Source organism: Bacteroidota bacterium (genome assembly GCA_016706255.1).
Classification (GTDB): Bacteria; Bacteroidota; Bacteroidia; order Chitinophagales; family BACL12; genus UBA7236.
Window position 1 is genome coordinate 403,701 of sequence record JADJJZ010000006.1, and the last position, 115,343, is coordinate 519,043.

General features: G+C 36.4%; 97 protein-coding genes (2 of these 97 cut by a window edge). 62 read left to right on the plus strand and 35 right to left on the minus strand.

What is annotated here, in order from left to right; all coding sequences use genetic code 11:
• From IPI65_10400 to IPI65_10420, 5 genes are all read left to right on the plus strand, one after another.
• A protein-coding gene (locus IPI65_10400; GenBank protein ID MBK7441923.1) for a hypothetical protein crosses the window boundary here: on the plus strand, positions 1–1,254 show its final stretch. Its footprint begins 2,673 nt before the window's first position; 1,254 of the gene's 3,927 nt are visible here — the last part of the coding sequence; the start codon falls outside the window, past its left edge; the stop codon is at positions 1,252–1,254.
• A gap of 2 nt (positions 1,255–1,256) precedes the next feature.
• Positions 1,257–2,816, plus strand: coding sequence for a T9SS type A sorting domain-containing protein (locus IPI65_10405; GenBank protein MBK7441924.1), 1,560 nt, complete (start codon positions 1,257–1,259; stop codon positions 2,814–2,816).
• A 10-nt stretch (positions 2,817–2,826) separates the two neighbouring features.
• On the plus strand, positions 2,827–4,386 hold the full coding sequence (locus tag IPI65_10410) for a T9SS type A sorting domain-containing protein (protein ID MBK7441925.1): 1,560 nt from the start codon (positions 2,827–2,829) through the stop codon (positions 4,384–4,386).
• 116 nt (positions 4,387–4,502) lie between these two features.
• Positions 4,503–5,777 carry a serine hydroxymethyltransferase gene (locus tag IPI65_10415; GenBank protein MBK7441926.1) on the plus strand — a complete coding sequence of 425 codons (1,275 nt, stop codon included), beginning with the start codon at positions 4,503–4,505 and terminating at the stop codon, positions 5,775–5,777.
• Between the two features lie 12 nt (positions 5,778–5,789).
• Positions 5,790–6,713, plus strand: a complete 924-nt coding sequence (locus IPI65_10420; GenBank protein MBK7441927.1) for a hypothetical protein — start codon at positions 5,790–5,792, stop codon at positions 6,711–6,713.
• 882 nt (positions 6,714–7,595) lie between these two features.
• On the opposite strand, the gene IPI65_10425 is transcribed toward IPI65_10420, so the two are convergent.
• From IPI65_10425 to hflX, 3 genes are all read right to left on the minus strand, one after another.
• Entirely contained in the window at positions 7,596–8,231 is a 636-nt protein-coding gene (locus IPI65_10425; protein MBK7441928.1) for a hypothetical protein, read from the minus strand.
• A 241-nt stretch (positions 8,232–8,472) separates the two neighbouring features.
• Positions 8,473–11,322 carry a tail fiber domain-containing protein gene (locus IPI65_10430; protein MBK7441929.1) on the minus strand — a complete coding sequence of 950 codons (2,850 nt, stop codon included), beginning with the start codon at positions 11,320–11,322 and terminating at the stop codon, positions 8,473–8,475.
• Positions 11,323–12,306: 984 nt separating this feature from the next.
• A complete protein-coding gene (gene hflX, locus IPI65_10435) occupies positions 12,307–13,491 on the minus strand; it encodes a GTPase HflX (GenBank protein MBK7441930.1) in 1,185 nt (394 codons plus the stop codon).
• Positions 13,492–13,653: 162 nt separating this feature from the next.
• Between hflX and IPI65_10440 the strand changes: the two genes are divergently transcribed.
• Entirely contained in the window at positions 13,654–14,538 is an 885-nt protein-coding gene (locus IPI65_10440) for a hypothetical protein (protein MBK7441931.1), read from the plus strand.
• A gap of 8 nt (positions 14,539–14,546) precedes the next feature.
• Here the strand turns inward: IPI65_10440 and IPI65_10445 are convergent, their stop codons facing one another.
• Positions 14,547–15,251: a ComF family protein gene (locus IPI65_10445; GenBank protein MBK7441932.1), complete on the minus strand. Its 705-nt coding sequence runs from the start codon at positions 15,249–15,251 to the stop codon at positions 14,547–14,549.
• A gap of 568 nt (positions 15,252–15,819) precedes the next feature.
• Between IPI65_10445 and IPI65_10450 the strand changes: the two genes are divergently transcribed.
• Positions 15,820–16,218 (plus strand): hypothetical protein, encoded by a 399-nt coding sequence (locus tag IPI65_10450; protein ID MBK7441933.1) that lies wholly within the window; start codon positions 15,820–15,822, stop codon positions 16,216–16,218.
• A 1,516-nt stretch (positions 16,219–17,734) separates the two neighbouring features.
• On the opposite strand, the gene hppD is transcribed toward IPI65_10450, so the two are convergent.
• The gene (gene hppD, locus IPI65_10455) at positions 17,735–18,865 is read right to left on the minus strand and encodes a 4-hydroxyphenylpyruvate dioxygenase (GenBank protein MBK7441934.1); all 1,131 of its coding nucleotides are present in this window, start codon (positions 18,863–18,865) and stop codon (positions 17,735–17,737) included.
• 26 nt (positions 18,866–18,891) lie between these two features.
• The gene (locus IPI65_10460; protein MBK7441935.1) at positions 18,892–20,079 is read right to left on the minus strand and encodes a homogentisate 1,2-dioxygenase; all 1,188 of its coding nucleotides are present in this window, start codon (positions 20,077–20,079) and stop codon (positions 18,892–18,894) included.
• A gap of 342 nt (positions 20,080–20,421) precedes the next feature.
• On the opposite strand from IPI65_10460, the gene IPI65_10465 reads away from it, so the two are divergent.
• A complete protein-coding gene (locus IPI65_10465; GenBank protein MBK7441936.1) occupies positions 20,422–20,574 on the plus strand; it encodes a transposase in 153 nt (50 codons plus the stop codon).
• A 354-nt stretch (positions 20,575–20,928) separates the two neighbouring features.
• On the opposite strand, the gene IPI65_10470 is transcribed toward IPI65_10465, so the two are convergent.
• Entirely contained in the window at positions 20,929–21,462 is a 534-nt protein-coding gene (locus tag IPI65_10470) for a hypothetical protein (protein ID MBK7441937.1), read from the minus strand.
• A gap of 737 nt (positions 21,463–22,199) precedes the next feature.
• Between IPI65_10470 and IPI65_10475 the strand changes: the two genes are divergently transcribed.
• On the plus strand, positions 22,200–23,819 hold the full coding sequence (locus IPI65_10475) for a T9SS type A sorting domain-containing protein (GenBank protein MBK7441938.1): 1,620 nt from the start codon (positions 22,200–22,202) through the stop codon (positions 23,817–23,819).
• A gap of 712 nt (positions 23,820–24,531) precedes the next feature.
• On the opposite strand, the gene IPI65_10480 is transcribed toward IPI65_10475, so the two are convergent.
• From IPI65_10480 to radA, 3 genes are all read right to left on the minus strand, one after another.
• Entirely contained in the window at positions 24,532–25,020 is a 489-nt protein-coding gene (locus IPI65_10480; protein MBK7441939.1) for a transposase, read from the minus strand.
• 531 nt (positions 25,021–25,551) lie between these two features.
• The gene (locus IPI65_10485) at positions 25,552–26,928 is read right to left on the minus strand and encodes a tryptophanase (GenBank protein ID MBK7441940.1); all 1,377 of its coding nucleotides are present in this window, start codon (positions 26,926–26,928) and stop codon (positions 25,552–25,554) included.
• A gap of 321 nt (positions 26,929–27,249) precedes the next feature.
• Positions 27,250–28,629 carry a DNA repair protein RadA gene (gene radA, locus IPI65_10490; protein MBK7441941.1) on the minus strand — a complete coding sequence of 460 codons (1,380 nt, stop codon included), beginning with the start codon at positions 28,627–28,629 and terminating at the stop codon, positions 27,250–27,252.
• A gap of 44 nt (positions 28,630–28,673) precedes the next feature.
• On the opposite strand from radA, the gene IPI65_10495 reads away from it, so the two are divergent.
• From IPI65_10495 to IPI65_10530, 8 genes are all read left to right on the plus strand, one after another.
• Positions 28,674–30,218, plus strand: coding sequence for a DUF853 family protein (locus tag IPI65_10495; GenBank protein MBK7441942.1), 1,545 nt, complete (start codon positions 28,674–28,676; stop codon positions 30,216–30,218).
• Between the two features lie 36 nt (positions 30,219–30,254).
• Positions 30,255–31,253 carry an OmpA family protein gene (locus tag IPI65_10500; GenBank protein ID MBK7441943.1) on the plus strand — a complete coding sequence of 333 codons (999 nt, stop codon included), beginning with the start codon at positions 30,255–30,257 and terminating at the stop codon, positions 31,251–31,253.
• A 25-nt stretch (positions 31,254–31,278) separates the two neighbouring features.
• Positions 31,279–32,100 carry a twin-arginine translocase subunit TatC gene (gene tatC / locus IPI65_10505; protein MBK7441944.1) on the plus strand — a complete coding sequence of 274 codons (822 nt, stop codon included), beginning with the start codon at positions 31,279–31,281 and terminating at the stop codon, positions 32,098–32,100.
• Between the two features lie 1,365 nt (positions 32,101–33,465).
• Positions 33,466–33,906: a ribose 5-phosphate isomerase B gene (rpiB, locus tag IPI65_10510; GenBank protein MBK7441945.1), complete on the plus strand. Its 441-nt coding sequence runs from the start codon at positions 33,466–33,468 to the stop codon at positions 33,904–33,906.
• 13 nt (positions 33,907–33,919) lie between these two features.
• Entirely contained in the window at positions 33,920–35,491 is a 1,572-nt protein-coding gene (locus tag IPI65_10515; GenBank protein ID MBK7441946.1) for a M28 family peptidase, read from the plus strand.
• A gap of 34 nt (positions 35,492–35,525) precedes the next feature.
• Complete coding sequence (locus tag IPI65_10520) at positions 35,526–36,983, plus strand: TPM domain-containing protein (GenBank protein ID MBK7441947.1); 1,458 nt, start codon at positions 35,526–35,528, stop codon at positions 36,981–36,983.
• A 72-nt stretch (positions 36,984–37,055) separates the two neighbouring features.
• Entirely contained in the window at positions 37,056–38,639 is a 1,584-nt protein-coding gene (locus tag IPI65_10525; GenBank protein ID MBK7441948.1) for an FAD-dependent oxidoreductase, read from the plus strand.
• A gap of 83 nt (positions 38,640–38,722) precedes the next feature.
• Positions 38,723–39,256: a hypothetical protein gene (locus tag IPI65_10530; GenBank protein MBK7441949.1), complete on the plus strand. Its 534-nt coding sequence runs from the start codon at positions 38,723–38,725 to the stop codon at positions 39,254–39,256.
• Positions 39,257–39,747: 491 nt separating this feature from the next.
• On the opposite strand, the gene IPI65_10535 is transcribed toward IPI65_10530, so the two are convergent.
• Positions 39,748–40,818 carry a DUF3179 domain-containing protein gene (locus IPI65_10535; protein ID MBK7441950.1) on the minus strand — a complete coding sequence of 357 codons (1,071 nt, stop codon included), beginning with the start codon at positions 40,816–40,818 and terminating at the stop codon, positions 39,748–39,750.
• 56 nt (positions 40,819–40,874) lie between these two features.
• On the opposite strand from IPI65_10535, the gene IPI65_10540 reads away from it, so the two are divergent.
• Positions 40,875–41,465, plus strand: a complete 591-nt coding sequence (locus tag IPI65_10540) for a nitroreductase (GenBank protein MBK7441951.1) — start codon at positions 40,875–40,877, stop codon at positions 41,463–41,465.
• On the opposite strand, the gene IPI65_10545 is transcribed toward IPI65_10540, so the two are convergent.
• Entirely contained in the window at positions 41,460–43,151 is a 1,692-nt protein-coding gene (locus tag IPI65_10545) for a T9SS type A sorting domain-containing protein (GenBank protein ID MBK7441952.1), read from the minus strand. The genes IPI65_10540 and IPI65_10545 overlap by 6 nt on opposite strands.
• 64 nt (positions 43,152–43,215) lie before the next feature.
• Between IPI65_10545 and IPI65_10550 the strand changes: the two genes are divergently transcribed.
• The 4 genes from IPI65_10550 (at position 43,216) to IPI65_10565 (ending at position 46,608) form a co-directional block, all read left to right on the plus strand.
• Positions 43,216–43,956: an outer membrane beta-barrel protein gene (locus IPI65_10550; protein ID MBK7441953.1), complete on the plus strand. Its 741-nt coding sequence runs from the start codon at positions 43,216–43,218 to the stop codon at positions 43,954–43,956.
• Between the two features lie 78 nt (positions 43,957–44,034).
• Entirely contained in the window at positions 44,035–45,018 is a 984-nt protein-coding gene (meaB, locus tag IPI65_10555) for a methylmalonyl Co-A mutase-associated GTPase MeaB (protein MBK7441954.1), read from the plus strand.
• A 110-nt stretch (positions 45,019–45,128) separates the two neighbouring features.
• Complete coding sequence (locus IPI65_10560; protein MBK7441955.1) at positions 45,129–45,320, plus strand: hypothetical protein; 192 nt, start codon at positions 45,129–45,131, stop codon at positions 45,318–45,320.
• Positions 45,321–45,465: 145 nt separating this feature from the next.
• Positions 45,466–46,608, plus strand: a complete 1,143-nt coding sequence (locus tag IPI65_10565; protein MBK7441956.1) for a PLP-dependent transferase — start codon at positions 45,466–45,468, stop codon at positions 46,606–46,608.
• Here IPI65_10565 and IPI65_10570 read toward each other — a convergent pair.
• The 5 genes from IPI65_10570 to IPI65_10590 are packed head-to-tail and all read right to left on the minus strand — an operon-like array spanning position 46,587 to position 49,645.
• Positions 46,587–47,267, minus strand: a complete 681-nt coding sequence (locus IPI65_10570) for a DUF1361 domain-containing protein (protein ID MBK7441957.1) — start codon at positions 47,265–47,267, stop codon at positions 46,587–46,589. The genes IPI65_10565 and IPI65_10570 overlap by 22 nt on opposite strands.
• Before the next feature lies 1 nt (position 47,268).
• Positions 47,269–47,628 (minus strand): diacylglycerol kinase family protein, encoded by a 360-nt coding sequence (locus tag IPI65_10575; GenBank protein MBK7441958.1) that lies wholly within the window; start codon positions 47,626–47,628, stop codon positions 47,269–47,271.
• Entirely contained in the window at positions 47,625–48,632 is a 1,008-nt protein-coding gene (locus IPI65_10580; GenBank protein ID MBK7441959.1) for an endonuclease/exonuclease/phosphatase family protein, read from the minus strand. Before IPI65_10580 ends, IPI65_10575 begins: the two co-directional genes overlap by 4 nt.
• A 60-nt stretch (positions 48,633–48,692) precedes the next feature.
• Positions 48,693–48,992, minus strand: a complete 300-nt coding sequence (locus IPI65_10585) for a transcriptional regulator (GenBank protein ID MBK7441960.1) — start codon at positions 48,990–48,992, stop codon at positions 48,693–48,695.
• Complete coding sequence (locus IPI65_10590) at positions 48,989–49,645, minus strand: hypothetical protein (protein ID MBK7441961.1); 657 nt, start codon at positions 49,643–49,645, stop codon at positions 48,989–48,991. Before IPI65_10590 ends, IPI65_10585 begins: the two co-directional genes overlap by 4 nt.
• A 74-nt stretch (positions 49,646–49,719) precedes the next feature.
• On the opposite strand from IPI65_10590, the gene IPI65_10595 reads away from it, so the two are divergent.
• From IPI65_10595 to IPI65_10605, 3 genes are all read left to right on the plus strand, one after another.
• Positions 49,720–51,036, plus strand: a complete 1,317-nt coding sequence (locus tag IPI65_10595; GenBank protein ID MBK7441962.1) for a T9SS type A sorting domain-containing protein — start codon at positions 49,720–49,722, stop codon at positions 51,034–51,036.
• An 89-nt stretch (positions 51,037–51,125) separates the two neighbouring features.
• Positions 51,126–52,451, plus strand: coding sequence for a T9SS type A sorting domain-containing protein (locus IPI65_10600; protein ID MBK7441963.1), 1,326 nt, complete (start codon positions 51,126–51,128; stop codon positions 52,449–52,451).
• Positions 52,452–52,470: 19 nt separating this feature from the next.
• On the plus strand, positions 52,471–53,805 hold the full coding sequence (locus IPI65_10605) for a T9SS type A sorting domain-containing protein (protein MBK7441964.1): 1,335 nt from the start codon (positions 52,471–52,473) through the stop codon (positions 53,803–53,805).
• 8 nt (positions 53,806–53,813) lie between these two features.
• On the opposite strand, the gene thiL is transcribed toward IPI65_10605, so the two are convergent.
• On the minus strand, positions 53,814–54,857 hold the full coding sequence (thiL, locus tag IPI65_10610; GenBank protein ID MBK7441965.1) for a thiamine-phosphate kinase: 1,044 nt from the start codon (positions 54,855–54,857) through the stop codon (positions 53,814–53,816).
• Between the two features lie 116 nt (positions 54,858–54,973).
• Between thiL and IPI65_10615 the strand changes: the two genes are divergently transcribed.
• The 3 genes from IPI65_10615 (at position 54,974) to IPI65_10625 (ending at position 59,076) form a co-directional block, all read left to right on the plus strand.
• Positions 54,974–56,629 carry an AMP-binding protein gene (locus IPI65_10615; protein ID MBK7441966.1) on the plus strand — a complete coding sequence of 552 codons (1,656 nt, stop codon included), beginning with the start codon at positions 54,974–54,976 and terminating at the stop codon, positions 56,627–56,629.
• 33 nt (positions 56,630–56,662) lie between these two features.
• The gene (locus tag IPI65_10620) at positions 56,663–57,109 is read left to right on the plus strand and encodes a hypothetical protein (protein MBK7441967.1); all 447 of its coding nucleotides are present in this window, start codon (positions 56,663–56,665) and stop codon (positions 57,107–57,109) included.
• Between the two features lie 119 nt (positions 57,110–57,228).
• Complete coding sequence (locus tag IPI65_10625; protein MBK7441968.1) at positions 57,229–59,076, plus strand: peptidase M61; 1,848 nt, start codon at positions 57,229–57,231, stop codon at positions 59,074–59,076.
• A gap of 76 nt (positions 59,077–59,152) precedes the next feature.
• On the opposite strand, the gene mce is transcribed toward IPI65_10625, so the two are convergent.
• Entirely contained in the window at positions 59,153–59,557 is a 405-nt protein-coding gene (gene mce, locus IPI65_10630; GenBank protein ID MBK7441969.1) for a methylmalonyl-CoA epimerase, read from the minus strand.
• Positions 59,558–59,805: 248 nt separating this feature from the next.
• On the opposite strand from mce, the gene IPI65_10635 reads away from it, so the two are divergent.
• The 6 genes from IPI65_10635 (at position 59,806) to IPI65_10660 (ending at position 66,263) form a co-directional block, all read left to right on the plus strand.
• Complete coding sequence (locus IPI65_10635) at positions 59,806–61,023, plus strand: IscS subfamily cysteine desulfurase (protein MBK7441970.1); 1,218 nt, start codon at positions 59,806–59,808, stop codon at positions 61,021–61,023.
• A 99-nt stretch (positions 61,024–61,122) separates the two neighbouring features.
• Positions 61,123–61,542 carry a Fe-S cluster assembly scaffold IscU gene (gene iscU / locus IPI65_10640; protein ID MBK7441971.1) on the plus strand — a complete coding sequence of 140 codons (420 nt, stop codon included), beginning with the start codon at positions 61,123–61,125 and terminating at the stop codon, positions 61,540–61,542.
• A 55-nt stretch (positions 61,543–61,597) separates the two neighbouring features.
• Complete coding sequence (locus IPI65_10645; GenBank protein MBK7441972.1) at positions 61,598–61,924, plus strand: iron-sulfur cluster assembly accessory protein; 327 nt, start codon at positions 61,598–61,600, stop codon at positions 61,922–61,924.
• 306 nt (positions 61,925–62,230) lie between these two features.
• Positions 62,231–63,508, plus strand: coding sequence for a hypothetical protein (locus tag IPI65_10650; GenBank protein ID MBK7441973.1), 1,278 nt, complete (start codon positions 62,231–62,233; stop codon positions 63,506–63,508).
• A 176-nt stretch (positions 63,509–63,684) separates the two neighbouring features.
• Positions 63,685–65,382: a T9SS type A sorting domain-containing protein gene (locus IPI65_10655; protein MBK7441974.1), complete on the plus strand. Its 1,698-nt coding sequence runs from the start codon at positions 63,685–63,687 to the stop codon at positions 65,380–65,382.
• A 113-nt stretch (positions 65,383–65,495) separates the two neighbouring features.
• Positions 65,496–66,263 (plus strand): DUF2490 domain-containing protein, encoded by a 768-nt coding sequence (locus tag IPI65_10660; GenBank protein MBK7441975.1) that lies wholly within the window; start codon positions 65,496–65,498, stop codon positions 66,261–66,263.
• A 44-nt stretch (positions 66,264–66,307) separates the two neighbouring features.
• Here the strand turns inward: IPI65_10660 and IPI65_10665 are convergent, their stop codons facing one another.
• The 9 genes from IPI65_10665 to IPI65_10705 form a co-directional block, all read right to left on the minus strand.
• Positions 66,308–67,204, minus strand: coding sequence for a hypothetical protein (locus tag IPI65_10665; GenBank protein ID MBK7441976.1), 897 nt, complete (start codon positions 67,202–67,204; stop codon positions 66,308–66,310).
• Positions 67,197–68,267, minus strand: a complete 1,071-nt coding sequence (locus tag IPI65_10670) for an isoaspartyl peptidase/L-asparaginase (protein ID MBK7441977.1) — start codon at positions 68,265–68,267, stop codon at positions 67,197–67,199. Before IPI65_10670 ends, IPI65_10665 begins: the two co-directional genes overlap by 8 nt.
• Positions 68,268–68,276: 9 nt before the next feature.
• Positions 68,277–68,942 carry a DUF2490 domain-containing protein gene (locus IPI65_10675; protein ID MBK7441978.1) on the minus strand — a complete coding sequence of 222 codons (666 nt, stop codon included), beginning with the start codon at positions 68,940–68,942 and terminating at the stop codon, positions 68,277–68,279.
• On the minus strand, positions 68,939–69,499 hold the full coding sequence (locus IPI65_10680) for a hypothetical protein (protein ID MBK7441979.1): 561 nt from the start codon (positions 69,497–69,499) through the stop codon (positions 68,939–68,941). Before IPI65_10680 ends, IPI65_10675 begins: the two co-directional genes overlap by 4 nt.
• An 8-nt stretch (positions 69,500–69,507) precedes the next feature.
• The gene (locus IPI65_10685) at positions 69,508–69,942 is read right to left on the minus strand and encodes a hypothetical protein (GenBank protein ID MBK7441980.1); all 435 of its coding nucleotides are present in this window, start codon (positions 69,940–69,942) and stop codon (positions 69,508–69,510) included.
• Positions 69,905–71,575 (minus strand): ABC transporter ATP-binding protein, encoded by a 1,671-nt coding sequence (locus IPI65_10690; protein ID MBK7441981.1) that lies wholly within the window; start codon positions 71,573–71,575, stop codon positions 69,905–69,907. The genes IPI65_10685 and IPI65_10690 overlap by 38 nt, the downstream gene beginning before the upstream one ends.
• A complete protein-coding gene (locus IPI65_10695) occupies positions 71,568–72,614 on the minus strand; it encodes a hypothetical protein (protein ID MBK7441982.1) in 1,047 nt (348 codons plus the stop codon). Before IPI65_10695 ends, IPI65_10690 begins: the two co-directional genes overlap by 8 nt.
• A 27-nt stretch (positions 72,615–72,641) precedes the next feature.
• Positions 72,642–75,551 (minus strand): SBBP repeat-containing protein, encoded by a 2,910-nt coding sequence (locus IPI65_10700; GenBank protein MBK7441983.1) that lies wholly within the window; start codon positions 75,549–75,551, stop codon positions 72,642–72,644.
• 298 nt (positions 75,552–75,849) lie between these two features.
• Positions 75,850–78,495, minus strand: coding sequence for an AAA family ATPase (locus IPI65_10705; protein MBK7441984.1), 2,646 nt, complete (start codon positions 78,493–78,495; stop codon positions 75,850–75,852).
• Positions 78,496–78,617: 122 nt separating this feature from the next.
• On the opposite strand from IPI65_10705, the gene IPI65_10710 reads away from it, so the two are divergent.
• The 20 genes from IPI65_10710 (at position 78,618) to IPI65_10805 (ending at position 97,316) form a co-directional block, all read left to right on the plus strand.
• Positions 78,618–79,367, plus strand: a complete 750-nt coding sequence (locus IPI65_10710) for a polyphosphate kinase (protein MBK7441985.1) — start codon at positions 78,618–78,620, stop codon at positions 79,365–79,367.
• Between the two features lie 188 nt (positions 79,368–79,555).
• Positions 79,556–80,725, plus strand: a complete 1,170-nt coding sequence (locus tag IPI65_10715; protein MBK7441986.1) for a T9SS type A sorting domain-containing protein — start codon at positions 79,556–79,558, stop codon at positions 80,723–80,725.
• Between the two features lie 118 nt (positions 80,726–80,843).
• On the plus strand, positions 80,844–81,392 hold the full coding sequence (locus IPI65_10720; GenBank protein ID MBK7441987.1) for a sigma-70 family RNA polymerase sigma factor: 549 nt from the start codon (positions 80,844–80,846) through the stop codon (positions 81,390–81,392).
• Between the two features lie 14 nt (positions 81,393–81,406).
• The gene (locus IPI65_10725) at positions 81,407–82,204 is read left to right on the plus strand and encodes an anti-sigma factor (GenBank protein MBK7441988.1); all 798 of its coding nucleotides are present in this window, start codon (positions 81,407–81,409) and stop codon (positions 82,202–82,204) included.
• A gap of 136 nt (positions 82,205–82,340) precedes the next feature.
• Positions 82,341–82,721: an NADH-quinone oxidoreductase subunit A gene (locus IPI65_10730; GenBank protein MBK7441989.1), complete on the plus strand. Its 381-nt coding sequence runs from the start codon at positions 82,341–82,343 to the stop codon at positions 82,719–82,721.
• A 75-nt stretch (positions 82,722–82,796) separates the two neighbouring features.
• On the plus strand, positions 82,797–83,342 hold the full coding sequence (locus tag IPI65_10735) for an NADH-quinone oxidoreductase subunit B (GenBank protein ID MBK7441990.1): 546 nt from the start codon (positions 82,797–82,799) through the stop codon (positions 83,340–83,342).
• Positions 83,339–83,848 (plus strand): NADH-quinone oxidoreductase subunit C, encoded by a 510-nt coding sequence (locus IPI65_10740; protein MBK7441991.1) that lies wholly within the window; start codon positions 83,339–83,341, stop codon positions 83,846–83,848. The genes IPI65_10735 and IPI65_10740 overlap by 4 nt, the downstream gene beginning before the upstream one ends.
• A gap of 55 nt (positions 83,849–83,903) precedes the next feature.
• Positions 83,904–85,148, plus strand: a complete 1,245-nt coding sequence (locus IPI65_10745; GenBank protein ID MBK7441992.1) for an NADH-quinone oxidoreductase subunit D — start codon at positions 83,904–83,906, stop codon at positions 85,146–85,148.
• 39 nt (positions 85,149–85,187) lie between these two features.
• Complete coding sequence (gene nuoE, locus IPI65_10750) at positions 85,188–85,709, plus strand: NADH-quinone oxidoreductase subunit NuoE (protein MBK7441993.1); 522 nt, start codon at positions 85,188–85,190, stop codon at positions 85,707–85,709.
• Between the two features lie 26 nt (positions 85,710–85,735).
• Positions 85,736–87,082 carry an NADH-quinone oxidoreductase subunit NuoF gene (nuoF, locus tag IPI65_10755; protein MBK7441994.1) on the plus strand — a complete coding sequence of 449 codons (1,347 nt, stop codon included), beginning with the start codon at positions 85,736–85,738 and terminating at the stop codon, positions 87,080–87,082.
• A 28-nt stretch (positions 87,083–87,110) separates the two neighbouring features.
• Positions 87,111–88,061, plus strand: coding sequence for a (2Fe-2S)-binding protein (locus IPI65_10760; protein MBK7441995.1), 951 nt, complete (start codon positions 87,111–87,113; stop codon positions 88,059–88,061).
• Between the two features lie 340 nt (positions 88,062–88,401).
• Entirely contained in the window at positions 88,402–89,442 is a 1,041-nt protein-coding gene (gene nuoH / locus IPI65_10765; protein MBK7441996.1) for an NADH-quinone oxidoreductase subunit NuoH, read from the plus strand.
• 219 nt (positions 89,443–89,661) lie between these two features.
• Positions 89,662–90,051, plus strand: a complete 390-nt coding sequence (locus IPI65_10770) for a four helix bundle protein (protein MBK7441997.1) — start codon at positions 89,662–89,664, stop codon at positions 90,049–90,051.
• A gap of 136 nt (positions 90,052–90,187) precedes the next feature.
• Positions 90,188–90,736, plus strand: a complete 549-nt coding sequence (gene nuoI, locus IPI65_10775) for an NADH-quinone oxidoreductase subunit NuoI (GenBank protein MBK7441998.1) — start codon at positions 90,188–90,190, stop codon at positions 90,734–90,736.
• A gap of 39 nt (positions 90,737–90,775) precedes the next feature.
• Positions 90,776–91,279 (plus strand): NADH-quinone oxidoreductase subunit J, encoded by a 504-nt coding sequence (locus IPI65_10780; GenBank protein MBK7441999.1) that lies wholly within the window; start codon positions 90,776–90,778, stop codon positions 91,277–91,279.
• Positions 91,272–91,610: an NADH-quinone oxidoreductase subunit NuoK gene (gene nuoK, locus IPI65_10785; protein ID MBK7442000.1), complete on the plus strand. Its 339-nt coding sequence runs from the start codon at positions 91,272–91,274 to the stop codon at positions 91,608–91,610. The genes IPI65_10780 and nuoK overlap by 8 nt, the downstream gene beginning before the upstream one ends.
• Positions 91,611–91,691: 81 nt before the next feature.
• Positions 91,692–93,587: an NADH-quinone oxidoreductase subunit L gene (gene nuoL / locus IPI65_10790; GenBank protein MBK7442001.1), complete on the plus strand. Its 1,896-nt coding sequence runs from the start codon at positions 91,692–91,694 to the stop codon at positions 93,585–93,587.
• 3 nt (positions 93,588–93,590) lie between these two features.
• Complete coding sequence (locus IPI65_10795) at positions 93,591–95,054, plus strand: NADH-quinone oxidoreductase subunit M (protein ID MBK7442002.1); 1,464 nt, start codon at positions 93,591–93,593, stop codon at positions 95,052–95,054.
• Between the two features lie 6 nt (positions 95,055–95,060).
• Positions 95,061–96,509 (plus strand): NADH-quinone oxidoreductase subunit N, encoded by a 1,449-nt coding sequence (locus IPI65_10800; GenBank protein MBK7442003.1) that lies wholly within the window; start codon positions 95,061–95,063, stop codon positions 96,507–96,509.
• A 93-nt stretch (positions 96,510–96,602) separates the two neighbouring features.
• Positions 96,603–97,316: a DUF2807 domain-containing protein gene (locus IPI65_10805; protein MBK7442004.1), complete on the plus strand. Its 714-nt coding sequence runs from the start codon at positions 96,603–96,605 to the stop codon at positions 97,314–97,316.
• Between the two features lie 338 nt (positions 97,317–97,654).
• Here the strand turns inward: IPI65_10805 and IPI65_10810 are convergent, their stop codons facing one another.
• Genes IPI65_10810 through IPI65_10825 form a run of 4 tightly spaced genes read right to left on the minus strand, consistent with a single transcriptional unit; the run spans position 97,655 to position 100,681 of the window.
• Positions 97,655–98,794, minus strand: a complete 1,140-nt coding sequence (locus IPI65_10810) for an acyl-CoA dehydrogenase (GenBank protein ID MBK7442005.1) — start codon at positions 98,792–98,794, stop codon at positions 97,655–97,657.
• A gap of 39 nt (positions 98,795–98,833) precedes the next feature.
• A complete protein-coding gene (locus tag IPI65_10815) occupies positions 98,834–99,322 on the minus strand; it encodes an adenylyltransferase/cytidyltransferase family protein (protein MBK7442006.1) in 489 nt (162 codons plus the stop codon).
• Positions 99,309–100,331: a flippase-like domain-containing protein gene (locus tag IPI65_10820; protein MBK7442007.1), complete on the minus strand. Its 1,023-nt coding sequence runs from the start codon at positions 100,329–100,331 to the stop codon at positions 99,309–99,311. The genes IPI65_10815 and IPI65_10820 overlap by 14 nt, the downstream gene beginning before the upstream one ends.
• Positions 100,331–100,681, minus strand: a complete 351-nt coding sequence (locus IPI65_10825; protein MBK7442008.1) for an aspartate 1-decarboxylase — start codon at positions 100,679–100,681, stop codon at positions 100,331–100,333. Before IPI65_10825 ends, IPI65_10820 begins: the two co-directional genes overlap by 1 nt.
• Before the next feature lie 477 nt (positions 100,682–101,158).
• Here IPI65_10825 and IPI65_10830 point away from each other — a divergent pair, with 477 nt between their 5' ends.
• From IPI65_10830 to IPI65_10850, 5 genes are all read left to right on the plus strand, one after another.
• Positions 101,159–101,863 (plus strand): DUF998 domain-containing protein, encoded by a 705-nt coding sequence (locus tag IPI65_10830; GenBank protein MBK7442009.1) that lies wholly within the window; start codon positions 101,159–101,161, stop codon positions 101,861–101,863.
• Between the two features lie 33 nt (positions 101,864–101,896).
• A complete protein-coding gene (locus IPI65_10835; protein ID MBK7442010.1) occupies positions 101,897–102,334 on the plus strand; it encodes a hypothetical protein in 438 nt (145 codons plus the stop codon).
• A gap of 133 nt (positions 102,335–102,467) precedes the next feature.
• On the plus strand, positions 102,468–103,016 hold the full coding sequence (locus tag IPI65_10840; protein MBK7442011.1) for an RNA 2'-phosphotransferase: 549 nt from the start codon (positions 102,468–102,470) through the stop codon (positions 103,014–103,016).
• Positions 103,017–103,087: 71 nt separating this feature from the next.
• The gene (locus IPI65_10845) at positions 103,088–103,585 is read left to right on the plus strand and encodes a YcxB family protein (GenBank protein ID MBK7442012.1); all 498 of its coding nucleotides are present in this window, start codon (positions 103,088–103,090) and stop codon (positions 103,583–103,585) included.
• A gap of 80 nt (positions 103,586–103,665) precedes the next feature.
• Positions 103,666–104,118: a hypothetical protein gene (locus IPI65_10850; protein MBK7442013.1), complete on the plus strand. Its 453-nt coding sequence runs from the start codon at positions 103,666–103,668 to the stop codon at positions 104,116–104,118.
• 129 nt (positions 104,119–104,247) lie between these two features.
• Here the strand turns inward: IPI65_10850 and IPI65_10855 are convergent, their stop codons facing one another.
• The gene (locus IPI65_10855; GenBank protein MBK7442014.1) at positions 104,248–106,023 is read right to left on the minus strand and encodes a hypothetical protein; all 1,776 of its coding nucleotides are present in this window, start codon (positions 106,021–106,023) and stop codon (positions 104,248–104,250) included.
• 209 nt (positions 106,024–106,232) lie between these two features.
• Between IPI65_10855 and IPI65_10860 the strand changes: the two genes are divergently transcribed.
• Positions 106,233–106,922, plus strand: coding sequence for an aminopeptidase P family protein (locus tag IPI65_10860; GenBank protein MBK7442015.1), 690 nt, complete (start codon positions 106,233–106,235; stop codon positions 106,920–106,922).
• Between the two features lie 263 nt (positions 106,923–107,185).
• Here IPI65_10860 and IPI65_10865 read toward each other — a convergent pair whose 3' ends face one another.
• Positions 107,186–108,556 carry an MFS transporter gene (locus IPI65_10865; GenBank protein ID MBK7442016.1) on the minus strand — a complete coding sequence of 457 codons (1,371 nt, stop codon included), beginning with the start codon at positions 108,554–108,556 and terminating at the stop codon, positions 107,186–107,188.
• Between the two features lie 90 nt (positions 108,557–108,646).
• Entirely contained in the window at positions 108,647–109,390 is a 744-nt protein-coding gene (locus IPI65_10870) for a hypothetical protein (GenBank protein MBK7442017.1), read from the minus strand.
• 249 nt (positions 109,391–109,639) lie between these two features.
• Here IPI65_10870 and IPI65_10875 point away from each other — a divergent pair, with 249 nt between their 5' ends.
• Complete coding sequence (locus IPI65_10875; protein MBK7442018.1) at positions 109,640–113,770, plus strand: helix-turn-helix domain-containing protein; 4,131 nt, start codon at positions 109,640–109,642, stop codon at positions 113,768–113,770.
• A gap of 273 nt (positions 113,771–114,043) precedes the next feature.
• A protein-coding gene (locus tag IPI65_10880) for a sigma-54-dependent Fis family transcriptional regulator (protein MBK7442019.1) crosses the window boundary here: on the plus strand, positions 114,044–115,343 show its 5' portion. The gene runs 47 nt beyond the window's last position; 1,300 of the gene's 1,347 nt are visible here — the first part of the coding sequence; its start codon is at positions 114,044–114,046; its stop codon lies off the right edge, out of view.

Consider the following 115,343-nt stretch of genomic DNA (forward strand, 5'->3'; position numbering starts at 1 on the left):
GCTTCTAATGGCTTAGAGTTGAAATGTAATACTTTTAACACAAATAAATACGATATTGCTTTAATTTCACAAGATGCCATAACTGCAACCTTTAAAAAGAATCAGGGCTATTGTGGAACTGAAAATTCACCTGCTAATAATCTTTTTTCAGACCCAAGCTTCGTTTCCGGGGTAACGGGGAAACAAATTATTATTAGCCCGGATGATGCAACTAATTATTATTATTTGACGTTTCATCGAGATAATGCACCGTTAGCACCTCCTTTTGTTGGACCTGCTTATTTTTCAAATAAGATTAATCCTGCACTACCTGATTTGATTGGATTTTCCGATAATTTTGGCTGCAATGAAATTACCTACTCTGAAGCTAGCAGGGAGTCGTCTTATTGTCCAACCAACTTTTCCGCAGCATTAGGTGGCGGATCTGGTCGCATGGCAAACCCGATACCTATTGCTAATCAGCAAAAAGGTTTTAATATCTTAAATCCATACAATTTACCCAAAACCAATAGCCACGACACGAGAGTTGCAGATGGGGAATTGTTTGCAGAAAATGTAGCATTTAATTTATTGGCAGGATATTATATGCGTGAAGACCTTGGGGATAGTTTGAATTTACTTATTGAAAGTAACGAAAGTTTGATTGCAGAAAGTATTACGGCATCTATAGCAATAGATTCCTCAGAATTTCTTGAAGCAAATGCTATTGTTGAATCTATAGATGCTGCGCCTGCTGCTGAAATTTTAGGAATGAACCCAACTCTGCAGTATGCCGCTATTCAACTTGAAACCGATTCAATAACCTGGTTTCAAATTGATTCATTAACATTGGATGTAGTTAAATCCATTGCAACGAATTCCGATAATGAAGGTATTCTCGCAAATAGCTTACTTGAAGTTATTTCAGACGTAAATTATGAAGAACCGATTTATGACTTAAACGATACAATTGCAGAGGAAGAATTGCGTGTTTTATTTGAAAATACTGCGCCTGCTGCTATTAATACCATTGCGGTTTATCCTAATCCTGTAGGTGAAAACAGTATTGTAGAGGTGAATATTGAATTTTTAACCGGCAACGACCTATTTGTAATTACTGATATCAATGGACGTTTAAAATTAAGTTTTCCAATTACAGAAAACATTAGCTACTTTAAAATTTCAAATCAAATATTACCTCCCGGGGTTTACATTGGAATTGTTAAATGTGTTGATTGTAATAAGTTAACTCAAAAAATAGTTGTGGTAAACTAATTATGAAAATTACATTTTTGAGTTTAATTTTTTGTCTGGCTGTAACAAATATTTGTCACAGTCAGACAACTTTTTCTAAACTTTATACTAATAATGATTCAATGGGATTAGGTTATTCAATTGGAATCGACGATTCAGCCTATTATATTGTTGGTTTGGGTAATGTAGATATCTTGGGAGCTACGTATGTCGATTTATTTTTTTTAAAAACTGATTATTTTGGGAATAGAATAACGGCTAAATATTATTACGGAGATTTTGAACATGTATTTTTGCCTGGATATTTTAATAATTTGATTGTTGCTGAAGATTATATTTTACACGGTGGAGCTTTTGTTGAAATAGATACTTTATTCCCTATAAATGAAGAAATTAAAGCTACCTATTATAAATTTGATAAAAATGGAGATACAACTTTAACCAAAAAATTTATCGGAAGGGGTTACGCTGAATTTAAAGATATCGTTTATTCTACTAAAAATAGCTCAAAATATTTATCTGGATATACTAGAGATACCACTATTTACGATTATTATACCTATATAGTTAAATTGGATGCCAATGATAGTGTATTATGGGAAAAGACCTATCGCGAACCTTTTAATGATGAAATAGGGAATTCCGTTGAGTTGTTAAATGGAGATACAGTTGTAGCATTTAGCAATTATTACTATGATGAATTGGATATCAATATAGATGGTAAAATAAATCAGATAAATGCACTTACAGGAACAGAAACCTTCGAATTCAAAACAGGAACTTTAGGTAGAGACCAAAACTTTAGAGGAACAGTGACAACAGATAAAAATTATGTTGTTGCAACTCAAATCATGGACACTCTAATTAATCCGGGAGATTATTACTATACTTCAAGTATTACAAAAATGGATTTGTCAGGCAACATAGTGTGGAGAAAATATTTTAACAATCCCTATATACAATTCTTTTACACGGTTCGTTGTTTTGAAGATGGAAGTATTGTAGCAGTGGGTATAAAGGTAGAAGATACTACCGAAGTATATCATGGATATATTTGCAAATTGAATGCAGACGGCGAATTATTATGGGAACATACCTATTCAAATAATCCATTGTACTTCCATTTGCTATTTGATTTCCAAAAAACACCTGATGGTGGGTATATTGTTTCCGGTGCCGGCGCCGATGGTGTAGAAGGTGCTTACGAAGGCCCAATGTGGTTATTAAAATTAGATAGTATGGGCTGTTTAAACCCGTATTGTGGTGATGTTGCTATAAATGATGATTTAGATATACATGAAGGGGCTTTTACTATTTATCCAAACCCGATAACATCCATGGGTGTTGCTGAAATAACAGTACCCCAAAATCTGCATCTGAATAACGATGTAACATTTTCCGTTAACTTTTTAGATTTAAACGGGCGTGTGGTAAGCAGTTACAACAACATTGCACCTTTGAACGCAGGTGCTATAATACGTTTTAATGTAAACTTATCCGATTTACCTGCAGGAATTTATATGGCACAATTGAGTTATGGTGCTACCCCTGTTGAAACAACAAAAGTGATCGTGGTTAATTAATACTAAAAATATGAAAGGCTTTTTATTAATTACAATTATAGTTATTCTGAAAATTGGTAATTTATACAGCCAGACCACCTTTTCTAAGTTATACACCAGCAACGACTCGCTTGGTATTGGGTTCTCCATTGCTATTGATGATTCAGCTTATTATATTGTTGGTTTAGGAAACGTTGATTTTATGGGCGTTGCCCATCTTGATTTATTTTTTTTAAAAACAGATTATTATGGTAATAGAATAATTGCGAAGTATTATTATGATGATATTGAGCATTTTTTTTTACCGGGCTATTTTAATAATTTGGTTGTTGTGGACAACATTGTTTTACATGGTGGAGCATATGCAAAAATTGACACCCTATTCCCAATAAATGAATCATTTAACGCCACCTATTATAATTTTGATAAAACTGGTGATACAATTTTAACGAAGCGTTTTAAAGGGAGAGGGTATGCTGAGTTTAAAGATATTACATATTCAACAATTGACAGTGCTAAATACTTGTTGGGATATACAAGAGACACATCCATATATGACTATTATACTTATATTGTTAAGTTAGATGCCAATGATAGTGTCTTATGGGAAAAAACCTATCGCGAACCATTTTATGATGAAATAGGCAATTCCATCGAATTGTTAGATACGGATGAATTAATAAGTACGAGTGAGTTTTATTACGATGAATTAGACTTAAATATTGATGGAAAAGGCACCAGGATAAATTCGCTAACCGGCACAGAAACTAATTCATTTAAAACCGGGACATTAGGAAAAGATGTTGGGTTCAGAGCAACTTTAAGTTCAGATAAAAATTATATTGTTGCAATGCAGATTATGGATACTATGCTGTTTGCAGGTGATTTTGAATACCTTTCCAGCCTGACAAAATTAGATTTAAGTGGGACTGTTGTTTGGCGTAGATATTTTAATGGAATTAATTTGCAGTACTTTTATACAGTTCGTTGCTTTGAAGATGGTAGTATAGTTGCTGTAGGTGCTAAGGAAATAGATTCAACAGGTATTTATAAAGGGTACATTTGTAAATTAAATACAGATGGTGAATTGCAATGGGAACATACCTATTCTAATAATTCATTATACAACCACTTTTTATTTGATTTCCAAAAAACACCAGATGGTGGGTATATTGCTTCAGGTGCCGGCGCCGATGGTGTTGAAGGTGCTTACGAAGGCCCAATGTGGTTGTTAAAATTAGATAGTATGGGGTGTTTAAACCCGTATTGTGGTGATGTAGCCATAAATGATGATTTAGATATAAATGAAGGTGCCTTTACCATTTATCCCAATCCTATAACATCTATTGGTGTTGCAGAAATAACAGTACCTGAAAATTTGCATCTGAATAACGATGTAACATTTTCCGTTAACTTTTTAGATTTAAACGGGCGTGTGGTAAGCAGTTACAACAACATTGCCCCTTTGAACGCAGGTGCTATAATACGTTTTAATGTAAACTTATCCGATTTACCTGCAGGAATTTATATGGCACAATTGAGTTATGGTGATACACCTGTTGAAACAACAAAAGTGGTCGTGGTTCGATAATATGGGCTGAATATTTCGATTTTACATCTCAAAACTCCGTTTTTAATATTGTTTTTATTAGTGGTTACTTAATTGTTAACGCTCATTAATTACTTTTGTAAAATCAAACAAACATTATGCAAAGAGATACCGCAGTATTCGACATTATTGATAAAGAATTACATCGTCAAACCGAAGGCATTGAATTGATTGCCAGCGAAAATTTTGTCAGCGCTCAGGTTATGGAAGCTATGGGCAGTTGTATGACCAATAAATATGCAGAGGGTTATCCCGGCAAACGATATTATGGTGGTTGCGAATTTGTGGATGAAACAGAACAACTGGCTATTGACAGGGTGAAAAAACTATTTGGTGCTGAATATGCCAACGTGCAGCCACATAGCGGCGCCCAGGCCAATGCTGCTGTTATGCTTGCCTGTTTAAATCCTGGTGATACCTTGTTGGGATTTAATCTTTCGCATGGCGGTCACCTTACACATGGTAGTCCCGTGAATTTTTCCGGTAAATTATACCGACCGGTATTTTATTCTGTAGAAGAGGAAACAGGACGTATCGATATGGATAAAGTGGAAGCCATTGCAAAAGCAGAAAAACCAAAATTAATTATTGCCGGTGCAAGCGCTTACGCACGCGATTGGGATTATGCTCGCTTTAGAGCAATTGCTGATAGCGTTGGTGCAATTTTAATGGCTGATATTTCACATCCCGCCGGATTAATTGCCGCTAAATTATTAAACGACCCGATGCCGCATTGTCATATTGTTACCACTACTACACATAAAACATTACGTGGTCCGCGTGGTGGGTTAATTATGATTGGAAAAGATTTTCCAAACCCTTGGGGACAAACTACACCAAAAGGTGAAGTGAAAATGATGAGCACCATAATCGACAGTGCTGTTTTTCCGGGTACGCAAGGTGGTCCGCTTGAACATGTAATTGCAGCTAAAGCAGTTGCGTTTGGTGAAGATTTAAGTGAAGATTATATTGGTTATTGCAAACAAATAATTGCCAACGCTCAGGCTATGGCAAATGCTTTGGTTGCGAAAGGATATAAAATTATTTCCGGCGGAACAGATAATCATTTAATGCTGATTGATTTACGCAATAAAAATATTTCCGGAAAAAAAGCAGAAGCATTATTAGGTGCTGCGCATATTACCGTTAATAAAAATATGGTGCCATTTGATGATAAATCGCCGTTTGTTACCAGTGGAATTCGCATTGGAACTCCTGCAGTTACCACAAGAGGTATGAAAGAAACTGATATGATAAAAATTGTTGAATGGATCGATCGCTTGATTATGGCACCGGAAGATGAATCGGTAATTGCTGCTGTGCGTGCAGAAGTTACAACATTCGCTAAACAATTTCCGTTATTTGCTTATTAAAAAATAGATACTATGAAATTAATTACATTATTATTTTGCTGCATATTATTTAGCGCAAACATTTTTGCTCAAACCGGTTGTATTTCCGGAAATTGCGAAAAAGGTACCGGCACCTACAAATGGGAAAATGGCGACAGCTATACCGGTAAATTTAAAAACAGTCTGAAAAACGGAAAAGGAATATTTACGTTTAGTACAGGCGATAATTATACCGGCTCATTTAAAAATGACCAATATAATGGTAAAGGGGTTTATACATTTGCCGACGGCAGTAAATATGAAGGCAGCTTTTTAAATAACAATTATGAAGGTAAAGGTGTATATAGCTACGCAAATGGCGATATCTATTCCGGGTATTTTGTAAAAAATTTAAAAGAAGGAAAAGGTCATTATCAATTTAAAGATGGCAGCGATTATAATGGTGAATTTTTAAATGATTTATATCATGGTAAAGGACTGCTTAAATATGCAAATGGTGATATTTACGAAGGGGAATTTGCTAATGGTGAATTAAATGGAAATGGAGTGTATACGCTCGCCAATGGTGATGTATATGCAGGCGCATTTTCAAAAGGTAAATACAATGGAACTGGTACGTATTATTATGCCAATGGTGATGTGTACAACGGCAGTTTTGTAGATAATTTATTAGATGGGTATGGGACGCTGCGCCTTAAAGATGGTAGTACTTACGAGGGTGGATTTAAACAAGGCAACTATCACGGTAATGGCACTTATACTTTTGCTGCAGGCAATTATTATATGGGGGAGTTTGCGAATGGTTCCTACAACGGGCGTGGTACACTTACTTATACCAATGGTGATAAATACGAGGGTAATTTTGTAAATAATAAGAAATCAGGTAAGGGGAAGTATACTTTTGCAAATGGCACTGTTCAGGATGGGTTGTGGAAGGATGATCAGTTTGTGAAGTGAGTATTGGTTCCAATTGGGGTGTTCTTTTGCCTTGATGCAAAAGGGCCCAAAAAAATCAAGGCTGTAGTGATGGGGTAAGTGCAGTTGACATCATATCGCTTTAGGTGTTGGAGGTGATTACGAGGTTCCAATTGGGGTTTGGTGTTCTTTTGCCTTGATGCAAAAGAACCAAAAAATCAAGGCTGCAGTCGGGAGGATAAGTGCACCTAACATCACGTCGCTTTAAGCGCGGGCGAGGCGCTGGAGGTGATTATGTGGTTCTTATTTCATGTTGTGTAAATTCTACTTTTTTACTTCGTATTTTAATGCGGGTCAGCGCTGCGCCGGCTTAGTTGTATCGTAAGGAGAAAATTTTCGTCTATCGGAGCTCCTGTGATGTAAGGTGCACTAATCCTACCGACTGAGGCCGGGGGTGGTTAAGCTAAACAATTTGTCTCACCAAGGAGGAATTTTAATTTTGGGTTGCACATTTAGGTTTTGTTGTGTGTAATTTAATTTTTGGGGGTGCTTTTGTTGCACAAGAGAGCTTTTATGAAATGGGAATAATTTTGTGGGTGTTTTTGTTGCACAAAAGAACTTTATGTTGTGTGTAATTTAATTTTTGAGGGTGCTTTTGTTGCACAAATAAACATCTCGGGACGATAGCTAGTATAGTGAATTATTATTTATTAATTGTAGTATGAATTTTAATTTTGAGGGTGCTTTTGTTGCACAAAAGAACTTTTAAACTGTGGAATTACCCTTAGGCTGGTTCTTTTCAGACAGATCAAGACAAGAAATTATAAATCAGGTGAATGATTTGTATATTAACACCGATTACCTAAAGTATAATTATTTTAACTACTAATTATTTTGGAGGATATAATAATTCTAATTCTACAATTATAATCTAAAGTTTATTCCCATTAATAATAAAGTTGAAGAATATCCTGCTTCTAAATAGAAACCTAAATTTTCTAGAATGTAATATTGCGCTCCTATTGTAAATAGAAAACCGATAGGAAAAACTCTAAAGGTTGAGGTATTTGGATATGGTCCGTCTGAAGTAGCAGTATAAAAGCCTTTTCGATATCCTAATCCGGTGCGATAATATGGATCAAACTGATCGAAATTACCGAAGTGTTTAGTTCTTGTTAAAAATATTTCAAGTGTTGACGTATTAAATGTACAATTGTAGTCTATTGTGTCGGCACCTGCTCCGCTTGAAAACAGATATCCTATTTTCCGCGATGCGTAGACTACACGCAAACCTAATGCTTGCTCATCTGTAATACCTTTTTCAATAGTTAAGAAAATTGGCCCTAAAGTCGATGTTTTATAACCATCCCATTGACTATAAAAACCTAAATTTAAGCCATAAATGGGAAATATATAACCACTGGAATGAAATAATCCAATGGAATTTGGAAAACCATATGCAACTGATACTGAAATATCTTCTTTTGTATAAGCCTGGGCATTTAAACGGTTGATAAAACTAGTTATTAATATTGCGGTGAGTATTATTATGTTTTTCATAGATTTATTTTTATGAAGTTGATCTAATTTAAAGTTAATTTATTTTTCGAAGCTTTATTAAAATATATCCTGATGATAAAGTACCTAAAAACAAGAATCATTAAAATGGATAAAATTAATATTATTGATAACATAAAATGGTATCCCTTCAAAAGAATAAACAGCGCTAAAAAGCATTCTAGTTTTTCAACGACATCCCAAAAAAAATCGGGATGTCGTTGAAAATTTATTCAAAAAATATTTATTTGGTCAGTACCATTTGTTTTGTGCCTATAACAACTCCATCCACAATTAATGAATACGTATACGTTCCGCTCGCCAATTCCCCTGCATCAAAACTGATATGTGTTTCTTCGCAGGAAATTGGAACTACGGTAATTACTTTTCCTTCGCCAACATTCGAAATCAAAATACTTGCATCACTACAACCTTTAGGAATGCGGAAGGGAATTAAAGTAGAATGATTAAAGGGGTTGGGGATGTTTTGACCAAGCATTACATTGTCAGTATTTTCTATTCCAACCGAAATTACTCCGTCATTTAAATTAGAAGTATTAATCATTGATGTTAACATTGCAATTTGTGATTTTAATGTATCAATTTCGGATTTTTGGTTTGTATTTCCTGAGTCCAGTTCCTGTACTGCTTTTACTAACGGAACTACAAATTCTGCATAGCGCAAACCGTAATAATCATTTTCATTTTTTGGTTTATCTACACCACTGAAATCATAACCAATTTCTTCTGCTGCTTTTTCAACTTCCTGCGCAATGAATCCGGTTTGTAATATGCTTCCTTTTATTTGTTCACTTTCTTTCAAGCGCAAACTATCAGGGGTTTTTAAATAAGATGCGATAGCATCCATATCAAGATAATAAGTAACAGGATTTAATTTGGTGATAAATTCAAGCCCCGGAACTTTGTTATTAATATTAGTTTTAAATCTTTTGTCGGAGATATTTGTCCAGTCGGTGAATCCGCCGATGCTGGTGATATCAATATTTCCCAGGCGTATTTGATTATCTGCAGAAATTTCTGTTCCATATCCTAATGCTGTTGAATTTGAAAATTGAGAATAATTATTATTATATGAATAATTACCAACAGCTGTATTATTATTTCCTGAGGTATTGGTGAACAAAGCATAATATCCCAGTGCTGTATTATCATTTCCAACATTATTTGAACCGAGTGCCCTACTTCCTAATGCGCTATTGAAATTTCCTTCTGAATTAATATGTAAAGCTGCCGTTCCTACAACAGTATTATTATTCCCAATTGAATTGACCTGCAATGACGCATAACCAATTGCAGTATTTTCATATCCATCTGTATTATATGTCATTGAACTTCCGCCAATTGCGGTATTTGCAGCGCCATTTACATTTTGAGAAAGTGCTTGATTCCCTACTGCTGTGTTTCCACTACCCGCATTCATATTTAAGCAATATAAACCTAAACAGGTATTGCCAAAAACATATGGATCTGTATTTGTTCCACCCGTTCCAATATTTAATTCGTTTATTTTAGCATTTCCCCCTACAACCTCCAATCTGCAGGTTGGACTTGGTGTTCCTATTCCAACATTAACAGCATCATCCGCTGTTCCGCCTAGTACCAAACTGTTACTCGAACCTACTTTCGCATTATATCCAATTGCTGTTGCATTATGCAGGTTTCCGGAAACTACGTCTGCTGCAAAACCTACAGCTGTATTGTTATCCCCATTTGTATTACTTCCCAAAGCGTTTGCTCCAATTGCAGTATTGTTATCACCATAGTTAGCAAACAAAGAATATGCTCCAATTCCGGTATTTAAATTTCCGGACCCTCCCTGGGATAAAGCCCTAAAGCCAAATGCTGCATTTTGATCACCAGATGATCCGCCTGATAAGTCGCCTACGGCAACATTTCCGCTACCAGTGTAAAAACCTGCTCCGGCTTCATAGCCAATACCTATATTGTCAGAGCCGGTTGTGCTACCATTTGAATAATATCCGATTCCGATATTATTTCCGCCTGTCTCATTAAGAAATAATGCCCTGTATCCAATGCCTGTATTTGCACTACCTTCAGTATTTGAAAATAATGTGTAACTGCCAATTCCAATATTATAGGCTGCGGAACTTGAGTTCATAGTATAGGAACCAAGGGCAATATTATTATTTCCAATACTTGAATTACCCGAAAAATGCCCGAGCATTAAATTGTCGTTTAATCCGTCTATCCGCCCTGCATTTTCATTGTTTACCCGAAAATTAATTGGCGCACTGTCGGTTGTCCCGATAAAATCCGTCCCGTCATTAGTACCTGCATTTCCGGAAAGCGACCATCCACTTCCCCCATCAGAAGAATTGATTGTAAAATCAGGATAAGATCCGCTTATTGTTGTTCCACCTGTTCCAGTTAAAGTAACTACCTGATCAGGTGCTGTATTATCAAATGTATTTCCTGTGAGAGATAACCCGCTGCCTGCATTGTAGGTTGTATTATTATCTGTAGAACTGATTGTAAAATTTGGATAGCTTCCGGTAATTGTAGTTGCCCCGCCACCGGATAATACTACTGTTTGATCAGGAGCAATATTAGTGATGGTTGTTCCGGCAATATTAATTCCGGTGCCGGAAGTATATGGAATAAATGCGCTTGTTTGTGTTGCCCCACCAATCTTAAGTGCATTGAGATAAATATTATTCCATTTAAATGCATTAGAACCAAGATTAAGTGTACCGTTTGTATTAGGCAATAAATTCGAATTAATTGCTGTGGTTGCATTTAAATTTGACAATGTTGTATTGGCGCCAACCGCTGTCCATGCTGTTCCGGAATAATAATAAAACCCGGCAATAATATCTGTTTGATAAATGAGCAACCCTGTTGCAGGGCTTGCTATCGCATCGCGTTGCAATTGAGTCATACGCGGTACCAATACTCCTTTATTCGTGGATACCATTTCAAGAATTGCAGAATTATTCGGTGCCATCGTTCCAATTCCGGCGCTGCCATTTTTAGGAAATTTATTTGTTGTTTGGTTATAAATTGGCGTAAACAGCGTCAAAAGGAATAGAGAAAATACAATGTGCTTTTTCATATTATTAAATTTTGGTTTAAATGAAAGCTTATAGATTATTATCTCAAATAATGATTAACCAGGTGTTGAATTAATTTCAACCAATCCGTCATCAACAGTCAATTTATACTTATCAGCAAGGCCATTAAATACTTCCAACTTGTCCGGAGATATTAATGGATTGAAATTATTACAATCAGTATTGTCGGCAATATATTTCTCTAAGAATGGAGTGCAGGAAATTGGTTCAATTAAGCAGTTTTCAAATTCATATACTACAGTGTCTAAATAAAATGTGTTAAATGATATTTCAACTTCCGCATAGCTAAGATATGAAAAAAATATTATAGTTCAGATTTACTACATTAGGGTCTGGATTCTGTCATGCAGTTACCAGTGTTCCTTCAATATTGACTTTACCCATGTCCCAATTTCATTCAGCTATTATAGTGCTGGCAGTTAGCGTGGTCGGCATCACCTCTTTAAAAACAAAGTAAGCTGTTGAACAATAAGCTATTGGAACAGTAGCAAACGTGAAATAATCTGGATTCGATGAAAAACCTGCACAACAAGAAGAGCTATCGATTTCTGAAATATTTATGTTAAGTAAAGGAGCTCAAGTTAATTGCTCAGATGGTATGTGTCTTATAAATTATACTTCTGTTGTTTGTTATGAAATGTTGTGAAAAATCAACGAAAAGGCGAACAAAGGCAATAATCGGAAATGCGTTTTATTTAATCTTATCAAACATTTTATTTAAGTAGTTTGGCATAATACCTCATTTACTTAATTTTTAACAATTATAAATTATCCGAATTTATTTCATCAGAATAATTCATTAAATAAACACCAGGAATAAATTTTCGGTATTGATGTTTGTTTTTTTATAGTTTATTAATTGTCGCAATATCTCATTGGCGATTTGATCAAATATAATTGAAAATTTCCAATAAACACCTTTTGGTATTTGGTATAATTTTAAGTGTTATTATAAAGTAAATACCTTAAAAAAACTCTGTCTTATAAGGATATCTGATTTGGTATTGTTCTTTTACTAAATCGGTGAGCATGTTTCTTAGTTCTTCGATGTTATTTTTTTCGGTGGCGGAAATAAATACACAGTGTGCATTTGATTTTTGCATCCAGGTGTTTTTTAATTCGTTGAGGATATCGGTTTTAATTTCATTGGTTAGATACTTGTCGAAAGTGCGTTCTTCGTATAAATCCATTTTATTAAAAATTAAAATGGTGGGTTTTTCTGCTGCGTCAAGTTCTTTTAGGGTTTCGGTTACTACGTGAATTTGGTCTTCGAATGCGGGGTGGGCAATGTCTACTACGTGTAATAAAATATCACTTTCGCGCACTTCATCGAGTGTCGATTTAAAACTTTCAATTAAATGATGGGGCAATTTTCTGATAAACCCAACGGTATCGCTTAATAAAAAGGGTGTACGGTCTAAAACCATTTTGCGCACGGTGGTGTCTAAGGTGGCAAATAATTTATTTTCTGCAAATACCTCACTTTTACTTAACACATTCATGAGTGTCGATTTGCCCACGTTTGTGTACCCAACCAGAGCAACACGAATTAATTCACCACGGTTTTTGCGTTGCGTTTCATTTTGTAAACCGATTTTTAATAATTTTTCTTTTAACAACGCAATTTTTTGTTGCGCTACACGACGGTCGGTTTCAATTTCTTTTTCACCGGATCCGCGCATACCGATACCACCTTTTATACGGTCTAAATGCGACCATAAGCCTTTCAGACGCGGTAACATATATTGGGTTTGTGCTAATTCCACCTGCGTTTTTGCCTGCACGGTTTGTGCTCGTGTGGCGAAAATATCGAGAATGAGCATGCTGCGGTCTACTATTTTTATTTTTAATTCCGCTTCAATATTGCGCAACTGCGATGGTGAAATTTCATCATCAATAACCACCAGGTCAATGGCATTTTCCTGAACAAATTTATTGATTTCCTGCAATTTTCCTTTTCCTACATAGGTCCTGTGGTCGGGATGCGGTAAACGCTGATAAAAAGTTTCAATGGTTTCGGCACCGGCCGTGGTGGTTAAAAATTCCAGTTCGGCCAGATATTCGTTCAATTGGTCAAGGGTTTGGTCTTTGGTAACCAACCCGATTAACACTGCGCGTTCTGTTTTATTTGTTTGTACTAATTCAGCCATGTACAACAAAGGTAGTTCAAAATAACGGAGGGCGGAAAAGGTAGTTAAAAGGGTGCATCACCTTAACGTACATGCTGTAAAATCTTAAATTACCTAAAGTTTACGTTAATTATTGGCTTATTTCTAAATTATTGCTTAGCATCGCATCGCAATTTACCCGAATTGATAAAATACATCAGACATAAAGATATTGATTTAGAAAAATGGGATGCCTGTATCGATCAGGCATTGAATGGTTTGCCGTATGCTTATTCCTGGTATTTGAATCTGGCGGCTGAAGAGCAGTGGGATGCCCTGGTAATTGATGATTATAAGGCTGTTTTTCCATTGCCGTTTAAAAACCGTGTGGTATATAAACAGATTTATCAGCCATTTTTTATTCAGCAGTTGGGTTTGTTTTATACCGATGCCATGTATGCCAACCAATTACATTATTGTATCGAACAAATTCCATCGGCTTTTCGAAAAATGAACCTGCATTTAAATACGGCAAATGGCATGCAAAGTTCTTTTGTAAAAGTTAAACACCGAATCACCCATCATATTAATCTGAATAAAACGCCTGCCGAAATTGCTGCTGCTTATAGTGATAACAATAAACGGAACATTAAAAAGGCTCAAAAAGCTAAACTGAGTATTATTAAATTAAATACTGCCAACGAATTAATTGCATTCCGAAAAAAATATCTTGCTAACGAATTGGATGGCACTCAAACTGCTGCAGATGCCGAACGTTTAAAAAGAATTCTGGAAAAAGCCTTGAGTTTAAATAAGGGATTTATTAAAGGTGTGGTTGATGAACATAATCAGTTGCTGGCATTAGCGTTTTTTATGAGTAGCAATAATTTTTTAATTTATTTGTCCGCAGTTTCTTCCGATGCAGGAAAAGAAAAAAACGCCATGCATTTTCTTATCGACCAAACACTGCAACAACATGCAGGAAGTAATTTAACCTTCGACTTTGAAGGCTCGCTCATACCGGGTTTGGCGCGTTTTTACAAGGGTTTTGGCGGTGTGGAAATCAGTTTTCCTGTTATTCAAAAATAATAGGTTAGTTACAACTCAGCATGTGCAACCGCAATAATACTCACCTTGGTTCCCCGATGCTGGATTAGTTTTAAAGCACATGCTTCCAGTGTTGAACCTGTGGTAATTACATCATCAAGTAATAAAATATGTTTATGGGCAACTAATTCCGGTTTATTTACTTCAAAAATATCTTTTACATTGTCCCATCGCTCTAATCGTGTTTTTTTTGTTTGTGTTTCTGTAAAAAGTATACGTTGTAATATTTCCGGGTCGTATTTAATATTTAATACCTCACTTAAACCTGCTGCAATAACACCACTTTGATTGTAGCCACGTTTTTCTAATTTGTCTTTATGTAAAGGAACAGCAGTTAAATAATCAACATCGTTAAACAAATGATATTGCAGTAAATGGTAACCCATTAAATTGCCCAGACGAATACCAACATCCTGACGGCCTTTGTATTTTAATGCATGCATAACTTCCTGCAATCGCGAAGTTTTATGAAAATGATACATCGCCAAAGCCCGCTCTATGGGCACTTTGCCCCAAAACTTTTTTGCAACCGGATTATCGTCATACAATACATGGTCGGTTTTGGGCAGACCAATCTGGCATTTTAAACAAATAATTTTTTCATGTTTGCCCAAAGCTTCGTGACAGGCAACACATAATTTGGGATAAATAATATTACCAATATCGTTGATAATATTTACAGGGAAATAATTCATTACACGATTTTAAGGGTTAACAAAAACAAACAGGCACAATTATTTTAATTCAGGGCAATACCATAATTGATGGAAATGTTACTGTGCCAGGAAAAAATTTAAATGAATTGCTTACATTATATTCGCTTAAAATCGGGTAGGTAAGGATTTAAGTAATCTTTAAGCGGATAAGGTGTTTCTGAATGTAAACCCTTGTTAATTGTTACGCTCCGGTAACCACAGTTTCTTCTACACATTGTAACTTATTTTTAAGTGATTAATTAAATAAAAGTAAATAAATTATTTGGATATTCAAAAAAGAGAAAAATGGAATACCTTATAAGTGAAGAATCAGCATACCTATTCAGGAAGGTAAAGCGATGCGGTTGATTTTTTTTAATAATTACATTTCTGCAATTGTTTGCCAATCATCCAAGATTCAAATTTTTTGTGTCACCCCTGCCTCACCCGGCAGGTAAACCTACGGGGTTCATCAGATTCTTGAGGAGACGCTCTTGTTACCATTCTTTCACCCCTGCCTTATCAGGAAGGTAAAGCGATGCGGTTGTTTTTTTTTATAAAGACATTTATGCAATTGATTCTCAATTATCCAAGATTCAAATTTTTTGTGTCACCCCTGCCTCGCCCGGCAGGTAAACCTACGGGGTTTTGCGGATTCTTGGGGGAGGTGTTTGTTACCATTCTTTCACCCCTGCCTTATCAGGAAGGTAAAGCGATGCGGTTGATTTTTTTTAATAATTACATTTCTACAATTGTTTCCCAATCATCCAAGATTCAATTTTTTGTGTGTCACCCCTACGGGGTTCAACTGATTCTTGGGGAGGCGGTTGTTACCATTCTTTCACCGCGATGCGGTTGGTTTTTTTTTATAAAGGCATTTATGCAATTGATTCTCAATTATCCAAGAGTCAAATTTTTTGTGTCACCCCTGCCTCACCCGGCAGGTAAACCTACGGGGTTCAACTAATTCTTGGGGAGGCGGTTGTTACCATTCTTTCACCGCGATGCGGTTGGTTTTTATTAATAAGAGCATTTATACAATTGTTTCTCAATCATCCAAGATTCAAATTTTTTGTGTCACCCCTGCCTCGCCCGGCAGGTAAACCGACGGGGTTCTACTAATTCTTGGGGTGGAAGTGTTTGTTACCATTCTTTCACCGCTACGCGGTTGGTTTTTGTTTTTTTAATAAAGGCATTTATACAATTGTTTTACAATCATCCAAGATTCAAATATTTTTGTGGCACGTCTACGAGGTTTACCTGATTCTTGGGGGGGAGATACTTGTTACCATTTTTTCAACGCTATCTGATCCGGAAGGTAAATCTATGTAGTTGATTTAAATTAAAATTTGTAGTAGGAGAAATGATGTAATATTATCTCACAAACAAAGTAATGGGTTATAGCAAATGAAAATCAATGCTAAAAATTATATTTAACGATGAACCAACCGCGTAGCGTGAAAGTGGTAACAGGCCCCTCATCGAGGGGGGGGGGGGGGGCAAATTTTTGTGTCACTCCTGCCCGCCTGGCAGGTATACCTCCGGGGTTGTACTGATTCTTGAGATTACATTCTTGTTACCATTCTTACACCGCTATATGATCTGGTAAATAAAGCTAAGAGGTTGAATTAAATTAAAATTTGCAGTTGGAACAATGATTTACAATTATCTCACAAGCAAAGTAAAATGTTATAGGAAATGAAAATCAATGCTAAAAATGATAATTAACGATAAACCAACCGCGTAGCGGTGAAAGAATGGTAACAAACGCCTCCTCAAGAATCACAGGAACCGCGTAGCGGTGAAACAAAAATGCCAATTGAGTACAAAATCTTTAAAGCAAAACTAAACATGTAAATCAACTCAAAATCATGGGAATGTAATTTATCCTATTTGTGAATTGATTGGAGGTGACCAATTATGGTAAAGCATTTTTTGTCAACTCAAGATATGATAAAAAAAGATTATTTAATAATTACGATAAAATTAATGTGATTTGAAACGATGTTGTAACTCCTAGCCCCGGTTGTAGCGAAAACAAACAAGCCAATGTGCTAATGTGTCTATGTGCTAATGTGCTGATTAACAGCCGATTTCGGAGTGAAGATTTCATGGTTTCGTTTTGATTTTTATTCAGCGTTCATTTACAATTTGGAAAAGAGTTACTTGGGAGGTTTGTTGCAGCGAAAAACGGGAAACGATTTTGAATCGGAGGGGGAAGTTTAATGCTTCAAAAAAAATACAAGCGACGAATATGTTAAGGGTATTATTATATGAATGAACGTTCATTCATATTGTGATGTTGCAGTAAGATTTTAGAAAAAGTGAGCATGCCTTGTTGTATGTTATGCGTATAAATGTGATGCTTTTTATTTGTTAGGGCGAATTGCATGTGCTCCTACAAATAAAAATTTATAAATCGAAGACACAAAAAAAGGCTGCCCCGAAAGACAGCCTCTACAAAATCTAATGGTAATAATTAATTATAAGGTTCCGCGTTTGCGTTGTTCTTCTTCAATACTTTCAAACAAAGCCTGGAAGTTTCCTTTACCAAACGATTTGGCGCCACAACGTTCTATTATTTCGAAAAACATTGTTGGTCGGTCTTCTACAGGTTTGGTGAATATTTGCAACAGGTAACCATCTTCATCATGATCGACCATGATGCCCAAACTTTTTAAAGTATTTAAATCTTCATTAATAGTTCCCACACGTTCAGAAACGGTATCGTAATAAGTGCCCGGAACATATAAAAATTCAACACCACGTTTGCGTAATTCGCTTACGGTAAAAATAATATCGTCGGTGGCAACGGCAATGTGCTGACAACCTTCGCCTTCGTAAAAATCGAGATATTCTTCTACTTGTGATTTCTTTTTACCAATGGCAGGTTCATTAATTGGGAATTTAATGCGCATATTGCCATTTGCCATTACTTTACTCATTAAGGCAGTGTATTCGGTAGAAATATCTTTATCGTCGAAGGTAATCAGGTTTTTAAATCCTAATACTTCTTCATAAAATTTCGCCCATACATTCATTCTGCCTAAACCAACATTGCCCACACAATGGTCAACATATTCTAAACCTATTGGTGTTGGATTATATTCACTTTCCCATTTTGTAAAGCCGGGAAGAAATACGCCATTGTAATTTTTGCGTTCAACAAATAAGTGAATTACTTCGCCATATGTTTTAATACCAGCAATTTTAATTTCGCCATCTGCATCCGATTTTACGGTTGGGAATAAAAATGGTTCTGCACCACGTTCGGTAGTTTGTGCAAATGAATATTCAGCATCATCAACGGTAAAGGCAATTACTTTTACACCATCACCATGATTTTTAATATGTTCTGCTACAGGTGAACTGCTATTATATGGTGTAGTTAAAATCAAGGTGATTTTGCCCTGACGTAATACATAAGAAGCACATTCGCGATTACCTGTTTCTAATCCGGAATAAGCGAGTGATTGAAATCCAAATGCTGTTTTATAAAAATGTGCTGATTGTTTAGCATTACCAACATATAATTCGATAAAATCGGTACCATTTAAAGGAAGAAATTCTTCCTGTATGTTTGTTGTTTGTTTTTCTACTAATAAAGTATCCATTGTGATAAATTTATTGGTGATATAATTTAATTTGTTACTACGTTTTGATTTACGCCATTGTTTTTAATCCACGATAAATAATATTCATCTACTTCATATTCTACTGCAGCCTGTGTAATCATTACAGGTTTAAACGGATCTATCATAACCGCAAGTTCCTGCGTTTCTTTTTGGCCAATGCTGCGTTCAATTGCTCCCGGGTGTGGTCCGTGCGGAATACCTGCAGGATGTAAGGTGAGCTGACCCGGTTTAATATTATTTCTGCTCATGAAATTACCTTCCACATAATATAAAATTTCATCGCTGTCGATATTGCTGTGGTGATATGGAGCAGGAATTGCCTGTGGATGATAATCGTATAACCTTGGCACAAATGAACATACCACAAAATTATTCCCTTCAAAATTCTGATGTATTGGAGGCGGCATGTGAATACGTCCGGTTAGTGGTTCAAAATTGTGAATATTAAATGCGTAAGGATAATGGTAACCATCCCAACCAACTACATCGAACGGATGGTTGGCATAAGTGTATGGAAAAATTTCTCCGCGTTTTTTAATCATGATTGGAAATTCACCTTCCACATCATACGTTTTTAATTCGACAGGGCGTTTAATATCGCGTTCACAAAATGGGGAATGTTCCAATAATTGTCCGAATTCATTTCTATAGCGGCGCGGGGTAACTACAGGACTAAAAGATTCGATAAACAAAAAACGATTGTCATCAGTATCAAATTCAATTTTATAAATCGTACCTCTTGGAATTACCAGATAGTCGTGCGCTTCAAAATCGATATCACCAAACATGGTAGTTAAAGTTCCTAAGCCTTTGTGAATAAAAATGAGTTCATCGGCATCGGCATTTTTGAAAAAATAATCCGGTGTTGATGTTGGCGCTGCTAAACCAATATGTAAATCGTTGTTTACAAACAATACTTTTCTGCTTTCAATATAATCGGCCTCCTGAGGAATATCAAAACCGCTGAAACTCAGCATGCGCATATTATTTTCGATAGCAATTTTTGGTGCTACCGAATATGGTTTTTCGGTTTTAATTACTCTGGTTGGAGGATAAATATGATACACCAGCGACGACAAACTGCTGAAGCCCTGGGTGCCCACTAATTCCTCATTATATAATTTTCCTTCGCTATCGCGGAAAACAATATGACGTTTATCCGGTATTTTACCTAATTGCTGATAAATTGGCATAATAATTTTTATTTACTGCAAATTTCACCGAAAATGTATGCTGGTCGGGGTGACTTATGTCAATGTTTGAGGTGATAATATGGGGAATTTTTGGGGTGATTTTTGGTGCTGCATTGGTTTGCAGACGAGTTTTATGGTTTATTTTATGCATAAAAAGTGAGAGGCAAGGGCAGATCAACATAAATAACAAGGACTCAAATGCCACACATTATGAAATTGAAGAAATTCAACCTAGTAAAATAGTTTTCATTTATAATACAAATCTCTAAGTGGTGAATGAGTGATAAGAGTTTTGCAACAGTGATTGATTATAACGGGAATCCGAAGTAAAGCAGAAGTGATATCTGTCCTGAATTTATTTGTAAAAAATTAAAAGCTTTTTTGATTAACAATGCCATAGAACACAAATTTATCCAACCTGGTAAACCGTCGCAAAATGCCTATATCGAACGCTTTAACAGAACATTTACAAAAGATGTATTAAATGCATATTAATTTGAATCATTGGATGAAGTAAGAAGGATAACCAATGCATGGCTGCAAGATTACAATTAAAATCATCAGCAAAAGTCACTAAAAAAGCAGAGCGCATATGAATATGCTATTAAGACTGGAAAACTCCGCCCTGCTCCGGATGCCAACCTACAGTTTACCACAATTAAGAGCAAAGATGACGATGAAATATTTTTTAAAGAAACAAAACAATCAAATGAATTATACTCTATTTTTAACTCGTCCTAAAAATGGGGGTGCTTACTGTGCTTACAAATACTGTTTATTTATGTATTTCAATTGTTTATTTGCATTCCCGAAATTTGTATTAATGGCTTTATTGGTCCTTACTTTTTTCTAATATATTAATCCTTTAATTAATATTGAATTGGTATGTATATAGAAATATTTCTTTTCTATTAATTCATGTTTCATTCTTGTAAAAGTCATTGTATATGAATACATGCTGTTTTTATAACTAACCTTAAGTGGTAAGGATTTTGAGATAGTCAAATAATAATACCAATTATCATAAGAATGATTTTCAAAATTTGATGGATCTATGGAATACTTTGTATTGAAATAATAAGTTGTATTTGAATATTTACTCTGTAATACCAATTTGTCGCATAAAATACCATTTATAACATCACTTTTTTTAGACAATGAAAAACTTAGAATACTATCGCGACTTTTTTTTGTCGCATCAAAGTAATATACCGTGTCAGTGTCTCTTGATTTATTGTAAATTATTTGATTAGATGGATCATATATTGAAAAAGTGGCAAGGTTTCCATTCATTTCATACTTATAAAAACTATCCTGAATGTAAAAAATTTTCGACTTACCATATAATTTTGTCAGACTATCTGAAGACAATATTTCTGGCATATTTGAAGTGTAAGAGAGCTCATAATGTACAATTCCACTAAATGGTTTCTTAGTTACACAACTAATGTTGATGAACATTATGGCTAAAATGCACAGGCCGGTTAAACTGACCACATCAGACCGAAGCAAATTGACCACCATTTTTGCTGGCGAAGTTTTTAGGATAATGTAATTTTTTGGTGTTAAAAAATAGTTTATTTTATAAAGATAATATCTTTTTTTATTCCTGGATAATCGGTGTTTTTTTTCTTAAAGATTCTCCAATAAGTTCAAGCCGATGTGCACCATGTATTATTCGGTCCAAAATGGCATCTGCTATTGTTTTAATCACCGATTACTTAAAAACATTAGCTTACCGAAACCTGGAAGTGATAATAATTGAAGTTTTACCATACCGGTCTTCTATAATATCCATCAGCGTTGATCGGATTTGACCAAATGCGAGTTGTATGCCAAAATAATCAAAGATGAGCGGGAAAGGATTGTGATAGAGTGGAGAATGTTGATGCTCCAAAAATTTATAAAGTTTTTAAAAATTTATCCGTATAAATTTGTTTAATCGGTTTAATCTGCGTTCCGTTTAAACTTTTATTTCAACCGCTTATACCTGATTTATTATATTTCCCGAACATCACGCTCCCAATTTCCACGCAACGTCATCGTCAAATTCCAAAAGGCGATTTTTAGGCATTTGGACAATTTTACATTATTAGATAACTTCACAATTAATCAAGGCCATGAAAAAGTTACTTTTACTCATATTAATCGAAGTTCTACTCTCTTGTCACGTTAAGGCCCAACCAGAAATTATTTGGCAAAAGTGCTTCGGTGGAACTCATGGAGATGCATTTATTGATGCAAAAAGCACTTCGGATGGTGGATATATTTGTTTAGGGAATAGTGATTCAGAGGATTTTGATTTAGAAGGAGTTTGTTGCAACAAAGGAGGATTCGATTATTGGGTTGTTAAGTTAGATAGTAATTTTAACATACTTTGGCAGAAACAGTTTGGAACTGAAATAGGAACCGAAGTGCCGAATAGTATTTTCATCAACCTTGATGGGACATTTTCAATATTTGGAGTTGTGGACGGCAATTCTGGCGATTGCACCTGTAACCACAGTTCATCACAAGATATCTGGATGGTAACATTGAGTAGTACCGGTAATATTATAAATCAAAAATGTTTTGGTGGTTCATCGTACGACATTTTATATAATGTCTCTAAATGTGAAGATGGCGGATATCTTATTGGTGCCTACTCCGGTTCAGGAGATGGAGACGTAGGTATTCATTATGGTTCAGATTTTAGTACAGATGCATTCATAGTAAAAACAAATGAACTTGGCGAAATACAATGGACTAAAACGATAGGTGGAACCGGCTATGATGGTGCCTGGGTTGTAGGATTATCTGGAAACAGATGTTTGATTAACATCACAACCAGCTCCAAGGATCATGATTTGGCAGGGTTAGTGCCAGATGGTGAAACTTCCGGAAGGTTGATGATTATTACGGATAGTAACGGTGCAATTATGAAGGAAAATTATGACCGTGCATTAAACTACAATTTTATTCTTTTTAAACCTTATGAAATTTCACCAAATAATTATTTATTGTTAGGATATAATCAAAGTGATACCGGAATATTCTCTGGAAACAAAGGTGGGCCTGACGCAACTATTGCGATATACGATTCGAATCTGATTCTATCAAATGTTTTTCAGTTTGGGGGTTCAGAGAATGACGTATTTGAAAACATGCATATATTAAACGATTCTACTATTTATTTTACCGGTTTTTCTTATTCATCTGACTTTGATACGCAGGGTGGTCATGGAGAAGAAGAAGACGCTTTTATTGTTAAGACGGATACGTTATTTAATAAAGTTTGGTCAAGGACACTGGGAGCATCTGGAACCGACCGTTGTACAAATGTATTTTTAAGTGATACTAATGTATTATTAATTGGTCGAAGTGTTGTGAATAGTTCAAATGATGGGGATATAATTGGGGCACATTTTGATCCCATTGATGGGTTAAATGCCGAAGGTTGGTTTATAATTATTGACGACCTTAATACAGAAATTATTAACGGAAATTCAAATACAAATCTAAATATCAATATTTATCCTAATCCCGCGCAAGATTTAATAATGATAGAAATAACAGATAATGTTATTACTGATTATTATTTAGAAGTAGTATCCCTAACCGGTCAAATTGTAATTAAGAAACAATTAAGTGATAATGCAATTAGTGAGGTCGATGTTTATAATTTACCTGCAGGGATTTATATTTTTAAAATATCAAATAATACATCACCCACTTATACGAAAAAAATTATTATACAGTAAAAAATAAATATTTGCACTGTAAAAGCAGAATTTTTTTGTAATGGCTACTATAAAAGTTCAACTAGCCCCGATTGTAGCGAAAACGAGCTAATGTACCAATGTGTTTATGTACCGATGTACCAATGGAACAGCCGAATTAGTCAAACACTTAATGAGATAAGCTCGTTGTAGTGAAAAGCGGGAAGGGATTGTGATAGAGTGGAAGATGTTGATGCTCCAAAAAATTATAGGTCTAAAAAAATCCGTATAAATCCGTTCAATCCGTCCCGATAGCTATCGCATAGGCGTCAACCAAAAGTGTTCATTAATTGGTTAAAATGTTCAGTGGCGTTGATTCTCTTACGTTTTTCATGGCAACAGTAATAGATGATTTGTTCTATCGTTTGGAGGCTTAAAACAGCGGCGTAAAATTGCCAACTGTTTTATAACAAATGATGCGAGTTTTACTTTGCTGATATTTTTTATGTTTTTTATAGGCCTCAATCTTAATTGGTAGGTAAATGTGAACCTCAAACCATGCAATATAAAGTAGGATCATGTATAACACAGCTTCGATTCGTATTGTGTTTATTTGATCATTCGGTATTATCGATTCAATCTTAATACCTGTTTTCCAACTTTTAAATAATAGTTCTATCTGCCAGCAAAGGTATAAATCTGATATGTCTGTCGCATCTCGATTTATTAATGTTGGTTATAAAAATTATATACCCTAAAAGCAGTATAAAATTCTTTTGAGTGATTTAGCGTTTATCCCTATCCTGCCTAGCTTTGCGGATTTTCTTTCTGTTGTTTTGCTATCCAGCTTTATTGCCATCAACCTTATTGGTAACTTATTTGTTTTGCCACAGAGCAAGTTTATATCAACATAATTTTTTCTCTTTATCAATTTCATTACTGATAGCAGTTCCATCGTTTTTGGGTCATACAAATTGGTATTAAAGCGTTGCCTGCTTATAAAGTAAATACCTGTAGCAATCATTTTTTCAAAAACTTGCAGCGAGTAATATCCTAAGTCACGTATTACTAAATCACCTTTTTTGGCAATATCCAATATGGTTGCCGATAAACATTGTTCATTTGTTGTAAATCCAGTTATATTAAAATGTGTACATAGTCCTGTAATTGCATTCATAACAACGTTGATTTTTGCAACTGATTTTTGCTTGCCTTTACTATAATTGCGGAAAAGGCTATTCATAAAGTCCGAAGTTTAATTGCCGTGCTATCTTGCAAATAAACATTACGAAATAATTTGAACTTTCCCTTTTAGTTGGTGCACCTAAATGTTTAGTTAAAACGAGTTGGAGCAGTATTTTAACAAATTAACCCAAGCGGTATTCATCCTTTTGAAAAGGGCCTGTTTGCTTACTGGCTGGCCTATTACCGGACAAGGCACTTGCCCAACTGGCATAACTTTTTCACTTTTAGCTATCAATGCGAAAAACGATGTCAATAAATGACACGCTTTAATTTTACTATTTTGATGCTTTGCAAAACCCGTAAGCGGGCTTGTCGAGAAATTTCAGCATTACTTATTAAGCCAACTTTAGTTTTTTGGCTTGTGGAAAATGGGTTCGTTTTTTTACTAGACATATTAATTACGAAACTCGTTTTCCATATTTATTTATAAGCTCTAATGTAGACCAATCCACGCTCCTAGCGTTTTTATTGTACAATTTAGTTGACGCCTATGCGATAGCTATCGGGATCTGCGTTCCGTTTAAATCCATCATTTCAACCGCTCAAAATGCGCCGTAAAATGTCTTAAAAATTGGGGTTCTTTGGTGATTTTTAGGCCTTTTACTTTTTTGCTGTTTTTGAGCACTTCGTCGAAAACTTCGATTACATAATCGATATGCGATTGGGTGTAAACTCTTCGCGGAATTGCTAGGCGAACTAATTCCTGAGGTGCGGGAATTAATTTTCCTGATTTATTATATTTTCCGAACATCACGCTGCCAATTTCCACGCAACGAATGCCACCTGTAGTATACAATTCGCAAACCAATGCTTGTCCGGGATATTCATGCACCGGAATTTGCGGATATAATTTTTTTGCATCAACATATACTGCATGTCCGCCAATGGGATATAAAATAGGCACACCATGTTGCTTAATTCGATCGCCTAAATAGGCAGTACTTTTAATACGATAATTTAAATAATCATCGTCAAACACTTCTTTTAATCCGACCGCAATGGCTTCCATATCGCGACCACTCAAACCGCCGTAAGTGCTAAAGCCTTCGGTGATGATGAGTAAATTCATACAGGCATCGGCTAATTTTTTATCGGCCACTGCTAAAAATCCGCCCATATTTACTAAAGCATCTTTTTTTGCACTCATAATAGCACCATCGGCTAACGCAAACATTTGTTGCGCAATTTGTCGGTAGCTATGATTGGCATACGCTTTTTCACGATGTTTGATAAAATAAGCATTTTCTGCAACGCGGCAACAATCGAGAATGCATAATAATTTATTTTTTTTGCAGAGTGCAGATACTGCTTTCATGTTTTCCATACTCACGGGTTGTCCGCCGCCACTATTATTGGTAACAGTAACAATTACTGCAGCAATATTTTTTCCATGTTTTTTGATGAGTTGTTGTAATAACGTTATATCTAAATTGCCTTTAAACGGATAATCGCTGTCGAAATCTTTTCCTTCTTTTACCGGAATATCGATTGCCGTTGCGCCACTAAATTCAATATTTGCTCTGGTTGTATCAAAATGCGTATTGCTGATAAATATTTTTCCTTTACCTCCCAGATAACCATATAAAATACGCTCGGCAGCACGGCCCTGGTGCGTAGGCAATACAAATTCGAAACCTGTTAAATCGTTTACGGCATCATAAAATCGTTCCCAGCTTGCAGCGCCTGCATAACTTTCATCGCCCTGCATCATAGCAGCCCATTGGTTCTGACTCATGGCAGATGTTCCGCTGTCGGTAAGCATATCAATAATTACCTGCGATGATTTTAAGAGGAAGGGATTATAATGTGCGTTTTTAATATAATTTTTCCGCTCCACAACCGTACTCATTTTAATGGGCTCAACCGTCTTAATCCGAAACGGCTCAATAATCGTTTTAAATGCCATAACCTAAATTTCACGCAAAGGTCAACCGAGGTTGATTGCTATCAAATGATTAAAATCATAGGAAATAGTTTGGTGGTTTGAATGGAATTTTGGAAGAGAAGGGGAACACGGATTGAACGGATTTAACTGATAAAAACGGATTTAATCTGTGTAAACCCGTTAAATCTGTTCAATCCGCGTTTCTTTTAAAAAAACGTTCATATTAATTCTAAATGAAAATAGATATTTAAAATGTTCTTCCCAGTCAAAAATAAATCAGCGCAAATCCACCCATACGTTATACCGACAAAACAAATCCGCGTCATCAGCGTTCCTTGTATCTCACCCCTCAGCAAAAAGCTCTTTGTATATCTGCTCCATCTTCCCCGCTGCTTTAATTTCGATTTTGTATTTCGCCACGTTAAGCGATTTCATATTATGCTTAGAAATATAAATCGTATCAAACCCTAATTTTTCGGCTTCAGTAATTCGTTGTTCGATTCGACTTACACCACGCAACTCACCACTCAATCCAACTTCAGCAGCAAAACAAATATTTAAAGGCAACGCAATATCACTAATAGACGATAATAATGCACAAGCAATACTTAAATCAATAGCGGGATCTTCCACACGCAAACCACCTGCAATATTTAAAAACACATCTTTATTTCCAAATGCAAACCCACCGCGTTTTTCCAATACGGCAAGCAGCATACTCATTCGTCGCAAATCGAAGCCGGTTGCGGTGCGCTGCGGATTGCCATATACTGCAGGGCTAACCAATGCCTGCACTTCAATCAACATCGGTCGCATACCTTCCATAGTTGCTGCAATAGCAACACCACTTAATGGTTCTTCTTTTTCGGTGATTAATAATTCGCTTGGATTATTTACCTGTTGCAAACCATCACCTTCCATTTTATAAATACCAATTTCGCTGGTGGAACCAAAACGATTTTTAATAGTGCGCAAAATACGATGCGTATAATTTCTGTCGCCTTCAAATTGTAACACACAATCTACCATATGTTCCAGAATTTTTGGTCCGGCGATATAACCTTCTTTATTAATATGACCAATAATAAATACCGGCACATTACTTTCTTTCGAATACCGCATGAGTTGTCCGGCACATTCTTTTATTTGTGCAATACTTCCTGCGGTGGAATCAACAAAATCAGAAACTAAAGTTTGTATCGAATCAATAATTACCAACTCGGGACCGAGTTGTTTTATTTGTTTAAATAATTTATTGATAGCAACTTCTGTAGAAATAAATAAATTGGCATTTTTCCCTTTCAGTCTGTCGGCGCGCATTTTTATTTGCTGCTCACTTTCTTCACCACTCACATACAGCACTTTCAGTTTTTTGAGTTCAATGGCGAGTTGCAGCATGAGGGTCGATTTGCCGATTCCGGGCTCACCACCAACCAAAACCAGACTACCCGGCACAATACCCCCACCGAGGGTCCGATTCAACTCAAGGTCGCCTGTAGCGATTCTTTGGATATCGCCTGCCGCAATTTCATCCAGCGCAAGGGGAAAATTGCCCTTTTTATCAGGTTTTTCGTCTTTCCACACCTCTTTGTCGGCGGGGCGCTCAATTACCTCCTCGGTAAAGGTGTTCCATTCCGCACAACTCGGGCATTTGCCCTGCCATTTCGGCGATTCGAATCCGCAATTCCGACAAAAGAACGCTGTTTTTGCTTTTGCTGCCATGTAGTAACTAAGGTGTATCTTTGCCGCAAATTAAATCATTTTTTGTGGATAGGTCAGAACAATTCAGACAAACCATTACCGAAGGGTATAATTTTCAGGGTAATTCCATCATTTTAGGTACGGCAATTCTTGACCACACGCCGCTTGAGCAGGCACATGTTAAAGTGCCGCTGCGTATGATGAACCGTCACGGACTGGTGGCAGGTGCTACCGGAACGGGAAAAACAAAAACATTACAGGGAATAGTTGAGCAGTTGAGCGACAATGGTGTTGGTGTGCTCATAATGGATATTAAAGGTGATGTGAGCGGAATGGCGATGGCGGGAACTTCGAATCCCAAAATTGACGAACGCATGCAAAAAATCGGAAAAACCTGGCAGGCCAGAAATTATCCGGTGGAATTAATGAGTATCAGCAACGAAAAAGGTGTAAAATTAAGAGCTACTGTTTCGGAATTTGGACCGGTATTGTTTTCTAAAATTTTAGAATTAAATGATATTCAGGAAGGTGTTGTTTCGCTGGTATTTAAATATTGTGATGACCATCAGTTGCCGTTGCTGGATTTAAAAGATTTTAGAAAAACACTGAATTTTTTAACCAACGAAGGCAAAGAAGAAATAGAAAGTGAATATGGAAAAATAAGTACATCGAGCGCAGGTACTATTTTACGTAAAGTAATTGAAATAGAAGAGCAGGGTGCAGATGTGTTTTTTGGAGAAAAAAGTTTTGAGGTAGAAGACCTTTGTCGTATCAACGATAAAGGACAGGCTTATATTAATATTTTGCGGTTAACCGATATACAAAGTAAACCGAAATTGTTTTCAACTTTCATGTTGTGTTTGCTGGCAGAAGTGTATCAGACTTTTCCGGAAATTGGTGATAAGGAAGATCCGAAGCTGGTAATTATTATTGATGAAGCACATTTAATTTTTAATGAAGCGAGTAAAAGTTTATTGGAGCAGATTCAGACGATTGTAAAATTAATTCGCTCAAAAGGTGTGGGTATTTTTTTCTGCACGCAGTTGCCAACGGATATTCCGCCTGAAGTTTTATCGCAGTTAGGATTAAAAATTCAGCATGCCTTACGTGCATTTACCGCTAACGACCGCAAGGCAATTAAATTAACATCAGAAAATTATCCGCTTACCGAATATTATAAAACGGATGAGCTGTTAACGAATCTCGGCATTGGTGAAGCAATTGTGAGTGCATTAAATGAAAAAGGTTCACCAACACCACTGGCGCATACCTTGCTGGTTGCACCACAATCGCGCATGGATATTTTAAGTGATGATGAAATGAATACCATTATTCAGGGCTCGCAATTGGTGAAAAGATATAATGAAGCAATTGATCGCGACAGTGCTTATGAAATGCTGAATAAAAAATTGGAAGCAAGTGTAAAAGCTGCAGAAAAAGAAAAACAATTACAAGAAGAAGAAAAGAAAATAAAACAGGAAGAACGCGAACAAAAAGTTAAACAAAAAAAGGAGAAACCTTTAATCGACAAAACAACACAACATCAGATTACCCGAACAGTAATTAAAGTTATTGAACGTGGATTTCTTGGTTTGTTGAAACGTCGGTAATTCACATATTTAATTTGATTAAAAAAAGACAACTTTATGAAACAACTAAAAATTGCCGGATTTGCACTCACGTTATTACTGGCAGCATGCGTGCCTCAACGTCAATATCAGGATGCTGTTAACGCAAGAGATAAATGTATGCAGGACACGGCTGTGTTAAATAGTCAGCTCCGCATGAAAACGGCTGAAGTAAAAGATTTGAATCAGCAAATTGAAGAACTGCAGGCGAGTATGTCGCTGATGCGTAAAGATTCGGTTGATGTGCATAGCCGCTATCAGCAAATGGTTGCTGCAAATGAGCAGTTACGTCAAATTGAGGATATGCTGAATAACAGAATTAATCAGTTACTCGCTTTGTCATCTACCGAAAATCAACAATTGCGTGAAGACTTGCAACGTAAATCGGATGAATTGTTGTTAAAAGAAAAAGATTTAAATGCTAAAGCACAATTGCTTACCGATCAGCAAAAAAGTATTGAAACGTTAACTAAAGATTTGGAAGCTCGTGCTAAAAGAGTGCAGGAACTGGAAGACATTTTAAATAAACAGGAACAAACGGTAATCGATTTAAAAAATACTATCGACAAAGCATTATCCGGATTTAGTTCAAGCGACTTAACTGTTGAACGTAAAAACGGAAAAGTGTATGTTTCGCTGAGTGAAAAATTATTGTTTGCTTCAGGAAGTACAGTTGTTGACCCAAAAGGAAAAGAAGCGTTGAAAAAAGTTGCAGATGTATTAAAGGCGAATGGCGATATTACAGTTGAAATTGAAGGACATACAGATAATGTGCCTTTAAAAAGTGCAAACTTTCCAAAAGATAACTGGGATTTAAGTGTATTACGTGCTACCAGTATTGTAAAAATATTAACTGTTGAAAATGGTGTAGATGCAAAACGTGTAACTGCTGCCGGCCGCGGTGAATATTTTCCTGTTGCAGATAATACCAGCACTGATGGTAAAGCAAAAAACCGTCGCACTGAAATTATCCTGAGCCCGAATCTGGATGCATTGTATGACTTGCTGAATAAATAATAAGGTATAATATCGGAATTAGGTAATGGCTGCTATAAAGAAGAATAAGGATGAGATGTCGTTTATGGACCATCTCGAGGATTTACGTTGGCATTTAGTAAGAATTGCTGTTGTTATACTATTATTCAGCATTGTGTTTTTAGTATTTCCGCAGTTTATTTTTGATAAGATTATTCTTGCGCCAAAAAGTCCCGATTTTATTACCTACAAATTGTTTTGCGATTTAGGTGAACGATTTGGGATTAGCGGTTTATGTTATACTACATTAGATTATAAACTGGTTTATCTCGATTTATCATCACCATTTTTGTTATACATTAAAATTGCCTTTATGGCAGGGGTGATATTCGCTTTTCCTTATATATTATGGGAAATATGGCGTTTTGTAAAACCTGCTTTGCACGATAATGAAAAAAATAATTTAGGTGGGGTGATTTTAATTGCAACATTATTATTTTATGTGGGTGCAATGTTTGGATACTTTTTGATGGCACCTTTTTCGATCAACTTTTTAGCAACTTTTAGTTTGAGTAGTCAGATTGAAAATCAATTTACCTTCGATTCTTATCTGGGTATTTTAACGGGAATGGTTTTGTGGACAGGAGTGATTTTCGAAATTCCGATGGTGGCTTACTTCCTTGCAAAACTCGGTTTGTTGGGAAGAGATTTTTTAGCTAAAAACAGGAAATATGCATTTGTTGTTGCGCTTGTGCTTGCAGCGATAATTACGCCTTCAGGGGATGCTTTTAGTCTGTTTTTGGTTGCGATGCCGCTGTGGTTGTTGTATGAAGTGAGTATTGTTGTTGTAAAAGTGGTTGAGCGTAGACGGTTAAAGAGTTTGGAATAAGGATTATCAATTGAAATAAAGTAATTAATCCCAACATGCTGATGTGTGTTGGGATTTTTTTTTCTTGCGTCAGGGTGCGGATAAATTTTACTGAATTTGGTATGGAAGGCATTGTTGCTCTTGTGTCACCCCTGCCTCGTCCGGCAGGTAAATCTACGAGGTTCTACCGATTCCTAGGGGGCTGGCTTGTTACCAATCTTTCACCCCTGCCTCGTCCGACAGGTAAATCTACGAGGTTGTGTTTTTCGTTTATATGGAATTTATCTATAAAATTTTCAATCTTACTATAAATTAAATTTTGTGGGTGTGTTGAATAATTTATATTGTTACTCAAATGTAGCGGATGCATTATTTGTAGGGGCGAATTGCATCCGCCCCTACAAATAATGCATCCGCGGGAATCGAAGGATACATGAACAATGGTTGGCAAATGGATTAATTATTTTGCCGTCCTAATTTTATGTTTGGTGGAAATCAATGGAAATACGAAATGCGTTTTTTGTGATTTTGCATTATGGATTGGGGTTCATCGTTTTAATAGAATTTTTTTGTCACCCCTACGGGGTTCTGCTGATTCCTATGGGGACCTGCTTTCTACAATCGTGTCACCTCTACGAGGTTTTTTATTAATCGTTCAATAAAGGTGTCCACTAATTGTTCGGGTTTTCTAAAAATTTAATTTTGTGAACGTGGTGTAATCTGTAATTGTTGAGATAAATTTTTCATAATTTGGAATGCAAATCATTGTTGCTCTTGTTTCACCCCTGCCTCGTCCGGCAGGTAAATCTACGAGGTTCTACCGATTCTAGGGGTAGGTGCCTGTTACCAATCTTTCACCCCTACGGGGTTGTGTTTTTCGTTGAATGGAATTTATCTATAAAATTTTCAATCTTTCTATAAATTAAATTTTGTGATGTTTTGTGGTAATTTGTAATTGCTGAGATAAATTTTGCTGAATTCGGTATGTAAGGCATTGTTGCTCTTGTTTCACCTCTACGAGGTTCTACCGATTCTAGGGGTAGATGTCTGTTACCAATCTTTCACCCCTACGGGGTTTTGTTTTTTTGTTAATTGGCATGTTTCAGTTAAATGTTCATCTTTTCTATAAATTTAATTTTGTGATGGTTTGTGGTAATTTGTAATTGTTACTCAAATGTAGCGGCTTTGTTATTTGTAGGGGCGAATTGCATCCGCCCCTACAAATAACAAAGCCGCGGGAATCGGAGGATAAATGCAAAATTGTTGCCTCATCGATTAATTATCATTTATCCCATCCTACTCATACCACATCCGCGTTAATCGGCGGTAAAAGGTAGATGTATATGCCAAAATTTTTAATTCCGCCGCAAATAGTAACTTTGTAACATGCAAAATAAAACGATAGCTATCGGTTGCGACCATGCGGGGTTTCCTTATAAGGAGGGAATTGTTAATTACCTGAGTTCCAATGGATTTGAGGTGAAGGATTTTGGCACTTATTCGCTGGATTCGGTTGATTATCCGGATTTTGTGCATCCGCTTGCAAAAAGTATCGAATCAGGTGAATCGGCAATGGGTGTTTTGATTTGTGGAAGTGGTAATGGCGTTTGTATTACCGCAAATAAACATCAGCAAATTCGTGCAGCAATGGCCTGGCGTGAAGATATTGCTGCACTTGCCCGTCAGCATAATAATGCCAATGTAATTTGTATACCTTCCCGCTTTGTTTCTTTGGAAGAAGCTGTAAGTTTTGTCCATATATTTTTACATACCGAATTTGAAGGTGGCAGACATGAAACGCGTGTAAATAAAATCACTGAATTTTAATTAATTTACCTGAATGAAATATGTTACCTCGTTTTTATTTGCATTACTGATATGCGGAACGGTTTTAGCACAAACGGAAGACCTCGGTGAAAAATATGCTAATACCATTACTGCAGCAGAATTAGAAACACATCTTACCATTTTTGCCGGCGATTATTATGAAGGTCGCGAAACGGGAACACGCGGATTGGCGAGGGCTGCAGATTATCTGGCAACGCAATATCAATTGTCAGGTGTAAAACCTTATTCCGGATTGGGCGGATATTTTCAGGATTATCCTTTGGTGGAATATCAATGGGGTGCTTCAACAATTGCAACCGATAAAAATTTATTTACCATGATGCAGGATTTTTATGGTTATGCATCTGCAAATAATTCAATGGAGCTCACCACGAATGATATTGTTTTTCTTGGTTATGGAATTGATGATTCTACTTATAGCGATTATAAAAATGTTGATGTAAAAGGTAGAATAGTATTAATTGTTTCCGGTGAACCAATGGTGAAAGGTAAATCTGTTATAACCGGAACCGATTCATTAAGCGCATGGTCGAAAGACTGGCGTAAAAAAGCTACAGCAGCTACACAAAATGGTGTAACCTGTTTGTTAACCGTTGACCCTAAGTTAAAAGATGTATTAAAAAATCCGCAATGGCAAAATTTTTTAAACGGAAGTTTACTCAAATTACAATCGGAATATAAACAATCGGAATACACCAACAATTTATTTGTTTCACAGGAGATGGCTGATAAATTATTTGGCAAAAGAAAAAAGTTTATTCAGAAAACAATAGATAAAATAAACGAAACGGGAAAACCTGCAAACTTTCTTGCAAAAAATACTATTCTGTTTAATATTGTAAAATCTGAAAATGTAATTTACGCCGATAACGTATTGGCATTTGTTGAAGGCAGTGATTTAAAAGATGAAGTTATTGTGGTGTCAGCACATTATGATCATCTCGGAAAAAAAGACAGTATTATTTATAATGGTGCAGATGATGATGGTTCCGGAACCGTCGGATTACTCGAACTTGCAGAAGCAATGGCCTTAGCTAAAGCCAATGGTGACGGGCCCCGCAGAAGTGTTTTATTTATTGCATTTTCAGGCGAAGAAAAAGGATTGCTGGGCAGTAAAGCATACGCAGCAGCTCCGGTAATTCCATTTGCAAACACTGTTGCCGATTTAAATATCGATATGATCGGCAGAGTAGATGATGAACATCTCACCAACCCAAATTATATTTATATTATTGGCTCAAATTTTTTAAGCAGCGGTTTACATAGTATCAACGAAGCTGCAGCAAAAAATTATACCAACCTGGAACTGGATTATAAATATAATTCAACAACCGACCCTAACAGATATTATTACCGCAGCGACCATTATAATTTTGCTAAAAATAATGTTCCGGTAATTTTTTATTTCAACGGAACACATGCCGATTATCACGAACCTACCGATGATGTTGATAAAATAAATTTTGAAGTATATGAGGCAAGGTGTCGTCTCGTATTTCACACCTTATGGATTTTAGCCAATCAGGATGCGCGCATTAAGGTTGATGTTGTTCAGGAAAATTGAATTATGTAATTTCATTCCCCGAAAACCACTTCTAATGAAAAAAGCGCATGTTTTACTTTTCTTTTTAGCATTCACTTTAATAAGTAAAGCACAAACAGCCTACACTGTTGAAACCATCCCTGATCCAAAAACTACAGGTGGCGGTTATGTCAGCAATCCTGATGGCGTTATTGATGCATCAACCGTTGAAACCATTAATGCAGTCTTAGCCAGATTAGAAGATTCTACTACTATTCAGGTAGCAGTTGCAGTGGTAAATTCGATCGGCAATGAAGTGCCCGGTGATTTCAGAACGAAATTATTTCGTTATTGGGGAATCGGACAAAAAGATAATAATAACGGGCTGCTCATTTTATTGGTAATCGATCAGCGGCGAATGGAATTTGAAGTGGGTTATGGTTTGGAAGGCATTTTAACTGATATTATGTGTGTGCGTATTCAGCAGACTTACATGGTGCCTTTGGCTAAAGAAGGTAAAATGAGTGAGGCTGTTTTAGAAGGTGTTTTGCAGGTAAATAAAATACTCACCGACCCTCAATATCGCGATGAAGTTTATGCTGATAGTTTAAGCAGTAACAGTTCAAATGTGTGGTGGAAAAATGCGGTTTCAGGAACCGGATTATCCATTGTTGCAGGTATTTATGCACTTATTGCATGGGGAGTGTTTGCAGGAAGAAAATCTTCATTAAAAAAAGCACCGGGCTATGTAAAAAATAATTATTCGGAAGCTTATTCAAAATCGAAATTCAGTTTATTGAATATCGGCTTACCTGCGGGATATATAGCCTGGCAGGAGATTGCAGGTAATTTGAGAATATTTGAATTTGCTTTGTTTGGATATGGTTTGCTGATGTTATTATTACTTGAAAAAAGATTCCGATTAAACCGTTTTATTTTTAAAGACAGCGCACAAAAAGAACCGCAGGAAACATATAATTTATTAGCAAAATCACATAGCAACGGTTGGCTGGCAGCGGATATATTTTTCCCATTACCTTTTATTTTATATTCTTTATTTAATAAAGGCAGAATGAAAACCTTGCGCAACACACCACCTGTTTCTGACAAAGGTGTGCCGATGGTGAAAATGGATGATAAAGCAGATGACGGATTTTTAAATGCATTTCAAATTAAGGAAGAGGAATTACATTCGGTAGATTATGATGTTTGGATCGACAATCCAACGCATCAGGTGAAAATTTATCGCTTCGAAAATTATAATAGTAAGTATAAAGAATGTCCGAATTGTAAAACTCTTGCTTTCTTGATGACAAAAAATGAAACGTTGGTTTCACCTACATATGATTCATCGGGAAAAGGACAAAAAACATATACCTGCAAAGCATGTAGCCATGTGAAAAAAGAAACCTATACTATTGCCAAACTCACGCGTTCCAGTTCATCGGGTTCAGGAGGCAGCGGTGGCGGCGGGGGTGGAAGTTCATGGGGAGGAGGCAGTTCAGGCGGCGGTGGCGGCGGAAGCTCCTGGTAAGCAGTTACATTATTTTTTAGGAATACTTTTTAATTAGCGAAATAGTTATATTTACCATATGAAACTTTTTGTATGGAAGCTAATAATAAGCGTGGAGCTAAGACAAAGCTATTGCAATCAATTCAACGAGCTTATCAAATAGCGCTGGGGAGTCGACAAAAAGGAATACCATTACAGGAATATCATCAGGCAAATCTTATTTCACGAAGAAAATTTCTTGAGCAATCAGGAAAAGGTACTTTATTTACCCTTGCTGCAGGTGCATCTTTTTTAGCAGCATGTTCATCGCAAAATAAACCCGTAATTGCAGTTGTAGGAGCTGGTATTGCAGGATTACATGCTGCATATACATTAAAACGTGCAGGCATAATTGCTCAAATTTATGAAGCCTCCGATCGCACCGGTGGAAGAATAATTACGGCTACCGATTTAATGGGAAAAGGATTAACTACAGAAATGGGTGGAGAATTTATTGATTCAACACATGCTGATATGTTGCAGTTGATTGAAACATTTAATTTACCCTTATTAGATACTTTTGTTGAATCGGAACAACAACTGAGTCATGCTTGCTATTATATCAACAACAAAGTAATTACCGATAAAGATATTCTCGAATTATTTTATCCTTATACCACTCAATTATCAAAGGATATTGATTCAATAAGTGATACCATTTCTTATAATCAATTTACAGAAGCTGATAAGCGATTGGATAATTTATCGATAGCACAATACCTGCAACAAATTGGTATCAGCGGCGACTTATATAAATTATTGGATGTTGCCTACACAACTGAATATGGTTGCGATTTGGAGCAACAAAGTGCAATTAATTTTTTAATGTTGATGGATCCGAATATGCACGATAATTTTAATTATTCAGGATACAGCGATGAACGTTATAAAGTAAAAGGTGGTAATCAGCGCGTAACGGATGCTTTGGAAAAACGATTGGATACACAAATAAATCGTGGATATAAATTAGAAGCCATTAAAAGAAATCATATCAATGCAAAAACAACACTATCGTTCCAAACCGATGGTGGTAAAAAAGAAATTACTGCTGATTATGTGATTCTTGCCATTCCATTTACCATTTTGCGCGAAGTGAAAATAAATTGCGGATTTACAACGGCCAAGCAAAAAGCCATTCAGGAAATGGGTTACGGAAAAAATGCAAAATTTTTCATGGGTTTTTTAACCCACCATTGGCGTGACCTTGGATATACCGGATTTACATTTACCGATACTTATTTACAAAACGGATGGGATAACAGTCAGCTCCAGGAAGGTGAAGGTGCTGGTTACACCATTTTTACCGGCGGCAAAACCGGTGATTTGTTAAATCAACATTCCGACGCTGAAATTGCAGCACAATTAATTCCCATTTTAGAAAATTGTTATCAGGGCATATCCGGTTTACAAACCGGAAAAATGGCAAGGTTCCACTGGGCTTCCAGTCCGCTGGCCAAGGCAAGTTATGCCTGCTTTGCGCCCGGACAGTATACCTCTATTGAAGGTGCACAGCGCGAACCTTCGGGCAGAATATATTTCGCAGGTGAACATTGCAGCTTCGAATTCCAGGGCTTCATGAACGGGGCAGCACAAACCGGCCGAGAAGCCGCAGAAGCCATTTTACAAACCCTTGATTGAAATATTGCCATTTAATGCATAAAATTGTCCCCGAATTGCCGCTATGGCACTATTCTTGATTTCAAGCTAAAAAAATTGCCAATATGAAATATATCACTACACTCGGTTTTGCAGGTATGTTATTTTTAAGTTCATGTACAGCTTACCTCACACCATATACTTCCACAACGCAGTCGCAAACAAATTTTGCGGAAGAGCAATTAAAAAAAGTGCAATTTTATTTGGAAGGTGATATTACATTATATCGTGATGTTTCTAACAGCGAACTGGAAATTACACAAGGTGAAATTAAAATGGTAGATGGTCGTCAGGTGCAACAAATTGTTATTAAATCTGGCACACCGGGCATTATTGTAAAAGCAGAAAACAAAGATACCTTTTTAGTGAGTTTTGATGCTGATGGCAGCTATTTACGATTTGGTGTAAATAAAGATTACAACGGTAAATATACCATGATGGCAAAAAAATGGGAAGGCCGAATCGGCATCGTAGATTACGCCGGAAAAGAATATAAATCAACCCCCGAAAGCATCTACGCCTACCTCACCGTAAACATGAAAAAAATAAACAACACCACAGTAGACAGCAAAGAAGCCGGTGGTCGTACAATTGAATAATATTTATTTTGTTTAAATTGGGATGGTGTTTAAACAGTTACACAAAAAACACAAAAACAACCCACAAAAAAAAAAAAATAAAACAATTCCTTAGCGCCCTTTGCCCTTCGCGTCCTTAGCGAGAAAAACCACACCGTACAATAAATATTCTTAGCAAGAAAAAACAACCCACAAAAAAAACACAACCTTAGCGCCCTTTGCCCTTCGCGTCCTTAGCGAGAAAAACCACACTGTACATTAAATATCCCTAGCGAGAAAAAAAACAAACACACAAAAAAAATATTCCCACCATACAAAACAAAACCTTAGCGCCCTTTGCCCTTCGCGTCCTTAGCGAGAAAAACCACACCTTACATTAAATATTCTTAGCGAGAAAAAAACAACCCACAAAAAAAACATTCCCACCATACAAAACAAATCCTTAGCGCCCTTTGCCCTTTGCGCCCTTAGCGAGAAAAACCACACCCAGCGAGCAACACCCAGCGAGCAACTCACTCCCACGTTACGTCCGGATAAAACGCGTACCACCCAAACCAAAACGCCATAAATCCATTCATCGGCGTTAAACGTTCGCCTTTCTTACCCCCATCTACGCAATACCCGAAAGCATCATAAACATTATTATCCCCATCGCGAAATAACCCCGGCAATTTATTTGTTGCGGGAAAAAATTTAGTATTCGATGGATTTTCAAACGCAGTAATAAAATCATCTCTTTCACTCCCCACAACAATAATATTTTTTTCGAAAACAGTATCCGTAATTATCCGCACTCCACCTTTAAAATTATTGAAACGATAACATTTTGCTTTTCCTTTATTAATTACGCCGTATAATCTTTCCTTCGGATGCAACGTGTCGTTTTCGAACGCAACTTCAAACGTAATATCTTTATTTTCGCGATAATCGCCATAAGGATATTCCATATAATCTCTTGCCATTCCGGTTTCGGTGCTTACTACTTTGCTGTCTGGATATAATTTTTTCCAGGTAGCCCAAGTTGTTTCTATCGTTTGGTATGACTCGGCATAAGTACTGATTAATTCACCATTCACACATTGTTGTTTCATCTGACTCCACGCCGAACGTGTAACCCTGTCGTACGGAATTACATTACTGTTATACAACATGCCCGAAACACCAAAATCACTAATCTTGCCATTAATATTTCTGTTCCATGCCATTCCTGAACCGGTGAGTGGACAATAATTTATTGCAAATTGTTTTCCATCGATAGCATCATTTACTATTTCATGCCAGTTTAAAATATTATGCGGATAACAGCGCACTTCGTCACCCATTTTAATTCCAATCACTAAATCTTCATCACTAATAAAATCAACGGCATCTACACTAATAAACTTAGGTGCATCAATAGAGCGAATGCAATCAACCCTGTCGCAACCCGACTCAACCGATTCTAAATCGATTAACCATCTGTCGTACACTTTTTTTTCAGCCGCAGTTTTCTCCTCTTCTTTCGACGATTGTGCGGGTTCTTTGCATGCAGAAAAAAACAGCACTATGAACAAGGCAGGCAAACAAATAACATTTGCTCTCATAATTTTATGATACTTTCGTGTGGTCATTACAATACAAAGTTAATTCGTCTTTAATTATGAATGCAGCTACAAGTAATTTAAATCAGGTAATTCGCCATAGAAGGTCAATAAAACCCGAGCAATACAATGGGATTCGGGTTAGTGATGCCATTATAAATCAAATGCTGGAAAATGCCCGCTGGGCCCCTACACATGCGCTCACCGAACCCTGGCGTTTTTTCATTTTTAGTGGAGAAGGACTGAAAAAATTTGCGCACTTTCAGGCAGAAACATATAAAATGATCACTCCGGCAGAACAGTTTAACGAAAGTAAATATCAAAAACTGGGAGAAACACCACTTAAGTCATCACATATTATTTTAATAGGGATGGTACGTCAGGAAACACAAAAAATTCCTGTGGTGGAAGAAGTTGCTGCAGTTTCATGTGCAGTACAGAATATGTTGCTCACAGCAGCTGCTTTTGGTATTGGTTGTTACTGGAGTACCGGTGGCATGACTTACAAACCAGAAATGAAAACATTTTTAGGGTTGGGAGAAAACGACCAGTGTTTGGGCATGTTGTATGTTGGCAATTACGATGGAGAAATTACCGATTCAAAACGTAAACATATTGAAGAAAAATCAACATGGTTTACTGAATTATAATTTCACAAATGTGGTGCTGCCATTTTCTGCATTTGTTTTACACTGAATCGTATAAGCACCCGGTTTTAAATCCTGGATTTGTATTTTAATTGCATTAATGCCCGCTTCAAGTTCATATTTTTTTGTGTAGATGACTGCGCCGTTTAATCCTGTAATGTTTATTTCACCTGTGGTTGCTTCAACAGAAACAATTTCAACCGTAAATGAATTTTGAACAGGATTTGGATACACATGCATATTAGCACTCATCGTTTTTTCCTGTTCAGGATAAATTAAACGAATTAAATGACGGCTAAAGTCATCTAATCCGCTCATATCCAATTCGCCACCATTCATATAAATACATAAATGACCGCCACTTAAACTTTTTTCATCGTTGGTAATTGATGCGCCTTGTCCGAATGTTAATTTACTCCCTTTATTTAAATTCATATAAATATCACCCGAATAAACAGAGTTCGGATTTTTAATGATACTAACACGATTATTAATCGTTAACGATGCATTTTTCCCAATTTTAATGGTACCGCCACTTCCGAGTCCTAATACGCCTGTACCGTTTTTGCCATAGGCCAAATGCCCATCATCAGCTACTTCAATTGATGCACCGTTACGAAACATTAAACACGACATAGGTGAATATAAATCCATTGCACCTTTCTTAAAAATATAATGTGTATTTCCATCAAAAATCATTTCTGCAACAGAAACACAAAATGTACCGCCATTATTAATTAAATTAACCTCATGTCGCAATGTATCACCTTCAACCTGAGCGCCACGCAATTGAACATAGGGTTGCGTTAATAAGGTGTAACCTTCATTTATGGTTAAATTAATTATTTGCACTTCGGTAGTGTTCGGGTTTGGTGATACATCGATATAATCAAAATAATTCGTTGAGGGATAAGTTAAATTATCATATTTTAAAACACCGATTGGATAACTTAAAAAATAATAATCATATACATTGTACTCACCTCCAACATAATTGCCATCTACATTGGTTAAATCGGTAATTAATTGAACATCTCCTAATTGATTGATATAAGGTGGACTATAATCTTTTGCCACTTCAACTAAATCCGGATTAATTGTGAATTTGTAAATTAATGAATTTAATTTTTGGTCTTCAAATTTTTCAGTTGCAAAACAGGTATTATAATCATAACTGTCGCCGCTGATTACATGCCATCGGGTAGTATCACTTGTTAATGTAGAATCAGGAATTGTAATGCCGATAATTAAACCCGAACAAATTAATTCCGGGCAATCGTTGCCAAAAATTAAACCATCGGTGCTATTCAAAAAATCCTCTTCCAGCATGTAAACAGCATCTTTTTCTAAAGGAATTTGTTCATTGTCATTTATTTGTGCTTTAATATAAATACTTCTGCTGAGGTCAAAATCGGCAGGCCAAAATGATAAACCACTAAAAGCTTCTTCATATCTTAATGAAACACAATAGTTTGAATCAATAGGGCCATTAAAAGTATTATCTGTTGTTTGGTATGCAGTATACTTTTTAGTGGTAGTAAATGATACCGTATTGTCCCATATACAAACAGTATCCTCCGCTGTGTAGGCATCGGCGGATGGTATTTGCTGACAAAATATATTGCCGGGAAATAAAATGTTGAGTGTTAAACATACGTTTAGCAGTGTTATTCGGGTAATTGTTTTCATAGTAATGGTAATTATTACGTAATTTTACCCCTAATTTAAGATTTTAATCGTTAACAGATAACAAATGAGAAAAATACTAACCCTTATAGGTGTTATAACAATGGCGAGTTCGGTTTTTGCACAAACGGATACGGCTACCACAACAACAGAAACGCCGGCTGCAGTAAATTTTGATGATGATGACCCTTCACGCGACCGGATTATTATGAATGTGCATTGGGATGGCTGGATGGGCGCCCCGGACTCATTAAACATTAAAGGCTTATCAAGTGGTATGGGATTTCATTTTTATTACGACATTCCGCTGGGTCCTGATCGTTTGAGCGATAATATCAGTTTTGCAATCGGAGCCGGCTTTAACTGGTCTAACTATTACAATAACTCTCAATTTTTATACGACACAGCAACTAATGTAACATATACAGTAAAATTTACTGAAGATGTAACATACAAAAAAAATAAACTGGTAATAAATTACGTAGAAGTTCCACTGGAATTCCGCTTCCGTACCGATGAAAAAAATGGCAACCGTTTTAAGGCAGCAATCGGATTTAAAGCTGGTTATGTAATTAGTGATCACACTAAATTTGTTGGCGACGATTATTTAACCGGAACCGAAAATGAAATTAAATACAAACAATACCGATTAAACAATATGAGTAATTTACAGTACGGACCTACAATCCGTTTGGGTTATTCAAAAGTAAATATTGAAGCGTATTACGGCTTGGCGCCAATTTTTATTGATGGCGAAGGTCCAACCGGAAACCCTTTAACCATAGGCATTTCATTTAATCCTTTTTGATTGGATTGAAGATATAAACAAGGTCCCTCCGTTAATTAGCGGGGGGATTTTTATTTTTAGAGATAATTTTTTCACGAATTGGAAAATTTAAGCGCACAGCAGTTTTTTGAAGGCATCAGAAAGGGTGATACCGTACTTATAGCACGGGCAATTACCCTTTTGGAAAGCGCCGCAACCCAACATCGCGAAAAAGCACTGGCGATATTACAATTGTGTTTGCCTTATTCCGGGAATTCGTTGCGTATTGGTATTACAGGTGCTCCGGGCGTGGGCAAAAGTTCACTGATAGAAACACTCGGGAAGCATATTGTTGCACAAGGAAATAAACTTGCTGTATTAGCAATTGACCCCAGCAGTAAAAAAACAAAAGGCAGTATTCTCGGCGATAAAACCCGCATGCAGGAACTGGCGAAATATCCGGAAGTATTTATTCGCCCCACCGCTTCGGGTGAACATTTGGGTGGAGTTGCCGCAGCCACGAGAGAAACAATTTTATTATTGGAAGCGGCAGGATTTAATACAATTTTAGTGGAAACCGTAGGCGTTGGTCAAAGCGAAACCGCTGTTCACGATATTACCGATGTGTTTTTATTACTGCTGCTGGCAGGCGCAGGTGATGAACTGCAGGGTATTAAACGTGGTATTATGGAAATGGCCGATATTATTGTGATTAACAAAGCGGATGGCGATAATATTCCCAAATCGAAAATTGCGTTGGGTGAAGTAACAAGGGCATTACATCTGTTTCAGGAAAAAAATTCAGGGTGGATTACCACAGTTGATTTATGCTCAGCCGCAACAGGAGCGGGTGTTCCGGAGTTGTGGGATAAATTGAATGCCTATAAAAATTTTACTGCTCAAAATGGATATTTTGCTGATAAACGCAGAGAACAATACCTCAATTGGTTTCACGAATATCTGAACCTCGCTATTTTGGAGCGTTTTTCGAAAAATGCCGACTTCAAACAAAAACTCACAACCTATACGCAAAAGGTAGAAAATGCTGAAATGCTTCCCCCGGCTGCCGTTCAGGCATTATTGGATGGCTTTTTTACAAGCTGACCAATTAATATTTCCTTTCCTGCTATGACCAAAATCACCGTTTACCCTGACCAAGGTCATAATTTCCAGTTACTGTTCACTACCATCTTTACAATACAAAATCAATGGTTATGGACTTCAATTCAAATTTAAGTTTTAATGAAATAATTGTCAGATATGCATTATTAATCGCTATCGGGATATTAGCAGGTGTAACACAGAGTTTTATTTTAATTGTTCCTGCAATGGCTGTTTTTTTAACAGCAATTTTAGCCTGGTGTCCGATTAAAGCTATGATGACCGGCAGAAGAACTGCCCACTAAAGATTGTTTTGCAACACAAGCACTTTGTATGTAACAATACAAAGTTGTCTTACGGTTGTCTTTTCTTTGAGTATGCCTGAAAAAATGGTCTGTCAACCGACGGGCCATTTTATTTTGTACGAAATTGCCGTAATTTGCCTGCATTATGGACATATCTTACATCCTTAACATTTTAGGCGAAGAACGCGATAATTATTTTAATGCTGTTGCTCCGCCAATAATTCAAACCAGCAATTTTGCTTTCAAAACCGTTGCCGATTTTCGTGAAGCAACCAAAGATGAATTACAGGCGCATTTATATACCAGAGGCAATAATCCGACAACAGAAATTGTAAGAAAAAAAATTGCTGCACTGGAAGGCACTGATGATTGTCTGATATTTTCCAGCGGCGCCGCAGCCATTGCCGCAGCTATATTTCATAGTGTTAAATCGGGTGATCATGTAATTTGTGTGGAGAGTCCTTACAGTTGGACTTATTATATGCTCACGCAGGTTTTTCCTAAATATGGCGTTACTACTACTTTTGTTGATGGAAAAAAGGTTTCCAATTTTGAAGCTGCTATTCAGCCGAATACCAAATTAATTTTTTTAGAAAGTCCCAATACATTTTGGTTCGACCTGCAAGATTTGGAAGCAGTATGTAATCTTGCAAAAAGTAAAAATATTATTACGGCAATTGATAATAGTTACTGTACACCTTTGTATCAGCAGCCACATATTTTGGGGGTAGATTTAGTTATTCATACCGCAACAAAATATCTGGCAGGCCATAGCGATGTTGTTTCAGGTGTAATTTGTGCGAACCGACAACATATTGATGCCATATTTAAAACTGAATTTATGGCCATCGGTGCCATTCCTTCACCAAACGATGCATGGTTATTATTACGCGGCATGCGCACCTTACCCATGCGCCTTGAAAAAAGTGTTTCGAATGCAGAAAAATTAATTGCCTGGCTGGAACAACATCCAAAAGTTGAAAAAATAATTTATCCTTACCATCATAGTCACCCGCAATTTGAATTGGCAAAAAAACAAATGCGCAGAGGTGGAGGTTTATTTGCAGTGTTATTTAAAACACAAGATAAAAATGCCATCGAAGCATTTTGTAATAAACTGCAACGATTTTTACTTGCCGTAAGCTGGGGCGGATATGAATCGCTGGTGTTTCCTGCATGTATAAAAGAAGGCAGCGATTATCCGGTAAATTTTGTTCGTTTTTACACCGGTTTGGAAGAACCTGAAGTGTTAATTGAAGATATTAATCAGGCTTTATCTGAAATATGAACCTGCATTGAACGTGAAAATAATTGCAAATACAATAAGGTAAAAAATACACCAAATACCATACTCAGCGAAAACATCTGCAACAACGCATACTGGTTATTAATTAAATTAATGAATTCGTTTGCAAGATATGCAGGCTGAGTGATTATCTCCCAACTATTCCATCGCTCATATCTGCCTAAATAAATACCGATTCCGCAACCAAAAAAGGTGATGAATGCAACGCCTGCGTTTACATAAACACTGCGGTGGCTCAATAATTTGCGATGTAATTTCCTGAACGAAAAAAATGCCAATAACATACCCGTATAAGCAAACGATAACAACATAATTAAATCGTACCACATTGGAACGGAATTAAATTCATGTAAATGAAAAATGTCCGTAATCATATAAGGAGCATTAGGGAAAAATATCAGCCACAAAAAAAGTAAAATACCAATTTGAATTTTGTGGGTTTTAGTATTTAATTTCATGATGCGTATTACAAATAAATACGGCAACCAGGCTAATAATAAATTGATACCCATAAACCGATATTCAAAACTGCCGGTATATATCATTCTGGCAATCAACATAAAAAAACAAAATGCGGTAAATAACAATAATTGTCTTTTTTCCTGACCTTTTACCTGGGGATTTAAATGCACCACTTTCATATTATATTATTTTTGGAATAAAGATGATACAACCTATTACAACTGCCAGAATTGCTGCAAACAATACAGCACCTGCAGCAATATCTTTTACCTTGCCAATAGATGGATTATAATCCGGATGAAGTGTGTCACACAGTTTTTCAATTGCGGTATTAACTGCTTCAAAACAAATTACTAAACCAAATGTGAGGCATAACACTACCCATTCTATATTTGATATATGTAATATAAAACCCGCAACAATTACCAAAGCCATAATAATTACATGCACAATAACATGTCGCTCCGATGTAATTAATACATATAAACCTTTAAATGCTGCAGCAAAACTTGCTGATTCTGTATGTTGGCGGGATTTCAATTTTTAGGTTTCTTTTTACTGTTATCTCTAAATGTATAAGTTCCTTTTAACCCGAGGTGATTACTTGTTGTTCCACCTTGTGTAACAAATTGTGCACAGGTTAATTCAGGTGAATGCAAAATGTAATCTATTGGAATTTGTACCGGCGATTGTGCAGGATAAGTTGCAGACAAATCTTTACGACTGTCTTTTAATTTTGTGTTTGCAAGTAATCCTTCTATATGCTCACTCCATGGAGCTGCATTCATGTCGCCCATAACTACAAGCGGACCTTTTATTTTATTGGCTTCTTCGGCAATAAATTTAAATTGTTTTGATTGCCTGTCAAATCCTTTTTCGTTGGTTGGTGTGCTGGTGGTTGCGGCTAAAAAATGTAAAGTATCGTTACCAATTTTTACGGCACCACTTAATATCGGGAAATCGTTTTGTTTTAAAACTTCCTGTTGAATAAACGGATATTTTGAATAAACGGCCATGCCAAATCCAGGCACACTTAAATCGCTAAAAACATAAGGATAACTTTTGCGCATCATTTCATCTACAATAGCAAAAGAAGTTTCTTTTAATTCCTGCATGGAAACAATTGTAGCATCCGATTCTAATGCAGCTTCGGCAACGGTATTTATTTTTTTATTATTTTCTTTTACATTAAAATGTAATATCGAAAAATCGCCTGCAACTATTTCTTGCATTGCTGCTTTACGCGTGGCAGGTGTTTCATTTGCTGTTTTAAAATACGGCCAAATTCCGGGGGCAAGAATTAATAAAGCGATTCCACCAGCTGTTGCCAATGCATAATTATTGCGCAGAAAAAAGAACATCACAAATGCAACGAGGAAGATTGCGTAAGGAATACGCAAACTATCAACCGCTGCAACAATCCATCCCGGTTCAATAACCAAAACAATGCTCACCACAATAACCAATAAAGCAACAATAGCTCTAAAAGTGTACATCTCAACCCATCGCCAAAAGATGTGAAAAGCATCCTTAATTTGTTCCATCAATCGCATAAAGTGTAAAGTTAATAAAGAACTTTGAATTTCAAAGTAATTAATGATAAATTAATTATTGCCTCTCAGCAACTTCTCCAAAGCATCGAGATGTGACCGGAAAGCAACCTTACCGGTTTTGGTCACATTGTAGGTGGTACGCGGCTTTTTGCCGATAAATTCTTTTTTTACGTCGATGTAACCCGTTTTTTCGAGGGCTGCAATATGACTGGCCAAGTTGCCATCGGTAAGGTTGAGTAGGGTTTTAACGGTATTAAAATCTACCCACTCGTTCACCATAAGTATACTCATAATGCCCAGGCGGACCCTGTTGTCAAATTCTTTATTTAATCCTGCAATAATATCTTTCATCTTTCATAGCGATAGTACATTACCGCCCCGTATATTATGTGTAAAATGCCAAATCCTACAGCCCATAAAATGAGTGAATAGCCCGGAATAATCATCCCTGCCAAGCCTAAAACAATTTCGCATAAACCGAGATAACGAACCTCAAAAAGCGTGTATTTGCTGGCATTCAGGAGGGCTAATCCATAAAACAATAAGGTAGCAGGAGCAATTAAAATATAAATACCATAAGAATATAAAATGAGGCAAAAAATGGCGCCGGCACCTAAAGGGATAATTAAATTGATGAGGGTAAGTTCAGCAGCCTTATTCCAAACCGGTAAATCCTGCATTCGGGCTTTGCGTACGGCAAAATAAATGGCAGACCCCAGGGCCAGAAACAGCACTATAATGGCATCCAACAACAAAAACATAACATCACCCATATCTACTCTGGTAATGGTTTGCACCTGATAAGATAACGAATCCATGCGACTGGATAAGGTTTGCATATGGGAACCAATGTACCAACCGGCTACAATTGCACCAATAATGGCAATAATGCCGGCGCTGATTCCTGATAAACCACTTAATGAAATAAAACGCGACGATTTTTCCATCATCGAGCGTATTTCCTTTAAATCTTCAAGATAATGTTGATTTGAATTTTCTTCCATTTTAAAGCGCTTTGACAAACAAAGCTAAGATAAAGATGTTATAAAACGCAGATTTGACTTAATTTTGAATTGAAATGAAATTTAACATCCCAATAAAATACATTTTCACAGGGCTATTGCTGTTTTGTCTGCACAATGCAGCTACAGCTCAGCTTCAGTGCGATAATGACACATCTTATTTACGCTCCTTAATTGATTTAAAAACCGGCTACTATCTTGATTTTCAGGGTGGTTTATATCCCGCAGGCAGCAACGAAATACCCTACAGCCATAAAGCTGCGGGTATGAATATCAGTCGCTCGGTTTTGCCGCTCAACGCAGTCGGAAATTTAGATTTATTAGACGGAAAAGCCGGATTTATTTGTCTCGGAGCCTCCACAGCCGGTAATGCATTCAACCACTTTAAAACCAAAGCCGAAGCCGACCCCACGGTGAATCCCTGCTTGCGGATTGCCAATTGTGCAGTTGGCGCAAAGGGTTTAGAAATTATGATAGATACGGTCGTAAACGGCTGGTATTGGGACGATGAAATTATGCCTGATGTTGAAGCTGCAGGTATTACCAGGTATCAGGTGCAGGTGGTTTGGCTGATGGTAACTTCAAGGGTTGACAGCATTTTAACCTGGCCTTATCAGCCGTATGCCGTTACCGATAAATATGAACAATTAATGCCTGTGCTGCTGGCAAAATTCCCAAACCTGAAGGAAGTGTTTTTAAGTGGATTTAATTATGGTGGTTATGCAGACCCAACCAAAGAATTTTATGAGATGATTAAGGAGCCTTCATCCTATTGGAATAACTGGTCGGTAAAATTTTTAATTGAAAACCAGATTGAAGGCGACCCGGATTTAAAATTTACGAGCCCCGACCGTAAATCACCATGGTTAAGCTGGGGCCCGCATTTATGGGCAGATGGCATGCGCGCCAATACAACAGATGGTTTGAGGTGGAATTGTGCAGTAGATTACAAACCCGATGGCGGCGGATATCACATGTCGAATGAAGGAAAAGACAAGGAAGGAAAAATAATTTTCGATTTTTTTAAAAATTCTCCGATTGCAGCCGACTGGTTTAATTATGGCGCAAGATGGGTTTCATGTGACCCGGAAATGCGCAGTAACCAGACTGAAATTATACCTAACCGATTATCTGTATATCCCAACCCTGCAAACCAAAATATCATAGTAGAATTGGATGATATTGAATCGGAAACTGTTCACATTCAACTGATTAATACAATTGGAACTGTGGTTGCCACACAAGTGGAAACTGCAATTAACAATTATGTATATGCCAGTATCAATGTGGACCAACTGCCTAACGGGGTTTACTTGATGCTTGTAACTGCTGATGATAAAACTGCAGTAAACAAGGTGCTAATTTGCCACTAAAAAATATTTTCCCTTACAAGCAACTATGTAGCCGCAAAGTATTTCTTTACCTTTGGCAACCTATTATTACTAACATCTAAATTGACTTCATGAGAAAATTTCTCTTTACATGCACACTCACTGCCTTGATTTTTTCAAATCAGGTAGCTAAAGCACAATTAAATTGTGCCAACGATTCTACCGGTTTGATTCCGATTACTGATTTAGGTACCGACTTTTACGAAGGCACCTGGCAGGGCGGTTTATACCAGGGTGGTGTTAATACACCTCCAACCGGACATTTAAATAAAGGAATTGGTATCGTTAAAAAATTAAAACCATTAGATACCCTCGGCGTTGTGAATTACTCAACCGGTAAAATTGTATTAGCCGGTTTTGGTGCTTCTACAGTTGGTGGTCCTTTTAATCACATGATTTTACTCATGAAAGATTACGCTGACTTAAACCCATGTATGAAAGCAGTAAATGCTGCAAATGGTTCTGATGGTATTACTGCCATGACAATTGGTAATGATGAATATTGGGATTATATCCGCGATTTTAAATTAGCAGAAAAAGATTTAACACCTATTCAGGTTCAGGTTGGCTGGTTAATGCATAGTTCACGCATTGATTCAAATGGTTCTGAAATAAACGGGTATGTAGATACTTTGGTAAAAAGATTTACAGTTGCATTAAATGCAATGCAATATTATTATCCGAATTTAAAATTAGTTTATGTAAGTGGATTCCCTTACGGCGGATATGCAGACCCAACAAAAGCGTTATATCACGTAATTAAAGAACCATCAAGTTATCACCATAATTTTGCTGTAAAAGAATTAATCAGACGCCAGATTTCCGGTGATCCAACATTAAAATATAAGGAACCGGGTAAACAGGTGCCGTATTTAATTTGGGGTCCACCACTTTGGGCTGATGGAAAAAACCCACGTGAGTACGATGGTTTAACCTGGAATTGTGAAGCTGAATTTGCAATTGATGGCGGTGGATACCACTTAACCAATGAAGGCAAAGATAAACTCGCAAATATTTTATTAAACTTTTTCCGCACCGATACATTAAGCGAAAGTTGGTTTATGGATGGTCCTAAATGGGCTAGTTGCGGCGGTGGTCGTTACGCAGACGGTAGTGTTATTTTACCTGAAGAAGCAGTAATAACTAAAGAAGATATTACGGTTTTCCCTAACCCTTCAACAGGTGTATTTTATGTAGATTTTGATGAAGTGTTAACAGCACCTATTCAAATTAAAGTTGTAAATCAAATTGGCGAAGTGGTATTAAGTGAATCATATGGTTCATCACAACCGTTTTCTTTTTATCAGTTTAATTTAACAGGAAAACCGGCCGGCATATATTATTTTGAAGTGCTGATTGGTGACAAACCGTTTACACAATCAATTGTATTAAATTAAAAAATAAATCGACAGGTACATGCCTGTAAACATTAAAATTATTGCAAAAAGGATAAGTGTTTTATCGCTTATCCTTTTTCATTTTACCGTTAAAGCACAATTAAATTGTGAAAACGATACTTCGTTGCTGATTCCTATTGTTGATTTACAAACAGATAGTTATTTAGGTTTTCAAGGTGGATTGTATCCCGATGGAAGTAATACCATACCTGTTGCCCACGCCGATTCAGGTTTAGCAATTGCACAGGCTATAATGCCAATTAATTTTGATGGAGAAATTGATACCACTTATGGTAAAGTAGTCATGGTGGGTTTAGGAAATGGTTCTGCCGGAAAATCATTTAATAAATTTCTTGGCGCTTTTTATGAAGATATTAATACCGATTCGTGTGTGCGTTTATTAAATGCATGTATGGAAAATTATAGTTTGCATGATATGATTGCGCCTGATGCCGATGATGTTTATTGGAAAGATGTAAATGATTTTTTTCAGACTGCAGATTTGAAAAAGAAACAAGTTGCCGCTGTTTGGTTACAGGCCGTTGCTTTTGAAGATACTTTTTTTACTGCAGCACAATATGTTGACACGCTTACCAATACTTATGTTGAAGTAATTCGAAAATTAAAAGACCAGTTTATTAATTTAAAACTGATATATATTACCGGCCTGCAATATGGTGGTTATAGCGATACACTTGGTGTGCACATTAACGCCTACGCCGAACCGGCTCCATATTTTAATGATTTTGCAATTAAAGCAGCCATTCAAAAACAAATTGAAGGCGACACTTTACTTGCGTATAGCGGTGTAGAAGCACCTGCAGCCTGGGTTGCCTGGGGTCCGAATATTTGGGCTGATGGAAGAAACTTAAGGGCTTACGACAATTTGCGCTGGTTATGTCCGGGCGATTACGATGCCGGTCAGGACGGGTTTTTATTATCAGGAAGCGGACAACAAAAAGTTGCTGATAAATTGGTTGCATTTTTTACAACTGAACCAACCGTAACACCTTGGATTTACGGATTACCTTATGATTGTTTTACAGAAATTGAAGACGAAGTTGATCCGGAAGAAAATGATTCATTAAATGTTCCCGATGATGCCATTATATGGATTTCTCCAAACCCGGTAAAAGGTGTTTTAAAATTTGTAATAAATCTGGAAACAGATGAAAAAGCAGATATTTATATTTTTAATACACTGGGTCAAAATATTATTGATGGTGCATTTTATAAAATAGCACCGCGGCACGAATTTTCAATTAAACTCACTGAAAATGCACGTGGTATTTATATCCTTTCTGTTTTTGTTGAAGGAAGAGTGTATAATAAATTATTTTACCTGGATAATTAGCAATGTATTTATTCCGACTTAAAACTATCCCAACCCTGAGCCTGTATTTTAAACAGGTTATCATTTTTGGTTTTTAAGAATATTCCATTTCCTGCAGGAACTATTTTACCTATCACCGAAACATTTTCCATAGCAGCAATTGCGGCAGCATGTTTTGGATTTACGGTGAACAACAATTCATAATCTTCACCACCATTCATAGCACAAACAGTAGGGTCCATATTAAATTTTAATGCCTGTTCGTACGATTCGGTATGTATCGGAATTTCAGTTTCATAAATTACGGCACCACAACTACTTTGTTTGCAGATATGCATAATTTCTGAAGAGAGGCCGTCAGAAATATCAATCATTGATGTAGGTATAATTGCTTTTTCTTTAAGTGCTTCAACAATATCTTTTCGTGCTTCCGGTTTTAAAAAACGGCCAACAATATGTCTTTTGTTTTCGAGGTCAGGTTGTATTTCAGGATTTTCTAAAAATATTTTTTTCTCGCGTTCCAATAATTGTAAACCTAAAAATGCGCCACCTAAATCGCCACTCACACATATCAGATCTTCTTCTTTTGCACCATTTCTGTAGCTCAATTCATCTTCAACGCCTTCACCAATTGCCGTAACAGAAATAATTAATCCTTTTAAACTGGTTGTTGTATCACCACCCACTAAATCTACTTTATAATAATTGCAGGCGTGATAAATTCCTTCGTATAATTCCTCCAACGCTTCCACCGAAAAACGATTTGAAATGGCAATGGATACCGTAACCTGTTTTGGCTCGGCATTCATGGCTAAAATGTCGCTCACATTTACTGCTATACATTTGTAACCTAAATGCTGTAGCGGCGTATACATCATATCAAAATGAACACCTTCAACCAGCATATCAGTTGTAACAACAGTAAGTTTATTTGCATTGTCTATTACCGCTGCATCATCGCCAATCCCTTTTAAACTTGCAGCATTATTCAATTCAAAATTTTTTGTAAGATGTTCAATCAGTTTAAATTCGCCTAAACTGGCTATTTCGGTCCTGTTTATATTGTCGTTCATCAGAAATTATTTTTGTTGAAATAAAGTACAAAATTGCACAAAGATTTAACAATATCTGCCACAGGTTGTTATCTTAGTGACTATAATTGCGTTATAAACCTAAATTTTAAAGTAGTATGGCCGTAGAAAGAACAATTCATAGTCCGCTCGCAACTTTTTACAAATGGGAAAAGGCCCAAACCGACAGGTTGTACCTCCGCCAGCCAATTAATGGCGTTTGGCAAAACTATACCTGGGGCGAATGCGGCGATCAGGTGCGCAGAATGGCAGCTTACTTAAAATCACTTAACTACCCGCCGGGCAGCCGAATAGCAATACTATCTAAAAATTGTGTGCACTGGATGCTCAGCGACTTTGCTATCTGGATGGCTGGATACGTTTCTGTGCCGATGTACCCGAATATGTCGCCCAACACCGTTCGCCAGATTTTGGAACATAGCGAAAGCAAAATGTTATTTGTAGGAAAACTCGACGACTGGTCGTATTTAAAACCCGGTGTGCCTGAAAACTTACCCTGTGTAGCTTATCCTTTTTATGGTATCACAGAGTATAAAAACTGGGATGAAATAATAAAAAATAATGCACCAATTAAAGAAAATTTGGATCATCCGATTCAGAATCTTTGCACAATAATGTACACCAGCGGAACAACCGGTGTGCCCAAAGGTGTAATGCATACATTTTACAATTTTGCCTTTGCTGCCGAATATGCATTTCCTGAATTGAAAGTAGATAATACAGCAGTATTTTTTTCTTATTTACCAATGTGTCATATTGCGGAGCGACTATTGATTGAAATGGGTAGTTTATATACAGGAGGTCAGGTGTCGTTTGCAGAAAGTTTGGAAACATTCCCTAAAAATTTACAGGAAACAAGTCCGACTTTATTTTTAGCAGTGCCTCGTATATGGACAAAATTCCAGGAGAAAATTTTGGAAAAAATGCCACAGGAGAAATTAAATCGTTTATTAAAAATTCCTATCGTAAAAAATATTGTACGTAAAAAAATCAGATCAGCTTTAGGCTTATCGAAAGCCCAACAATGTTTTTCAGGAGCGGCGCCAATTTCAGTTGATACCATTAACTGGTTTTGGAAATTAGGTATTAAAATTCAGCAGGCTTATGCCATGACCGAAGATTGTTGTTACAGTCATACCAATTATATTGACCGCAACAGAATCGGAACTGTTGGATTACGTTTTCCGCATGTAGATGTAAAAATCAGCGAGCAAGGTGAGATTCTGATTAAACATCCAGCAATGATGAAAGGATATTATAAAGAAGAAACACTTACTAAAGAAGTATTTGATGAAAACGGCTATTTTAAAACAGGTGACAAAGGTGATGTAGATGCAGATGGATATTTGAAAATTACCGGGCGTGTAAAAGAATTATTTAAAACAAGTAAAGGAAAATATGTAGCACCAATGCCGATTGAAATGAAACTTTCGGCTAATACAGATATTGGTCAGGGCTTGGTTATAGGATATGCATTGCCTCAACCAATGGCACTGGTTACTTTATCGGAAAATGGTAAAAAGAAATCGAAAGCTGACCTGGAAGCCGGGCTTGAACAAACGCTTAAATCGGTAAATGGTATGCTTGATTCATTTGAAAAACTGGAAAAAATAGTTGTGATGCAAAATGAATGGACCATCGAAAATAATTTGCTTACACCTTCGTTAAAAATTAAACGTAATGAAGTTGAAAAATTATTCCAGGACAATTATGAAAAATGGTTCGATCTGAAAGAAACAATTGTTTGGCAATAAGTTATGATTGGTCGGCTGCTATTAATTATTTGGTTGCTGTCGTTTGCATTGCTAATCTATTTCATCTATCCCGTTGTTTGGCCTAAAAGAAATCCTGAAACAGGTTTAAATAAACTTGTTGTTATTAAAAAATACGATGGATTTGCAACCATTCAAAATGGATATATTGGTAGTATTTCAGGTACAACTGAATATCATAAATCCGAAATAATCTTGCAAAATAATTCCGGTGTAAAACTTAGTGGATTGGAATCTAAAAGTGAGCGATTTTTTATTACCGGATATCCGGTAGATATTAAAACAATAAATAACATCAATTATCCTGTATTTGCTGTTAACACCTGGAAACCGCTAAGTTATGTTACAGTGAAAGAAAAAGGCGTAATGGAGTTTTTTTATATAATAAATAATGTTGTGTTGATTGCACTTTCGGTTTTATTCCTGTTTAAAACTGCCAGCACTGAAATTCCAAAATTCTGAATCGTTCAACCGCGGCTTGTAAAGTTGTTAATTTTTATTCCCTTTCGTTAATCTCTCTTAACATTAACATTCCTTAAAGGTTACACCTCTTACTTTAGCCATTACTTAATTAATCTGTTATGCGCAATTACCTGTTATCAGCCCTTACATTATTCAGTTTAACTGCTTTTGCGGCAGATCCTGCTACACAAAATTATACCGCAACCATCGACCTTACAACCGTAGAAAACGATCGGGTGAAGGTGGAAATTAATGTGCCTTCAGTAAGCAGTGAAACAATAATTTATAATGTGCCGAAAATTGTTCCCGGTACATATTCCATTTATGACTTCGGAAGATTTGTTGCCGATTTTAAAGCATATGATACAAATGGCAAAGCATTAAAAACCGAACCTGTTGATGTTAACCGGTATAAAATATTTAATGCAACTACACTGAGTAAAATTGAATATTGGATAGATGATACTTATGATATGTCGCAAGATAATCCTGTATTTGAACCTGCAGGAACAAATATAGCTGCTGATAATTTTATGATTAACACTTTCGGATTTATTGGATATCTGGAAGGTATGAAAGAAAATGATTATGAACTGGTTATTAAAAAACCGGAAGGTTATTATGGTTCAACACCATTAAAGGCAAAAAGTATTTCGCAAGACATTGATAAATATAGTTTAGATAATTACGATCATCTTGCCGATTCACCATTAATGTATGCTATTGCGGATACTGCAACAGTGATGGTAGGAAATGCACGCGTTTTAATCGGAATTTATTCTCCTAACAAAATAATTACAGCACGCGAAATAATGGATAATGTGAGTGAAATTTTAAAAGCGCAGGGGAAATATTTAGGCGGAAAATTGCCCGTAGATAAATATGCGTTTATTTTATATTTTACCGATACGGCAGGTGTAAGTGGTGGCATGGGTGCTTTGGAACACAAAAACTCCAGTGTGTATTTTTTACCTGAAATGCCAATCGCCGATATTGCTCCTATGTTACGTGATGTATGTGCACATGAATTTTTTCATATTGTAACACCGCTGGCTATTCATAGTTTTGAAATTGCAGACTTCAATTTTATTGAACCAAAAATGAGCAGACATTTGTGGTTGTATGAAGGTCAGACAGAATATGCTGCTCACCATGCACAGGTTAAGGCAGGATTAATTTCTTATGAAGAATTTATTTCCCGCATGCAGGGAAAAATTGAAACTTCAACAAACTATTATAATGATACTTTACCTTTTACTACTATGAGTTTGGGTTGTTTAGATGTTTATAAAGAGCAATATGGCAATGTGTATCAGAAAGGGGCATTAATTAATATGTGTTTAGATATTGAATTGAGAAGATTAAGTAACGGCGCTTATGGCACCCAGGATTTAATGCGTGATTTAGGTAAAGAATACGGCGCAAATAAAGCGTTTGATGATGCAGAATTATTTGATAAAATTGCGGCGCTTACTTATCCGGAAATACGAGCATTTTTTACTAAATATGTAGAAGGTAATACACCGATACCTTATGAAACATATTTTGCAGAAGCAGGAATTACACTTTCGCCTCCTGCAACTATGAAGGTAATTACATTGGGTAATATTGCATTAAATTATGATTTCCGTCCTGAAGAAAATACGATTATAATTAGTGATCTTGAAGGCAGCAATGCTTTTGCAAAAGATATGGGTTATCAGGTTGGTGACAGAATGATAAGTATCAACGGAAAAAATTTAACAAGTGGTGATTCTGACGGTGTAATTGAAAAATGGAAAACAACCGCTAAACCCGGATCAAAAGTAAAAATGGTAGTAGCACGAAAACAGGCGGACGGAACTACGAAGCTGGTAAAATTAAAAGGACATGCTATGCAAATTGAAGTGCCCGCGCCACGTAACTTTTCGATAGATACAAATGCTACACCGCAACAGGTTAAATTGCGTAAAGCCTGGTTAGGATAATAGTTTCATTTCTGGCAGTAATAGATTAAGTTTAGAAGGTTGTCGTATTAAATTAATACATATAACCTTCTATTTTTTATTGTGGTTTATCCATACATAATTCCACTAGTACACCATTGGTAGTTTTTGGATGTAAAAAACAAATTAATTTATTATCTGCTCCCGGTAAAGGTTCTGCATTTAATAATTGAAAACCGGCAGCTTCAAGACGATGCATTTCTGCATAAATATCATCAACAGCATAAGCAATATGATGAACACCTTCTCCACGTTTTTCGATAAATTTTGCAATTGCTGAATTATCATTACTTGATTCCAATAATTCGATTTTGGTTTCTCCCATCATAAAAAATGCTGTTTTAACGCCTTCACGCTCCACAGCTTCAATTTTATAATGTTCCTTGCCGAATAATTTTGCGAATAACGTATTTGATGCCTCCAGATTTTTTACGGCAATACCAATATGTTCTATCTTTTTCATAACGAATGGTGTTTCTGCAAACTTAGTCAGCACGCCCGCACTATTCAAATTATACCGGGAAGATTTTAGTCACCTTTTGGGTTGCTGTAGCACGGTGAGGTAACTGCCCGGCTCAGCATGAACATCCCCCCCCAAAAAAACAAAAACACCCCTAATGCAGGCGGCTAAGGATGTTGGGGCCGATTTTTTCCCAAGTTTAGAACTTTTTTATTAACTTTGTGTTTTAGAATTAGTCTAAATAGTAAAATATGCTCAAACTTCCAATATACCTTGACAACAGCGCTACAACGCCTGCAGACCCTCGTGTGGTTGATACCATGATCCCTTACTTTTATGAGCATTTTGGTAATGCAGCCAGTCGCAGCCACCCTTTTGGCTGGGAGGCTGAAGATGCAGTTGACCAGGCTAGAGAGCGAATTGGTAAGTTAATTGGCGCAACCGACAAAGAAATTATCATTACCTCAGGCGCTACTGAAGCGGATAACCTGGCTATTAAAGGGGTTTATGATATGTATAGCCGCAAGGGCAATCATATTGTAACTGTTACTACAGAGCATAAAGCAGTATTGGATACCTGTAAACACCTTGAAAAACAAGGCGCTCAGATTACCTATCTGCAAACCGATAACGAAGGAAATATTAACTTAAATGAGCTGGAAAGTGTAGTTACCGACAAAACTATTATGGTAGCGGTAATGTATGCTAACAATGAAATTGGCACAATTGCACCGATTCGTCAGATTGCAGATATTGCACATAAAAAAGGTGCATTAATGTTTTCGGATGCAACACAGGCGGCTGGAAAAATAAGTATTGATGTTGACCGTGATGGTATTGATTTAATGGCATTTACGGCACATAAAATGTACGGACCAAAAGGCGTTGGTGCTTTATATGTGCGTAGAAAAAATCCGCGTGTAAAAGTAACCGCACAAATGGACGGCGGCGGACATGAACGTGGAATGCGCAGTGGAACTTTAAATGTTCCCGGTATTGTAGGTTTTGGAAAAGCTGCTGAACTGGCGATGCTTGAAATGGAAGCTGATGCAGCACGTTTAAGTGTTATGCGCGACCGTTTAGAAAGTGAATTATGCAAAATTGAAGAGTCATATGTAAACGGAAATCGCAAAAGCCGTTTGCCACATATTACCAACGTTTCATTTAAATATGTTGAAGGTGAAGGTTTGATGATGGCATTTAATCAAAACATTGCAGTAAGCTCCGGAAGTGCCTGTACCAGTGCATCTCTGGAACCTAGTTATGTATTAAAAGCATTAGGATTAGGCGACGATTTAGCGCATTCAAGTATTCGTTTTTCATTAGGTCGTTTTACTACCGATGAACAAATTCAATACACGATTGACCATGTTACCACTGCAGTAAACAAATTGCGTGATATGAGTCCGTTATGGGAAATGTTTAAACAAGGTATCGATTTGAGCACTATTGAATGGGCGGCTCATTAATTAAACTGAAAAGGAAATAGCTAAATAAATTGAATTAATTTTTATAATCAAATGTTATAATAACAGGCATTTGAAATTTTAAAAGGAAAACAACTAATTATGGCATACTCAAAAAAAGTATTGGAACATTACGAGAATCCACAAAATGTGGGCACGCTCGATAGCAAAAAAAATGAAGTGGGAACAGGTTTAGTTGGTGCTCCTGAATGTGGGGACGTAATGCGCTTACAAATTGAAGTTGACCCTACAACACAAAAAATAGTAGATGCTAAATTCAAAACATTTGGTTGCGGAAGTGCTATTGCATCTTCATCAGTTGCTACCGAATGGTTAAAAGGTAAAACTATTGATGAGGCGTTAACAATAGATAATATGGACATTGTTGAAGAATTGGCTTTACCTCCGGTTAAAATTCACTGTTCTGTATTAGCAGAAGATGCCATTAAAGCAGCCATTCAGGATTATCGCAAAAAAAATGGTATGCCTGAGTTGCAGTTGGAAGAAAAAATTGTGCACTAAAATTCCATAAAGGAACAGTTTATTAACACTATGCTGAACCTTAAAATTTAAGTTTATGATTTTTATATCAGAATACGCAAAAGAGAAAGTAGACGAACTGAAATCGCAAGCCGGATTAGGCACTGATTATTTCATCAGAATCAGCGTGGTAGGCGGTGGTTGCTCAGGTTTGAGCTATAAAATGGACTTTGATAACGAACCAAAACCGGGTGATCAGGAGTTTGAAGATCGCGGCGAAAAATTGGTTACCGACCTCAAAAGTTTCCTCTATTTGTGTGATACAACACTCGATTATTCGGACGGATTAAACGGCAAAGGCTTTCAATTTGTAAATCCTAACGCAAGCAGAACTTGCGGATGTGGAGAAAGTTTTGCAGTTTAGTAACATCTTTTCTTTTCATACTTGAACTTTAAACCTTCCGGGCGCAAGCCATGGGAGGTTTTTTTTGCCCCTTTTTTATGAAAATGATGGTATTTTGTCCCTAAAAAATGCATTGTATCTTGTTGATATTCAACAAATTACAATTTTACTTCACATAAATTACCTGTAGCTACATACAATTTTTCCCCTTTTAGGCTTGGAAGCAGCATTATTCTGTTTTTTTTTAGCCCGCGGGATACAATCACCTTTACATTGCCATTAAAATCGTGATGGCAAATTTTTACTTAACGCTAACAAATTGATTGTATGTTAACAAACAAACTACTTACTGCTGTTCGCAAAACTGTTTTGATGGTTTTACTGACAGCCTCTTTCGCTGCTGCAGGCGATGCACAAAATGTATTATGGAAAAACCGATTCAACGGTGCAGGCGATAATTCTGACCGATATAACCAGGCAGTAGCTGATGGGGCAGGAAATTATTATCTAACAGGTTATACTATTAATCCCGGAACCGGAAAAGATTTTCTGACCGTGAAATTAAATTCATCGGGAGATACAGTATGGACCAGAAAATATAATTACACAGCAGGATTTGATGATGAAGCAAATTTTATTGCAATTGATGGTTTGGGAAATATCACTGTTACCGGATATTCTGATGGTGGTTCAACTTCTACTAAAAATGATATTTTAACAATGCAATATAGTGCAGCAGGTAATTTATTATGGAGCGTACGATATAATTATACTATTTCAAATGAAGATGAATTTCCTGCATCCATGCAAATAGATGCATCAAATAATATTTTTATTACAGGAAGAAGTGATCACGATGCAGGGAATATTGATGATATGGTTACCATAAAATATAATGCTTCAGGTGTTGAACAATGGGTTGCAAGATATGATGGTGGATTAACTGACAGAGCAGCAGGAGTTGCTGTAAATAATACCGGCGGATGCATAGTTACAGGAAGAACAGATAATGGTGTAAGTGAAGATATTATTACAGTAAGTTATAATAGTGTTGGTGCAACTGACTGGAATGTAACATACGGTGCTGCAGGTGACGATAGGGGACAAGCGATTGCCAGAGATGGCAGTGGCAATATATATGTTGGCGGAATTAAAGCCAATGCCAGCAACGACGATTTTGTTACTATTAAATATAATAACACCGGTGTGCAACAATGGGCACAGGTAGTTAATGGTGGAGATAACGACAGATTAACAACATTAAAAATTGATGCCACTGCAAATGTTTATGTAACAGGACAAACTGATATTGATTTAGGTGGAAATACAGATTATAATTTCAGAACAATAAAATATAATACTGCAGGCGTACAACAATGGAGTGTTATTACAGGCAACCCTGTAAATCAGGAAGATATACCTTCTGATATTTATATAGATGCAACAGGCAATGTTTATGTTACCGGAAAAAGTGATGCTGCAGGTGGGGGTACTGTTAATTATGAATTTATGACTGCAAAATATAATGCAACAGGTGTGGTACAATGGTTAAAATATTATGATGGCACTGTTGCAAATTCAGAAGATATACCGCAACCATTTTAACTGATGCTGCAGGTAATGTTTGGATAGCAGGAAGTGTAAATTATACAGCAACACAAAAAGATGCTGTTTTTGTAAAATATACAAGCGCAGGTGTATTTCAAATTGCAAAACAATTTAACGGAAAAGGTGACTTTAATGATAAAGCAAGAGCAATAGCCGTTGATGCAACAAATAATATGTATGTAACGGGTTACACGTTAAGTGCAGGTAAACAACGTGATATTTTAGTGCAAAAAGTAAATTCGGCAGGCACAACAGTATGGACCAAAACTGTGGATGGTACAAATGAAAATGATGAGGGGTTAGCAATAACTACCGACGCGGCAGGCAATGTTTATGTTGCAGGTTATAGCAATGGTTCAGGTACATTTGATGATGGTATGTTGCTAAAATTTAATAGTGCAGGTGCTTTACAATTTAATATCGTATATAATTATGCTGCAAGTCAGTTAGATAAATTTGTTTCAGTAGCAGTTTCTGCAACAGGCGATATTTATGTTACTGGATATAGCGACGCTGATGTAAATCCGATCACAACAAATTATGATATTATTACACTTAAATATAATGCGCTGGGTTTATTACAATGGGTAACACGATATGCAGGTGCAGGTGGCGGTGATGATAAAGCTAATAAAATTGTTTTGGCAGGAAATGCATTATATGTAACAGGTTATGTTTCAAATGGTACTAACAATGATATTGTAACATTAAAATATAATACTGCAGGTACATTAGTTAATCAAAATATTGTAGCCGGTGCAGGTGCAGGCGAAGATGAAGGGGAAGATTTATTTGTTTTAGGTAATGCCGTTTACGTAACCGGAGCAGAATTTGTAACCGGTAATTTAGGCGATTATGTTACCATAAAATACGATACTACATTAACTCAACTCTGGAAAAAAACATATAACGGAACTGCTGATGCTGACGACCGTGGTTATGGTGTTTCTGCAACGGCAACAGATGTTTATGTAACCGGAAGAAGTGCAGGTGTTGGTTCGGCAAATGATTTGGCATTAATTAGATATAATGCTTCGACAGGTGCTCAAAATTGGGCAAAAAGATATACCGGTGCAGGTGCTTTTGATGATGAAGGTTATAGTGTAGTGAATGATGCTTCAGGCAATATTTATACTGCAGGTGTTACAGGAAATGCCACAACGGTTTCAGATTATATCGCATTAAATTATAATACAGCCGGAACAAAATTATTAACCCTGAAATATAATGGAACCGGAAATAGTGAAGATGTAGGTAAACAAGCGATTTTAGATAATAATGGTTATTTGTATATAACAGGTTACAGTGCAGGTACGGGGAATACAAATGCTGATTTTTCAACTGTAAAATATTGTACGCCATTGCCGGATGCTGCTATAACAGCTGCCGGTGCAACGACGATTTGTGTTGGCGACAGTGTAGCATTAAATGCAAATACCGGAGCAGGATTAACTTATCAGTGGAACAAAGGTGCAGCGAATATTGCAGGTGCAACCGGTTCAACTTTTTATGCTAAAACTTCAGGTGCTTACAAAGTAACTGTATTTAATACCAATGGTTGTAATAAAACCTCTAATACAATTAATGTAACAGCAATAATTTGTAAGCAGGATGGTCAACCGGAGGCAGGATTACATGCCGACATTATGCCAAATCCATTTACAAACGCTACTGATTTATTTATCGGTAACCTGAATGAAGATGCGCAATTAATGATTGTAGATGTTACAGGGAAAATTGTTTACACTTCATCCATTGCAGCGGGTACCGAATCGGTTTCAATTGGTGACAATTTGGCGGCAGGTGCGTATTCAGTGGTTATTTCAACTGCAACTTGTGTTAAATCAATTCAACTGATAAAAGTTAATTAATCAAGATAAATAAATGTTTTAGTTGGTTTTAGTTTTTATAATCGCAACACCTGTTTTTATTTATATCAAAGATTGAATTATAACAGGTTTGCGATTATTTGAAAAATAAAGAAATGAGAAAAATATTTGTAATAAGTTGGTTAGTTATTATGAGCGCATTGGGTATGCGTTTGTCGGCCCAAAATTGGGAAATGTGGACGGGTGTTGGCGCGGATTTTTCGTTAGGTGAAAAATTTACACTTGAAACAAAAGAATTAAATTCGTTTCAGCCTGATGATAATATGGCATTTAATTTTGCACAGATAGGATTAGGGCTTAATTACAAAATCAATTCAGATTTTTCAATTGAGGGTGGTGATCAGTTAAATATTATTCCATCAAGCAGCAGGACTCCACGTAATCGTGTATATTTCAGAGGTACCTATACTTGGCGGTTCAGCGATGTGTTAAAATCTACACATGCATTGCAATTTGAATTGCACGGAGCAAATGAAATTAGATATGATGAACGTATTATTCTGATAAACGGAATTAGTACACGTAATCGGTATACGCCTATTAACATTCGACCATCATTATCATACTGGTTGTATTATAATATCGGTGGCGACCCGGTTCAATATTATGATGAAGTTGGAAATAAAACTGTAAAACAAGCAGCAAATGGTTTTCACAGAGGTCGTTTATACTTTAGTTTAAACTCAAAGCTGTCTGACCATTTTAACATGAGTGTTTATGTAATGCATCAAGATGAGTTTAATTTATTCACTTCTGCTGAACACGAAATAAATGTTGTAAGCCCTAACACCGGAAATATTGCCCGCGATTTTAATGAATATAATGTAATTGGTCTTTCACTAAACTTTGATATTGGAAATTAATATGGAATCTTTAAAAGAAATTATCGCCTGATAATATTCAGGTTTCACTTAATCACATACCGAAAGCCGGTATGGTTTAAAGTGCTGAGCTCCTCAGTCAATTGGCTGTTCATGTCGTAAGTATAAGAAGTGGTGTCAATAACCGATACTGCTTCTTTTTTATTATTAGTAGTTAAAAATGTAATCTTTTTATCTAACTCACCTTTGTTATTATAAATAAATTGGATGCTGTCAGTTTGATCGCCGGCGGCTTTTCTATTATTTATTTGCGCACTTAATTTTCCGGATGGATTATAGCGATAACTTGTCACAGAAATTGTATCTGCCGATTCATAATATCCAAACAAATAGGTAATCTCTTTTTTTTCTAATTGTTGCAAACTGTTATACGTGTTTTTAAAAGACTGCATTTCGTAGCGGGTTAATACTAGTTTAGTGCTATCCTCATAAATTTGGGTATAAATTTTTTCTGGATTTCCTTTATTGTCGTAATACTGAACAGTAATTATCGGGTTTATTTTTTCCTGGGGATACACAGTTGTTTCTCGTCGTAAACTACCATCCACGGCATAAGAATAATATTTTACGGTTAACGTGTCAACACCCTTTACATGTACTTCACCACTTAAAATTCCATTGGTATAAGCATAGTCGAAATATTCATTTAATACACCCTTACGATCCAATTCGTCTTTTCGAACCAACAACACACCACTGTAATAATAATTTATAACGCGAATAGTGTCATTTTTTCTGTTACCGAAAAAAATTTCCTGAATTGGTAAATCTGCTGAATCGAATTTGGTTATACTGCGCAATAACGAAGTGTCATCGGCAAGCACAAAGGTGAATTTTTGTTTTACCGGATTTATTGTTTTAGGCTCCGGTGCATTGCAGGCAACGATTCCGGAAATTACTAAAATAAACAACCACTTAGTCATTATAAATATGTGTTTGGATTTCACCTTTGTCATTAGCAGTCGCTCTAAACATACCATCAGTATTCCATTGGAAGGAAACTGCGCCATATTTATCAACGGCAATCATACCACCATCTCCGGTAATTTCTTTGAAGCGAACATGAATCATATCATTGGTTGCTTCATCTAAAGAAAATCCTTTAAATTCTATTAAATCGGAAACTGTTTTAGCAGCGACAGTTTTAATAAAATCTTCTCCTGTTCCTGTGCAACTGATGGCACATGTTTTATTATTAGCATATGTTCCGGCACCAATTACCGGTGAATCGCCAATACGATTATATTTTTTGTTCATTAATCCGCCAGTTGAAGTGCCGGCGGCAAGATTGCCATATTTATCGAGCACCACACATCCAACGGTGCCATATTTTTCTTCAATATTTTTTAACGCAACCGGTTCTTTTTGTAAGGCCATTACTGAATCTACATAATGGATATAAGCGCCTTCAGTACTATCTTTCATGCCTTTCCATCTTTCATATTGATGTTGTGTATAGAAATAAGAAACATCAACCATTTCGAGATTGTATTTTTCGGCAAAACGCTCAGCACCTGCACTGCTGAACATGATATATTTTGAAGAATCCATTACCATTCTGGCAGCTTTGATAGGATTTTTTATGCGTTGCACATTGCTGATTGAACCTGCATCTAAAGTGCGGCCATTCATAATTGCAGCATCCATTTTTATTTTACCGTTGTTGGTAAAAACGGAGCCTCGTCCTGCATTAAATAAAGGTGAATCCTCAAGTATGGCAATAACCGCCTGAACAACATCTACTGCACTATCACCGCGTTGTAACATTTCATAACCCACTTTGGCTGCCTCCGCCAACTTTGCATGAAAAGCTGCTTCCTGCTCCGGAGTGTATGTGCCTTTAGGCATAGCGCCCGCACCACCATGTAATGCTAAAGCAAAAGAAGCTTGTTTTGGAGTTGCAGTTTCATTAACAGTTTGTTCCTTGCAGGATACAAAAAGTAGGAGAGACACCCCAATCAGGATGCCGGCGAATGTTGATTTCATCTGACAAATTTAAAACTTAAAATAATATGTTACACCGGCAATGTAATTTGTATCCGGTTGCCGGGTATTTACATCCCGATTTATACTGTAGGATAACTGTAATCGGTTGTACGTGTTTATTTGATAATTGAGCCCGGCTGTGTATCGCCATTGTTCAGTTTTATTCAACAAATCCAATCGATAAATTTGTTCGTCTGAAACAAACACGGAGTAGTTATAATTAAATTCATATTTTAATTGTATTTTATTTCTGAAGTAATGTTTATCATCTTTATAATTAAGATCTTCGTTGCTGTGGAACCCATATTGTTTTGTGACAAACCTGGTGCGAATATTAATTCCGAAGTCACCAAACGATTTGTTATAACTTAAATCGGAGTAAAGGAGATATCTTTCATCAAACTGATTGTCCAAGCCTTTAATTGTGGCAATCCGATAATTTGCTCCAAAAGTAAATCTGGAATTCAATTTGATATTTGTACCAAAATCAAACAAAGCATAACCTAATTCAGTATAATTTTCATTTAAACCAAGCTGCGAATAATAAACAAACGAAAAAGTGCGATTAATTTTCTTTTCAACCTGGACACCCACGGTGCCCACAGCATCGCTTTGCTGCGCATGTGCCAGCAGGTTCATAATTATAAATACATATGTAAAAAAATATTTTTTCACTTGTTATTATAAGTATAATTATAACTTTTAATGCTAATGAGGGTATTGTTACTGTCGTAAAACGCTCTTTCAGTTAAATTCCCTCTTATATCATATTTGTAAGTATATTTTTTAATTTGCCGGCCTTCAGCATCTACTGCTAGTTCGGAGATTTTTCTGCCAAATGCATCATATTCAAATGTCGTTTTTTCAACTATTGAAGTGCCATTGTAAACAATTACCATTTGTTTTGACTGAAACCTGTCGTAAGTTGTAGTGATTTTAGCAATCAACACATTCGCAGAATCATAAACAATATGCTCAGTTTCATTACCTTTTTTATTATAGGTATAGGTTTCTTTTGTTTTGATGGTATCGGCATCATTAAAGGTAATTTCTAACGTTACGTTGCCCTTTTTATCATATTCAAAATAGTTGCGACGGGTTAAATCCATTTTCCCGTTTTTCAACTCGTAAGTTTCATTTGTTTGTGAAACGGCACCGCGATTAGCTCCTGTTTGCCCCAATAGGGAACCGGTGGTAAGAATTAATAGAAAAGCTAAGGATACAACTCTCATTAGAACAATTATTTATAAACAATAAGATCACCTAAATCAATATCTGCATTTTTGCTGTCGATATTTATTTCCTCAATTATTGCCGTTTCCGGAGGGTCAACTGCAAAATTTACAATAGCGGCTGAATCAATGGAATAAGTATACACCGTATAAGCGCCGGGATATAAATAATTAAATTCAAACTCACCCTTATAATTAGTTTTTATCCTGGTTCCATAATTGGTATCATCTCCAAAAACCAGATATACATAAGTGTCCGGCACATAATAGGAACTTAATAGAACTGTAAATGTAGAATTGTAATGTTTGGCATATACGCTACCTTTTATAGTTGCGTTTCCACCAATGCCCGGTTCCTTTGTGCAACCTGCTATAAGCAAGGTGGCAGTAATCAATAAAACCAGACTAAGCTTGCTCGGCCTGAAGTGAAATATGTTTATCATATGATATATTTATTTTATTATTATCAACAACTATAAATGTATGTTTGCCTTTCATTGATTCAATGTAGCTCACCACTTTGATTCTGGAGGTGTTTTCCAAATCATTAAATGGTTCATCCAACAACATGATTTTTTTATCAGTTAGGAAGGCACGTGCAATAGCCAGTAATTTGCGTTCACCTGCAGATAAATTTCTTCCCCCATCTAATACCTGTTTATTTAATAATACGTCATCATTGGCACCTTCAAACCCTAAAGCGCGTAATAGGGCAGCGGCAGGTTTGCGTTTTTTGTCTTTGCGACTATATGAAATTACTTCAAATACTGTTTTGCCTAATAGTGGTAAATTATCACTCACTACAGCGATATTTTTTCGTAATGTATATTTTGAAATATCTTTAATTGATTTTCCGTCAATTTTAATTTCGCCTGAGTGCAGCGGATATAAACCGGTTAGTAATTTAAATATGGTAGATTTCCCACTTCCCTGTTCACCTTCCAGCAATACAATTTCGCCAGGGTTAATTTCGAAATTTTTATTCTTCAAAACTATTTTATCATTGTAGCGAAAGGTAACGGTATCAAAAATTATTTTTCCTTTTAATTGCTGACTGCCGGATTCTTTAGCCTTGTTCTCTTCAGGTGCATTAAGAAGGCCAATTAATTTGCTCATTGAAACATTGCCACTTATCCAAATCATATTTACTTTTAATAATCGCCTGTAAACAGGAATTATGCTCATAACCAACATAATAAAGGTAATGAGTGAACTTCCATCAACACCTGAACCTGCTTCGTTAAAACTGTTGTAAGCTACCCATAACATAACGAGTAATGCTACATACAATAAATATGGATAAAGCGCCTGCATAAAAGCATAAAAGAAGTAATATTTTTTACCCTCAGTAAATAGAACCTCTGATCGTTTGTTATACTTTTCTGATTCTATCGATTCGCGATTAAATAATTTTACTGTTTGAATAGCTTTGAGTCGCGCAGCAACAAATGCAAGGTTACGTGAACGAATATTTCTTCTGGTTCTTGTTATTGTTCTGATTTTTTTATTCATCAGTTTATTAATAACAAATAATATTGGCAAGGTGCATAATAAAACAATTGTTAACTCCCTGTTTAATAACAATAATAAAGCGCAGGCTGCTACCATAAACACACAATCGTATAAAAATTGTATGATACCTTTTGTGAGATAATCCTGAGTGGCTTTTAAATCACCACTATAGCGCAATAAATAAGCACCGCTGTCGCGCGATTCAAATGTGCTGAGTTCAGTATGCAGTTGTTTATGAAAAAGCTGTTTCCTTAAGTCATTAGAAAAGGCCTCACCCGTAATACCGGAAAAATATTTTTCAAAAAAATTAAAAACAAAGCGAATGCTTAAAAACCCGGCAAAAAAGGCAAAAAATGTTTGAATATTTTCAATATGGCCAAAAACACTTTCAAAAATACGTCCCCTTGCCGAACCGGAGTGCAGTGCAATATTGTAAAACTGCCCGATAAATAAAGGGATTATTACCGAGCACCCTGTACTTAGAACACCAAATACAAAGGCACCGGTAATAATTCCCTTCTTCTTAACCGCAAACGAACGTAATACATCAAGGGTTTTAAGCATGATGTACAAATACTTTTTGTTGGTCAAACAAATGAACAAATTCACCACTGCTCAATTGATCGATATCTAAAGTTGCAATTTCTGTTTTTGCTTTTACTTCATTGATTAATAGCGGACTCATAGTAAATCTGCCACAAATAACTGCCGGTGTTACACCAAATTGCTCTAACAATTGTAATCCGTAAAACACGCCAAGGCTATCACCACATGAAAAAATCATACTGTGAACGGTAGACATAAATGCTGCGTCGCGCAATAAGAAATCTGTTTCGCGTTCTAATAAACCATCAGCAATTTCCATTACGATATAATCTGGATTTTCCGGCTCAAGCATATATAATAATGTTTGATAGAGGTCTAATATTTCTTCCTTAGAACACATGTAAGTAGAAGGGTATCCGCCATCAGTAAAATCAACAACCACATCTGCACCACAATCGAAAACAAAATCTTTATCTTTTGTAAAGCTGGTTCCGGTTAGTTTTATAAAGGCAACTTTTTTACCTGTTGTTTTTAAACCTCTTGCCAAATAGGCAGCAGAAGTAGTTTTACCACTATCCATAGATGAACCTACCGATAAAATTAATTTTGCCTTATTTGGAACATATCCGGCAAAAGGAATTCTGTTAGTATGATAAAATTTGGTATTAATTACATTGCCATCAACACCTGTAGCATAACCAATCAAGCGAACTTTTGTGGGTTCAATATCTTCTAAGGAAGCATTTTTTGATTTCACTAAACCAATTGCTCCGCCTGCGCCTAAAATATCCAGAATTTCTGTTGGTACTTCCGGTGTGTAACCCTCAAACTGAGAAGTAGCATAACGATTCGCAAAAGCAGCCATAATAACATCGCCTTCGAAAATTGCAGTTATTCTTTTTGTTTCCGATTGAATTGATTGATGTTTGCCAACTTCTAAAACTTCAAATAAAGCAACATCTCCGTCTTTTGGTGTATAAGATGCATTTATGTTACTGTTAATGCTGTAATTGGTTACTTCTTTACAGATGATAGTTTTTTTAATTCGATTGTTCATAAGATTTAGTTTTATGTGTTAAATGATTTAATTTAAAATGAAGGTGTTTGTTGATACTATTTTGTTGTTTGAAATTACGTTGAGTAAATAAGTGCCGGCCGGAAGGTTAGCGCAGTTGATATTTAATTTTTCTTCCGCACCACACGAAATTGTTTTAACAATTCTTCCCGAAATGTCCGTTATTGAAAGCTCAACCGATGTTCCATTTGCAATTGATGCGAAGTCGAGCGCTACTGTTATATTAGTTGTTGCCGGGTTTGGATAAATATTTAATTGCACTGTAATGTTGTTATTAAAAATATGCTCCGGTGTGGTGCCATATAAAATAGTTACGATATCGCGTTGAGAAGTGTTACCATAACTTCCGCCTGTTACATAAATTTCATTTTCAAATGCAAGCAGTGTATTCGGCACATCAGAGGCATTGCCGGTGCCATTAAATACTTCTGTTTCATTTAAAATGCCATCTGAAGAATATTTTAATGTAACGTAGTCGTAATTAATTAATCCACCGGTTCCATTATCTGTTTGTCCTGTAACAATAATATTATTATTTGCATCAACAGCTGCTTCACTTGCATCATCATTCAATTCATTTGCAAATGTTTCATCCCATAAAACATTTCCGTTGATATCAAATTTAATTACTGTAATGTCTCCATTTAAGGTTAATGCATCGGTGTCAGAAGCGGTTGTCGCGGCAATAACTAAATTATTTTCTGCATCGATACTAATACTTTTTGTTTCATCATTGCCTGTTGAACCTGAATCATAATGTTTACTGTATTGTAATGCACCACTGGTATTGTATGCTAATAAAGTAACATCTAAATCGTTGTTAGCACTAGTGGTTTGGCCGGCAACATAAATATTTTCTTCAGCATCAATTACCATACTAATTGCCTCGTCATCACCACTACTGCGGTCGAATGTTTTTGCCCATTGTTGAACACCTGCAGTATTGTATTTTATCAACAGCATATCTAAATTGCTGCCATTAAATGTTTTACCGCAAACAAATATATTTCCTGCATCAGAAATGCGAATTAATTTAGAATTGTCCAATCCATTACCTCCGCCATTATATCTTTTTTCCCAGCTTAAAACACCGGATGCAGTATATTTTAATGTAACCACATCATCATTCGAAATAATTGTGGCATCCTGATCGCTTCGGCCGGTTACATATATATTATTTTCGGCATCAATTGCAATTGCTACAGCCTTATCTGTTTCGTTTGCAGCATCATAGTTGTATTGTTGTGCCCATAATGAATCACCTGCTGCACTGTATTTTGCGAGCATCATATCATAACCGGTGCCACTGTTTTTTACAAAACCGGCGGCGTAAATATTTCCACTGTTATCCTGAGCAATTGCCAATGCATCATCTGTGCTTTGTGTATTGCTGCTGCCATTAATTGTTTTAATCCATTGTTGAGTGCCTGATGCACCCAATTTCATCACCATGAAATTTCTATCCTGTTCGTATCCGAAAGTATATCCTGCTAAATAAACATTATTGCTGTTGTCTCTGTAAATGGCATGTACGTTGTCGGCATTATCGCCAATTCCATTGTAAGCATAATCCCAATTATTTGTTCCGGATGTAGTTAATTGTAATGCAACAGCATCTTTGTTTGGTATATTTTCACTGTAGCCACAGGTAATAATTTTTCCTGTTGAATTTATGGTTATTCCTTTTGCAATATCATTGCTTGATGTATTTGCACTAAAAGTGGTACTCCATTGTAATGTGCCTGTACTATTATAACAAAGTGTAGTAATATCATTTTCAATATCAGCAGAAGCATCCTGATCGCTGCTGCCTGCGATATAAATTAAACCTCCGGCATCAACAACCATTCCAGCAGGAATATCATCCCCATCGGCACTGCCGAACGATTGTGAAAATTGTAATACGCCTGATGAATTATATTTTACAGTTAAAATATCGTAATTAATTCCGATTGCAGAAGCGTTTACGTCACTTTGTCCGGTTACATAAATATTGCCACTATTGTCGATGCCAATTTGTGTGGCTCTGTCGTCATCTACATAATCGAAAATGCCTTGCCATATTTCTGTTCCGCTGCCATCATAACAAATTGTTGCATAATCATAATTGTCACCATTACCACTTCTGCCTGTTATATAAACACGACCATTTGTAGTATTACATACAATATCTGTTGCTCTGTCGTGATGTGTTCTGTCGTAATAATTTTTCCATAATTCAACACCTGTGCTGCCATTATACTTTACAGTAAAATAATCATCATCTGCTCCATTATCTGAACGGCCGGTTACAAATAAATTTCCGTCACCATCTAAAGTTATAGCAGAAGGCCTGTCGGTGCTGTTTCCTAAACCATTGGTTCTTTTAACCCATTGTTGAATACCTGCGCTATTATATTTTACTACCAGATAATCATCATTATTATTTAAGGTTACATCTTTATCACTCTGGCCGGCAACATATACATTACCGGCATCGTCAGTAATAATTGCATTGCCCTGGTCAAATTCATTTGTGGTATAATTATATGTTGCTGTCCACAATAAATTTCCATCTGTATTATATTTTAAGGTTACTATATCATAACCTGTTCCGCTACCTTTTTGATATCCGGTTAATAAAATATTTTCACCATTATCAATTGTCATTGCAATTGCTTCATCCGGTCCATTTCCCAATCCATTAAATATGCGTGTCCAAACGGTATCACCACTATTATTTAATTTAACCAGTAAAATATCTTTACTTAAATCCGGGTTAATGGTATATCCTGCCTGAAAACTATTTCCACTTGCATCTGCAGCTACAACATTAAATACATCACTAAAATCACCTTGACCATTATAGGTATTGGTCCATTGTGCAGAAACGAGGTTTGCGATCCCGATTAGGCAAGTTAAAAAAATACTGTTTTTCATTTACGTTGTGGTTAAGAATTGTTTGCAAGGTCAAAAGTATTGTATGTATCTACATACAAAAAGGACAAAAAACCTCAAATTCCCATCTCAAATGCACTGTATTTAGGCTTGTTTGGATAGGAATTGAACCGGACGGACGCAGGTTTAGCCTATTCTAAAGGGTTTCAGGCAGTTACATTAGGGACACAAAAAGGCGAGTTTCATAAAATAGAGGCATTTTCGGCCTGCTAAAACAACAAAAAACATAAAAAAACCGCCAATTCGGTTGAATTGACGGTTAAATAAGTGTAGGTATCTTTTAATTTGGATTTTTATTTCCGGCACCTAATTTAAAGCCGATACTTTCGCGGGCTGTTGTGTTTAATTCACCATCAACCGTAAATCCTTTCACATCATCAATAGTTACCGTTTTAATCATTTCAGGTGTACGTTGTGCCGCGGGAATACCTGCCATGCGCAAATTTTGATGATGCACAATGTCTGCCACAATTTTTCGCATGGTGCGCGCATTACCAAAATATTTGTTCCTGTTTGCAACTAATACACCGATGTATGATTTTAGATGTGTCGCAGCCTCTTCGTTCAAGAATAAAAATTCTTTATTCAACAGGTTGGCGGTAATTTCAAATAATTCTTCAGGTTGGTAATCTTCAAAGTGAATAAATTTATCAAAACGCGATTTTAACCCCGGATTCGACTCAAGGAAACGCGCCATGTTTTCAGTATATCCTGCAACAATTACAATAAACTCACCACGATGATCCTCCATGCGTTTTAATAAGGTTTCAATTGCTTCTCGTCCAAAATCATTTTCTCCGCCCTGACTTAACGCATAAGCTTCATCAATAAATAAACCGCCACCCATTGCAGCTTCTATCATACTATCAGCTTTAATAGCAGTTTGGCCTACATATCCTGCAACCATTCCTTCACGGTCGGTTTCAATTAAATGACCACGTTCTAAAATACCAAGTGCTTTAAATATTTTTACCAAAATGCGCGCAACCGTAGTTTTACCTGTTCCGGGATTACCTGTAAATACAGTATGTAACGAAAACGATTTTTTTACATCGCGGCCAATTTCTTTGTAGTAACGAACCAGTTTCACCGTTTCCTCAATTTCATTTTTCACATTTGCCATGCCGGTTAATTCTTTTAACTGACTCATGGCATCCTGCAATAAAACTTCATCAATAGGCAACTCCGATTTTTTTGCAATGCCCATTCCGAAAATTTCTTCAACATCAATTAAATTAATGGTGCTTAAATCTTCGTTGGTTAAGTTTTCCGGATTTTCTGATTTCATTAAACGCAATGCCATATTTTGTTTTGCTTCTTCAATAATTGAATTTACATAACGAGCATTACCAAATTTATTATCACGATTGCGATAGGCTTCCACCACTTTCATGTAAACCAGATTTTTTGCTTCTTCCGAAATTTTAACACCACGCTTATTACTATCGTAAGCAGCAATATCCATTAGTTCATCCGGATTGTAATCCGGGAAATTAATTACCTGAGCAACACGTGAACTTAAACCCGGATTCGAATTTAAAAAATCGCGCATTTCTTTTGGATAACCGGCAAATATAAATGCAACATCTCCCGGACCATCACTCATCTCTTTTATGATAACTTCAATTACCTCTTTACCAAAATCTTTTCCATCATCGCCACGGTCGCTCAAAGCATAAGCTTCATCTATAAATAAAATACCACCACGTGCTCTGTCGATTGCAGCTTTGGTTTTTGGTGCGGTTTGACCAATATATTCTGCAACTAAATCTACCCGCCCAACTTCTGTTACATCAGGGCGTTTTAATAATCCCAGTGCTTTGTAAATTTTACCCAGCATGCGTGCAACAGTTGTTTTACCTGTTCCCGGATTGCCGGTAAATACCATATTTAAATTAATTCTGTTTTTTTCTTCGAACCCTTTTTCCTGACGAATTTTTAAAAATTTTAAATATGTGGTGAGTTCATTAATTTCTGTTTTAACGGTTTGTAAACCTATTAATTCATCCAATTCTTTTTTTGCACTTTCAAAGGTAGCTTCATCTGTTTGTTCTGCTACTACTGCATGCACCTGATCTCCTTGTCCAATATTGGTAAGCCAAACCGGAGTACCTGTTAATTCAATATCTGCTGTTCCAACTTCAAAAGGTACAATTGCAACAATATTATCCATAAATACCACTTCGCAGGTATATTTATCCGGATACCAAAATCCTGTTCCTTCTGCTCCGTAACCAACATCCATCACAATATTTTTGCGACTGTCGTTTACGTGTTCAAACCAGTAACAAGCGCCTTTTAATTGTCGGGTGTCGTTGTAGAAATATAAATTTAATTCTAAAGGAAAATATTTTTCGTGCGTAATTTTATTATTCATATCCAACTCAATGGAAATATACTGCGCGGTATCTTTATTAAATGCCGTCATATATTTTCGTTGCTCACGTGCAAGTGTGCCTTTCGGACTATTAAATAATTTAATTGTATTAAAATCGAAATAAGGATTGTTACTTGCGGTAACCTGGCCATTAGCGGTGATATAAAAATAATTGGTACCAACTAATACATCATCTAAAAATACTTCCCATTTATACGTACCTTTTTTCCACCATCCCGGATTAGGTGTTCCCCATCCTTCGCGAATCATAATTACATTTTGGTCGGGAGTTACAATAATATCTTTATCGATATTACACATCTCCTTATTATCATAATATTCGCTTGCTTTAATTTTTACTTTTGTTTTCCATTCTTCTTCGTCAAATAAAATATTGAAAAGTTGTAATTCAACATTTACATAACACACTTCTGTTTCATCAAAAACAATACGATAATTTTTTTGGTTGCCGAAAAAATTTTCCAACGAACCATACACTTTCATTTCTTTAAACTTAAAGCGCTTTTTTTCTTCATTCTTTTTTGCCATAACCTTAGTACCCTTGTTTCAGGGCGGATGTAAATTTAGATATTTATTCGAATTGTGCAATTCTTTGCTACTGCTCCAAAAGGCCGGGCGTTTCATTACTTTTGCAGAAATAATTTTATCGTATGCAGCATATTAAACTTTCAGATATTGACACCCTTCCGGCTAAAAGTATAGACAAGGATGATTGTGAAAAAGCAACAAAAAAATACATTAACACGTTGAGTGAATTACAAAACGTACTGTTTGCCCAGCAGAAATTCAGTCTGTTAGTTATTTTACAGGGAATGGATGCCAGTGGGAAAGATGGTGTAATTAAGGAAGTGTTTTCGGGTGTAAATCCAATGGGTTGTCATGTTCAGGGGTTTAAAAAGCCTACGGAAGAAGAAATGAGCCATGATTTTTTATGGCGTATACATCGAAATATGCCTGCAAAAGGTATGATTCAAATTTTCAACCGCTCTCATTATGAGGATGTTGTAATCCAAAAAGTGCATAAATGGGTTGATGATGCCACCATTCAACGCCGTTACGACCATATCAACGCCTTCGAAAAACTTATTCAGGAAAATGGCACTGTTATACTCAAATTTTATCTGCATGTGAGTCCGAAGGAGCAGCTTGAGCGCCTAGAAGAGCGCCTTTCTGACCCCCGAAAAATGTGGAAATACAATGCTAACGACATCGAAGAAAGCAAGCGCTGGCCCGAATACATGGATGCATACGAAACCGCATTTAACAAATGCAGCCCCGAAATTCCATGGAATGTAATTCCTGCCGATAAAAACTGGTACAAAGAATATCTTATCGCAAAAAAAATCGTGGAAGCTTTGCAGGCACTGGATTTGAAATATCCTGAGCTGCCTGGTAAATAAATTAGGTTGTTTGTACAATAGGGCTTGTCAACATCTTCTCCAAAAAGCTGGTTAATCAGTAATTTTTAGCCCGACGGTATTGATTTTCAGAAGGTTGCATCACAAAAAATTTTGTTTAAAAGTTTTGGAGATTTATAAGAGATGCTGTAATCTTGTATGGTATTTTAGGGGTAAAACTCTTTATTTAATTGGGCAAAATCAAAACATACACGTTTAAAGTCCTGGTTTTCTGCTGCATTTTATGTGGATGGATGACCCTGCCTGCGCAGATTTTGAGCGATTTTACTGCAAGTGATGAAACTTGGAAAGTTTATAATGAACCTTCAGGTGGCGCCCCGGGGCTTCCCATAAATTGGTCCGCTACAGGTGGTAATCCCGGTGGTTATGTTTTTGAAACCGATATTTCAGTTGGAGCTTGGGGATGGATGGGGCCAACAGAATTTAAGGGTGACCTTTCGGCATATTACGACTGTTACCTGAGTTTCGATTTATATCAAACTTCGCATTTGGGTATTATGACTAATTATTATGATGTCATGATTTTTAATACTACCGGCGATACAATGGTTTATAATTATACGGACCCGGTTGTAATAAACACTTGGCTTAATTATATAATAACACTTAACGATGCGGCGGGTTGGAAATATGGTTCATCAATAGCGGGAGCCGCTCCGGCTGCTACTGCAGCACAAATGTTGGCTATTTTGAGTGATGTAAGTAAAATCCGCATCAGAGCAGAATACTCCGGATTAACCTACGAAACCAACGGTATCGACAATGTTTTAATATCATGCGCACTACTTTTACCTGTTGAACTCCTCGAATTTAAAGCAGAAGTTGCAGGCGAAAGGGTTGCAAAACTCACCTGGTCAACAGCAAGCGAAAACAACTGCAATGGCTTCCAGGTTGAAAAAAGCGTAAATTTTACAGAATTTGACTCAATCGGGTTTATTCCGGGCAACGGAACAACACCATTTACTCATACCTATGATTTTTATGATAACAATTTCAATACATCAGCATACTATAGAATAAGAGAAGTAAATTTTGAAGGGAGGAAATTCAGTTCAGATATTGTTTACCTTAAAAATGAAAACAGCAACATTGTTACAACCATGGTGTATCCCAACCCTACTTCTGATAATATTGTAATCATAGCCGATGATGTTAATCCTGTATTGCAATACATCATTACAGATTGCGAAGGAAGAACTTTATTGGAAGCCCCTGTTGAGTCATACACCGGATTATTCAAAAAAAGCATCAGCATGGCAAAGTTTCCTTCCGGCATATACACGGTCACTTTTATTAAGGAACAGGGCTCGGATACGCAACTTTTCACCCTTGCTAAATAAATTTAACCTCCAAATTGCCAATTTCAGGGTAAATTACAGGTAATTTAAGAATTTTCTAAACTTTTAAAACCGAGCGAACAATTTCCTCGTAAATTTGTCCAGTTATCAAAACCACTAAGTGAACAACGCTTCGAACATACAGGCAAACGAAGAGGCGCTCATCACGGGATTGCAGACTCAGGATTCGTCCGTGCTCAAAATCGTTTATGAGAAATACGCTTCAGCGCTATTTGGCGTCATTTCGCGTATGGTTAAAGATGACCATCTTGCAGAGGATGTTCTGCAGGAAGCGTTCTTGAAAATCTGGAACAATGCTGCATCATATGAAGCCTCAAAAGGGCGCTTATTTACCTGGATGCTGAATATTTGCCGAAATGCTGCCATCGATAAAATGCGCAGCAAAGGGTTTAAAAATAATAAGCAGACAGCGAGTGATGAAACAGTATTACTGGAAAATCCAACCAAAATTTACGACGATATCAAGCCCGATACTATAGGTATCAAGGATTTGGTGGAGAAGTTAAAACCGGAATGGAAACAGTTGATCGACCTCATTTATTTTAAAGGATACACCCATCAGGAGGTATCTGAAGAGCTGCAAATGCCATTGGGGACGGTCAAAACCAGATTACGAAGCGCAATAATTGAATTACGAAATATCATATAATAAGGAGTAAAATTTTGAATATCAACGATTACATATCATCAGGAATACTTGAACTTTACGTTTCAGGCGACCTATCAGAATCCGAAAGGAAGGAGGTAGAAGCCCAGGCTGCATTGCATCCTGAAATACGTGAAGAACTCAATGCAATTGAAATTGCAATGGAGAAGTATGCCATGATGCACGCGGTTGAACCCTCTAAAAATGTGTTGCACTCAATTTTGGCAGAAGTTGAAAATACCCAGGTAAAAACAGCTTCCCCTAAAGTAGTTCAAATGAAGCCGAGATCAACCGGTAATATCCTGCGCAGTCTGGCTTACGCAGCCTCTATTTTATTGTTTATTTCCGTTGCCGTTAACGTTTATTATTTCAATAAATACAAAACCGTTAGTGGTGAACTTGCCGATATTCGTGAAGATAATACCTTCATGGCAGGTGAATTCGAAACCCTTAAGGCCAATTATCAAAACTTAGAGTCCGATTTAAATATTATCAAAAATCCCGCTTACGTAGCCATTACGATGAAAGGACAGCCTATTAGTCCTTCGGCTGCTTCAATGGTTTATTGGGATAAATCAACCGGACAGGTTTATGTTTATGCCAGCAAACTTCCTACTCCTGAGGCCGGTAAACAATACCAACTCTGGGCTTTAAAAGACGGAAAACCTGTTGATGCGGGTGTGTTTGATATCAATGGCGAATTACAGCAAATGAAACGAATTACAGAGGCTGATGCCTTTGCCGTTACACTTGAACCTGTAGGCGGAAGTGCAACACCTACTTTAGAACTACTCTACGTAGTTGGTGGCGTTTAATCACAATATTTCTCAACGTCCTTTTAATTATTCAACTGCATCACAAATTTTCATAATTTGTAATCAGGAAAGCATGCTTTTTCCGATTTCATTTTCCTACCTTTGCCGTGCATTTTAATAAACGCTTGCAGGGAAAATGGAACAATCAATAGCGAATACACAGTTACTGGATTATGCAGCCATTTTTGTGCAATTTATTGTGGCGGCAGGTTTCGTTGTTACCACAATTTATTTCGCTCAAAAAATCGGCCCGAAACATAAGTCGGTAAAGAAATTTGAAAGTTTTGAATGTGGTTTGGATTCCATCGGAAATGCACGTTTGCCTTTTTCAGTGAAATACTTTCTGGTGGCAATTTTATTTGTGTTGTTTGATGTGGAAGTAATTTTCTTTTATCCCTGGGCCGTTAATTTTCGGGAACTAGGTGAAGCAGGATTTGTTAAAATGTTAGCGTTCATAGCGCCTCTGCTCCTCGGCTACTTTTATATTATTAAAAAGGGTGCCCTGAAGTGGGAATAACTTACTGATTTTGAAGCAATTCAAATCAGCCAATCTCGATAAATTAACCGGTTCGCCAAAAACGAATCTTAAAATATTGCCGAAGTGGTAAAAGTTACAGAAGCACCGGAAATGTATACAGGCGAAGGCTACGGTCTTACCCGCCTCGAAAAAATTGTAGGCCTGGCCCGAGCTAACTCGATTTGGCCCCTCCCTTTTGCAACCTCTTGTTGTGGAATCGAATTTATGGCAACCATGGGCGCTACTTACGACCTCGGCCGTTTTGGTGCCGAACGTTTAAGTTTTTCTCCCCGTCAGGCCGATTTATTAATGGTAATGGGTACCATCTCGAAAAAAATGGGACCGGTACTCAAACAGGTGTATATTCAAATGGCTGAACCTAAATGGGTTATTGCTGTTGGAGCCTGCGCATCAAGCGGTGGAATTTTTGATACTTATTCAGTTTTACAAGGTATCGATAAAGTAATTCCTGTTGATGTTTACGTGCCGGGTTGTCCGCCTCCGCCTGAGGCAATCCTCGATGGAATTATTAAAATTCAGGAACTCATTAAAACGGAAAGTTTTAGAAGAAGAGAATCTGATGAATATCAAAAATTATTAACCAGCTACGGAATAGAATGAGCGATAAAGTAGAAAACGGGTTAATCGAAAGCCTCCTCAAAGAGCAATTCGGCGATGCAATCCGCAGCGTGGAAGAATCATACGGTATGCTTGATATCGTAGTGAAACGCGAAAAAATTATCGAAATCATTCAATGGCTGCGCGACAGCAATTTATTAAGCTTCAACTTTTTAACCAGCTTGTGCGGCATGCATTTTCCTGATAATAAAGGTGAAGAATTAGGCGTGGTTTATCACATGCACAGTTTCGCAAATAATAAACGTATCCGCTTACACATTTTATTTTCTATCAGCGACCCGAAAGTACCAACCGTAACAGGTTTATACAGAACAGCAAACTGGATGGAACGTGAAACTTTCGATTTTTTCGGAATTAATTTCACCGGTCACCCCGATTTGCGCAGAATATTAAATATGGAAGATATGCAATATCATCCATTGCTAAAACAATATCCGTTAGAAGACGGAACAAGAACAGATAAAGACGATAAATATTTCGGAAGATAATATCCGTAAAAATAAAAATGGTGAAGTTTAATTACTTCTAAGGAATAAAAAAACAATGAGCAATTTACCATTAAGCAGCGATAAAAAAGACCGCCAGTTTTTAAACGGAGTGGAACAAACCGATGAGGAATTAAAACAATATAATTACCTCAACCTCGGTCCAACCCACCCTGCTACACACGGTATTTTCCAAAACATCTTAAAGATGGACGGAGAAATTATTGTTGATGCTCAACCTACTATCGGATATATTCATCGCGCATTTGAAAAATTGGCTGAACATCGCCCGTTTTATCAGGTAACACCAATTACCGACAGGATGAATTATTGCTCCTCGCCAATAAATAATTTCGGCTGGCATATGACAGTCGAAAAATTATTAAATGTGCAAATCCCTAAAAAAGTGGATTATATGCGCGTGATAATTATGGAGCTTGCACGTATTGCCGATCATATTGTTTGTAATTCAGTTATTGCCGTTGATACAGGTGCACTTACCGGATTTTTATACGTGTTTCAGTGGAGAGAAAAAATTTATGAAATATACGAACAAATCTGCGGCGCACGATTAACAACAAACATTGGTCGCATTGGTGGATTTGAACGCGATTTTACACCTGATGTATATCGTCGCATTGATGAATTCCTTAAAGATTTTCCAAAGGCATTAAAAGAATTTGAAAATATGGTAATGCGTAATCGCATTTTCATGGATAGAACAATTAAAACAGGTCCAATTTCCGGTGAACGCGCTTTGGAATACGGATTTACAGGACCAAATTTACGTGCTGCAGGTGTTGATTATGATGTTCGTGTAATGACGCCTTACAGCAGTTATGAAGATTTCGATTTTATTATTCCAATAGGAACTGCAGGTGATACTTACGACAGATTTTGTGTTCGTGAAGAAGAAATGTGGCAGAGCTTAAGCATTATTCGCCAGGCATTGGATAAAATGCCAAAAACAAATGAATTTTTTGCTGATGTTCCTGAATTTTATTTGCCTCCGAAAGATGCAGTTTATAATACGATGGAAGGATTAATCTGGCATTTTAAAATTGTTATGGGTGAGGTAGATGTTCCTAAAGGTCAGGTGTATCATTGTGTTGAAGGAGGAAATGGTGAGTTAGGATTTTATTTGGTGAGTGATGGTGGACGACAACCATTCCGTTTACATTTCCGCCGACCATGTTTTATTTATTATCAGGCATATCCTGAAATGATTAAAGGTGCGTTGTTGAGTGATGCAATTATTACGATGAGTAGCATGAATGTAATTGCAGGAGAATTAGATGCGTAATTTATTTATCTCCGTTGTGGAGTAATTTTTATAGAAGTAATGACAGAAGTACAAAAAATAGAATTTTCACCGGAAGCGATGCTTGAAGTAAGCCGCATTGTGAGTCATTATCCGCAAGATAAAATGAAATCTGCGTTATTGCCGGTGTTACATATTGCACAAAATGAATTTGGTGGATGGCTAAGCGCAGATGTAATGGATTATGTTGCACGCTTGTTACACATTCAACCAATTGAAGTTTATGAGGTGGCTACTTTTTATTCCATGTACAATACCAAACCTGTCGGCAAAATTTTAATTGAAGTTTGTCAAACAGGACCTTGTTGTTTAAATGGTGCAGAAAAAATAGTGCAATACATTGAAAAAAAATTAAATATAAAAGTTGGAGAAACAACAAGAGACAATATGTTCACTTTAAAAACAGTGGAATGTTTAGGTGCTTGTGGTTATGCTCCAATGTTTCAGATTGGTGAAACTTTTTACGAACATTTAACCGAAGAAAAAGTAGATCAGATATTAGAAAATTTGAAACAGGAAAAATTAAAAGCAATTAATAATTAATGCTATAAAGCATAGCAAACGAATATATGGGTCGCAAATTATTATTAGAACATCTCAATAAAGCAAACATCAATACGATGGAGGGATATCTGCAAAATGGCGGCTATCGTTCGGTTGAGAAAGCTTTAAAAAAAATGACACCTGATGAAGTTACTGAAGAAGTAAAAAAATCAGGATTACGCGGTCGCGGCGGCGCGGGGTTTGCTACCGGAATGAAGTGGAGTTTCCTGGATAAAAATTCCGGTAAACCAAGATATTTATTATGCAATGCAGATGAAAGTGAGCCCGGAACTTTTAAAGACAGATTATTAATGGAAAAAATCCCGCATTTATTAATTGAAGGGATGATTGTTTCCAGTTATGCTTTGGGTTGCCGCACAGCGTATATTTATATACGTGGTGAATATATGTTCATTTTGCGCATCCTCGAAAAAGCAATTGCTGAAGCATACGCAAAAGGTTATTTGGGAGAAAACATTTTAGGCAGCGGTTACGCACTCGATTTACATGTGCATCCCGGTGCAGGCGCATATATCTGTGGGGAAGAAACGGCATTAATTGAATCGCTGGAAGGCAAACGTGGTAATCCGCGTATTAAACCACCTTTTCCGGCAATTGCAGGTTTGTGGGGATGTCCTACTATTGTAAATAATGTTGAATCAATAGCTGCAGTAGTTCCGATTATTAATGATGGTGGTGATGAATATGCTAAAATCGGAATCGGAAAATCAACAGGAACAAAATTAATTTCTGCATCAGGAAATATTAATAAACCGGGTGTGTTTGAAATTGAAATGGGAATTTCGGTTGAAGAATTTATTTATTCAGATGAATATTGTGGTGGGATAAAAAATAATCTCGAATTAAAAGCCTGTGTTCCCGGTGGAAGTTCAGTGCCGATTTTACCAAAACATTTATTATTAAAAATGAGTGATGGTAATCCGCGCTTAATGACTTACGAAAGTTTAAGTGAAGGTGGATTTGCTACAGGAAGTATGTTAGGCTCAGGCGGATTTATTGTTTATGATGAAAAAGCATGTATCGTTCGAAACACCTGGAACTTTGCTCGTTTTTATCACCATGAAAGTTGCGGACAATGTTCACCTTGCCGCGAAGGAACCGGCTGGATGGAACGTGTGTTACATAATATAGAATACGGTCATGGTAAAATGGAAGACATTGATTTATTATGGGATATTCAACGCAAAATTGAAGGAAATACCATTTGTCCTTTAGGTGATGCAGCAGCATGGCCGGTAGCAGCAGCAATTCGCCATTTCCGTCATGAATTTGAATATCATGTGAAATATCCGAATCGTGTATTTGATGAAGATCATGTATACCAGCCGGAAATGAAAATGCAAAGTGTATAAAACAATTTAATTGTTATAAGTTAATAAAATGCCAAAAGTAACAATCGACGATATCAGCATTGAAGTTCCTGCAGGAACAACCATTTTGGAAGCTGCAAGAATGATTGGTGAAAATGTGCCACCTGCAATGTGTTATTATTCAAAACTAAAAGGCAGCGGTGGAAAATGTCGTGTGTGTTTGGTGAAAGTAACCAAAGGCAGCGAAAAAGATCCCCGCCCAATGCCGAAACTGGTTGCAAGTTGCCGCACAGCAGTAATGGATGGCATGGAAGTTAAAAATGTAACTTCTCCGGAAGTAATTGAAGCAAGAAAAGGTGTTGTTGAATTTTTACTGGTTAATCATCCGCTCGATTGCCCCGTTTGCGATCAGGCCGGTGAATGTCATTTACAAGATTTAAGTTACGAACACGGCGCAGCAAAAAGTCGCTACGAATTTAAACGCAGAACTTTTCCAACAATAGATATCGGCGATAAAATTAAATTGCACATGAATCGTTGCATTTTATGTTATCGCTGCACACAAGTTGCCGATCAGTTAACCGATGAACGTGTTCATGGTATTATTGGCAGGGGAGAAGTTTCAGAAATTTCAACATATATCGAAAAAGCAATCGACAACGATTTTTCCGGCAACATGATTGATGTTTGTCCGGTTGGTGCATTAACAGATAAAACATTCCGATTTAAATCGCGCGTTTGGTTTACAAAACCTGTGTATGCACATAGAAATTGTACAAAATGTACAGGTAGTGTTACCTTATGGTATCAAGGCGAAGAAGTTTTACGTGTAACCAGCAGAAAAGATCAATGGGGCGAAAGTGAAGCGTTTATTTGTAATGAATGCCGCTTCGATAAAAAACATACGGCAGACTGGAAAATTGAAGGCCCGGCGCATATCGATCGTCACTCAGTGATTTCACAAAATCATTACGAGCTGCCGTTTGAATTACCGGTTACGCAGAAGAAATTGAATGGGTAAGAGGAGATAGAATTTGAACAGCCGATTGAGCAAGATTGAACAAAATTGAACAAAATTGAACAAGATTGATCAAAATTGAAATAAGATTGAAACAGAATTGAACAAGATTGAACAAAATTGATCAAAATTGAAACAAGATTGAAACAATCCCGATAGTTGTCGGGAGAACAAAATTGAACAATCGAATTAGGATAAACTGAATTGAAAAAAATAATAAATAAATTTTATAAATAAAAAGAACAAACCGAAGCAAAATTTACAAGTATAAACCAAACCAAAATCTTGTTCAATTCTGTTTCAATTTTGTTCAATTAAAAAATTAACACCCCGCATCATTCCAATGATCGACCCGATATTAATATTTAAAATAATTCTCGTTGTAGTGCTTTTTGCATTATCACTTGCAATTGCGGCATATAGTACTTATGCTGAACGTAAAGTAGCAGCATTTATGCAAGACCGCCTAGGACCAAACCGCGCAGGACCATTTGGGTTGTTACAACCTTTAGCCGATGGTGTTAAAATGTTTATGAAAGAGGATTTTATTCCAGCGGCGTCTAATAGATTTTTATTTATTGCTGGTCCCGCTATTACCATGATTACGGCATTAATGACAAGCGCGGTAATTCCATGGGGGCCAAATGTTACCATTAATGGAACTAGTGTACCATTGCAGGTAGCTGATATTAATATTGGTGTTTTATATGTTTTAGGAGTTGTGAGTTTGGGAGTTTACGGTATCATGATTGGTGGATGGGCATCAAACAATAAATATTCATTACTCGGTGCCGTTCGTGCATCCAGTCAAATGATTAGTTATGAACTTGCCATGGGCATGAGCATAATTGCTGTGGTAATGTCAACCGGCTCATTAAGTTTAGGCAATATTGTAAATGCACAAAGCGATTGGGCAGGCATGAACTGGAATGTTTTTGTGCAACCGCTCGGATGTTTAATATTTATTATTTGTGCGTTTGCAGAATGTAATAGAACACCATTCGATTTACCGGAATCAGAAACAGAACTTGTGGGCGGATTTCATACCGAATATAGCTCCATGAAACTCGGATTTTATTTATTTGCAGAATATGTAAATATGTTTATTTCCAGTGCAATGATTACGTGTTTATATTTTGGTGGATACAATTTTCCGGGTATGGAAGCAGTGCAGGGTTCGGTAGGTGATATATGGTTTGTGCTGATTTGTGTAGCCGTGATGTTTGCAAAAGTATTGTTCTTCGTTTTCTTCTTTATGTGGATTCGCTGGACAATACCAAGATTCCGTTTTGATCAGTTGCTGAATTTAGGATGGAAGGTGTTATTGCCGTTGTCGATATTGAATGTGTTAATTACGGGAGCGGTGATAATATTTTTTAATTGAAGCAAGATTGAAACAAGATTGAAGCAAGATTGAAGCAGAATTGAATTGAACAAAATTGAACAAAATTGAAACAAGATTGAACAACATTGAGCAGATTTATACAATCCCGATAACCATCTCGATAGTTATCGAGAATAAAAATTTAAAAATTTTGCCTCAATTTTGATCAATAAACAAATAAATAAATAATTTATCCTTTAACCCTTAGAAATAACATTTGTGAATCCTGAATTATTAAAAGCCAGGACGAAGAATTTTGCAATTGAGTGTTTAAAAGTTTGCAAACAAATTCCTCCGGGAGTAGAAAACAACGTTCTTAAAATACAATTATCAAAATCCGGCACTTCAGTGGGAGCGAACTATCGGGCAGCTTGTAGGGCAAGATCTCAAAATGAGTTTATTGCTAAGTTATCAATAGTAAATGAAGAAGCAGACGAAAGCTGCTATTGGTTAGAAGTGATTACGGAAGGCGAAGTATTAACTGATACGGTAACCTTTAACCTGCTTAAAGAAGCAAACGAATTAAATGCTATTTTCACAGCATCCGCAAAAACAGCAAAAATGAATCGTTGGCGCAAGCAACAAGGTGATGATGAGGTTAATAATTAAAAAAAATAAAAACCAGATTAAACTTTCGAATTTACGGAAGTGGAAGCTTGTTTGAACAAATGTGCAAATGATAGTTTAAACCTAAATTTTGCCTCAATTTTGTTCAATTCTGCTTCAATCAAAAAATAATTAAACAATGCAAAGTCTAACAAATAGAAGCAAAATCGTAACCAACAAGAAGATGACACTGTCGGAGCGTCTCTATCTGCCAGCTATACTTGGAGGCTTACGCATTACCATGTCGCACTTTTTTACAAAAAAGGTGACTGTAAATTATCCTGAAGAAACGCGTGAACATAGTAAGGTGTTTCGCGGTGTGCATGTATTGAAACGTGATGAAGAAGGTCGTGAAAATTGCACTGCTTGCGGATTATGTGCTGTTGCCTGCCCTGCAGAAGCAATTACCATTGTTGCAGATGAGCGTCAGAAAGGGGAAGAACATTTATACCGCGAAGAAAAATATGCGGCTGAATATAATATTAATATGTTGCGTTGCATTTTTTGCGGATTATGTGAGGAAGCTTGTCCGAAAGATGCTATTTATTTAACCGACAGAATTGCACCGAGCAATTATCAGCGCGATCAATTCATTTTTACAAAAGATATGTTGGTTGAACCGGTAGCGAAAGACAAAAGAATTGATATCAGCGAAAGAAGAAAAGGAATTCGCGAAGGCGCCATGTAACATTAAATCATAAAACCCAATAATACAGAACCCTAAACAATGAGTGAAATATTTTTTTATGCACTTTCCGCAGTTGCGATAGCATGTAGCCTGCTCATGTTATTTCAACGAAATGCCATGTATAGTGTATTATATCTATTGGTTTGTTTTTTTGCAGTAGCCGGTTTATATATTATGCTTGATGCACAGTTTTTAGCTATCGTTCATATTATAGTATATGCGGGAGCTATTATGGTACTGTTTTTATATGTGCTGATGTTCCTTAATCTGAATGCACCATCCGTTTTTACAAAAAGTAATATGCTGCGTATGGCTGCTATATTAACAGGTGGCTCTGTGTTTTTATTATTGTTTGCATCTTTTTATAAAACTGAATTGGTGCAGTTACCGATGGTTGAAGGAAATACAACCGGTAGTGTGCAAACATTAGGACAAGTATTGTTTAACGAATTTCTCATTCCGTTCGAATTAAGCAGTGTGCTTTTTTTATCTGCTATGGTCGGCGTGATTATTATGAACAAAAAAGATAAAGCAAATGGATAATGCAGTTGCGCTTAGTGAACAAATGCGGGTAATACCACTCGAAAATTATATTATGCTTTCGCTGATATTATTCAGCATTGGCGTAATGGGTATTTTAATGCGCAGAAACCTGATCGTTGTTTTTTTAAGTATCGAATTAATGTTGAATGCCATCAATTTAATGGCTGCAGCATTTTCATCTTACCATAACGACCCGCAGGGACAAGCATTTGTATTTTTTATTATGGTGGTGGCAGCAGCAGAAGTTGCTGTTGGTTTAGCCATGCTCGTAATGATTTACAGAAATACAAAATCAATCGACATTAATTCATTAGATAAACTAAAATGGTAATCCGTTTACGGAATAAAAAATAAAAATAATTACCGGTTTAAGCACTGAAAAGCGATTACACCGAATTAAAAATTAAATAAAGTGAGTCAAAATACCCTAAATATTATCACCACCCTCATTCCGGCGCTGCCACTGCTTGGATTTTTTATTCATGTTTTCATGAAAAGTAAAATTTCCGAAAAAATGGCAGGTATACACGCGTCATTATGGGTGGGCATCGCATTTGTATTATCGCTGGTTTTATTTAATCAGCTTAATTCAACTGATGTTATAGAAGTTACTTTAACAAATTGGTTTCAGGTTGGGGGTTTAACAATTCCATTTGCCTTTCAAATCGACCACCTTAGTATTATTATGATGATGGTAATAACCGGCATCGGTTGTTTGATTCATATTTATTCTATTGGCTATATGCATGGCGATGAAGGATTTAACCGCTTCTTCTCCTATTTAAATTTATTTATTTTCTTCATGCTCCTCCTCGTAATGGCGAACAATTACATTTTAATGTTTGTCGGCTGGGAAGGCGTGGGGTTATGCTCTTATCTCTTAATCGGCTTCTGGTTCAAAAATCAGGAGTATAATAAAGCTGCTAACAAAGCATTTATCATGAACCGCATCGGCGATTTAGCCATGTTGTTCGGATTATTTTTATTATTCCAATATGCAGGCTCATTAACCTTTACCGGTGTGAACGATAGTTTAACACGCCTGGTGCCGGATGAATCAATGTTAACTGTTATAACGCTTTTATTATTTATTGGAGCTTGCGGTAAAAGCGCGCAAATTCCTTTATATACCTGGTTACCCGATGCCATGGCCGGCCCGACTCCTGTTTCTGCATTAATCCATGCAGCAACCATGGTTACAGCCGGTATTTATATGATTGTGCGCAGTAATTTATTATTTTCCATGGCGCCCGATACATTAAATGTTATCATGATTGTTGGTATTGCTACCGCAATTTTCGCCGGTTCAATTGCATTAAAACAAAATGATATTAAAAAAGTACTGGCCTACTCAACGGTAAGTCAGCTCGGTTTAATGTTTTTTGCAATTGGTGTCGGCGCATATGAAGCTGCCATGTTCCACTTAATTACACATGCATTTTTTAAAGCATTATTATTCCTTAGCGCAGGCAGTGTTATTCACGGTTTAGGTGGCGAACAGGATATTCGTAAAATGGGTGGATTAGATAAACGTATGAAAATTACCCACTGGGTTTTCGGATTTGGTGTATTAGCAATTATGGCAGTGCCTCCGTTCTCAGGGTTCTTTTCTAAGGATAGTATTTTAGTTGCTGCATATCATATTTCACCTGCACTTTGGGTAATTGGATTATTTGCCGGATTACTTACTGCATATTATATGATGCGTCTTTACGCAGTTGTTTTCAGAGGAGATGAAAGAATGTCGGAACACGTTAGCAGCCATATTCATGAATCACCACGTGTAATTACAACACCATTAATTATTTTATCGGTGCTTGCAGTATTTGGCGGATTATTAAACGTGCCACATCTATTTGGTGGTAATAAAATGATGATGCATTATTTAAGTCCGGTTGTGCCAATGGATGAAAAACATATGACCATGAATACGGAAATAATTTTAATGGTTATTGCATCATTGGCTATTTTCCTGACCATTTATTTTGCACATTTAAAATATAAAATCAAAAAAACAGTGCCGGAACCCGATGCACAAATTGTTGGATTTGGCAAGGTATTAAATCACAAATATTATATCGATGAACTATATAATACAATTGTTGTAAAACCATTACATACATTCGGTAATTTCTTATATAAAATTATCGACCTGCAGGTAATCGACGGGTTTGTAAATGGTACAGCACGATTAACAGCGTATTGTTCAACACAATTAAAAAATTTACAGACAGGTGCTGTGAGTTTTTATTTATTTGCCATGGCCATTGGTATGGTTGGAATTTTATTATTAATTATTTTGATGTAATTCATGTTCACATTACTACTCATATTATTACCCATCGTTGCAGGTTTAGGTTTGCTGCTTTTACCACAGCAAATGGCTAAACAAATTGCATTGGTAACCACATTGGCTACCTTAGCATTAACGGTAGCAACCTATTTTCAATTTGACCCGCATGCAGGTGCGCAATTTGTTACAAATGTTCCTTGGATCGACATGCTCGGTGTTCGGTTCCATATTGGTATTGATGGAATTAGTATGGTGATGCTCATTTTGAGCAATATCCTGGCACCATTAATTATACTTTCTTCATTTAAAGATGATTATTCTAAACCCGGACTGTTTTTTGGTTTAATGCTCATCATGCAGGGTGCAATGAACGGTGTATTTGTTTCATTGGATATGTTCCTCTATTATATTTTCTGGGAACTGGCATTAATTCCTGCTTATTTTTTAGTGTTATGGTGGGGCAGGGGCGAAACAACAAAAATTACATTCAAATTCTTTATTTATACCTTATTCGGAAGTTTGTTTATGCTGGTGGCTATCATTTGGTTGAGCGGACAAGGCGCAACAAATTCTACCGACATCAGTAATGTTTACGCGTTACAAATTCCGGCTTCAACACAATTGTATATTTTCCTGGCATTTATGCTGGCATACGCAATTAAAATTCCGGTATTTCCATTTCATACCTGGCAACCGGATACTTACACCTTTTCACCATCACCCGCAACCATGTTGTTATCGGGTGTGATGTTAAAAATGGGATTGTATTCTATTATCCGTTGGATTCTACCTGTAGTGCCTGAAGCAGTTAATGAATACGGCCGAATTATTATGATACTCGCAGCAGTTGGCGTTTTTTATGCTTCCGCTATTGCCTGGTTACAAAAAGATTTAAAAAGATTATTCGCATATAGTTCTATTGCTCACGTTGGATTAATTACTGCCGGAATTTTAACTGCAACAGAAATTGGTTTGCAAGGCAGTATGTTACAAATGATGGCACACGGTATCAACGTTGTCGGATTATTTTATGTTTGCCAGATTCTATATAGGAAATTCGGTAATCACGATGTAAATGCAATGGGTGGCCTGCGTTTAAATGCACCGTTGTTTGCAGGATTATATCTGGTAATTATGCTCGCATCTGTTGCCTTGCCATTAACCAATGCTTTTCCCGGCGAATTTATGTTGCTGAATGCAGTGTATGGTGTAAGTCCGTGGATTTGTTTGTTTGCAGGAAGTGGCGTCATTTTAGGTGCAGTGTATATGTTCACCAGCTATCAGAAAGTAATGCTCGGTGAATTAAACGGAAAAACAAATACTTTTACTGAAATTGATAATATGGATAAATGGGTGTTGATTCCAATTGTAATTTTAATTTTTGCATTGGGAATTTATCCTTCATTTATTACCAACTTATCAGAACAATCAGTTCAAGATATAATTAATATTTATAAGACCAAAATTGGTGTTTCAATTTAAGTATAAATGACTTCAGTAATCGTTTTAGCAGCAGCAGGTATTGCGTCCATGTTTGTGGGTGTGTTTAATATTAAACGCCTTGCTTTACCGTTGGTTTTACTGGCATGTTTAGCCGCGCTCGGAATTATTATCATGCATTATAATGGTGGTTATGAAAACCTCATGCATAACATGCTGGCATTTGATGCTTATTCTTATGGCTTTAGTGTTATCATGATTCTGCTTACCATGGGCATTTTGGTAATCAGCAATTTTTATTACCGCAATAATATTGAACACTTAAGCGATATCTATGCCTTGTTTATATTCTCATTAATTGGTGGTATTTTATTGTGTTCTTATAATAGTTTGGTGATGTTGTTTTTGGGCATCGAAATTTTAAGTATTCCATTATATATTCTTGCAGCAAGTAATCGTCGTAATTTATTCAGCAATGAAGCCGGTTTGAAATATTTTTTAATGGGTTCGTTCGCAAGTTGTTTTTTATTACTGGGAATTACCTTTATTTATGGAACGGCTCAAACATTTGATCTGCAACAAATTGCTGCTTATGTAAATGCCAACCCCGGAAATTTATCACCATTATTTGTAACAGGATGTGTGCTCATTTTAGGTGCATTTATATTTAAAATTTCTGCAGTGCCTTTTCATTTTTGGGCGCCCGATGTTTACCAGGGTTCACCAACGGTGGTAACAGCATTTATGGCTACTGTTGTAAAAACTGCAGCTTTTGGCGGATTAATTCGTTTTATAAACGGAACCATTTTTCCCGAAACAGCAATATGGACCGACATCTTAACCGTTGTTGCAATACTTACGCTGATAGGCGGAAATATTTTAGCTTTATATCAAACTAATTTAAAACGATTATTGGCTTATTCAGGTATTGCCAATGCAGGTTATATATTAGTTGCAGTAGCTACATTAAATGAAAATGCCTACACCTATATTTTATATTACCTCGCTGCTTACGGCGTGGGAAGTATGCTGGCGTTTACCGTTTATTTTATCGTTAAAGATCAAACCGGTGTGGATACTATTGCAGGCTTGCGTGGATTATTTGCAAAAAATAAATTCCTCGCTACCGTTTTGGCAATTGCCATGTTATCATTAGCAGGTATTCCACCACTGGCCGGATTTTTTGGTAAGTATGCCATCTTTGTAAATGCAATAGGTGCCAATGAAATTAAATTGGTTATTGTTGCCATTCTCACTTCATTAATAGGCGTTTATTATTATTTACGAGTAATGAGCACTGCCCTGTCTGCCGGCGATGAAATTCCGGAGCTCGACATTCATCTCAGCTATAAAATTGTACTAACCATTGGCGTTATTATTTTGCTGGCACTCGGTATAATGCCCGATTTGGTCTCGTCCATAATGGCTGCTATTCTGCAATTTTCCCCATGCACCAATTTATCAATATTTTACCCTGCAGCAACTAATGTTATTTAAATTCCATTAAAATAATGGTCACTAAGGGGGGCTAATCTTTCATAACAAACTTAATTTAATAATACTATATTTATAACCTCAAAAACAAATTTTATGAAAAAACTAATTCCATCTACCCTCGTTGTAATGCTCATCACAAGTATGGCATTAGCGTGCCAATCGTTTAGCGCGAGCAAATTAAACCCTGATTCAAAAGACTTCCCGATACAAGCATTTAATGCCGTTTCCGTGGGTGGTGCTTTTGAGGTGCAGTTTACACAAGGTGCTAATACTACTGCCCGTGCCGAAGGTAGTGCCGACGATCTCGCAAATGTGGTAATGGAAGTAAAAGATAATGAACTCACTATCTCCACAAAAAAGAATAGCAATATTAAACACGTAACTATTTATTTATCTACACCCGAATTAAATAAAATAGGTATTGCCGGAAGTGGAACTTTTAAAACATTGAATACTTTAACTACAAATAAAACTTTGCATGTTGAAATTGCAGGCTCAGGTACTATTACTGCTACAATTGATGCGCAAGATGTAGAAGCTGAAATTGCAGGCAGTGGTGATATCAATTTATTCGGAAAATCAACTAATTCAGATATCGAAATTGCAGGTAGCGGTAATTATAAAGCACAAGACTTAACTACAGGAAATGCTGATGTAGAAATTGCAGGTAGTGGAAGCGTTTACCTACAGGCATCAGGAAAATTAGATGCAGAAATTGCAGGCTCAGGTTCAGTTTATTATAAAGGTCAGCCGAGCGCAATTGACAAATCTGTTGCAGGTTCAGGAAGAATTAAACAAATGGATTAAATAAAGTTATAGTTATTAAAATATTTCAACCCGGTAAATATTATTAATTCCCTTATTTACTACCGAAAAAAATGTAGTTGAAATAATTAAATTCATATACCGATGCAAAAACCTTGCTTAAGTATATAATCCAAAATAAAAAATCGAATACTGCATGTAAGTATTCGATTTTTTAATTAAATAATTTGTCTGCAGTTGCTCTAGCCCGGATAGTAGTGAAAACTGCTTATGAGGCACGAATAAGCAGTTGCAACGAATAGCCGGAACGATTGTGCGGGTATAGAAAAAGTAGCTCGCTCCAAAAATAAAATATTGTATTAATTAGTTGAAGCAGTATTTTATCTCAAAATACTTCTGCCAATTACAATACGTTGCACTTCGCTGGTGCCTTCATAAATTTGTGTAATTTTTGCATCGCGCATTAAACGTTCAACGTGATATTCTTTCACATACCCGTAACCACCGTGAATTTGTACCGCTTCAACAGTAGTTTTCATAGCCACTTCACTTGCAAAAACTTTCGCCATACTTGATGCCAGATCATAATTTTCGTGCGCATCTTTTAATTGTGCCGCTTTATAAATTAATAAACGTGCAGCTTCAATTTCAGTTGCCATATCAGCAAGTTTAAATTGAATGGCTTGATGTTGTGCAATTTCTTTACCAAATGCTTTGCGCACTTTTGCATAATCTAACGATAATTCATAAGCACCTGCAGCAATACCTAAAGCTTGCGACGCAATACCAATACGACCACCACTTAATGTTTTCATGGCAAAAGTAAATCCGAAACCATCGTCGCCAATGCGATTTTCTTTTGGCACTTTTACATCATTAAATAATAAGGTATGTGTATCACTTGCTCTAATGCCTAATTTATCTTCTTTAGCCCCAACAATAAATCCGGGCATCTCTTTTTCTACGATTAAACAGTTAATGCCTTTATGACCTTTCGCAACATCTGTTTGTGCCATTACCAAATAAACACTTGCAGTGCCACCATTGGTAATCCAGTTTTTTGTTCCGTTTAATAAATAGTAATCACCTTTATCTTCTGCAGTGGTACGTTGCGAAGTTGCATCACTTCCCGCTTCCGGTTCGCTTAAACAAAAGGCACCAATTTTTTTACCCGATGCTAAATCCGGTAAATATTTTCTTTTTTGTTCCTCAGTTCCAAATTGTTCCAGTCCCCAGCATACCAGCGAATTATTTACACTCATAATTACCGAGCATGAGCTGTCAACTTTCGAAATTTCTTCCATCGCTAAAACATAACTCATGGTATCCATTCCACCGCCACCGTATTCGGGCGATACCATCATACCTAAAAATCCAAGCTCACCCATTTGTTTCACTTCCTCATACGGGTAACGCATCTCGCGGTCGCGATCAATTACGCCCGGTTTTAAAACATTCTGCGCAAAATCTCTTGCCGCTTGTTTAATCATGAGTTGTTCTTCTGTTAATTCGAAATGCATAAAATCTCAATTGTGGTTTAAAAAATAATAGTCAGCTATTTATTTTCTTTCGAGTATTAATGTTGTTGAATAATTATTTAAATAAGGCACTATAACAACCTGCCCGCCGGAGCTTTTCATAATATCTGCCCCAACAATATTTTCAGCAGTATAATCGCCACCTTTTACAAGGTAATCAGGTTTAATTGTTTTAATTAATTCATATGGTGTGTCTGCATCAAATAAAATAACCGCATCAACACCATGCATATTGGCAAGCATTAATGCGCGATCCTCTTCATTATTAATGGGTCTGTTTTCACCTTTTAATTTTTTAACCGATGCATCAGTATTTATGGCGACAATTACTGCAGCATTATATCCCAAATCGCCACATGCATTAATAATATGTGCATGACCTTTATGTAAAATATCAAAACAACCGTTGGTAAAAACAATCTTGCGGTTTTGAAATCGCCATACTGCGATTTGTTGTAACAAATCCTTTATTTGAAACAATTTATTTTGGGCAATTTCAGTTCGTTTCATCTGCGGTGGTTAAAGGTTTAACGCGGGATAAAAGTAATAATGAAATTACTCCAATAAAAATTATCATCACAGTTTGTGCACTCCAGGCCAGCCAGCTATAGCTAATGGCATAAGCTCGGTCTAAACCATACAGCGCCACAAGTGTTTCGGTAACAATTAGCTGATAAGCGCCAATACCACCCGGGGTGCTTATAATACCGATGGTGCCAAATACCAGCACCGCCAGCGCCTCAGTTAAACCGAGGTGCATGGTTTGTTCCAGGGCGTAAAAACACACCCAAACCATCGCAAAATAACACACCCAGATAAACACCGAATAAAAAATAAATAAGGGGAAATTTTTCAGATGACGCACAGCGTAAATACCATCACGCACATTCATAATCATAATACGCAGGCGCACATAAGCCTCTGTATGTTTAAAACGACGAATTAAAAAATAAGTCACCAAACCCAATGCAATTGCACAACCCCCTAAAATGAGCAGCATATTTAAACCCGACGAAAATTTATCGCTGATTGGCGTAACTACCTTTTCAATAAAAAAACTATAAATCAGTGAAAACTGAACCAAAAACATTAAAATAATTACCAAAATAAGGCAAAGTAAATCCACAGCCCGCTCCACTACAATTGTTCCCAGTCCTTTTTCTACCGGAACCTTTTCATAACGTTGTAAAATTCCGCAGCGGGTAACCTCGCCAATATATGAAACGGCCATTTTGGTGAGGTAAGCCACCATAACAGCATAAAAAGTAGTTGAAATACGCGGATTATAACCCATCGGCTGCATCATCATTTTCCAGCGCAGGGCACGCACATAATGACTTAAAATACCAATCGCAATCGATAGCCCCACCCACCAGTAATTGGCATTGCGAAATGAGTTGCGCACTTCCAGTTTTTGCTCGGCGGTAAGGTCTTTAGTGATATACCAAATAAGCAATAAACCGATACCCAGAAAAACAACAAATTTTAAAATATTAAAAAACAGTTTCCGGTTGAGCATCAGCGCAAGGAGTTTGTTTTACTATCCGGAAAAATCACCGTTGGGACAAATTTTTTCGCTTCCTCAAAATCCATCGAGGCATAGGCACAAATAATCACAACATCTTCAGGTTCCACTTTTCTGGCGGCAGGCCCGTTCAAACAAATTGTGCCCGAACCGCGTTCACCTTTAATAATGTAGGTCTCCAAACGCTCGCCATTCGCCACATTCAGCACCTGCACCTTTTCATTTTCAATCATGTTTGCCGCATCCATCAAATCCTCATCAATTGTAATGCTGCCAATATAATTCAAATTAGCCTCCGTAACCCGAACCCTGTGGATCTTGCTTTTCAAAATTTCTATACGCATAGCGAGTGCAAAGGTAGGGGTTTTTAGTAATATCGACCACCGCTATGCACGGTCTCCGACCACCCGCTATGCTTGGTCTCCGACCATGCATCAGAATCCGGGTCACCGACCCACTAAAAACAGAAAAGTAGTTGTTTATCCATATTTGGAGCATCACCATCCCCCACGCCAACAAAATCCCTTCCGGTGCTCCGCTCCAAGTCCTCGTCGCCTCCACTGCGTTCCGGCTCCTGCGGGCTTTCCGCTACGCCCCGGGCTAGGTCACCTTTTTCAGTTGCTATCACAAAAACGATTTGTAAAAATTTAAGTAAAAAGTGACATTCAAATTATGGGAAAAAAATAAAAATTATGGCTTGTAGGCATTTAAATTTAGAAAAAATGATATTTGAATTATCCAAAAATGTGACATTTTGTTTTTTCCTCAAAAATGCGTTTAACAACAAAAATGATTTAATTGTGCTACCTTAAATTTGATAAATGAAAAAGAATCTACAATCTGTTTACTGTGGTATAATTGCCCCAATAATTTTTGTGTTAATTTTTACAATTGAAGGTGCTTTTCGCGATAATTATTCACCAATAAAAAATTTTATTAGCGAATTATCCCTCGGAGAAAGAGGTTGGATTCAAATTGTCAATTTTTTAATATTTGGCTTTTTATTGTTTGTATTTAGTTTTCAATTAATAATCGATTTTCGCAAAACCAAGTTATCGGTTGCAGGGCCGGTTTTGCTTTTGATTCTCTCCGTTTGTTTCTTTTTTTCCGGCCCGTTTGTAACCGACCCCAATACAATATTTGCAGATCAAAAAAGTATTCATGGGATAATCCATGGTGTTTTAGGAGGGTTAGTATTTTTAATTATTCCAATAAGTTTGTGGGTGTTTCTAAAACTATTCAAAAAAATAGCATATTTAAATCCATTAAAAAACGTAACCCTCTTTTTTGCTATAACTTCAACAATATTTTTTATCTGCTTTACCTATGTAACCAAAGTTCCTGCAGCGCAAAATATTTTTTCAAACTGTAATGGCCTGTTTCAACGCTTTGCATTAATTCCTTTTATGGTTTGGGTTGTTTATTTTGCCTACTTTATAAAAAATAAAATGTCCCGCTATGCATGGTCTCCGACCATACATCCGAACAGCGGCCTCCCGACCGCTAAAATTAAATTTGATAAATAAATTTCATTATTTTTAAAAAAAGCATGAAACACTATGGTTGATCCAAACATTGTATTCCCGATACTTGAGCTTACCGACTGGGTTTTCGAAGGTGAATGTGTTTATGAACTAGAAACTAAATGGGGTGGCCCATTTTATATAAAGGAAAATGAATTAGAAAAACATTTACAACGATTAATTATCGATAGTGAAGGAAAGGTTTTAAAAGTCACTTTTGAAAAAATAATCAGTAGAGAAACTACTATTTTTTCATTTTTTATGCCAACAAAAAACCTTATGGAATTGAATTTGGAATTAACTGATAGAAAAATGACTTTAGATGAAGTTAAACGAAAAATCATCTCCAATACCGAAAAAAATTTTATTATAAAACGTTATAAAGAAATTTCTGAAGCTGATTTTAATAATAAACTACGTGCAGCACCAAATTTTGTGAAATTATTCGAAATCGCATCAATGGAGGATGAATAAATAGCATTAAAAGCTATGCATGGTCTCCGACCATGCATCCGAACCGCGGTCTCCCGACCGCTAGCTCCAATTCAACATATTCAAAATAAAACCGCTAATTTGCAATCCCAATAACCCAAATAAAACCACCTCAATGCAAACCAACGACACAAAAATCAGCAAATTTCTAAGCCTGGTTTTACGACATCAACCCGAATTAATCGGTCTTCAACTCGACCAAAATGGCTGGGCAGATGTAGCAGTATTAATTGAAAAAGTAAATGCGCATGGCATTAAAATCGACCAAACAATTTTAAACCATATTGTTGCAACAAATCCCAAAAAGCGATTTGCTTTTAACGATACACAAGATAAAATTCGTGCAAGTCAGGGCCATTCCATAGAAATAGAATTAGGATATACCAATCAGCAACCACCCGAAATATTATATCATGGAACAGGTGAAAAATCTGTCGCTTCAATTTTACAATCCGGCCTTGAAAAGCGCAACCGTCAACACGTCCATTTAAGCGCCGATATCACCACCGCCATCAAAGTCGGACAACGCCACGGAAAACCAAAAATATTCAAAGTGTTTGCCCAACAAATGTTCAACGACAACTACATTTTCTACATTTCAGACAACGGCGTATGGCTAACAGATAATGTGCCTGTCAGGTATTTACAAATTAATGATGAATAAAAACGCACTTCCACACAACCTAATTGTAATTTATAACACCTTTAAAATCGCATAATATCAAAACCTAAACAATGAAATTAACTGTACAAATCACGCGTCAGGAGTATTATGAATTTACCAAGTACCATTTTTATCATACGCAGTTTAAAAAAAATGTAATATCAATGGTAATTATGGTTGCGGTACTCGAGATAGTATTAAGTCTAAATGGGTTTAATTTGTTTGCAACCATCATTTCAGTAATTGGTGCCGGCTTGTTTTATTATTTTGCAATTTCCAGAATTTTAAAAAGAGCTAAAAATGTTCCCGACAATGATGGAGCAATTTTGGGTGAAAATGTGTATACATTTAACGAAGAACAAATTCTGTTTAATTCCCAAAACTCAGAAGCTGTGCATCGCTGGCAGGTTATTAAAAGTTTCAAAGAAGCCGCCAAAGCATATTATTTGTTTATGGATTCCAACATGGCAATAGTAATCCCAAAACGCGTATTTAGCAACCCAGAGGAAGAAACTGAATTTAAAGCATTGGTTCAACGAAAATTACTATCAAATTTACAAACCCCATAAATAAAATAAATAACCCGCTATGCATGGTCTCCGACCATGCATCCGAACCCGGGTCTCCCGACCCTTAGCTCCTCACAAAAATGCTAATTAAAACCACCCACGCCGCCTACATTTTCACACTCAGCATACTCTTATATGCCCTTGGACTATATTATTACCACGGCTTTAGTAATTATTTCTTAATAATTCCCGGATGGCATATACAATTTAATAATACGTATTTGTACATCGCTTGCAGTATACTTGGTATTCTAAATATTTTGTTATACAAACAACTCTCAAAACGAAGTCCCACAATTAAAGTTTACAAGCTAATATTACATATTTTACTTACTGTCCCACTTTGGATGTTATGTCAGTATTTGCAAATTTCTGTATTGCAAAATCAATTTATGGACTATGTGCGTGAAGGCCAATTGGGAAATTATTATTTAAAAACATTTTTTTATTCAATGATTTTGATAGTTGTAATTCAAATTTATTATTGGTATAACTTATTTAAAACTACCCATTCAAATACCGGCGCTAAATAATTTTTAATTTATTTAAACAGGTGATGCTATGCATGGTCTCCGACCATGCATCCGAACCGCGGTCTCCCGACCGTTAGGCAAATTACATTCAAATGCTTAAAATTAGAATTATTGCACTCCCCATCATCCCTACTGCAACACTAAATCAAAATAATAAACCTTTTCTCCTGATATCATTCTAAGTAAATAATATCCTTTTGCAAATTTCGAAAAGTCCAATATAATTAAGTTATGGAAATCAAAATTGGTTTCCCACACTATCCCTTGAAACGATAACATTTCAAGATGAGCTTCCGGCAGGTATAATTCATTTTTCGACTCAATTTGCACAACACCAAATGAGGGATTGGGATATAATATTAACGCGTCAGTTAATAATCTACAATCGGTTACTACAACAGTGTCACTTAATATTTTGCATAGCGTAGTGCTGGTCACATAATAACGACCTGTATCCTGAATGATTATTTCCTGCGTGGTTGCACCTGTATTCCATAAATAGTTGGATAAAACACCTGCATTTAATACAGCAGTATAATTTCCTGTTTCACATAAATCAATTGAATCACCTAAATCAATAACGGCATCTTTATAAGCATCCTCATAAATGGTTACATAATCAAAAAAATCATAACAAGGAACTGAATAATGAACGCTATATGTGCCTGGTTGTAAAATCGAAACAGATTGTGTGGTATCTCCGGTACTCCACAAATAATGTTCCATATTGGCAGGGGCAGTTAATGTAATCGGTTCATTAGTTGCACAAAATACAATATCATTGAAATCGAAAAATAAAATACTGTCGGGCGGAAGTGGTGGCGCAATTACATTAAACGAATCAATATAGGTATTACACTTTAAGCGGCTTGTTAAAATAGTGGTGCCGTTTTCAAATATTTCAGCAGATGCAGTTGTGTATCCATTACTCCATAAATAGGTTTCATAAACTGCAGGACTATATAATGTTATTGGTAGCTCGTCGTTACAAATTGAGGTGTCCATTGCAGATGTAAAAACGGAATCTACATGTTCTGATACATAGGTACTATCAGCAACAATTTGGAACCCATTATCATATTGCAACCAGTATAACCCTGCATCGGTTATATGAATTGTTTTACCGGTTTCGCCGGTACTCCATAAGTAGTTGCCTTCGCCAAGATTTATATCCAGCACAAGTGTATCATTTTCACAAATCATGGTATCCTGCAAAAAATGTTGTGGTGCATGTGTTAAAGAAACATCATCAATAAAAAAATACGATTTCCAATGTTCTATACAGGGGCAATATTCATCGGGTAAAAAAAGGGTATCTGTTGTTTCATCCGGTTTAAAGTTGCCAATGGTCATCCACTTTTCGCCACCTGTTGCTAAATAATATCCATTCATTTGGTTCCAGGTACCGGGGTTTAAAATGTAATTGCCATCTAAATTGGAAAGATGTGCATCAACGCCCAGTGTATCACTTTCGGCAAAATCGGTAATTCTGTTTTTAGAAAAATAAACACCGATGTCATCGCTGGTAAAAAATTTTGTTGTCTCCCAAAAAATATCCAATTGGCGCATAGCAGTTGCCAGCCATGTTTCAAAATAATAAAATTCACCGGCAACCAACGAATCGGTTAACTGCACCTGAATATATTCTCTATGGCTTGCCTGGTCAGAAATAATCGTTAAGCCGACATAGGCATTCCCACTGTGAGTTGGTTGATTCTCAGTGTACATGTTAAATGGTATGTATACCATTGAGTCAAACGTTAAGCCATCACAAACATTAAAATAATCCGGACTGCCATCAGTGGCTGCATGCCAATCTGCTATAAATGTGTTAGAAACCTGAAATATTGTAGCTGTGTCATAGGGACAATAATCATGCAACTCAAAACTTGGATTTGGGACCAAATTTTGAGCCCTTACACTTAAGTGCAAAACAGTAATGCAACAGAGCATAAAAACGAAACGGGGCATATTTCAAATTTACAGTTTTTCCGTTTATAAGTATAATTTGAAGTCAATTTTTTGCACTTTGGAGCTGCTCAGAGCCAATGGCACAGCTAAAAGTTGCAATTCATAAATCAAAATGGGTAGATTTGAATGCAGTTATTTTAAACATGCAAAAAAACAATATGTCTAAAGTCCTCCAAAACCTGATTGAAGCTGAACAAAAAGCCGAACAACTTTTTGATGCAATATCAGCACGCAATTTAATTACCCCCGGTAAAACCGAACAACAATTAAATACCGAAATATTTAATCTCGCAAATGAATTATTCGGCATCGAAAAATATTGGCATAAACGAATTGTGCGCGCAGGAAAAAATACACTGGTTCCATATGATGAAAATCCACCTGATTTAACCATACAAGATGATGATATTTTATTTCTCGACTTCGGGCCCATTTTCGAAGAATGGGAAGCCGATTTTGGAAGAACATTTGTAATTGGTAATGACCCGCTGAAAATGAAATTAAAACAGGACATTGAAAAAGCATGGTATGAAGCTAAAAATTGGTATTTGCAACATAACAGTTTAACCGGCGCCGATTTTCATGCATACATCTGCAACCTCGCAAAAATATATGGCTGGGAATATGGCGGACAACTTGCAGGTCACCTTATCGGACATTTTCCGCATGAACGACTCGAACCTCAAAATTATGGTTTATACGTCCACCCCGGCAACCCAAACGATATGTTTTTACCCGATGCAAACGGCAACAAACGCCATTGGATTTTAGAAATCCATTTCATTGACCGGGAAAAAGAAATTGGCGGATTTTTTGAGCAATTGATGGTGTAAATCTGTCAACTTGTTTAGTATATCATTCTTGTATATTTTACTCTGTAAATACAATATAAATTCATTAATAATTAACATGTGTGTTCTTGTTTCCATTGGTATAGCAGAGCTCGTAAAATTAAAAATGAATTAGTAGTTGTATTGTTTTCTGATGACTAATATATTTTATCAGTAACTCAAGTATGAATTTTTGAATAAAGTAACTTCGCCATTTATTGCTAATTAAAGCCAATATATTATTAAACCTATTAAATTGTCAAAATTTATAATACCCGATTAATGTGCTCTTCGTTTTCCAAATCGCTTTTTTCAAGGTGCATTACCTGCTCTATTTGTTTATCAATGTTTACAAATTGTAGCACAAACCACGCTAATGCAATAATACCTGCGAATGCAAGTAGTGAAATTTGCCAGTTAAAATTTTCTGTCATTGGTCCTATAAATGTAGCAAATGTCATTTGCCCCATATTGGCAATAGTCATATATAATGTAAACTGGCTCGCTGAAATCTTTTTCCAGCAGCATTGCATAGCAACAGCATAAACGGCTATACAGTTTAACGTAAAAATTATATTTTGTGCAATCATAAAAGCCAATATAAAACTTTTATCTGACCAATACACTTTAGAAAATGATAAAATGGAAACGAAAAGTATAAAACAAAAAAAGTAAATATTGATCATTTTCTTTTTGCCATATCTATCTATAAGAATTCCGCCAATGACCATTCCCAAAATTCCACCAATGAGTTTTGCAGAAGCGTAATAATTAGAATATTCAACATTTGTCCACCCCAATTCTTTAACAGTAAAAATAGGAAGTAAAGTGCCCATATATTTTGAACCTCCCTGACAAATAAATAACATCAAGGCAATGAGTAAAGAATTACGTAATGTAAATACTTTAAATAAAGATTTGAAAATGGCCCGCCAGTCATTCAGTTGCAAATTTTGCGTATCCGATGAAGGTTTACCTTTTGACCATGGGGCTAATTTTTCACCATTTCTTTCCCTTAAAAATGCAGGAACTAACATGATAACTCCGATTGCAACTGCCACTGTAAGCATTGCAGTCTTAAAGTCATATATATTTAAAATTAAACTACATGCTGCAAGTGAAACCGATAAGCCAATCACTTTTGAACCCCACATTAAACCATTGGCTTTTGCCTGTTGGTCTCCCGGAATTAAATCAACTGCCATGCCATCCGTAGCAATATCCTGAAAAGCACCAAAGCAGGAAACAAAAAATGCGGCTATCATTAATTGATTTAAGTTGTTTAAAGGATCCGGAACATACGCCATATAAATACAACTGAGCACCAAACCCAGTTGCCCCAAAAGCACCCACGGTCGTTTTCTTCCCATCGGTAAATAAGTATATCGATCCATCATTGGTGCCGCAATAAATTTAAAACTCCATGGCAAAACAATTATGATAGCAAATGCAGAAATTTCGCCAGGCGTTTTCCCGTTCATAGCCATCCACGCAGGTATACCCAAAGCAAGCATTCCTTCAGGCACACCCTGAGCAAAATACAAGGCTATAAAATTGAAATATCGCAGTAATTTATTTTCAGCGAGCGCCGGTAAAATCCTATTTTTCCTTTGCTGAATTGTCAAAGTTGTTTGCATGATATTCTTGTTAAGAGCTTGAAAGAGGGAAGAGCAATAAATTATTACTCTTCCCATTTGAAATGGTTTTAATTAACTAAAGTGGCTGTATTATTTTGAGCCTAAATCTTTCTTCACAAAAAGCAATTCACTCCAGCTTTGCTCAAGATATTCTGCAAGGTCTTTCTGATATTGCGCATAGGATCCTTGTCCGTTTACTTCTTCATACGCATCTTTAAATGGTTTGCGGAAACCGGGAGTTTTTTCTTTTAAACCTTCTTTATACCTTGTCACAATTAAATAATGAAATTGCCCTGACGAGTTTGATTTATACACAGCAACCGAAACCCCGGACGCTTCCCAAGTTTTTTGTAATCTTTTAATCATGAGTACCACATTATCGTTTTGACCCATTTTCGGATACACATGTGTAATATTTATTTTATCTGTAACATCACCTATCGCAACTGAACTTAGTGAATCAATAAATTCATAGTAGCCTGCCGATTGTTTGTCGGTTAAATAAATTGCAACGTTTTTGTTCCAATCTTCCATATGGGCAGCACCAAGGTCGCCTCTGGAATCTTCACTTTCCCATGTTTTTGGTCCTTCAGTAATTTGATATCCACCCATATCAGGACCTGTTTGAATTGCAAAAACCCTCCAGGCAGCATCACCTGAATGATATTTTTGAGCATGATTGGCAAGTGCGCGCTCAAATTCGCTTACCTTATCAATTTTTGGAAATACCCGGTGTGTAGATATTACATTTTTGGTTTGTGCCATACTCCAAAGTGGCATTACCATAATAAGCAGCATAAAAGCAAGTGGCTTTAGGTTTAATTTGATTTTCATTTTCTTTTGATTTTGTGGTTAATTATTATTTTAGAAATCATAAATTATTCCAGCAAAATTCCACCATACACGCATTTTTCATGCGCATAGATTAACCAAAAAACCGAATTTTTCATGCAAAGAATAGGACAAATGGCCCAACTATAGGACAAAATCACCATACTTTAAATCAATTGCCAATTTTGTAGTCAGGAAGTGTAAATAATTGCGTTTTGAATTTACCTTTATTGGCAAATCTTTCTGCTTTATATGAAAGTCATCCTGTTTTTAACCCTTTTGCTCGGTTGTTTTTTAATGCCTGTGCATGCACAGCTTAAATATGATTGGCTTACAACCTCGGATGGCTTATCACAGGGGTACATTCATGATATTATTCAGGATAGGGATGGTTTTATGTGGTTCGGAACTAAGGATGGACTCAACCGCTACGATGGATACACTTTTAAAGAATACACCTATAATATATATGACCCCAATTCAATAAGCAACAACACCGTGCATCATTTATATGAAGACAGCAAAGGGAGAATTTGGGCTATAACGGATAATGGAATAAATATTTATGATAAAAACAGGGATAGTTTTCGACGCATTATGCACGACCCCAAAAATGAAAATAGCCTTGCCGATGATAAAATCTCATTACCGATTATTGAATTAAATGATGGGCGTTTTTTAGTAATGCCTGAAGAAGAAAGTATTCATCTTATAACCTTACCTGACGATTTCTTTGAAAAAGACCTGGACCCGGAAATTGTTCGTTTGAAAACACCTGAAGTGCACAATGCTTCACATTTATATAAAGATAAACATGGAAAAGTATGGCTTATTGCAGATGGCATCTTGTATGAATTTATTCCGGGCACCAGTTCACTAATCCGGAGAAAAGAAAATATGAATTTTGGTCAATCCTATACTGATGAAACAGGTGAAGTTTGGATTAACGATATGTTTTTCAGTAAAATTGAAGACACGGAATTATATTCTTTATTTTCAAAAAATATAGCTAAAGGGCACGGTACATTTTTCTTGCTTGAAGCAGATAAAAACAGATTGTGGCTGGGCATTACTGATTCAGCCAAATTAGAAATTTATGATACTAAAAACTGGACGAAAGGCAAGCCGCTTGATCCGGAAAAATGCCGCGTTTATAGTTTTTCGGATATAACACCTACAAAATTTTATAAGGACCGTTCAGGCATTGTGTGGGTAGGTACGAATGGTTATGGTGTTAGAAAATATACAACCGATGCCGAACAATTTAATCATATCGGATCCGGATTCAGTGTTCGCAAAATACTGGAATTGCAAAATGATCAGCTTTATGCTGTCGGTTGGGGAGGAGTTAAAAAGTTTGATGCCCACCTAAAAACAATTACAGAAGATAAAGACAAATTTCTCTTCGACAATTATGAATTTATTGCTGGAAATGATAGAACAATTTGGGGCTTACGCAAAAAAAGGGGTGGCCCAAATGGAAGTGTTGTGGATGTAATTGAGCACATAAACCCTGTAACAGGAGCTGTTGAAATTTATAAGATTAATGCCGAGATATCGAAATTACTCAGTGAACCGAAAATAGAAGATAGGAAAGGGTATATCTGGTTTATTGGTTTTGGCGGAACCATATATGTATTAGATCCTAAAACTGGAGAAGGTAAAATTGTTTCCATAAATACGAATCTTATTAATCCAATGCTTAAAGGTGCACAAATAACTGCGTTATATGAGGATGTGCAGGGCACTGTGTGGGCAGGAACTGAAACAGGTCTGGCAAAAATTAACTTTGAATTTAACGCGCCTTCTAAAACTCAGGTAAGATGGTATAATACCAATCCTGATGATATTAAAGCCTTAAGCTATAGCCACGTTTCTAGTATTATGGATGACCCCGCTGATAAAAATATTTTATGGGTTGCTACAAAAGGTGGTGGATTAAACAGGTTAGATAAACGCTCAAATACATTTTTCCATATTACTACTAAAGAAGGTTTGTGTAATAATGTGGTGTATGGAATTTTATCGGATGCAGAAGGTAATATCTGGGGGAGTACCAATAATGGAATTTTTTGTTTGCTGATGAATGCAAATAAAGTAAGTAATGGCTGGCAATTCAGACATTTCACCAAAGCTGCGGGACTACAGGAAGATGAATTTAATACCCACGCTTACACCAAACTCGATAATGGGTATTTAGCTTTTGGTGGTGTAAATGGATTAAATATTTTTGATCCTGCTGTTGTATTGCGGAAAGGATTTATACCAAACGTTTTTATTACAAAAATACTGCTAGGTAACAATGAAATTTTACCTGACGACGAAAGCGGAGTTATGCAGCAAAGTATAGAATTTGTGCATGGCATTACACTCAACTATAAACAGGATATTATAACACTTGAATTTTCATCGCTTGATTTTACTGCTCCTGGTCAAAATAAATACAGGTATAAATTAGAAGGTATAGATGAAGGCTGGGTGGAAAGCGGTGACCGACGAACAGCAACCTATGTGCATCTGCCGTCAGGAAATTACACGTTTAAGTTGCAGGGAAGTAACAGTAAAGGTGAATGGAGCAGTAAAATTGTGGAATTAGATGTTATAATTCTGCCACCCTGGTGGCGAACATGGTGGGCTTATACTTTTTATATTTTAGTAGTTGCAATAGGCATTGGAAGTTATTTTAAATTCAGATTAAATAAAGCAAAATTAAAAGCACAATTAAATTTTGAACAGCAGGAAGCCATAAGAATTAAAGAATTAGATGTCGTAAAAACACAGCTCTACACAAATATTACACATGAATTTCGAACACCGCTCACCGTTATTCTGGGTATGGCGAACCAGGTTAAAAATGATCCTGATAAATTTTTAGATAAAGGTGTGGACATGATTCTTCGAAATGGAGAAAATTTATTGAAGTTAGTAAATGAAATGCTGGATCTTTCGAAATTGGAAAGCGGAAAAATGATTTTAAACTTGCGCGATGGCGATTTTATTGCTTATTTAAGATATATCGTAGAGTCTTTTCAATCCCTGGCATCAGCTCAGCAAAAACAATTTCACTTTTTAGCAAATGCAGATGAACTGCAGGTAGTTTTTGATGCAGAAAAAACAAGACAAATAATTACAAATTTGTTTTCAAATGCATTGAAATTTACACCCGAATATGGCAATATTTATGTGAGTGTTTCTTATGAACCAATTAGCAGTAGTAATATGGTTGAAGTGGAAATAAAAGTTAAAGACACGGGCATCGGTATTCCTGAAAATCTAATTCCACATATTTTCGACCGCTTTACACAATTAGATAACAGTCACACACGAAAAGCAGAAGGTACAGGCATCGGACTTGCTCTTACGAAGGAATTAATAAAATTAATGAATGGTACCATTGGTGTAAAAAGCCCGCCGGTTGGTGCAAGTAAGGGGACAGAATTTATTATCCGAATCCCTATGACTAAATCAGATTTAATTGATGCGTCAATTAATTTAATACCTGAGCACGATGAAAAAAATGTAAAGGTTAATATTGAGGAAAAATTAAAAATAAATTATGTAAATGAAACCATAAGCCACAGCACTATCCCTTTAATTTTGCTAGTGGAAGATAATGAGGATGTGGTGGGCTATACTGCCGGATGTTTGACCGATTACAGATTGTTGGTTGGAAGAGATGGGAGAGAAGGTTTTGACATAGCAATTGAAAATATACCTGATATTATTATTACAGATGTTATGATGCCTTATGTTGATGGCTTTGAAATGGTGAAAAAACTGAGAATGGATGAGCGCACGAGTCATATTCCTATCATTATTTTAACTGCCAAAGCAGATATTCAAAGTAAGTTAGAAGGATTGGAAAGTGGAGCGGATGTGTATTTGCAAAAACCATTTCATAAAGAGGAGCTCTTATTGCGTATAAAAAAATTATTAGAGTTGCGCAAAAGCCTGCAACAGTATTACCGCAAACAAATAGGGATAACAACACCCGATGAAGATAACAAAAAAGAAAAACCGGAAACTAGTATTGAAGAAAAACCGGAGCATGAATTTGTAAAAAAGGTAAGGGAAATAATAGAAGCAAACTTTAATAACTATACATTCAGTGTTGAGCAATTATGCAAATTAATATTTATGAGCCACTCACAATTGCATCGTAAATTATATGCGCTCATCGATTGTTCTCCAAATAAATTTATACGAATTGTACGATTGAATAAATCAAAAGAATTGTTGACTGATCATTCATTGAGTATTGCTACTGTAGCTTTAGCATGTGGATATAATGACCCGGGATACTTTACCCGTGTATTTAAACAGGAATTTGGAATAACCCCCCAAGAGTGGCGACAAAGCAGTAGTGAATTTCAATCGAAGTAGATATTGTTGTGAGCGAATAGATAATGTACCAATTTCCGAATGTACCAATCGAACTGCCGATTTTGAGTAATCATTTCATACGAAGCTCCGTAGGGGCTGACCCATTTGTCAGCCCAATGTGCTGCAAACCTGATAATTTGCTTATGTGGCAACCTCGGTGGCTGCTGTTCGAACAGCCGAATTTGAGCACGATTGTCCAAGCCATTTGTATTTTGATTATTCTGCATCAAAAAATATAATGCTACCTTTGATTTGGAATTTTTAAAACAGGAAGTGAAACAAGTTTTAATTATAGACGACGAAGAGAAACTACGGTTGTTGCTGGCAAGAATTATCGGCCTGGAAGGATTCGATGTTATTCATGCAGGTGATGCGAAATCGGCGTGGAAAAAATTAGAACAGCATGATATAAATGTTGTGCTCTGTGATGTAAAGTTGCCAGACGATAATGGTGTAGACCTGTCAAAAAAAATTAAAGAGAAATACCCACTTATCGAAATTATTTTACTTACTGCCTATGGCACAATTTCCGATGGCGTTCAGGCCATTAAAAATGGTGCATTCGATTACATTACAAAAGGTGATGATAATAATAGAATCGTCCCGCTTTTAAATCGTGCATTCGAAAAAGCAGAATTGGCACAACGTGTTCAGCAGCTTTCAAAACAATTAGCCAACACATATTCCTTCGAAAATATAATTGGTCAATCAAAACTAATTACCGATGCCATTGCCCTGGCAAAAAAAGTTGCGCCCACCGATACAACTGTTTTGTTAACCGGAGAAACCGGCACAGGAAAAGAAATTTTTGCTCAGGCTATTCATCAGGCAAGCCCGCGTTGTAAACATAATTTTGTTGCTGTTAACTGTTCAGCATTTAGTAAAGAATTGTTGGAAAGTGAAATGTTTGGGCATAAAGCAGGTGCATTTACAGGGGCGATTAAAGACCAGAAAGGTTTATTCGCCGAAGCAAATAACGGGACTATATTTTTGGATGAAATTGGTGAATTAGCTTTAGACCTGCAGGCGAAATTATTACGTGTACTTGAAACAGGAGAATTTATCCGCGTTGGTGATTCAAAGCCTACAAAAATTAACGTACGAATTATTTCTGCTACAAATCGTGACCTGCAAAAGGAAATAAGTGCAGGAAATTTCAGACAGGATTTGTTTTATCGGATTTCCGTTTTTGAAATTCACTTACCTCCGCTGCGTGAAAGAATTGCAGATATTCCCTTATTTGTCCGACATTTTTTAACCTTATTTGCAGGCAAATCTGGCAAAAAAATAAATACTGCTTCCCAACAATTTATTGATGCATTAAAACAACATGAATGGCAGGGTAATATTCGTGAGTTGAAGAACATAATTGAACGTTGCGTTATATTAACTGACGATAGTGAGTTAAATCTAGTCAGTTTGCCAACAGAATTTAGAGAAAAACTAGTGCATCATGAAGCAGGTAAACAATTATCCGCATTTGATTTGGCCAGTGCAGAAAAAATACATATCCAAAAGGTTTTAAATTACACAAATGGCAATAAAACAAAAACTGCAGAATTACTCAATATTG

What these genes read in the sequence shown, in the direction of transcription:
- nuoF (MBK7441994.1), top strand. Translation starts at nt 85,736, where the DNA reads ATGGGTCGCAAATTATTATTAGAACATCTCAATAAAGCAAACATCAAT.
- IPI65_10515 (MBK7441946.1), top strand. Translation starts at nt 33,920, where the DNA reads ATGAAATATGTTACCTCGTTTTTATTTGCATTACTGATATGCGGAACG.
- IPI65_10660 (MBK7441975.1), top strand. Translation starts at nt 65,496, where the DNA reads ATGAGAAAAATATTTGTAATAAGTTGGTTAGTTATTATGAGCGCATTG.
- IPI65_10670 (MBK7441977.1), bottom strand. Translation starts at nt 68,267, where the DNA reads ATGAAATCAACATTCGCCGGCATCCTGATTGGGGTGTCTCTCCTACTT.
- IPI65_10685 (MBK7441980.1), bottom strand. Translation starts at nt 69,942, where the DNA reads ATGATAAACATATTTCACTTCAGGCCGAGCAAGCTTAGTCTGGTTTTA.
- IPI65_10875 (MBK7442018.1), top strand. Translation starts at nt 109,640, where the DNA reads ATGAAAGTCATCCTGTTTTTAACCCTTTTGCTCGGTTGTTTTTTAATG.
- IPI65_10655 (MBK7441974.1), top strand. Translation starts at nt 63,685, where the DNA reads ATGTATGTAACGGGTTACACGTTAAGTGCAGGTAAACAACGTGATATT.
- IPI65_10705 (MBK7441984.1), bottom strand. Translation starts at nt 78,495, where the DNA reads ATGGCAAAAAAGAATGAAGAAAAAAAGCGCTTTAAGTTTAAAGAAATG.
- IPI65_10800 (MBK7442003.1), top strand. Translation starts at nt 95,061, where the DNA reads ATGACTTCAGTAATCGTTTTAGCAGCAGCAGGTATTGCGTCCATGTTT.
- IPI65_10585 (MBK7441960.1), bottom strand. Translation starts at nt 48,992, where the DNA reads ATGAAAGATATTATTGCAGGATTAAATAAAGAATTTGACAACAGGGTC.
- IPI65_10470 (MBK7441937.1), bottom strand. Translation starts at nt 21,462, where the DNA reads ATGCCAGAAATATTGTCTTCAGATAGTCTGACAAAATTATATGGTAAG.
- IPI65_10745 (MBK7441992.1), top strand. Translation starts at nt 83,904, where the DNA reads ATGAGCAATTTACCATTAAGCAGCGATAAAAAAGACCGCCAGTTTTTA.
- IPI65_10590 (MBK7441961.1), bottom strand. Translation starts at nt 49,645, where the DNA reads ATGGAAGAAAATTCAAATCAACATTATCTTGAAGATTTAAAGGAAATA.
- thiL (MBK7441965.1), bottom strand. Translation starts at nt 54,857, where the DNA reads ATGAACGACAATATAAACAGGACCGAAATAGCCAGTTTAGGCGAATTT.
- hppD (MBK7441934.1), bottom strand. Translation starts at nt 18,865, where the DNA reads ATGGATACTTTATTAGTAGAAAAACAAACAACAAACATACAGGAAGAA.
- IPI65_10805 (MBK7442004.1), top strand. Translation starts at nt 96,603, where the DNA reads ATGAAAAAACTAATTCCATCTACCCTCGTTGTAATGCTCATCACAAGT.
- IPI65_10550 (MBK7441953.1), top strand. Translation starts at nt 43,216, where the DNA reads ATGAGAAAAATACTAACCCTTATAGGTGTTATAACAATGGCGAGTTCG.
- IPI65_10710 (MBK7441985.1), top strand. Translation starts at nt 78,618, where the DNA reads ATGCAGCATATTAAACTTTCAGATATTGACACCCTTCCGGCTAAAAGT.
- IPI65_10445 (MBK7441932.1), bottom strand. Translation starts at nt 15,251, where the DNA reads ATGAATTATTTCCCTGTAAATATTATCAACGATATTGGTAATATTATT.
- IPI65_10830 (MBK7442009.1), top strand. Translation starts at nt 101,159, where the DNA reads ATGAAAAAGAATCTACAATCTGTTTACTGTGGTATAATTGCCCCAATA.
- IPI65_10695 (MBK7441982.1), bottom strand. Translation starts at nt 72,614, where the DNA reads ATGAACAATCGAATTAAAAAAACTATCATCTGTAAAGAAGTAACCAAT.
- IPI65_10540 (MBK7441951.1), top strand. Translation starts at nt 40,875, where the DNA reads ATGAATGCAGCTACAAGTAATTTAAATCAGGTAATTCGCCATAGAAGG.
- IPI65_10635 (MBK7441970.1), top strand. Translation starts at nt 59,806, where the DNA reads ATGCTCAAACTTCCAATATACCTTGACAACAGCGCTACAACGCCTGCA.
- IPI65_10500 (MBK7441943.1), top strand. Translation starts at nt 30,255, where the DNA reads ATGAAACAACTAAAAATTGCCGGATTTGCACTCACGTTATTACTGGCA.
- IPI65_10795 (MBK7442002.1), top strand. Translation starts at nt 93,591, where the DNA reads ATGTTCACATTACTACTCATATTATTACCCATCGTTGCAGGTTTAGGT.
- hflX (MBK7441930.1), bottom strand. Translation starts at nt 13,491, where the DNA reads ATGGCTGAATTAGTACAAACAAATAAAACAGAACGCGCAGTGTTAATC.
- IPI65_10865 (MBK7442016.1), bottom strand. Translation starts at nt 108,556, where the DNA reads ATGCAAACAACTTTGACAATTCAGCAAAGGAAAAATAGGATTTTACCG.
- IPI65_10870 (MBK7442017.1), bottom strand. Translation starts at nt 109,390, where the DNA reads ATGAAAATCAAATTAAACCTAAAGCCACTTGCTTTTATGCTGCTTATT.
- IPI65_10650 (MBK7441973.1), top strand. Translation starts at nt 62,231, where the DNA reads ATGTTAACAAACAAACTACTTACTGCTGTTCGCAAAACTGTTTTGATG.
- IPI65_10415 (MBK7441926.1), top strand. Translation starts at nt 4,503, where the DNA reads ATGCAAAGAGATACCGCAGTATTCGACATTATTGATAAAGAATTACAT.
- radA (MBK7441941.1), bottom strand. Translation starts at nt 28,629, where the DNA reads ATGGCAGCAAAAGCAAAAACAGCGTTCTTTTGTCGGAATTGCGGATTC.
- IPI65_10580 (MBK7441959.1), bottom strand. Translation starts at nt 48,632, where the DNA reads ATGGAACAAATTAAGGATGCTTTTCACATCTTTTGGCGATGGGTTGAG.
- IPI65_10835 (MBK7442010.1), top strand. Translation starts at nt 101,897, where the DNA reads ATGGTTGATCCAAACATTGTATTCCCGATACTTGAGCTTACCGACTGG.
- IPI65_10530 (MBK7441949.1), top strand. Translation starts at nt 38,723, where the DNA reads ATGAAATATATCACTACACTCGGTTTTGCAGGTATGTTATTTTTAAGT.
- IPI65_10430 (MBK7441929.1), bottom strand. Translation starts at nt 11,322, where the DNA reads ATGAAAAAGCACATTGTATTTTCTCTATTCCTTTTGACGCTGTTTACG.
- IPI65_10525 (MBK7441948.1), top strand. Translation starts at nt 37,056, where the DNA reads ATGGAAGCTAATAATAAGCGTGGAGCTAAGACAAAGCTATTGCAATCA.
- rpiB (MBK7441945.1), top strand. Translation starts at nt 33,466, where the DNA reads ATGCAAAATAAAACGATAGCTATCGGTTGCGACCATGCGGGGTTTCCT.
- tatC (MBK7441944.1), top strand. Translation starts at nt 31,279, where the DNA reads ATGGCTGCTATAAAGAAGAATAAGGATGAGATGTCGTTTATGGACCAT.
- IPI65_10845 (MBK7442012.1), top strand. Translation starts at nt 103,088, where the DNA reads ATGAAATTAACTGTACAAATCACGCGTCAGGAGTATTATGAATTTACC.
- IPI65_10700 (MBK7441983.1), bottom strand. Translation starts at nt 75,551, where the DNA reads ATGAAAAACAGTATTTTTTTAACTTGCCTAATCGGGATCGCAAACCTC.
- IPI65_10410 (MBK7441925.1), top strand. Translation starts at nt 2,827, where the DNA reads ATGAAAGGCTTTTTATTAATTACAATTATAGTTATTCTGAAAATTGGT.
- IPI65_10850 (MBK7442013.1), top strand. Translation starts at nt 103,666, where the DNA reads ATGCTAATTAAAACCACCCACGCCGCCTACATTTTCACACTCAGCATA.
- IPI65_10535 (MBK7441950.1), bottom strand. Translation starts at nt 40,818, where the DNA reads ATGAGAGCAAATGTTATTTGTTTGCCTGCCTTGTTCATAGTGCTGTTT.
- nuoE (MBK7441993.1), top strand. Translation starts at nt 85,188, where the DNA reads ATGACAGAAGTACAAAAAATAGAATTTTCACCGGAAGCGATGCTTGAA.
- IPI65_10475 (MBK7441938.1), top strand. Translation starts at nt 22,200, where the DNA reads ATGAAAAAGTTACTTTTACTCATATTAATCGAAGTTCTACTCTCTTGT.
- IPI65_10680 (MBK7441979.1), bottom strand. Translation starts at nt 69,499, where the DNA reads ATGAGAGTTGTATCCTTAGCTTTTCTATTAATTCTTACCACCGGTTCC.
- IPI65_10665 (MBK7441976.1), bottom strand. Translation starts at nt 67,204, where the DNA reads ATGACTAAGTGGTTGTTTATTTTAGTAATTTCCGGAATCGTTGCCTGC.
- IPI65_10560 (MBK7441955.1), top strand. Translation starts at nt 45,129, where the DNA reads ATGGACTTCAATTCAAATTTAAGTTTTAATGAAATAATTGTCAGATAT.
- IPI65_10420 (MBK7441927.1), top strand. Translation starts at nt 5,790, where the DNA reads ATGAAATTAATTACATTATTATTTTGCTGCATATTATTTAGCGCAAAC.
- IPI65_10645 (MBK7441972.1), top strand. Translation starts at nt 61,598, where the DNA reads ATGATTTTTATATCAGAATACGCAAAAGAGAAAGTAGACGAACTGAAA.
- IPI65_10810 (MBK7442005.1), bottom strand. Translation starts at nt 98,794, where the DNA reads ATGCATTTCGAATTAACAGAAGAACAACTCATGATTAAACAAGCGGCA.
- IPI65_10690 (MBK7441981.1), bottom strand. Translation starts at nt 71,575, where the DNA reads ATGCTTAAAACCCTTGATGTATTACGTTCGTTTGCGGTTAAGAAGAAG.
- nuoK (MBK7442000.1), top strand. Translation starts at nt 91,272, where the DNA reads ATGGATAATGCAGTTGCGCTTAGTGAACAAATGCGGGTAATACCACTC.
- nuoI (MBK7441998.1), top strand. Translation starts at nt 90,188, where the DNA reads ATGCAAAGTCTAACAAATAGAAGCAAAATCGTAACCAACAAGAAGATG.
- IPI65_10480 (MBK7441939.1), bottom strand. Translation starts at nt 25,020, where the DNA reads ATGAATAGCCTTTTCCGCAATTATAGTAAAGGCAAGCAAAAATCAGTT.
- IPI65_10565 (MBK7441956.1), top strand. Translation starts at nt 45,466, where the DNA reads ATGGACATATCTTACATCCTTAACATTTTAGGCGAAGAACGCGATAAT.
- IPI65_10460 (MBK7441935.1), bottom strand. Translation starts at nt 20,079, where the DNA reads ATGCCAATTTATCAGCAATTAGGTAAAATACCGGATAAACGTCATATT.
- IPI65_10595 (MBK7441962.1), top strand. Translation starts at nt 49,720, where the DNA reads ATGAAATTTAACATCCCAATAAAATACATTTTCACAGGGCTATTGCTG.
- IPI65_10730 (MBK7441989.1), top strand. Translation starts at nt 82,341, where the DNA reads ATGGAACAATCAATAGCGAATACACAGTTACTGGATTATGCAGCCATT.
- IPI65_10425 (MBK7441928.1), bottom strand. Translation starts at nt 8,231, where the DNA reads ATGAAAAACATAATAATACTCACCGCAATATTAATAACTAGTTTTATC.
- IPI65_10820 (MBK7442007.1), bottom strand. Translation starts at nt 100,331, where the DNA reads ATGCTCAACCGGAAACTGTTTTTTAATATTTTAAAATTTGTTGTTTTT.
- IPI65_10520 (MBK7441947.1), top strand. Translation starts at nt 35,526, where the DNA reads ATGAAAAAAGCGCATGTTTTACTTTTCTTTTTAGCATTCACTTTAATA.
- IPI65_10605 (MBK7441964.1), top strand. Translation starts at nt 52,471, where the DNA reads ATGCCTGTAAACATTAAAATTATTGCAAAAAGGATAAGTGTTTTATCG.
- IPI65_10740 (MBK7441991.1), top strand. Translation starts at nt 83,339, where the DNA reads ATGAGCGATAAAGTAGAAAACGGGTTAATCGAAAGCCTCCTCAAAGAG.
- IPI65_10405 (MBK7441924.1), top strand. Translation starts at nt 1,257, where the DNA reads ATGAAAATTACATTTTTGAGTTTAATTTTTTGTCTGGCTGTAACAAAT.
- IPI65_10860 (MBK7442015.1), top strand. Translation starts at nt 106,233, where the DNA reads ATGCAAAAAAACAATATGTCTAAAGTCCTCCAAAACCTGATTGAAGCT.
- IPI65_10780 (MBK7441999.1), top strand. Translation starts at nt 90,776, where the DNA reads ATGAGTGAAATATTTTTTTATGCACTTTCCGCAGTTGCGATAGCATGT.
- IPI65_10625 (MBK7441968.1), top strand. Translation starts at nt 57,229, where the DNA reads ATGCGCAATTACCTGTTATCAGCCCTTACATTATTCAGTTTAACTGCT.
- IPI65_10600 (MBK7441963.1), top strand. Translation starts at nt 51,126, where the DNA reads ATGAGAAAATTTCTCTTTACATGCACACTCACTGCCTTGATTTTTTCA.
- IPI65_10450 (MBK7441933.1), top strand. Translation starts at nt 15,820, where the DNA reads ATGCAATTGATTCTCAATTATCCAAGATTCAAATTTTTTGTGTCACCC.
- IPI65_10485 (MBK7441940.1), bottom strand. Translation starts at nt 26,928, where the DNA reads ATGGCATTTAAAACGATTATTGAGCCGTTTCGGATTAAGACGGTTGAG.
- IPI65_10545 (MBK7441952.1), bottom strand. Translation starts at nt 43,151, where the DNA reads ATGAAAACAATTACCCGAATAACACTGCTAAACGTATGTTTAACACTC.
- mce (MBK7441969.1), bottom strand. Translation starts at nt 59,557, where the DNA reads ATGAAAAAGATAGAACATATTGGTATTGCCGTAAAAAATCTGGAGGCA.
- IPI65_10570 (MBK7441957.1), bottom strand. Translation starts at nt 47,267, where the DNA reads ATGAAAGTGGTGCATTTAAATCCCCAGGTAAAAGGTCAGGAAAAAAGA.
- IPI65_10840 (MBK7442011.1), top strand. Translation starts at nt 102,468, where the DNA reads ATGCAAACCAACGACACAAAAATCAGCAAATTTCTAAGCCTGGTTTTA.
- nuoH (MBK7441996.1), top strand. Translation starts at nt 88,402, where the DNA reads ATGATCGACCCGATATTAATATTTAAAATAATTCTCGTTGTAGTGCTT.
- IPI65_10615 (MBK7441966.1), top strand. Translation starts at nt 54,974, where the DNA reads ATGGCCGTAGAAAGAACAATTCATAGTCCGCTCGCAACTTTTTACAAA.
- IPI65_10815 (MBK7442006.1), bottom strand. Translation starts at nt 99,322, where the DNA reads ATGAAACGAACTGAAATTGCCCAAAATAAATTGTTTCAAATAAAGGAT.
- iscU (MBK7441971.1), top strand. Translation starts at nt 61,123, where the DNA reads ATGGCATACTCAAAAAAAGTATTGGAACATTACGAGAATCCACAAAAT.
- IPI65_10825 (MBK7442008.1), bottom strand. Translation starts at nt 100,681, where the DNA reads ATGCGTATAGAAATTTTGAAAAGCAAGATCCACAGGGTTCGGGTTACG.
- IPI65_10760 (MBK7441995.1), top strand. Translation starts at nt 87,111, where the DNA reads ATGCCAAAAGTAACAATCGACGATATCAGCATTGAAGTTCCTGCAGGA.